The 87,387-nt window shown below is 52.8% G+C and carries 74 protein-coding genes, 1 tRNA gene, 1 other RNA gene and 1 riboswitch; of the genes, 30 read left to right on the top strand and 46 right to left on the bottom strand.

Annotated features, from left to right (window positions below):
• Positions 1-453: 453 nt before the first annotated feature.
• From RYZ59_RS18950 to nhaB, 3 genes are all read right to left on the bottom strand, one after another.
• A complete protein-coding gene (locus RYZ59_RS18950; protein ID WP_016153372.1) occupies positions 454-795 on the bottom strand; it encodes a DUF1971 domain-containing protein in 342 nt (113 codons plus the stop codon).
• A gap of 109 nt (positions 796-904) precedes the next feature.
• Positions 905-1,435 (bottom strand): disulfide bond formation protein DsbB, encoded by a 531-nt coding sequence (gene dsbB, locus RYZ59_RS18945; protein ID WP_005122248.1) that lies wholly within the window; start codon positions 1,433-1,435, stop codon positions 905-907.
• A 141-nt stretch (positions 1,436-1,576) separates the two neighbouring features.
• Positions 1,577-3,121, bottom strand: coding sequence for a Na(+)/H(+) antiporter NhaB (gene nhaB, locus RYZ59_RS18940; protein ID WP_202038453.1), 1,545 nt, complete (start codon positions 3,119-3,121; stop codon positions 1,577-1,579).
• A 236-nt stretch (positions 3,122-3,357) separates the two neighbouring features.
• Between nhaB and fadR the strand changes: the two genes are divergently transcribed.
• A complete protein-coding gene (gene fadR, locus RYZ59_RS18935; RefSeq protein WP_005122254.1) occupies positions 3,358-4,077 on the top strand; it encodes a fatty acid metabolism transcriptional regulator FadR in 720 nt (239 codons plus the stop codon).
• Between the two features lie 102 nt (positions 4,078-4,179).
• On the opposite strand, the gene RYZ59_RS18930 is transcribed toward fadR, so the two are convergent.
• The gene (locus tag RYZ59_RS18930; RefSeq protein WP_048211425.1) at positions 4,180-5,712 is read right to left on the bottom strand and encodes a SpoVR family protein; all 1,533 of its coding nucleotides are present in this window, start codon (positions 5,710-5,712) and stop codon (positions 4,180-4,182) included.
• 322 nt (positions 5,713-6,034) lie between these two features.
• Here RYZ59_RS18930 and RYZ59_RS18925 point away from each other — a divergent pair, with 322 nt between their 5' ends.
• Both RYZ59_RS18925 and dadX read left to right on the top strand, forming a co-directional pair.
• On the top strand, positions 6,035-7,333 hold the full coding sequence (locus tag RYZ59_RS18925; protein ID WP_318050093.1) for a D-amino acid dehydrogenase: 1,299 nt from the start codon (positions 6,035-6,037) through the stop codon (positions 7,331-7,333).
• Positions 7,334-7,345: 12 nt separating this feature from the next.
• Entirely contained in the window at positions 7,346-8,416 is a 1,071-nt protein-coding gene (dadX, locus tag RYZ59_RS18920; protein ID WP_318050092.1) for a catabolic alanine racemase DadX, read from the top strand.
• Between the two features lie 102 nt (positions 8,417-8,518).
• Here dadX and RYZ59_RS18915 read toward each other — a convergent pair whose 3' ends face one another.
• On the bottom strand, positions 8,519-10,252 hold the full coding sequence (locus RYZ59_RS18915; RefSeq protein WP_040232328.1) for a potassium/proton antiporter: 1,734 nt from the start codon (positions 10,250-10,252) through the stop codon (positions 8,519-8,521).
• A gap of 97 nt (positions 10,253-10,349) precedes the next feature.
• Positions 10,350-11,264 carry a muramoyltetrapeptide carboxypeptidase gene (gene ldcA / locus RYZ59_RS18910; RefSeq protein ID WP_318050090.1) on the bottom strand — a complete coding sequence of 305 codons (915 nt, stop codon included), beginning with the start codon at positions 11,262-11,264 and terminating at the stop codon, positions 10,350-10,352.
• A 98-nt stretch (positions 11,265-11,362) separates the two neighbouring features.
• Between ldcA and emtA the strand changes: the two genes are divergently transcribed.
• Positions 11,363-11,974: a membrane-bound lytic murein transglycosylase EmtA gene (gene emtA / locus RYZ59_RS18905; protein WP_040232326.1), complete on the top strand. Its 612-nt coding sequence runs from the start codon at positions 11,363-11,365 to the stop codon at positions 11,972-11,974.
• A gap of 11 nt (positions 11,975-11,985) precedes the next feature.
• On the opposite strand, the gene ycgR is transcribed toward emtA, so the two are convergent.
• Positions 11,986-12,720, bottom strand: coding sequence for a flagellar brake protein YcgR (gene ycgR / locus RYZ59_RS18900; RefSeq protein ID WP_137381652.1), 735 nt, complete (start codon positions 12,718-12,720; stop codon positions 11,986-11,988).
• Between the two features lie 201 nt (positions 12,721-12,921).
• Here ycgR and RYZ59_RS18895 point away from each other — a divergent pair, with 201 nt between their 5' ends.
• Positions 12,922-13,176 carry a GlsB/YeaQ/YmgE family stress response membrane protein gene (locus RYZ59_RS18895; RefSeq protein WP_114681720.1) on the top strand — a complete coding sequence of 85 codons (255 nt, stop codon included), beginning with the start codon at positions 12,922-12,924 and terminating at the stop codon, positions 13,174-13,176.
• 772 nt (positions 13,177-13,948) lie between these two features.
• On the opposite strand, the gene RYZ59_RS18890 is transcribed toward RYZ59_RS18895, so the two are convergent.
• From RYZ59_RS18890 to RYZ59_RS18810, 17 genes are all read right to left on the bottom strand, one after another.
• Positions 13,949-15,919 (bottom strand): TonB-dependent receptor, encoded by a 1,971-nt coding sequence (locus RYZ59_RS18890; RefSeq protein WP_318050085.1) that lies wholly within the window; start codon positions 15,917-15,919, stop codon positions 13,949-13,951.
• 23 nt (positions 15,920-15,942) lie between these two features.
• Positions 15,943-16,800, bottom strand: coding sequence for a ModD protein (modD, locus tag RYZ59_RS18885; RefSeq protein WP_318050084.1), 858 nt, complete (start codon positions 16,798-16,800; stop codon positions 15,943-15,945).
• Complete coding sequence (locus tag RYZ59_RS18880; RefSeq protein WP_318050081.1) at positions 16,797-17,609, bottom strand: class I SAM-dependent methyltransferase; 813 nt, start codon at positions 17,607-17,609, stop codon at positions 16,797-16,799. Before RYZ59_RS18880 ends, modD begins: the two co-directional genes overlap by 4 nt.
• A gap of 9 nt (positions 17,610-17,618) precedes the next feature.
• Positions 17,619-18,380, bottom strand: coding sequence for an ABC transporter ATP-binding protein (locus RYZ59_RS18875; protein ID WP_318050079.1), 762 nt, complete (start codon positions 18,378-18,380; stop codon positions 17,619-17,621).
• On the bottom strand, positions 18,377-19,363 hold the full coding sequence (locus RYZ59_RS18870; protein ID WP_202038461.1) for a FecCD family ABC transporter permease: 987 nt from the start codon (positions 19,361-19,363) through the stop codon (positions 18,377-18,379). Before RYZ59_RS18870 ends, RYZ59_RS18875 begins: the two co-directional genes overlap by 4 nt.
• A complete protein-coding gene (locus RYZ59_RS18865; protein WP_318050076.1) occupies positions 19,363-20,385 on the bottom strand; it encodes an ABC transporter substrate-binding protein in 1,023 nt (340 codons plus the stop codon). Before RYZ59_RS18865 ends, RYZ59_RS18870 begins: the two co-directional genes overlap by 1 nt.
• A 207-nt stretch (positions 20,386-20,592) precedes the next feature.
• Positions 20,593-22,305 (bottom strand): alpha,alpha-trehalase, encoded by a 1,713-nt coding sequence (locus RYZ59_RS18860; protein ID WP_318050073.1) that lies wholly within the window; start codon positions 22,303-22,305, stop codon positions 20,593-20,595.
• Between the two features lie 172 nt (positions 22,306-22,477).
• Positions 22,478-23,908 (bottom strand): dihydroxyacetone kinase phosphoryl donor subunit DhaM, encoded by a 1,431-nt coding sequence (gene dhaM / locus RYZ59_RS18855; protein WP_318050071.1) that lies wholly within the window; start codon positions 23,906-23,908, stop codon positions 22,478-22,480.
• A 10-nt stretch (positions 23,909-23,918) separates the two neighbouring features.
• Positions 23,919-24,551 carry a dihydroxyacetone kinase subunit DhaL gene (gene dhaL / locus RYZ59_RS18850; RefSeq protein ID WP_318050102.1) on the bottom strand — a complete coding sequence of 211 codons (633 nt, stop codon included), beginning with the start codon at positions 24,549-24,551 and terminating at the stop codon, positions 23,919-23,921.
• Between the two features lie 11 nt (positions 24,552-24,562).
• Positions 24,563-25,633 (bottom strand): dihydroxyacetone kinase subunit DhaK, encoded by a 1,071-nt coding sequence (dhaK, locus tag RYZ59_RS18845; protein WP_318050069.1) that lies wholly within the window; start codon positions 25,631-25,633, stop codon positions 24,563-24,565.
• 276 nt (positions 25,634-25,909) lie between these two features.
• The gene (locus tag RYZ59_RS18840; protein ID WP_318050067.1) at positions 25,910-28,021 is read right to left on the bottom strand and encodes a hypothetical protein; all 2,112 of its coding nucleotides are present in this window, start codon (positions 28,019-28,021) and stop codon (positions 25,910-25,912) included.
• A 38-nt stretch (positions 28,022-28,059) separates the two neighbouring features.
• Positions 28,060-29,919: an STY4199 family HEPN domain-containing protein gene (locus RYZ59_RS18835; protein WP_318050065.1), complete on the bottom strand. Its 1,860-nt coding sequence runs from the start codon at positions 29,917-29,919 to the stop codon at positions 28,060-28,062.
• Between the two features lie 396 nt (positions 29,920-30,315).
• Positions 30,316-31,590 carry a Glu/Leu/Phe/Val dehydrogenase gene (locus RYZ59_RS18830; protein ID WP_318050061.1) on the bottom strand — a complete coding sequence of 425 codons (1,275 nt, stop codon included), beginning with the start codon at positions 31,588-31,590 and terminating at the stop codon, positions 30,316-30,318.
• Positions 31,591-31,912: 322 nt separating this feature from the next.
• The gene (locus RYZ59_RS18825) at positions 31,913-32,881 is read right to left on the bottom strand and encodes a spore coat protein U domain-containing protein (protein ID WP_318050059.1); all 969 of its coding nucleotides are present in this window, start codon (positions 32,879-32,881) and stop codon (positions 31,913-31,915) included.
• Positions 32,882-32,894: 13 nt separating this feature from the next.
• Positions 32,895-35,180 (bottom strand): fimbria/pilus outer membrane usher protein, encoded by a 2,286-nt coding sequence (locus RYZ59_RS18820; RefSeq protein ID WP_318050056.1) that lies wholly within the window; start codon positions 35,178-35,180, stop codon positions 32,895-32,897.
• Positions 35,181-35,235: 55 nt separating this feature from the next.
• Positions 35,236-35,958, bottom strand: a complete 723-nt coding sequence (locus tag RYZ59_RS18815) for a molecular chaperone (protein ID WP_318050054.1) — start codon at positions 35,956-35,958, stop codon at positions 35,236-35,238.
• Positions 35,959-35,972: 14 nt separating this feature from the next.
• Positions 35,973-36,503, bottom strand: a complete 531-nt coding sequence (locus RYZ59_RS18810) for a spore coat U domain-containing protein (protein WP_137381665.1) — start codon at positions 36,501-36,503, stop codon at positions 35,973-35,975.
• Between the two features lie 330 nt (positions 36,504-36,833).
• Between RYZ59_RS18810 and hutC the strand changes: the two genes are divergently transcribed.
• The 9 genes from hutC to RYZ59_RS18765 all read left to right on the top strand — a co-directional run bounded on the left by hutC (position 36,834) and on the right by RYZ59_RS18765 (position 47,642).
• The gene (gene hutC / locus RYZ59_RS18805) at positions 36,834-37,565 is read left to right on the top strand and encodes a histidine utilization repressor (RefSeq protein WP_411961735.1); all 732 of its coding nucleotides are present in this window, start codon (positions 36,834-36,836) and stop codon (positions 37,563-37,565) included.
• The gene (locus tag RYZ59_RS18800) at positions 37,562-38,161 is read left to right on the top strand and encodes a HutD family protein (protein WP_318050049.1); all 600 of its coding nucleotides are present in this window, start codon (positions 37,562-37,564) and stop codon (positions 38,159-38,161) included. The genes hutC and RYZ59_RS18800 overlap by 4 nt, the downstream gene beginning before the upstream one ends.
• Before the next feature lie 361 nt (positions 38,162-38,522).
• Entirely contained in the window at positions 38,523-40,193 is a 1,671-nt protein-coding gene (hutU, locus tag RYZ59_RS18795; RefSeq protein ID WP_318050048.1) for a urocanate hydratase, read from the top strand.
• A 74-nt stretch (positions 40,194-40,267) separates the two neighbouring features.
• Positions 40,268-41,446: a CaiB/BaiF CoA transferase family protein gene (locus tag RYZ59_RS18790; protein WP_249357516.1), complete on the top strand. Its 1,179-nt coding sequence runs from the start codon at positions 40,268-40,270 to the stop codon at positions 41,444-41,446.
• Positions 41,436-42,575, top strand: coding sequence for an acyl-CoA dehydrogenase family protein (locus RYZ59_RS18785; protein ID WP_202038473.1), 1,140 nt, complete (start codon positions 41,436-41,438; stop codon positions 42,573-42,575). Before RYZ59_RS18790 ends, RYZ59_RS18785 begins: the two co-directional genes overlap by 11 nt.
• 125 nt (positions 42,576-42,700) lie before the next feature.
• Positions 42,701-44,137 (top strand): cytosine permease, encoded by a 1,437-nt coding sequence (locus RYZ59_RS18780; RefSeq protein WP_318050044.1) that lies wholly within the window; start codon positions 42,701-42,703, stop codon positions 44,135-44,137.
• Between the two features lie 34 nt (positions 44,138-44,171).
• The gene (locus RYZ59_RS18775) at positions 44,172-44,930 is read left to right on the top strand and encodes an electron transfer flavoprotein subunit beta/FixA family protein (protein WP_318050042.1); all 759 of its coding nucleotides are present in this window, start codon (positions 44,172-44,174) and stop codon (positions 44,928-44,930) included.
• 18 nt (positions 44,931-44,948) lie between these two features.
• Positions 44,949-45,902, top strand: a complete 954-nt coding sequence (locus RYZ59_RS18770; protein ID WP_318050041.1) for an electron transfer flavoprotein subunit alpha/FixB family protein — start codon at positions 44,949-44,951, stop codon at positions 45,900-45,902.
• Positions 45,903-45,944: 42 nt separating this feature from the next.
• Positions 45,945-47,642, top strand: coding sequence for an electron transfer flavoprotein-ubiquinone oxidoreductase (locus RYZ59_RS18765; RefSeq protein ID WP_318050039.1), 1,698 nt, complete (start codon positions 45,945-45,947; stop codon positions 47,640-47,642).
• Positions 47,643-47,754: 112 nt separating this feature from the next.
• Here the strand turns inward: RYZ59_RS18765 and ychF are convergent, their stop codons facing one another.
• Together ychF and pth are read right to left on the bottom strand one after the other, a co-directional pair.
• Complete coding sequence (ychF, locus tag RYZ59_RS18760) at positions 47,755-48,849, bottom strand: redox-regulated ATPase YchF (protein ID WP_005122324.1); 1,095 nt, start codon at positions 48,847-48,849, stop codon at positions 47,755-47,757.
• A gap of 115 nt (positions 48,850-48,964) precedes the next feature.
• Positions 48,965-49,549: an aminoacyl-tRNA hydrolase gene (gene pth / locus RYZ59_RS18755; RefSeq protein WP_003020814.1), complete on the bottom strand. Its 585-nt coding sequence runs from the start codon at positions 49,547-49,549 to the stop codon at positions 48,965-48,967.
• A gap of 274 nt (positions 49,550-49,823) precedes the next feature.
• Between pth and ychH the strand changes: the two genes are divergently transcribed.
• Positions 49,824-50,102, top strand: a complete 279-nt coding sequence (gene ychH / locus RYZ59_RS18750; RefSeq protein ID WP_048211449.1) for a stress-induced protein YchH — start codon at positions 49,824-49,826, stop codon at positions 50,100-50,102.
• 46 nt (positions 50,103-50,148) lie between these two features.
• Here the strand turns inward: ychH and RYZ59_RS18745 are convergent, their stop codons facing one another.
• From RYZ59_RS18745 to lolB, 12 genes are all read right to left on the bottom strand, one after another.
• Entirely contained in the window at positions 50,149-50,958 is an 810-nt protein-coding gene (locus RYZ59_RS18745) for a cytochrome c1 (RefSeq protein ID WP_271440905.1), read from the bottom strand.
• Between the two features lie 4 nt (positions 50,959-50,962).
• Positions 50,963-52,135, bottom strand: coding sequence for a cytochrome b (locus RYZ59_RS18740; RefSeq protein ID WP_318050035.1), 1,173 nt, complete (start codon positions 52,133-52,135; stop codon positions 50,963-50,965).
• Between the two features lies 1 nt (position 52,136).
• On the bottom strand, positions 52,137-52,688 hold the full coding sequence (gene petA / locus RYZ59_RS18735; RefSeq protein ID WP_202038478.1) for a ubiquinol-cytochrome c reductase iron-sulfur subunit: 552 nt from the start codon (positions 52,686-52,688) through the stop codon (positions 52,137-52,139).
• A gap of 24 nt (positions 52,689-52,712) precedes the next feature.
• Positions 52,713-53,153: a pseudoazurin gene (locus RYZ59_RS18730; RefSeq protein ID WP_202038479.1), complete on the bottom strand. Its 441-nt coding sequence runs from the start codon at positions 53,151-53,153 to the stop codon at positions 52,713-52,715.
• A gap of 18 nt (positions 53,154-53,171) precedes the next feature.
• Positions 53,172-53,951 carry an ABC transporter ATP-binding protein gene (locus RYZ59_RS18725; RefSeq protein WP_137381679.1) on the bottom strand — a complete coding sequence of 260 codons (780 nt, stop codon included), beginning with the start codon at positions 53,949-53,951 and terminating at the stop codon, positions 53,172-53,174.
• Positions 53,948-55,012, bottom strand: coding sequence for an iron ABC transporter permease (locus tag RYZ59_RS18720; RefSeq protein WP_318050031.1), 1,065 nt, complete (start codon positions 55,010-55,012; stop codon positions 53,948-53,950). The genes RYZ59_RS18725 and RYZ59_RS18720 overlap by 4 nt, the downstream gene beginning before the upstream one ends.
• 65 nt (positions 55,013-55,077) lie before the next feature.
• Entirely contained in the window at positions 55,078-56,130 is a 1,053-nt protein-coding gene (locus RYZ59_RS18715) for an ABC transporter substrate-binding protein (protein ID WP_318050029.1), read from the bottom strand.
• Between the two features lie 210 nt (positions 56,131-56,340).
• A riboswitch (cobalamin riboswitch) is annotated at positions 56,341-56,571 on the bottom strand.
• 242 nt (positions 56,572-56,813) lie between these two features.
• Positions 56,814-57,329, bottom strand: a complete 516-nt coding sequence (locus RYZ59_RS18710) for a GNAT family N-acetyltransferase (protein ID WP_318050027.1) — start codon at positions 57,327-57,329, stop codon at positions 56,814-56,816.
• A 108-nt stretch (positions 57,330-57,437) separates the two neighbouring features.
• Complete coding sequence (gene dauA / locus RYZ59_RS18705; protein ID WP_318050025.1) at positions 57,438-59,117, bottom strand: C4-dicarboxylic acid transporter DauA; 1,680 nt, start codon at positions 59,115-59,117, stop codon at positions 57,438-57,440.
• Positions 59,118-59,241: 124 nt separating this feature from the next.
• Positions 59,242-60,189 carry a ribose-phosphate diphosphokinase gene (gene prs / locus RYZ59_RS18700; RefSeq protein ID WP_001518537.1) on the bottom strand — a complete coding sequence of 316 codons (948 nt, stop codon included), beginning with the start codon at positions 60,187-60,189 and terminating at the stop codon, positions 59,242-59,244.
• Between the two features lie 266 nt (positions 60,190-60,455).
• Positions 60,456-61,307 carry a 4-(cytidine 5'-diphospho)-2-C-methyl-D-erythritol kinase gene (gene ispE / locus RYZ59_RS18695; RefSeq protein ID WP_318050023.1) on the bottom strand — a complete coding sequence of 284 codons (852 nt, stop codon included), beginning with the start codon at positions 61,305-61,307 and terminating at the stop codon, positions 60,456-60,458.
• Positions 61,304-61,927, bottom strand: a complete 624-nt coding sequence (lolB, locus tag RYZ59_RS18690) for a lipoprotein insertase outer membrane protein LolB (RefSeq protein ID WP_202038486.1) — start codon at positions 61,925-61,927, stop codon at positions 61,304-61,306. The genes ispE and lolB overlap by 4 nt, the downstream gene beginning before the upstream one ends.
• Before the next feature lie 304 nt (positions 61,928-62,231).
• On the opposite strand from lolB, the gene hemA reads away from it, so the two are divergent.
• From hemA to kdsA, 6 genes are read left to right on the top strand one after another with little or no spacing between them, the layout of a single operon-like run.
• Positions 62,232-63,488, top strand: a complete 1,257-nt coding sequence (gene hemA / locus RYZ59_RS18685) for a glutamyl-tRNA reductase (protein WP_040233235.1) — start codon at positions 62,232-62,234, stop codon at positions 63,486-63,488.
• Positions 63,489-63,529: 41 nt separating this feature from the next.
• The gene (gene prfA / locus RYZ59_RS18680; protein ID WP_061068026.1) at positions 63,530-64,612 is read left to right on the top strand and encodes a peptide chain release factor 1; all 1,083 of its coding nucleotides are present in this window, start codon (positions 63,530-63,532) and stop codon (positions 64,610-64,612) included.
• A complete protein-coding gene (gene prmC, locus RYZ59_RS18675; RefSeq protein ID WP_318050017.1) occupies positions 64,612-65,445 on the top strand; it encodes a peptide chain release factor N(5)-glutamine methyltransferase in 834 nt (277 codons plus the stop codon). Before prfA ends, prmC begins: the two co-directional genes overlap by 1 nt.
• Positions 65,442-65,834 (top strand): invasion regulator SirB2, encoded by a 393-nt coding sequence (sirB2, locus tag RYZ59_RS18670; RefSeq protein ID WP_202038489.1) that lies wholly within the window; start codon positions 65,442-65,444, stop codon positions 65,832-65,834. Before prmC ends, sirB2 begins: the two co-directional genes overlap by 4 nt.
• A gap of 3 nt (positions 65,835-65,837) precedes the next feature.
• Complete coding sequence (sirB1, locus tag RYZ59_RS18665) at positions 65,838-66,647, top strand: invasion regulator SirB1 (RefSeq protein WP_202038490.1); 810 nt, start codon at positions 65,838-65,840, stop codon at positions 66,645-66,647.
• 35 nt (positions 66,648-66,682) lie between these two features.
• Positions 66,683-67,537, top strand: a complete 855-nt coding sequence (gene kdsA, locus RYZ59_RS18660) for a 3-deoxy-8-phosphooctulonate synthase (RefSeq protein WP_048211463.1) — start codon at positions 66,683-66,685, stop codon at positions 67,535-67,537.
• A gap of 46 nt (positions 67,538-67,583) precedes the next feature.
• Here the strand turns inward: kdsA and bdcA are convergent, their stop codons facing one another.
• A complete protein-coding gene (gene bdcA, locus RYZ59_RS18655) occupies positions 67,584-68,297 on the bottom strand; it encodes an SDR family oxidoreductase (protein WP_318050010.1) in 714 nt (237 codons plus the stop codon).
• Between the two features lie 72 nt (positions 68,298-68,369).
• Between bdcA and RYZ59_RS18650 the strand changes: the two genes are divergently transcribed.
• Together RYZ59_RS18650 and RYZ59_RS18645 are read left to right on the top strand one after the other, a co-directional pair.
• Positions 68,370-68,963 (top strand): TetR/AcrR family transcriptional regulator, encoded by a 594-nt coding sequence (locus RYZ59_RS18650; protein WP_318050007.1) that lies wholly within the window; start codon positions 68,370-68,372, stop codon positions 68,961-68,963.
• A gap of 25 nt (positions 68,964-68,988) precedes the next feature.
• Positions 68,989-70,680 carry an amidohydrolase gene (locus RYZ59_RS18645; RefSeq protein ID WP_318050004.1) on the top strand — a complete coding sequence of 564 codons (1,692 nt, stop codon included), beginning with the start codon at positions 68,989-68,991 and terminating at the stop codon, positions 70,678-70,680.
• Between the two features lie 55 nt (positions 70,681-70,735).
• On the opposite strand, the gene chaA is transcribed toward RYZ59_RS18645, so the two are convergent.
• Positions 70,736-71,836: a sodium-potassium/proton antiporter ChaA gene (chaA, locus tag RYZ59_RS18640; protein WP_061068020.1), complete on the bottom strand. Its 1,101-nt coding sequence runs from the start codon at positions 71,834-71,836 to the stop codon at positions 70,736-70,738.
• A gap of 403 nt (positions 71,837-72,239) precedes the next feature.
• Here chaA and RYZ59_RS18635 point away from each other — a divergent pair, with 403 nt between their 5' ends.
• Complete coding sequence (locus RYZ59_RS18635; protein WP_101743259.1) at positions 72,240-72,935, top strand: gamma-glutamylcyclotransferase; 696 nt, start codon at positions 72,240-72,242, stop codon at positions 72,933-72,935.
• A 60-nt stretch (positions 72,936-72,995) separates the two neighbouring features.
• On the opposite strand, the gene RYZ59_RS18630 is transcribed toward RYZ59_RS18635, so the two are convergent.
• On the bottom strand, positions 72,996-73,241 hold the full coding sequence (locus tag RYZ59_RS18630) for a DUF1883 domain-containing protein (protein WP_042318612.1): 246 nt from the start codon (positions 73,239-73,241) through the stop codon (positions 72,996-72,998).
• A 263-nt stretch (positions 73,242-73,504) separates the two neighbouring features.
• On the bottom strand, positions 73,505-73,858 hold the full coding sequence (locus tag RYZ59_RS18625) for a DsrE/DsrF/TusD sulfur relay family protein (protein ID WP_005126372.1): 354 nt from the start codon (positions 73,856-73,858) through the stop codon (positions 73,505-73,507).
• Positions 73,859-74,080: 222 nt separating this feature from the next.
• Here RYZ59_RS18625 and RYZ59_RS18620 point away from each other — a divergent pair, with 222 nt between their 5' ends.
• Positions 74,081-75,466 (top strand): YchO/YchP family invasin, encoded by a 1,386-nt coding sequence (locus RYZ59_RS18620; RefSeq protein ID WP_318050001.1) that lies wholly within the window; start codon positions 74,081-74,083, stop codon positions 75,464-75,466.
• 11 nt (positions 75,467-75,477) lie between these two features.
• On the opposite strand, the gene narL is transcribed toward RYZ59_RS18620, so the two are convergent.
• Positions 75,478-76,128, bottom strand: coding sequence for a two-component system response regulator NarL (gene narL / locus RYZ59_RS18615; protein ID WP_061068018.1), 651 nt, complete (start codon positions 76,126-76,128; stop codon positions 75,478-75,480).
• Complete coding sequence (gene narX / locus RYZ59_RS18610) at positions 76,121-77,917, bottom strand: nitrate/nitrite two-component system sensor histidine kinase NarX (RefSeq protein WP_318049997.1); 1,797 nt, start codon at positions 77,915-77,917, stop codon at positions 76,121-76,123. Before narX ends, narL begins: the two co-directional genes overlap by 8 nt.
• 341 nt (positions 77,918-78,258) lie before the next feature.
• Between narX and RYZ59_RS18605 the strand changes: the two genes are divergently transcribed.
• The 5 genes from RYZ59_RS18605 to narI all read left to right on the top strand — a co-directional run bounded on the left by RYZ59_RS18605 (position 78,259) and on the right by narI (position 86,829).
• Positions 78,259-79,650: a NarK family nitrate/nitrite MFS transporter gene (locus RYZ59_RS18605; protein ID WP_137381694.1), complete on the top strand. Its 1,392-nt coding sequence runs from the start codon at positions 78,259-78,261 to the stop codon at positions 79,648-79,650.
• 516 nt (positions 79,651-80,166) lie between these two features.
• Positions 80,167-83,910, top strand: coding sequence for a nitrate reductase subunit alpha (locus RYZ59_RS18600; protein WP_318049993.1), 3,744 nt, complete (start codon positions 80,167-80,169; stop codon positions 83,908-83,910).
• The gene (narH, locus tag RYZ59_RS18595; RefSeq protein ID WP_318049990.1) at positions 83,907-85,445 is read left to right on the top strand and encodes a nitrate reductase subunit beta; all 1,539 of its coding nucleotides are present in this window, start codon (positions 83,907-83,909) and stop codon (positions 85,443-85,445) included. Before RYZ59_RS18600 ends, narH begins: the two co-directional genes overlap by 4 nt.
• On the top strand, positions 85,442-86,152 hold the full coding sequence (gene narJ / locus RYZ59_RS18590; RefSeq protein WP_318049988.1) for a nitrate reductase molybdenum cofactor assembly chaperone: 711 nt from the start codon (positions 85,442-85,444) through the stop codon (positions 86,150-86,152). Before narH ends, narJ begins: the two co-directional genes overlap by 4 nt.
• Complete coding sequence (gene narI / locus RYZ59_RS18585; RefSeq protein ID WP_045443634.1) at positions 86,152-86,829, top strand: respiratory nitrate reductase subunit gamma; 678 nt, start codon at positions 86,152-86,154, stop codon at positions 86,827-86,829. Before narJ ends, narI begins: the two co-directional genes overlap by 1 nt.
• A gap of 185 nt (positions 86,830-87,014) precedes the next feature.
• Here narI and RYZ59_RS18580 read toward each other — a convergent pair.
• Together RYZ59_RS18580 and RYZ59_RS18575 are read right to left on the bottom strand one after the other, a co-directional pair.
• Positions 87,015-87,145: non-coding RNA, RtT sRNA (locus RYZ59_RS18580), on the bottom strand.
• 44 nt (positions 87,146-87,189) lie between these two features.
• Positions 87,190-87,274: transfer RNA gene (locus RYZ59_RS18575), tRNA-Tyr, on the bottom strand.
• Positions 87,275-87,387: the final 113 nt, after the last annotated feature.

The raw sequence follows: 87,387 nt of genomic DNA, 5'->3' as shown, positions 1-87,387 counted from the left end.
GCTGATAGAAACAGAAGCCACTGGAGCACCTCAAAAACACCATCATACACTAAATCAGTAAGTTGGCAGCATCACCCACTTCTTGATATAGGAGTATTCCTTGATTAGCGACAATAGGTGATGTGATCAGGGATAGCAGAAATTTATCAGAGCCAATAAATACAGATTTGGAAGTTTTTAATTGAGACAAAAGATGGATGCACAAAGCTTTGCATCGGTTTGCAAGGCTTTGCATGTTTTTCGAAGATGGGTGTGTGATGTGGCATGGATGGGGCAAAAAATTAGCGCAAAACAACTCAAAACCTCGGAAGGTGGTGATTCGTCTTGCGCTAACACTCTGCTTTACGACTGCTTTCTGCTCACTTCGACGCACTATAAATTAATAGTGCCGCCTATTCTGAACAAACCTTCATGGGCGGACTAAGCCGCCCATCGATTAACAGGCGTTAAGGATTAAGACTTTTTCGCCTGATACATCTCATCACTATGGTTGTCATCTTCAACCCAGAAATTAATGTTGAACTGCGCATCGTCGCTTAATTCAACGCGATGCCAGTACTGCGGTGGGCTGGTCGCGAACTGTCCGGCATTAATGACCACTTTTACTTCAGGTTCTTTTGCGTCTTCATTGGCAAAGCCGTAATACGTTACAGTGCCTTCCATCACGCAGAGTTGTCCAAAAACGCCCGCTGCTGTGTTGTGGTGAGAAAGCAGAGCGGCCGGGACATTGTCTTTCGTAAAGAAGGGAGTAGAGCGTTTAACTTTCCAGTTTGCCGGGATGCGTAAATGGGACATAAGACATCTCCTTTGTGGGGTATCTATAAGATGCATTTAATATACATTTTATAGATACCCGCAGGCAATGACATTATGGCAAACAGAACGCTCCCGAAGGAGCGTTCTGTTAGCGACCGAAGAGGTCACGTTTTTTCGGTTTAAAGGGCTGGGCAATCAGCACCAACACGGCAACGACCAGATAGGCGGCAAAAATCCCCAACAGCCATTGCGGCATCTCCAGGGTTAAAAATGACCACTGACGCTCAGCGCAGTCACCGGAAGCCATAAATACCTGCGGCAGCCATTTATCCAGCGGTAACCAACTCGGGAAGCGCGCGGCAAAATCACAGGTCATGAACGGTGATGGGTGCAGCTGAATCATCGTGTGTTCATACGCTAACTGAAGTCCGCGCCAGGCGCTGTAAATCCAGATAAGCATCGCCACATAACGCAGCGGCGTTTTTGGGGCGATGGCGCCCACCAGACCAGCACCCATCACGCCAAATAATGCGCTACGTTCGTAAATACACAACACGCAAGGTTTAAGCAGCATGACATGCTGGAACCACAAGGCAACAAGTTCCAACGCCAGGGCGGTGAGCGCCAGCAATAACCATGCTCCACGCCCACGGGAGCACTGGTTTAAAAATCGCAACATAATAATTTCCCTGCAACATGCGTAGAGACCGCAGTTTAAACCAATTCAATTTATGCGCCACTAGCGGCAATTGAAATATTGTGTAATCGGATAATTATCATGCAAAAAGTCAAACCGGGCAGTGATTTACCCGGTTTATTGTTATGAAAGTGTAGCTAACCAGCCTGTTTGCATCATCCATTCGGTCACGGGGACCAGCGTGAACTCTACGCACAACAGACCCACCAGCGTCAGGACGATCGTATACGGCAATGCCATCCACACCATACGGCCGTAGGAGAGGCGAATCAGTGGTGCCAGTGCGGAGGTTAGCAGGAACAAGAATGCCGCCTGACCATTTGGCGTCGCTACGGAAGGCAGGTTGGTTCCGGTATTAATCGCCACCGCTAACAGTTCATATTGATTCAGGCTAATCGTCCCGTGCTCCAGCGCCGCTTTCGCTTCGTTGATGTAAATGGTGCCAACAAAGACGTTGTCTGAAATTGACGACAGCAGGCCGTTGAAAAGATAGAACAGGGTCAGCTGTGCATGTTCAGAAGACTGCAAAACAAACTGAATAATCGGCGCAAAGAGTTGCTGATCGATAATCACCGCAACCACGGAGAAAAATACGGTAAGCAGCGCGGTGAAGGGCAGCGATTCGGTGAAGGCTTTACCAATAGCGTGTTCGTCAGTGACACCGGTTAACGACGTCGCCAGAATAATCACCGAGAGGCCAATTAATCCGACTTCTGCCAGATGCAGCGCGAGGGCGACGACCAGCCATACGCCGATAACAGCCTGAATAATCAGCTTGATTTTATCCTGGCGGGTACGTTGTTGACGGCTTTCATCGTCAAACTGTTGCAGAACGCCACGGACCGCTTCCGGTAATGTTTCTCCGTAGCCAAACCAACGTAACTTTTCAACCAGCAGGCAGGTGAGCAGACCGCAAATCAACACCGGAACGGTGACCGGTGACATGCGCAGGAAAAAATCACCAAAATGCCAGCCAGCCGCTTTGGCGATAATCAGGTTCTGCGGTTCGCCAACCATGGTCATCACACCGCCTAACGCGGTGCCGACTCCCGCGTGCATCATCAGGCTACGCAGAAAACCACGGAACTGCTCGAGTACGGCTTTATTGTGCTGGTCGATATGGCTGTCATCCAGCAAATTGTTATCTTCCGGACGGGACGAGGCGACGCGATGGTAGATGCCGTAAAAACCGACCGCCACGCTGATCACAACTGCGACCACGGTCAATGCGTCGAGGAACGCAGAAAGGAAGGCTGCGGCAACACAAAAGGCCAGCGACAGCAGCATCTTGGAGCGAATACTGAGCAGCAGTCGGGTAAAAATAAACAGCAGCAGTTGCTTCATAAAGTAGATGCCCGCCACCATAAACATCAGCAGCAAGAGCACTTCAAGGTTGGCGGCAACTTCTTCACGAACATGTGCGGCGCTGGTCATGCCGATGACGACAGCTTCGATGGCTAACAGCCCGCCGGGCAGTAGTGGGTAGCATTTTAACGCCATCGCCAGCGTGAAAATGAACTCGGCCACCAGCAACCAACCGGCGATAAAAGGGTTGATGAAAAAAATAATCGGGTTAACGACTAAGAAGACAAGCAGTGCAAGTTTGTACCAGTCTGGTGATTGACCTAAAAAATTGCGCCACATCGCGCGGCCCCATGATAGCTCCATGGTGATTTCCCTACCTTTAAAAATGAAATCATGTTTTTATGTTTGACCGCAAAGCTTAGCGGGAGGTGGGAGTACAGGCAAGCTATTCACGAGACTGGCAAGGTTGGCTGTACTGTAGCGTTATTTGGAAAATGAAGCCTTGATCCACTTTTTCTTCATTGCGTCAGCTATCAGCTAAGATACCCATCTGGTATGATGTGTATAACTATGTTTTGCTGTGTAATGGAATTTTTACTATGGTCATTAAGGCGCAAAGCCCGGCTGGGTTCGCGGAAGAGTACATCATTGAGAGTATCTGGAATAACCGCTTCCCACCTGGCACTATTTTGCCCGCTGAACGTGAACTCTCCGAACTTATTGGAGTAACACGTACCACGTTACGCGAAGTATTGCAGCGTCTGGCGCGGGACGGCTGGTTGACCATTCAACACGGCAAACCGACGAAAGTGAATAACTTCTGGGAAACCTCCGGACTGAATATTCTGGAAACGTTGGCGCGTCTCGATCACGAAAGCGTTCCGCAGTTGATTGATAATCTGCTGTCTGTGCGTACCAACATCTCGACGATCTTTATTCGCACCGCATTCCGCCAGCATCCTGATAAAGCCCAGGACGTTTTGGCCACGGCGAATCAGGTTGCTGACCATGCTGATGCGTTTGCCGATCTGGACTACAACATTTTCCGCGGTCTGGCATTTGCGTCGGGCAATCCGATTTACGGTTTGATCCTCAACGGCATGAAAGGACTTTATACGCGTATTGGCCGTCATTACTTTGCCAACCCGGAAGCGCGTGGCCTGGCGCTTAACTTCTACCGTAAGCTGTCAGAGCTGTGTGAGCAGGGCGCTCATGATTTGGTCTATGAAACGGTGCGCCGTTATGGTCACGACAGTGGCGAGATTTGGCACCGTATGCAGAAGAATTTACCGGGCGATTTAGCTATTCAGGGACGCTAATCGCGCAATGCCGGATGGTGACGCCAAAGCGTCTTATCCGGCCTACAATGCGTCTGCGTCATAGGCCGGATAAGGTGTTTACACCGCCTCCGGCAATCAGCTTTACAGGCCGTTCATCCTTGGCGGGCAACGCTCCAGCAGCTCAACGCTGCCGTCCTCATTTTGCTGCTCCAGCATCACATCAAATCCCCACAGCCGATGAACATGCTTCAACACTTCTTTGCGTCCTTTATCCAACGGCGCGCGGTTATGTGGGATGTAACGCAAGGTCAGTGAACGGTCGCCGCGTAGATCGACATTCCAGATTTGAATATTCGGCTCCAGGTTGCTCAGGTTATATTGCGATGACAGCCTGTTACGGATCTCGCGATACCCCTCCTCATTGTGAATCGCTGAAATTTCCAGGTAATTATGGCGGTCATCATCCAGCACCGTGAACAGGCGGAAATCGCGCATCACTTTCGGTGACAGGAACTGGCTGATAAAGCTCTCATCTTTAAAATCACGCATCGCGAAATGCAGCGTTTCCAGCCAGTCGGAACCCGCAATATTGGGGAACCAGTATTTGTCCTCCTCGGTGGGCGACTGACAAATACGTTTGATATCCTGGAACATAGCAAAACCCAGCGCATAAGGGTTTATCCCGCTATACCATGGACTGTTATACGGTGGCTGGAATACCACGTTGGTATGGCTATGCAGAAACTCCAGCATAAAGCGCTCGGTGACTTTGCCTTCATCATAAAGATGATTGAGGATAGTGTAGTGCCAGAAGGTTGCCCATCCTTCGTTCATAACCTGAGTCTGTTTCTGCGGATAAAAATACTGGCTCACCTTACGCACAATACGCAGGACCTCTCGCTGCCAGGACTCAAGCAGTGGGGCGTTTTTCTCCATAAAATACAGCAGGTTTTCCTGCGGCTCAGAAGGATAACGCCGTGCGGTAGAGATGGTCTTCTCTTCCTCTTTCTTTGGCAACGTACGCCACAACATATTCACCTGACTTTGCAGATACTCCTCACGGCTTTTCTGCCGGGCCTTCTCTTCCTGTAGTGAGATTTTTTGCGGGCGTTTATAGCGGTCAACGCCGTAATTCATCAGCGCATGGCAGGAGTCGAGGAGTTTCTCAACTTCATCAACACCGTAACGCTCTTCACACTGGGTAATGTAGTTTCGTGCGAAGATCAGGTAATCGACGATGGAGCTGGCGTCCGTCCAACTGCGGAACAGGTAGTTATTCTTGAAGAACGAGTTATGTCCATAGCAGGCATGCGCCATGACCAGTGCCTGCATGGTGATGGTGTTCTCTTCCATCAGGTACGCGATACATGGGTTGGAGTTAATAACAATCTCATAGGCCAGTCCTTGCTGACCGTGCTTGTACAAGCGTTCGGTTTCAATAAATTTTTTACCAAACGACCAGTGCGGATAGTTGATTGGCATCCCGACGCTGGAGTAGGCATCCATCATTTGCTCAGAGGTGATCACCTCGATTTGGTGCGGGTAGGTATCCAGCCTGTAGAGTTTCGCCACGCGGTCTATCTCTGCCAGATAGACATCCAGCAGATCAAACGTCCAGTCGGGTCCATCGCTTAACCGTGTGCTGTCCTTGTTCATGGAATCAATCGTAGCCATTCGCGCACCCTCATTGTTGGCGGCACTCTCTGTCTGGAGTACCTCATTTCAAGCATAGATCATGGTGTTAAAAAGCGTGCTGCAGGAGAAATTTTTTCTTTGCGATTTCACGTCAGCGAAGCGTCGAAAAACGGCGAGGTAACAAAATTTTATGCTGGATAAAATTTACGCGCAGCAGGAGATGCCAAAGCAGAGACTTCCCTGCAATCACTGCTATGTGTGAGATACATCACCATAAAAAAGCCATATGTTGAATAATATTTTCAACTGAGTTATCAAGATGTAATTAGAAGATTGTTCTTTTACTGTTAACGGAGTGGCTATGCGAGTTGTCATACTGGGAAGTGGCGTCGTTGGCGTGACCAGCGCCTGGTATTTAAGTCAGGCTGGACACGATGTCACCGTCATCGATCGTGAGCCGGGTCCGGCACTGGAAACCAGTGCGGCTAACGCCGGGCAAATCTCTCCTGGTTATGCCGCGCCGTGGGCGGCGCCAGGCGTACCGCTAAAAGCGATTAAATGGATGTTTCAGCGCCACGCCCCGTTGGCTGTACGCCTCGACGGCACGCAGTTCCAACTGAAGTGGATGTGGCAAATGCTGCGTAACTGCGACACCAGCCACTACATGGAAAACAAAGGGCGCATGGTGCGTCTGGCGGAATACAGCCGTGATTGTCTGAAGGCGCTGCGAGCCACCACGGGGATCGAGTATGAGGGTCGTCAGGGCGGTACGTTACAACTGTTTAGAACCGCTCAACAGTATGAGAACGCCACGCGTGATATTGCCGTGCTGGAAGATGCCGGTGTGCCGTACCAACTTCTGGAGGCAAATCGTCTGGCGGAAGTCGAACCTGCGCTGGCAGAGGTCGCGCACAAACTGACAGGGGGATTACGGTTGCCGAATGACGAAACCGGTGACTGTCAGCTGTTTACCCAGCGTCTGGCGCAAATGGCCGAGCAGGCGGGGGTAAAATTCCGTTTTAACACTCCCGTCGATAAGCTATTCAGCGAAGGCGAGCAAATTTATGGCGTCCAGTGTGGCGACGAAGTTATCAAAGCCGATGCCTATGTTATGGCCTTTGGCTCGTACTCCACGGCGATGCTCAAAGGGATCGTTGATATTCCGGTGTATCCGCTTAAGGGCTACTCATTAACCATTCCGGTGGCAGAAGATGATGGTGCGCCGGTTTCCACTATTCTTGATGAAACCTACAAAATCGCCATTACCCGTTTTGATGAGCGTATTCGTGTTGGCGGTATGGCAGAGATTGTTGGTTTTAATACCGAGCTACTACAACCACGTCGTGAAACGCTGGAGATGGTGGTGCGCGATCTCTTTCCACGCGGCGGTCATGTTGAACAAGCCACCTTCTGGACCGGGCTGCGTCCGATGACACCAGACGGAACGCCAGTGGTGGGGCGTACCCGCTTTAAGAATCTGCTGCTCAATACGGGTCATGGCACATTGGGTTGGACAATGGCCTGTGGATCGGGTCAGTTACTGAGCGATATTCTCTCTGGTCGCACGCCAGCCATACCTTATGACGATCTGAGCGTGGCGCGTTACAGTCCGGGATTTACCCCGTCTCGCCCGCGGCATTTACACGGTGTACATAACTAATAAGGACGCGAGATGACCCGCCCGATACTGACCAGCATTGACCTGCAGGCGTTGAAACAAAATCTGACCATTACGCGTCAGGCTGCGCCGGACTCCCGCGTCTGGTCGGTGGTGAAAGCCAATGCCTACGGACACGGTATAGAACGTGTCTGGAATGCTCTGGGAACGACCGATGGTTTCGCTATGCTCAATCTCGAGGAGGCGATCACCCTGCGGGAGCGGGGATGGAAAGGACCGATTTTAATGCTGGAGGGTTTTTTCCATGCCGAAGACCTGACGGTGTATGACACATATCGTCTGACCACCTGTGTCCACAGTAACTGGCAGCTCAAAGCGTTGCAAAATGCCCGCCTGAACGCGCCGCTGGATATTTACCTGAAGGTGAATAGCGGCATGAACCGGCTGGGTTTCTTACCAGAGCGAGTAGCGACCGTCTGGCAACAGTTGCGGGCAATGCCTAACGTGGGTGAGATGACGCTGATGTCGCATTTTGCTGATGCTGAACATCCGGATGGCATCAAGGACGCGATGGCGCGTATTGCGCAGGCAACGGAAGGGCTGGAGTGTCGACGTTCGCTGTCGAATTCGGCTGCGACGCTGTGGCACCCACAAGCGCATTATGACTGGGTTCGTCCGGGTATTATTCTGTACGGCGCGTCGCCGTCGGGACAATGGCGGGATATTGCCAACACCGGACTTAAGCCAGTGATGACGCTGAGCAGTGAGATTATCGGCGTGCAAACGCTGAAAGCGGGTGATCGGGTGGGTTACGGCGGTCGTTACACTGCCAGCGGTGAACAGCGCATAGGGATTGTGGCGACAGGCTATGCCGATGGTTATCCGCGCCATGCGCCAAGTGGGACACCGGTGCTGGTGGACGGTGTACGGACCGGGACGGTCGGCACGGTATCCATGGATATGCTGGCGGTAGACCTGACTCCATGCCCACAGGCGGGGATAGGAACGCCTGTGGAACTGTGGGGCAAAGAGATTAAAATTGACGATGTGGCGACAGCGGCGGGCACGGTGGGCTATGAATTAATGTGCTCGCTGGCGCTGCGCGTGCCGGTAGTGACGGTGTAACTTTTGTCGGATTGCCTGATGGCGCGCAGTTTTCAGGCCTACAGAAGCAGTACATTTGTAGGCCGGGTAAGGCGCAGCCGTCACCCGGCCAAAACAACTGCGTTATTCATCCTCATCTTCTGCCACGCGGACACCCACTTTCAGCACGGCATTATCCTCTTTCTCGGCGACCGTCCAGATCATACCGGCAAATTCCACCTGGTCACCGACGACCGGCGCAGCACCCAACAGCTGCTGAACAATTTCCCCCAGCGTTTGCTGCTTATCGCGATACCCGGTGCCATCTTCCAGACCATAAATCAGAGCCACATCGGCATATTTCGCGCTGGCTTCGAGAATAAAATCACCAAAGAAACGCTGATCTAACGACACTGGCGGCGACTGGCTGAACAGCTTGCCTAAGGCGGGCAGGTCGCGTTCGCGGCCAATGACGCACAGCACATCGCCTTCACGCAGGCGGGTACTGCCTGAGGGGTGAAACAGCACGTTGTCACGAAACAGTGCGGCAATACGCGTTTCCTCTGGCATATGCAGGTCACGCAATGCGGCCCCTACGCACCATTTATCGGCACTCAACTGGTAAACGAACTGCTCCCAGGGATTATCCGGGTGAATATCAAGACCAATGCGCGACACCGGCCAGCCAACGGGAGGTACCACGACTTTGGCTTTTTTGGCGGCCCACGACAGCGACGTTCCCTGGAACAGCAGCGAGATCAGTACCACAAAGAATGCGACGTTAAAGAACAAACGCGCATTTTCCAGACCCGCCATCATCGGGAAGACGGCAAGGATAATGGGTACCGCGCCGCGCAAGCCAACCCAGCTAATGAAAATGCGCTCGCGCAGATTGAAACCACGAAATGGCAGCAATCCGGCGAACACCGACAACGGACGCGCGAAGAAAATCATCCAGGCGGACAAAATCAGCGCCGGAATCGCAATAGGCAACAGGTCAGACGGCGTCACCAGCAATCCCAGCACCAGGAACATGGCAATTTGCGCCAGCCAGGCCAGTCCGTCAAAGTTTTGCAGAATACCGAATCGGTTGCGGATGGGGCGATTACCCAGCAGGAAACCACACAGATAAACCGCCAGAATACCGCTGCCTTCAAGCGCGGTAGTCAGGGCAAAAATGAGGATACCGCCGCTTAAGGCCAGCAGCGGATACAGCCCGGCAGGCAGAGAAATACGGTTAATCATCTGCTGGAGCAGGTATCCACCGCCGAGACCGATAGCGATACCTAAGCCAAACTGCTGGATAATATGCACGGCGAACATCCAGCTTAAACCGGTCTCGTGATTCTGGATCATTTCGATAAGTGTAATGGTCAGAAATACGGCCATTGGGTCATTACTACCTGACTCAATTTCCAGCGTCGAACCCACACGTTCGTTCAGCCCTTTACCGCCGAGCAGGGAAAATACTGCTGCGGCATCGGTTGAACCGACAATCGCGCCAATCAGCAGCCCTTCGATGAGATCCAGATGAAACAGCCATGCCGCCATCATGCCGGTTAAACCAGAGGTAATCAGCACGCCCACGGTCGCCAGCGATAATGCCGGGCCTAGCGCAACACGAAAGGAGCTGGCCTGAGTTCGCATCCCGCCGTCAAGCAGGATCACGGCCAACGCCAGGTTACTGACCATGTAGGCAAACGGGTAGTTATCAAAAGGAATGCCGCCAACACCGTCCACGCCCGCTAACATGCCAATAGCGAGGAAAATCACCAGAATCGGGATACCAAGACGTGATGAGAATGAACTAAGCAAGATACTGCAGGTGACGAGAACGGAACCCAAAATAAAAAGGCTAATGATTGCTGCGGCATCCAACGTTCGGTTACTCCTGAATTACGCTGTTTCGTATTAATAAACCCTAACATAATAACGACAGAAACAGCGTTTTACTTAGCCCTGAGACAGGCTTTTTTTACGATTTAAGCACCGGATGACCGGAGATTGTGAGTTGACTGCCGTTTTTATCATTTTTCAGCACGGCTTTGGCCCCTAAAGGTAAGGTGACGGTGCGTTGTTCATGGCCAAAATCGAGGCCGCTTAACAGTGGAACCGATAATTTGGCACGCAAAAACGCGCACACTGAATCAAGACTATAACCGGCATCATAATCATTAGGCGCACTGCCGCTAAAACTGCCGAGAATGATGGCATTCTGGCGGGAGAGGACCCCAGCATGATAAAGTTGCAGCAGCATGCGCTCGATGCGAAACGGGTGCTCGTTGATATCTTCCAGCACCAGAATACCGTTCTCAATGGCGGGCATCCACGGCGTCCCCATCAGCGAAATGAGCATCGCCAGATTTCCGCCCCACAGCGTGCCTTCGGTAGCGCAATCCGGGCCATGACCTTGCCAGTCGAGGGTAAATTCGGCATTGCGTAAAGCCTGCCAAAAATGGTGCTCGGTAAAGGCGTTCATTTCTTCGGCACCGAAGTTAGCCGCCAGCATCGGACCACTAAACGAGATGACATGACTCTTCGCCAGCAGCCCGCACTGAATGGCCGTGAAATCGCTGTGACCACACAGCAGGAGTGGGTTCTGTTGCTGGCGAACGGCCAGCGCCTGCCAGTCAATATCTGCCAGCAAACGGCTTGCACCGTAGCCGCCGCGCACCGCCATCACAATAGTATCAGGCGTTTTTAGCTCAACGAGTGAGTTCACATCCGCCAGACGCTCGGCTTCGGTACCGGCAAAACGCTGACAGCGACGGGCAATGACGGCAGTGTTATCGACCTGATGACCGGCCTCGGTAAGACGCGCAAGCCCACGTAATGCTGCCTGCTGGTTGATACAGTAGCCCGACGGGGCAATTAAGTGAAACCGGGACATGGCATTTCCTTGCTACAACTAAAACCAAATGTATATCATGCCGCGTAGGTATGTCGTTGTCACCTCAGCGACAGGTTCCGGCTATAAGGATAGATGACGTGAAATTGAGATGGTTTGCTTTTTTGGTTGTAATACTTGCGGGCTGTAGTTCAAAACAGGATTACAAAAATCCGCCATGGAATGCAGAAGTTCCGGTTAAACGCGCGATGCAATGGATGCCTATCAGTGAAAAAGCCGGTGCGGCCTGGGGCGTTAGCCCACAATTGATTACGGCGATTATCGCTATTGAATCAGGGGGTAACCCCAATGCAGTCAGTAAATCTAATGCCATCGGTCTGATGCAGCTTAAAGCCTCTACCTCCGGGCGGGATGTGTATCGTCGGATGGGATGGAGCGGAGAGCCGTCGACCAGTGAGCTGAAAAATCCAGAGCGCAATATCTCCATGGGGGCGGCGTATCTGAGCATTCTTGAAACCGGTCCGCTGGCGGGAATTGAAGACCCACAGGTGATGCAATATGCGCTGGTGGTGTCATATGCGAACGGTGCCGGGGCGCTGCTGCGGACGTTCTCCTCTGACAGGAAAAAAGCCATCAGCAAAATCAACGATCTGAGTGCCGATGAGTTTTTTGAGCATGTTGTCGATAACCATCCTGCGCCGCAGGCTCCACGTTATATCTGGAAGCTTCAGCGAGCGCTGGATGCGATGTAAGGCGCGTGATATTACTCGCGTACTTTATTCGACTTTTCCCGAGCCTCGCGCTCAAGCGAAAAAATAATCCGCTGTAAATTCCGCTCCACCGCCGGGCCGACGTTGAGAAAACGAAAGCTCAGGCGGGGAGTGGTGATGGTCTCATTTTTCCCGTCGATCACTTTTCGCTCGGTAATTGAAATGAGCTGGGCATCAACGTGGTACACGCCCCATTGTTCCATATTCAGTTCAACCTGCGAGAAGCGCATACCTTCGACCAGCCCCTCCGGTGTAGCCCCTTCTAATAGCGCGCCCATGCCGCCAAGAGACAAATCGAATAAGCGGAAATGCAGGATACTGTTGTCCGGCATCTTCGCCTTGCAGTGATAGGGCGGGTGTAACGGCGCACCGATGCGGAAGTATTCCCGGCGCTGGACGAACCACAGCGAAGGTGGCAACGATGAGACAAAGGCTGGCAATCGTTGATACTCGCCTTTTGTCAGTTGCGGGAGGGTAAACTCCACCTTGGCACCCTGCGTTTCGGCGATAATTGAGATCTGGCTGGCGCGTTGCACGGCCTGGTTTTCATACTCCTGACTGCCAAAATCCATGATCAATTCGTCCGGGCTGACAGCAAGAATTTTGCTGATGAACTGACCTCCCGACCAGGAGATACGCAGTGGAACCTGCTGTGAATTTAAGTCCCGGAGAACCCCTAATACTGCGAGCGGGTTTTGCTTCAGGAACTGCTCATTGTAGTTACTCACACCTAATGACTCCTGGATACCTGGCTTATCGTTGGGTTATCGGCATAGCGAGACGGAACTTAATACAAATGGATGAAATTTTTTACTCACGCCAATGAATTAAGTCTGAGTGCAAACAGCAGGTAGCGATGGCTTGCCTATACTTAACGTGCTGGCGCAGGAATGTCTTGCGTATGCGTTCACTGGAAAGAGGGCCTGAAAATGGGAATTATTACTTGGATTATTTTTGGTCTGATTGCGGGGGTTATCGCCAAGCTGATTATGCCGGGGCGTGATGGCGGCGGATTTATCCTGACCTGCATTCTCGGTATTGTCGGTGCTGTGGTCGGTGGGTGGCTGGCAACGATGTTTGGTATCGGCGGTGATGTCAGTGGGTTTAATCTCCACAGCTTCCTGGTGGCCGTGGTCGGCGCGATTGTGGTACTGGGTGTTTTCCGACTGGTACGACGAGATTAATCAAACGGCCCCCGAGCAGTAATGCCGTTCAGTTAAGCATGTCTGGTGAACATGTGATTCTTGCTCAGAGTTCCGTTCACCTTAGTTGTGTCATTTCTCTGAAGCGCAGATACCCGTGAACGTGCAAGGGAGGCTCACCGCCGCCTCCCTTGCATCCCAGGCTCCCGGCGGGAAAATCGTCGCTACGCGAGCTATTCGTCTTATTCCGTCTGCCTGTCGGGTCGGGGCCGAGCCTGCATCCATGCAGGCCGTCCCCTCTGTCCGCATCCCTGCGGACAGCCCCGGTCAGCCGTCAACGCCTCATCGATTTTCAGCCGGAACCAGAGTCATCGCTTCAACTCTCAGGCTTCCAGTTAAATCTGTTTTGCTGTTTAAACAAAAACGCAGAAGGTGAGGTGCGGGCTGGTCCGGCTGAAAATTGCCGACGTGTTTCCGTAAGGCCGGGAGAGCCAGCATGGATGCTGGCTCAGGGCGCGTTTTGCAGGGATGCTATCTCGCGCCCGACCCGGTAGCCTGAAGGAATAAGCGGAGGGTATTGCGCAGCAACAATTTTCCCGCCGGGAGCCGGGATTGTAAAGGGCGTGGCGGAGAACGCCCTTTACACGTTCACAGGAGCCGGCGTTTCAGAGAAGCGATGAACATGAGGTGAACGGAACCCTTTCTCTGAGAGTGCATATTCATAACTTCTACCCTCACAGGCGATACTTTCTGAAACTGAGGCGTTAACTGAACAGCATTACCCTGAACGGGGCCGTTTCTCTGTATCGCTAAGTCAGAACTGATACTCAACCCCGGCCCAGTAATTGCGACCTTCTTCGATAAACCCTTCGCTGTAGACGTACTGTGTATCAAACAGGTTGTTGACCGACGCGTTAACGCTAAAGCCATGTCCGATGGTGTAATCTGCCCGGAGGTGGGTAATGGCGAACCCGGCCGCTTTTTGTGAGCCATCAGAATTGCTATAGCTTGAAGAGCGGGCTTCTTCGGACAGCGTAATGCTGAGTGGGTCCCACGGTTTCAGCGTCATCCAGGCGGTCAGGGTTTGCGTTGGCAGGTCGGTAATCTTGCCGATGTCGCTGCGTTTAACGTCAGCATGGATAAGACCGTAGCTCAGCCCCACATCCAGCATGTCAAAGACCTTACCTTTGATGCCTGCATCCAGGCCGGTGTAATCCACCCGACCACTGTTTTGGTTCTGAATCGTGTCGGCATCAATATTGTGGGACAGAATCGCATCGGTAATGCGGTTGTAATACACGCTGGCTTCGAATCCCCAGTTCTGGGTGAACGAACCGTTCCACGTGAGATCGACGCTACGGGCGCGTTCCGGTTTTAGCTGCGGGTTGACCAGCGCTATCTGGTTATAAGCCGGTTTTGACGTGGTGTAGCGCTCTTTCAGTGTGGGGAAGCGCGTTCTGTCAGAGTAGGACAGCGCTAACGTGTCAGAATTTTCAAAGTGGTATTTGGTCATTACCTGCCAGTTAAAGGCGGACTGGTCGTTGTCATCATAATGGGTAACGCTGCCGTTTTTCTCGTGCTTCATCCCCTCTACGCTGTCACGCCAGTCGTAGCTGATACCTGCCACCACATCGACATTATCCGCAGCAGCCCATTGATATTCACTGGCGACAGACCAGGTACGATCTTCGTAGCGGTCATAAGCGGCATTCGGAGCCCCTTTTTCGCGATGAACGTCGTCTTTCCAGTTCACGGCGAAAGAGAGCAGGTCGTTTTCCCGCATATCAGCGGAAAGCTGCAGACCTGCGACGTCGCTGTAGTCAGAATAATGGCTGTAGCTGCCTTTCTTATTTTTCAGATCGGCAAGGGAGTTGTACATCATCAGCGTATTTTCAAAGGTGTCGCGATACAGGCGGCTTTTCAATGTAAAGCGATCGCCCAAATGCGTGGTGCCCTGATAGTAATAACTTTCTTTATCATATTGCGGCCATTGCCAATAACGCGATTTCTGGCTGCTGGTTCCGGCATACGGCGGGTTATCTTTTTCGCCGTCCTGATTAATGTAGGTCAGAACATACTCATCATCGCCGCGTGGCGTGAATCCCAGTTTCACGATGCCGCGTTTATCATCGGCTGATGAGTTAATCATCTTGCCATTGCTGCCCGCTACCGGGTTATCAACACCATGAGGTAATCCGAGGAAATCCTGTTTTAGCTGGCTACCACTGAGCTGGATATAGCCGAGATCGTTGCTGGCACCGAACGACGCGTGCATATCATGGGCATTGTCTTTACTACGGCTCCAGCCCTGACGATACCCCAGTGAGCCCTCAATCGGCTTGGTGGGCTTTTTGGTCGTGATGTTGATAGCGCCGCCCATCTGGTTCGGCCCCTGTAGCAAAGATGAGTAGCCTTTAGAGACTTCGACAGAAGCGATATCGGATGTCAGAAAACGACCTAAATCAAGGTTGCCATCGTAGGGGATGTACACCGGAACACCGTCGAAAAAGACCGGGACCTGACGGCTGTCAAAACCGCGGACCTTCACTTGTTGCTCATTACGGTTACCAGATTTTTGCAGCACGACGCCGGGAACGACGCTTAGCGCCTGCGCCACGTTTTGTTTATCCAGTTGCTGCATCGTTTCCTGGCCGAGAACTGTCGTGGTTGCGGCGGAGGCCGGACTAGACCAGACGGTCATGGTTTCGCTTTCCTGCCCAGCAAAAGCACCTTGCGCGAAAGCAAACGACAGGGCTGTGTAAAGACAACTTTTGTTGAAATTCATTATTTATAGTCCATTTATAAATGTTATATGCCACGTGCGTCCGGGCTCAGGCTAACTTTGATATCCGCCGGTGGGGCGTAGTAAGGCGCGGAGGTGATAAAGAGCCTGATGCCACAGTCGAGATAACTCGCCAGTGAGGCGAGGGTAATGCCGCCAGTCAGCGCCAGCGTGCAATGGGGGGCCAGAGAAGGAGCCAGGCGAGCGATGTCTGCTGCCTGCTCAGGGGTAAACTTATCGAGTTGCAGCACATCAGGCGCAGCATGTAGCGCGGCCAGCGCCTCATTGGGGGTATCGGCTTCGACCACAATCTTTTTTTCTGGCGCATGGGCGCGGAGTTGCGCGATTGCTGCGGCCCAGTCGTGCGGATCGGCAAGAAAGCGGCGATGATTCGCAAACAGCAGCACGGTTTCGGCGCATCCTCCGCGATGGATAATGCCTCCGGCGGCAAGGATCGCCTGGGTCGCCAACAAACGCGTGCCGGGAATGGCTTTGCGGGTACAGGCAATCTGCCCGTCGGGATAGCGTTGGCGTAGCTCGTTCAGCATCTCGTCGAGATAGCGCGATACGCCGCAGCTCCATTCCAGTACGTTCTGTACCGCTTTCCAGCCCTGGTGCAGCGCCGCCGCGTTACCGTGCGCGCGCAGAAGTAACTGTCCGGTGTTCGCCCGTTCGCCATCGGGCACAAGGTCGGTAACGGTCAAACCCAGTGATGTCAGCATTTGTCTGGCCACAGCGGTTCCGCTCACGCACCCGCCCTGGCGGTGATAAAAATCCATATTCCCCGGCTGTTCGCCGATACCTAACGCCCGGGTTGTTAAATCGCCGCCCTGAATATCCTCCAGCAGCAGCGCATCGACTTGCGCCTGTGAGACGTAGATCATTGCAGCGCCTCCCGCGGTACGCTGTCCCACCAGATAAGCGCCCAGTCGCGACTGGCGGGCGCGATGGTGCGAGGGTCCTGCTGATGGTACCAGTGCTCCAGACGCTCAATTTCGTCTGTGCTCAGTTCCCCCATGCTCCAGCGCACGTTCTCCAGAAAACGTGCCCAGGTGCTGTTGTCCTGCTGGCAGTTGGGTCCACGGATAAAATCAACATGTGCGTGAATGCCCATCTGATACAAAACATTCAGGGCATAGATATAGTTGGGAAGCTCAATCACCTCGCGCCCCAACGCACGCTGAATCGTAGGTGATACAAATGAGGAACTGACGAGATGGGTGGTGTAAACCCGTAGCCGTGCCTGATTATTCAGTTTGGTCATGGCCTGGCGCATATCGGCAACCAGCGTCGAACGTGAGGCAACGGCAATATCACATTGGGGTAGGTCGTCCCAGTGTGCTTCCCATGCGCGCTGCACCCACTGTACGTGGCGCGCGCCCATCTGCCCGGCACGGCGAGCGGCAACGCTCAGCATTCCCTGGCTGTAGTCAACGCCGTAAACGATCGGCATTTTTTTGGCCAGCGCCAGCGCAACCGTTCCGGGGCCGCAACCCATATCAAACAGTGACTCCGCGCCTTTCAGGTCAATCTTGCTCAATAACTGGAGCAGGTAGCTGTCGGTTAATGAGGCGCAATTCTCTGCCATCTTTTCCGCGCGTTTGTCCCAGTGTTCTGGTTTTTTCTCGGTTCGCTTCGCCAGAAGTAACTGTTTGCGGTACAGGTCAGCAAAATCAATGTCGTCAATGAGCATCGTGATTCCTTAATCGTGTGAGCCAAAGAGATGATGGGCTATTTGTGAGGGGGTGACCCGATACAGGGTGGCAAGACGTTCAGCAGCCAGTTGGTGTTCTGGCCCCCCCTGTGACACCAGACCGTCTGGCTCGACGCGCACCACGCTGTCGGCAATGGCACGCGCATGCAACGGATGGTGGGTCGACATCAGCAGCGCCATGCCAGAATCTTTTAGCGTGACCAGGGTGTCGAGCAGTCGGATTTGGTGACCAAAATCGAGGCTGGAAGCGGGTTCATCCAGCAGTAAAAGACGTGGACGTTGCGCCAGCGCACGGGCAATCAACACCAGTTGGCGTTCACCACCGCTAAGAGTGTTCCAGCGCCGTTGCGCGAGATGAGGGATTGCCAGCACGTCCAGTTGTTTAAGGGCGATGTCGCGTTCTTTGACGCCGGGAACGGCAAATGCCGCCATTTGCGGGGCTAGCCCCATCATCACCATATCCAGAGCCGTGAAGGCAAACGCACCGTCATGTGCCTGAGGAACCCAGGCGATGGCGGCGGCGCGTTCACGGTCGCTGAGATGATTCACCGCGATACCGTCAAGCGTAATCTGGCCAGCAAGCGGTTGAAGAACGCCAAGAATGGTACGCATCAGGGTGGTTTTCCCGCTGCCATTGGCGCCAATCAGGCAACAGATTGACCCTGGCGCGACGCTAAACGAGACATCGCGCAAGACAGGGTGCCGGGAATGGTAGCCGAGAGACGCATGTTGTACGGTCAGCAGCGTCATTGTCGGCCTCCCCGGAGCAGAAGTAACAGGAAGAAGGGGGCACCAATAAATGCGGTCAGGATACCCAGCGGGATTTCCGTGCGGCTCAGGGTGCGGGCAAGGGTGTCTGTCAGCAGCAGTAAAATAGCGCCGATCCCCATCGAAACGGGCAGTAGCCGTTGGTGGTTGTTCCCACAAAGCAGTCTGCCAATGTGTGGCACCACCAGCCCAATCCAGCCAATGATTCCGGCAATCGCCACAGTACAGGCGGTGATAAGCGTGGCGCAGATAATCAGCCAGAGCCGCAGCCGGGATACGTTGATGCCCAGAGAACGGGCTTCATCATCCGAGAGGGTGAGCAAATTCATGCGCCAGCGTAGCAACAACAGCGGCACCAAACCGGCCACAATCAGCGGTGCGGACAACCACAGGTCGTGGGCGGTGATGGTCGACAGACCACCGAGTAGCCAGAAGGTAATCGACGGTAGTTGGGTATACGGGTCAGCCAGCGTTTTGATGAGCGAAATCCCTGCGCCGCACACCGTACCCAGCGCAATGCCGACCAGTACAAGGGTGAGTACCGGATCGTGGCGTTTTACCCGCTGGGTAATGAGCCACACGCCCGCTACCACGAACAGACCGCCGACAAACGCATACAGTTGAATAAACAGGATCGGTAAACCCAGCAGGATGGCGGTACAGGCCCCTAAACCCGCCCCGGCCGCCACGCCGAGAATATCCGGCGACACCAGTGGGTTGCGGAACATACCCTGATAAGTGGTCCCTGCGCCCGCCAGTGCCGCACCCAGCAGCAATGCAGCCAGAATGCGCGGTAAGCGAATCTGCCAGAAGACGATTTTGTCCTGTGTCGGCACGTCTGGATGGCCAGCAATGAGGTTCATCACCTGCTGGGCATCCAGACGGTATGCACCTGAAACCGTTGCGACGATGACACACGCGGCAATGGCTGCGATCATCAGGATACTCAGCGTTGTCATTCTCATCAGCGTGTCACCAGCTTCTGAAACTGTGCATCGCTTAATGAGGTGTGCCAGAATAACTCTGCGTAGCGCTGCATATCGGTCTTAAAGTGGGTTTCAATTTTGGGGTCAAGCCAGGCGTGCAGGCGACGCAATCCCAGCAACCGGTTGATGCCCGGCGGGGCGTCCAGCCAGCCAAACGGCAGTCCGCTGAGAAACAGAATACGTTGCTCAGCAACGGCTTTGACCCCTTGCCAGACGGGATCTTCTCGCAGGTACTGTGCGGTGACTGCATCCTGAACCAGAATAATATCGGGCTGCCAGTTCAACAGATTTTCCATGGATACCTGGGTCAATCCATGTCGTCCCGGGATTTGCGCGACATTGTGTAATCCCAGTAACTCTGGTGCTTCGGTATGCAGTGAACCCTGCAAACCGGTTTCCAGCCCTCTGGCACCGCGTGCGGCATAAAAGCGCAGTTTTGCTGCGGGGGAGTGCGAAAACGCATCTGCGTCATCAATAAACCGACGGGCCAGTGCGGCCTGTGCAGAGGCCCGTGTTGCCATTCCCAGCGCGGCCCCTGCGGCTTGCAGTTGCGCCGGGGTTTGTCGGAGCTCGCCGTTAATCAGCAGCCACGGAACGCGCGTTTGCGCGTTGACCTGCCGGGCTTGAGAAAGCCAGGTTTCATCAGCATTGCCGCAGTCAACCACCAGATCGGGTTTCAGCGCTAACAAGGCCTCCAGTGACAGGGTGCTGGCGCGTCCTGCCAGTCTTCCCAACTTCGGTAACGCCAATATGTCATGATGGAATGGCACTGCGGCCTGGTGAGAAAAATCAAAGGATGAAAATCCCACCAGTTTTTCCGGGGCGACAGCCAGCAATAGCATATCGGCAGGTGCTCCGGCACTGACGACGCGCTGGATTGCATCGGGTGACGGCGGAGAACCGACAGCAACGGTAAGCGGCGTTTGGGCAAGGGCCGGAAAATGGCGTAACAGCAGCGCAGATGCCACGAGCTGGGCAAACATCCTTCTTGTCAGTGGCATTATGTTGATCCTGAACAGTGATAAAATCGCTATATATTTACATATACAGCGAATAAAAACATGTTCAGAATCAATTTCACACGGATGAAAACAGGGGCTACCCCATAAGGGCTAGACGCAATGGATACACCTGAAATGGAGATTTATGGCACCAAAAAATCCGCGACCAGGCGCGGATTTAGAGGACGCTTAAGACACCAGAGAAGATTAGGACGTCGGTTGAGTCTGCTTTTTGGCCTCGGAAGGCGTGTGACTGGCGGGGGCGGGGCGCGTTGCCGGTACGTTGTCGCAGGGTTTATCTTTAGCACATATCAGATCGAGCATTTTTAGCGTTACGCCGTTAGTCCAGCCGAAACCATCCTGTAGCGGGTATTCGCCACCACCGCCGCCGGTTCCTGTGCTGCTCACGTCATACTTCTCAACCAGTTTTTTCTCACGATCGTAGGTGTGCTGCACATTGGTGAGGAATCGCCAGGTGACATCCATGGCGACATCATTTTGGCCATAGTTCTGTAATCCCGATGCAGCGACCCACTGTAACGGCGCCCAGCCGTTGGGGGCATCCCACTGCTGGCCGCTTTTCACCGACGTGGTGGCAAGGCCGCCAGGTTGCAACAGATGCGCCTGAGTTGCTGCTGCCACCTTGCTGGCGCGATCTTTCGCTGCCGCATTCACAAATAAGGGGAACAGTGCGGCGGCAGTTAACTGATTACGGACTTTGTGGCTCTTCAGATCATAGTCGGCATACCAGCCTTCTTTGTCATTCCATAACCAGGTTTCAATGCCTTTTTGGCGGGCATTGGCAAAGCCCTCGTACTGCGCTGCTTTGGCATCGTCACCTGCGGCTTTGCTGGCGAGAGCGATCATTTTCTCCATCTTGTATAACAACGCATTGAGGTCGACGGGCACGATGCTGGTGGTGCGCAGGGTACTTAGCTGGTTGGGGTTATCCATCCAGCGTGAACTAAAGTCCCAGCCGGATGCGGCGGCTGAGCGCAGGTCGCGATAAATTTCAGTGGCAGGGCGGTTCGGGTTGCTTTTCGCGGTGGCAATATCTTCAACCCAGGATTCAGGTCTTGGCGTATCGCGGTCATCCCAGTAGCGGTTTAAAAGGGTGCCATCAGCCAGTTTGACCACCCGTTTATGCTGTTGACCGGGCTGAAGCGCTTCGCCTCCTTCCATCCAGTAGCTGTACTCTTTTTGCATCTGCGGGAGATATTTTTTCAGCGCGTCGTTACCGTCATGCTGCGCCAGCAGTTCAACCATAAAGGCAAAGAACGGCGGCTGCGAACGGCTCAGGTAGTAGCTTCGGTTGCCGTTAGGAATGTGCCCCCACGAATCAATCTCGTAAGCGAAGTTGGCCACCATATCAGAGACCTTGTCCCAGCGATTGCTCTCGGCCAGCCCCAGCATGGTAAAATAGCTATCCCAGTAATAAATCTCACGAAAACGCCCGCCCGGCACTACATAGGGTTCTGGTAGCGGCAGCAGAGAGTCCCATTTTTCGACATCGGTCGTTGAGCGAGTGAGTACCGGCCACAGTCCGTCAATATGCTCGCGGAGTGATTGCCCGGCCGGGGGGACGTATTTCTCACCCTCTTTTGGCAACGTGAAATTCACTTCCACAAAATGGCGTAAATCAAAGCCGGACTGATTTTTCTGCATCCGATAATCAGCGAGGATCATCAGCGGATCGCTGTTAGGCACTGCGTCGGCAAAGGTTTTCTGATCGGGAAATAGCTTTGCTGTCTGTACATCATTGAACAATGGGCCAAGCAAAATATCAGGAGGAGAAGGCGTAGCGGCAGGTGAATCCTCAGCGTGCGTAGTAAAAGAGGCCAGAGCAAAAAAGGTGCTTGCGAGCGTCAGTTTTATCGCCACTGACAGCAGGCCTGGATGGCGAATGGCGGGCGTTATCATTGGTTAATCTCCTTAGCGGCGTGCCGAAGCTGCGGCATTTACCATGAGAAAACCTTAGTTCAGGATCGACCGTTGCGCGTGATCCGCCCCCCATTTTGCGATTAAACAGACATTTCCTGACGGAGGAAGTGAAATAGCCCACCTTTTACAGATAACGGGTGGGCTGTAGGTATCAGACTGCGAGGATCACCCGATTTGCTGCACCGTCCAGAGTCAGAGCGTCACCCATCTTGATAGCATCGAGGGTTTCGCCTTGTTGGCATACCCAGCACAAGCCCATCTCGCGGGCGATAATCGCCGAGTGGGAGGCTTCGCTACCGGCTCGCAGGCAGATCCCTTTGATCGTGAGCGGGTCGAGTTGCAGCACGGTAGACGGATAGATGACATCGGCGACCAGAATGGTCGGTCGAATAAACGCGGGGATATGTGCACTTTCGCCGGTTAAATGTTGCAGCGTACGGGACAGCAAATCCTCAATATCAATGTATCGCGCCTGTAAATAAGGATCGTCGAGTTGCAGATACTGCTGACTCAGATCGCTCAGTACGTTATGCCAGGCGTAGGCTGCGCTACACTGCTCTTCGCGCATCAAATCACAGGCCATATCGAAAAGCTCAGGATCGTCGAGCAGCGTGTGATGACCAGAGAAAATGGCGGCGATATCAGCGGAATATTTCTCCTCTGCCAGCGCGGTTAAATCACTCAGGTCGTCGAGTGTGCGTTGAATGGCCGCTTTTAGCCGCTGCTGCTCGTCCTGCGCATCCGCGGCGGGGCGATGGGTGACTTCCGGTGAGAACGGCGTATAGCAAAAGGCCGTACCCGTTGCCAGCGCTGGCACCGGTACTGCGACGCTTGCAGCGCGTGCTTCTGCGACGGACTCGCCAAAATTCTCAGCCGCCAGCTGTTTAAACGCAGCCAGCGCCGCGTCTGCCTGTTCACCTTTGGCAATCAGGCGCAGCGTGTCATTACAGCGCACCTGCAGCAGCGCTATCTGATTCAGACTGTCAGGAACGACGCACTTGCCGTTTTTTTCCAGCCACATGTCGGCATTAAAGCCAGACAACGTGGAGACCAGCCGTGATGCCGGGCGAACATGTATACCGTTGGGGTTTTTTACGGTCACGGCAACCGAACGGGCATCCGCGTCGGGTGACAATTCAGTTGGTGCGGTCTTCGCGACAGACGACGAAGGTAAACCCAGTTGCTCACGCTTGGCGTCGAGGGCATTCATGGCATCATTGATGACCCGATCGATATCCGCGCCCGCCGCAGCACTGACGGTCGCCGCCAGCGTACCTTCAACCAGCGGGGCAGCGCACAGACGCACCTTGGCGGCGATCGCCGGGTCGAGCAGATCCAACGCGGTTTCCGCACTCAGTAGCGCGCTGCCAATATCCATCATCACCAGCACGTGATCCGTGTCTGCCACTGACTCAATGGCCTCCATCACTTTGATGGGGTCGGTGCCAATGGGGTTCTCAGGATCGTCAATGCCTGCGGCAATAGCGAGTTTACAACCATCACCCATTAACATCTGTCGGGCTAACGCACCGACGCCTTCGCCCAGCTGGGCGCTGTGAGACACAATAACCAGGTTTACCATCGTTTTATCCTTACTCTCTGGAAGCCTGCGCCAGCATTTGCATCATAAACATAACGGACGTTGCGCCGGGGTCCTGATGCCCAATGCTGCGCTCACCAAGGTAGCTGGCACGGCCTTTGCGCGCCTGCATGGTGATGGTACTTTGCGCCGCGGTTTCTGCCTGGACGCTTGCCGCCTCCAGAGCGGCCTGTACGCTCAGCTTTTGCTCGCTGGACTGGCGCAAAGATTCGACGACGGGTATCCAAACGTCGCACATGGTTTTGTCACCCGGTTCGGCTTTTCCGCGGCTAATGACACCTTCCGCGCCATCACGCATCATCTGATACAACTCGTCAACCGTCAGGCTTTGATGGGCCTGAGTGACCTGCGCGGCGCGGATGAAAAAGGTGCCGAACAGCGGGCCGCTGGCGCCACCGACGCTTGAGAGCAGCACCATCCCGGTATTTTTCAGAATAAAACCGATGTCTTTATCCGCAATAGACGGGAGCTTTTCGACCACTTTACTGAAGCCGCGGTGCATATTCAGACCGTGGTCTGCATCGCCGATTTCCCGGTCAAGGCCGGTAAGAAAATCGCTTTCGGTGGTGAATATTTCGCCGCAGCGATAGAGCCAGTTAACAATTTGTGTTCTGGTGAGGGACATCATGAATCTCCTTATTTACCCCAGTTGAGTGCAGGGGTGTGAACCGGTGCATCCCATAAGCTCAGCGTTTCGTCATCCACTTGTAGCAGGGTGATTGAGAAACCGGTCATGTCCAGAGAGGTGCAGTAAGAGCCAATCAGGTTACGCTCGATGACAATACCGACATCCTGGCAACGGCTTTCAAGGCGGTTATACACGCCGAAGAGTTCAGACAGTGGTGTCGCACCGAGATTATTGACCAGCGCAATCACGCGATCGCCGCTTTGTAGCGCGCGTTTGCTTTCTTTCCCTTCCTGCCATGCGCCCTGAAGGTGATCCCAGTGACGCAGCGTACGACTGTAGTTGCCGTTTTCCAGCAGGGTGTCAAACATTTCATCCACAGTTTGATCAAGCGAAGAGAATGGACGGCGGTCAATGCCGGGTTCGCCGTGGATACCGACGCCAAACTCCATTTCGTTGTCCTGTAGAGTGAATGACGGTTGACCGGCCGCCGGCACGGTACAGGCGCCAATGGCAATCCCGATGGAATGACCCTGGTTGTTCAACTGGCGTCCCAGCGCTGCGCAGGCATCCAGTGAGTCTCCACGTTCTGCGGCCGCACCGACCAGTTTTTCAATCAATACCGTATTTGCCACACCGCGACGACCGGCGGTGTACAGACTGTCTTTCACCGCCACGTCATCATCCACGACCATCGTGGTGACTTTGACGCCGCTTTCATGCAACAACTCGGTTGCCGTTTCGAAGTTAAGAATGTCGCCGGTGTAATTTTTGATTATCAGCAGTACGCCTTCGCCGCCGTCAATTTGCATGGCACATTCAAACATTTTATCCGGCGTTGGCGAGGTGAAAATTTCACCTGGACAGGCGCCGGAGAGCATACCCTGGCCAATGTAGCCGCAGTGCATTGGCTCATGGCCGCTACCCCCACCGGAAAGCAGCGCCACTTTGCCCATCACTGGCGCATCCGCGCGAGTGACATACACCGGGTCCTGATGCAGTGCCAGAGAAGGGTAGGCTTTTGCCAGCCCGGCGAGTTGTTCGTTCAGTACGTCTTCAACACGGTTGATCAATTTTTTCATTGTTTATGCTCCGCAGACAGTCCTGAGATGGCTGCACATATCAGGCAGACATCTGATGTAGGGTATCGGTTTGTACAGCGCCACGGCGACCTCTCGCTGCCGATAAGGTAATTTTGCACACGGGTAGTCAAAAGAAAATTGATGTGATTGGCGTTTCAATACGGAACATTAGCATCTGGTAATGTTCCGTATTGAAACGTATTGGTGCATAAAACAGCGGAAGTGAGAGATGCGGCAAGGTTTATGCTGACGGCATCGTGAATAAAACGTTATTTCTTACTCCTCCTTGCCATTAAAATCGAAAAACCAGAACAAGATAAAACCAATGAAACCAAAAATGAGCAGAATAGCCAGGGTATAGACTTCATATCGTGCGGCATCTGCAGCAATCGCCTGTAACGTGTCGATTGCCGGGGCTGGCTGCTCTTTGAATAGCATGAGTTGCCATTCATAAAGGTTTGTTGTTTTTATCTCTTTAATCGGTTCCCAAATATGGTTAGCCGCTGCGCCGAGTGCTAAAGCGGAAAACAGTGCGCCGTATATGCGTTGACGTTTTTCCTGACGCTGACTAATCGCCTGGCGCATGAGCTGATCCAATTGCTCTATCTGCGCCATGAGCTCCTGGCGTTGTTCAGACAATCCCCACTGCCGTGAGAGATCGTCACTCAGTTGGTTATGTAGGGCATCATTGCCGACCAAAGCACCTTTATTCATGGCTTTTAGCGCCCGGGCCTTGGTTTCCAGCATCATTTCGGACCAGTCAGATAGACGACGAATTTTGCCCTTTCGGTTGTGCATTTGCTGCGATTCGAGCAGATCCTTGAGCCACTGCTCAATCTGTTGGCCAGAGTTCGCCAGAAAATTTTCATACTCATGGCTGACATCCGCGACTGAACTGGCCGCTTTAATCAGTATCGCCAGATGTTTATCCTCTTCTTCGCGACAGAAGAACGTGACGCCATGACGGTGAGCGACGACCAGAATATTGCTGTACCACTGGCTGCAGTACTCGCTGGCGGGGGGCAGATCCGCAGGGCTACGGACGACGCGCGTGCTATCGCTCTGTGCTGCCAGCCAGGCATGGAAGGTGGGGGTGTCGATCATACGCATCAGCGGCACTATCGTAATATCACCGCCCTCCGGGATACGATGCTGATAGACACGAATACATTTACCCTTTGTGCGGCAATCAAGTTCGGGTAAAGCTATTGGCACAATGGCGTTATCAAGGTAACGGGTAAAATAATTTTCCCAGATTGCGGGCAAAACGTCTTGTTGCCAGGTCAGTTTCGAGCCGGGCTCTCCGGGCGCAAGCTGCTTCGGTGCCGCAATGAGCGTCATTCTGCCTTGATCGTCGTACCAGGGTTGGTTCGGTGCTCCAGGGATTAATTTATCGCTTCCGGCCAGGCGATAACTTTCGAGAAAACGCGGCGTATCGTGCGGGCGTAACCCTTGCCAGGCCGCATCTTCACGTTGTTCCAGAGCGGACCACAGGGCATCAAGGCGCGTCCCCTGAATGGGGTTGAGTGAAATAACGATATCATTGCCCGTGCCCACTTCTTGCGGGCGATAAATGGCCAGTAACCCAAATCCATTGTGCGTCCAACTGCGTTCTTTGTCGCAGCGCGCGAGAATTTTCAGCATCCCGGAAGGGAGCGTTTCGGTGATAAACAGTGCATCAACCACCGTTTGCCGCCGGCCTGTGCCGAGGTCCAGCAGGAGTTGGCAGGTCACCGAGCGCTTGATAACGTGTTGGTAAATCTGTTGCTCATACGCCAAACTTGCGACCGCACTTGCATAACATTGCGTGTGCATGGGCATAATGCCTGCGGTGGGGTCGGGGTTGGCTATTATCATATCGCTCAACAGGCGCAGGCAGGCCAACATGTTGTGACGAACAACGGCAGTATCATCCAGGGATTGCTCGCACAGGCTGCTATGCGCGAGTGCGGATAACAAGCACGCAGCAGAACGCGTCGTATCATCACCATCCAGGTAAATACCGCTTTCCCATGCGGTGACGTATTCCAGCCACGGATGTGTTGATAGCGACAGCGAACCAGCGGCATCGAGATGGTTCAAAAACAGCAATAGCGTAAAACAGGTATCCAGAGAGAAATCTTCAATAACGATTCGTTGTATTCCCTGGACACTTGAGAGTTTGCTGCGCCATATAGTCCATTGACGATCGTCAGCATTTGCCACCAGTTCACTCACCGAATTGTAGTGACCTGCACGGTATCCTTTGTTATTGAGCGCGACACCCTTATGGCTTTCCGTATCATTGCCGTCGCCCAATCCGATCAGCAGGCTGCCTGCCGGTGCATCACGCTGTGACGGATTGAACTCGAAAGTAAACTGCGGCCATGCATTGTTGAATGCGAACATATAATTCTCTGTCGATGAATGTGTTGGTGTATCGCTCATTATTTGACTACGTTATAAATGACCCGTTGTGAGCGACTCCAGTTATCGCCAATCGCAATATTGGGTTCATGATTTTCTTGTTTTACGCAGTAGTTCTTAACCAGGCTGTTTAACTCTGCCCCGTTGAGCGTGCCGAACATCAGACGCGTATTCAGTTCTTTCAATAACACATCGTGGAGTGAATAGGTGGTAGGTCTTTGCAGTGAAAACTGCGCCGCGTCAGCCAGTAAGTCACGCGCATTATCGGCCATCAAACGGCGTTCACAGCGACCCGCAGGTTCATTTTTGGCCATTTCTTCATCGTAAGCTTTCTTCTGGGCTTTCTCAAAATTAAGCGCTCTGTCGAGTTCCGCTTTAATACCCTGAACATCCCTGGCAGAAGAACAGAATGTTTTTAAATAACGAATCTGTATGGGGGTCAGCGTGCCATTGTGGTCCGCTTGCTGACGTAATTTACCGGCCATTCTGAGGCAGCCGTTTTTTTCATCCATCAACGATGCTGATTGTAATAGGACATTCAACGTTTCCTGGCGATCTTCCTGTAATGCGGCTTCGGCATAATACAGTTTCCAGCGCATGCCTCCGGCAAGAAACAGATTGACAACCTGGGTATCACCGCGGTCGATAGCGGCGCGAAGATTTTTTTCATCCCAGGCAATGCCAATATTCGCCAGTTCTTTACGCGGATCGTTACTGGTTTCTTTTTTCGCACCGGCAACCGTTTTACCCACTTCCCCGAGATCGCTACGGATGGACTCCGTATTCACCAGCGTCTTGGTTGAAGTTCCGAAAGTCAGCACCGAGCCAACAATAAGGACGGCGATACCGCCCAGCACCCAGACTACATACTTGCGAATGATGTCCGTACGCGTTTTGATTACCTCAAGATCTTGAGCCTGAGCCACCAGATTATCTTTTATTTCCTGAACGTCGCCGCCGAGATCTTCAATCTTTTGGCTGGTCCGTTCGAAATAGCGAGCAACCTCAGCATTGCTGTCATCAAAAAAGCGATCAGGGTTAACTTTTACCCGACCTTCATCGAAGGCCTCCTGTACCGGCTCAGTAATTTCTCGGTAATAGTAATTCACCAATGTTGTTTGGACGGAGGTTACCCGCTTATGATGTGCAAGACGGTTGCGAATTACGCGAATATCGTCAAGAAAGGTGTTCAGTGTTGTACGTTTATCGTTAACAAAGCTGAGCAACGGGGTATATTGATAAAGCGGAGAATAGTGGATGGGATATTCGTTTTTATCAATAAACAGTGAGGCGAGTTCACTGAAAAGGGTCCCACTCAATACGTCATCACGATCGGCAACGTTCAGCCATTTTTTCACACGTTCCTGACCAAATAATTTGTTTAGGTGCTCAAGTAGGGCTTGTTGGTTATTGTACGCTTCATTAATTAAACTACGAATGGTCAACTCTAATGCCCGTACCTGCTGCAAACTACGTAACTGCTTTTCTTCGCCTTCGTTATGCAGCGTCGTTGAATAAGTTAATTGAGGTTGTTTTTCTCGCAAATATTCGAGCTGCCACAAAAGACGCAACGCGGCAATGGTCAGATTTCTGTCCGCAGGCTGGCCATCTGTATTTCTGACGAGCCATTTTTTCAAGGTTCTAAGTGCCGCAAGAAAGCTCGCCATTTCCTGCTCGTTATAGTTAAACCGGGCCGCTACGCTGTTCCAGTTGCCCAATTTCTCTCGGGCTTTATCAAGTAAATTATAAAACGTATCAGGCGAGAGCTGCGTGGGGGCTGGCATACCCAGCAGGGATAAGATTTGTGGAAATGCGCTGTCGAAAAGAGACAGGCAACGAGTAAAATCGTTGTGCTCAGAAGCAGATGAATGATCGACCATTATATTCTCACGTGGTTATTCGCTGAGTTTTCCCGGCCCGATCTAATCGCACTGTGTCAGGCAACTTTCCCTGCAGCCAGAATGCCATAATTCGACGATTATTCGGGATTTTTAATCAGTTCGTCAATATATATGCGGGGCGTAATATTGGTAGTAGACATTGCAATCAATAATGCGTTGTCACGCGTTCTTAACGCAAATTATGGTTGCTGCTCTGGGATTTAATGTTTATTGGCTAACAAAATGCGCAGATATTGGGTAAGTAAAACGCAGAAAGCGGGGCGGATGAATCAGGCGACTATGCGCCAATAATGCCACAAATAATGCCGCATTATTGGCGTAACTCACGACTGGCGTTTATCGTCGGTCAAAAACGTTGGCGTATCGGCCTTCGTATTATCCCGGATAAATACCACGGTCTTTACGTGCCAGCAGGATACGCTCGCAGGCCACAATATAGGCGGCAGTGCGCAATGGGCAGGATTTCTCCGCCGCTTTCTCCCACACATGAACCATCGCATCGGTCATGATTTTATCCATGCGATTGTTGATCTCTTCTTCGCTCCAGAAGAAGCTGGCCATGTCCTGAACCCATTCGAAGTAGCTGACGGTGACGCCGCCTGCGTTACATACGACGTCAGGTACCACGATGATACCGCGGCTTGCCAGCATATCATCGGCATCCGGGTAAGTTGGGCCGTTAGCGCCCTCAAGCACCAGTTTGCAGGTCAGTATTTCTGCACGCTGACGGGTAATCTGTCCTTCCAGCGCGGCAGGGATCAGGATATCCATCTCCACGCTCCAGAAGGCTTCGCTGGCGATCGTTTCCGCCCCCGGGAAACCGGCAATCTGTTTGTGCTCCAACTGCCAGGCGGTCAACGCGGTCATGTCGATCCCGGTGGTGTTAAACAGGGTGGCAGTGTGATCCTGAATGGCAACGACGCGTGCGCCAGCACTGGCGAACAGGCGAGCCGCTTCACTGCCGACATTACCAAAGCCTTGTACCGCTACGCGTGCGCCTTCGACGTCGATGTTGGCACGACGAGCCACTTCCAGACCGCTGACGAACACGCCACGACCCGTTGCTTTATCACGACCCAACGAACCGCCAAGGTGGATAGGTTTACCGGTGACCACGCTGGTTACGGTGGTGCCGTGGTTCATGGAGTAGGTATCCATCATCCATGCCATCACTTTGCCGTTGGTGCCGACATCCGGCGCAGGAATATCTTTTTGCGGCCCAATGATAATGCCGATTTCGCTGGTATAGCGGCGGGTCAAACGCTCCAGTTCACCTTCAGACAGCGAGAATGGGTCGACGCGAACGCCACCTTTGGCACCGCCGTACGGCAGGTTCAGTGCGGCACATTTGATGGTCATCCAGGCGGAAAGGGCCATCACTTCATTAAGATCAACATCAGGATGATAACGCACACCGCCTTTTCCCGGGCCGCGGGAGAGGTTGTGCTGTACACGATATCCTTCGAAATGGCGAATAGTGCCGTCATCCATCTGCACCGGAATATCGACAATTAGCGCGCGTTTCGGGTGGCGCAGGGTATCCACCCAATGGGAAAGTTCGCCCAGGTAAGGGGCCACACGCTCGATTTGTTGCAGGTAGGTATTCCAGGCAGATGTGCTGCTATCTGAAGCGTAAGATAACTTATCCATGATAAACCTTAGTTATAAAAGTAATATGTTCTTAATTTGGCCGTGGTATACAGTGGATCTCACCATATAAACTTAAATTTAACATTTTTTTCAAGAAACGGCCTGCCCTCCAGCCCCTTAATAGCCATAATAAAAACGCGTGAATTAAGCGTTAAGTGAATAATTATCTATTGATTTTGCGAATGTTTGCGATCAAGTCGCGATTCAGACATTTAATATGCATGGTGCATGAGAATGACTATTTGTCAGATTTATGATGTACCTCTAAAAGTAAACAATATGATAATTATTTGTGTTTTCTTGATTGCATTTTAGCGGCGCGTCAGTAGGTCACTGAGATAGTGACGGTGTCCGCATAGTTGTCGGGCGTGTAGTTCGCGCTGGGAACGGTGGCATACACCGAATATGGCGTAGCTGAGCCGGTGCCAGTGCCTGTAACGGTATTGAGCGAGGTGTTGCCCCACACGGTACCGGAAGGCCCTGGCGTTGAGCTGAGCTGATAAGGGACTTTATCGCTGTTTGCCCCCGTTCCGCTCATCACACCGCTGCCTGCCGTATTGCCGTTGGAGGGTTGTAGTCCAATGGTATAAGGGGTGTTATTGGTGCATGCCACCCCGATGGTATTTGATGCTGTCGCATTGCGCTGAGTTGCCTTCACCGGGGAGAAACTAATGTTAGTGGCCGAGGTGATATTGCACTGTTTGCTGACAGTGGCTGATACGGTGAAGGGGAGTCTGGCGGCAACGGTATCACCACACGTGGTGGGCGGAATAACTAATCCAGGGTTGAGGGTGATAAGCGCCGTGGCTGCCGTATAGCTGTCCTGATAGCTTCCGGGGACTGCAGAGGTTTGCGGAGTGACGAGCTGAGCGGATACGGTCAGTGAACCGGTCACCGGGAGCAAATTGAGCAAGTTAAGTTGTACCATGGGAACTGAGGTTCCGCTCTGATACTGACTCCCCCAGATTTTACTGTGCCCGGCGTCCTGATATAGCTGGTAGCTCAACGTTCTGGCAGGTGTTCCGCTTAACGACATATTCCGTGTTGCCACCTGACCGCTGACGGCCGATGCGCCAATATTAAAACAGAGGTTAATCCCCGCCAGTACGTCGGTCACTTCTTTTGCACAAGTCCAGGTAAAGGTCATTGAGGTCGTTGCACCTGATGATGACAACGGGTCCACTGTACCAAAACTGATGGGTTGGACGTTACTTACGGAGCAGGTTACCGCATGGCTTATCCCTGGACAGGCGAGGAGTGCTGCGATAAACAGCAACTGTCTTAATCTCATGAATGAACTCCTGCTATTGTGACCGACATTCCAGCGGGCCTATTTGTACGATCCCCTTTGCATTGGCGGGATAATCGAATTGTGCGTTACAGCTACCGGTATCGGTGTCAACGCGTAATCTGTTGTGCTGTTCCAGGGTGTCGAACCAGGCCATACCATCGAATCCAACCACGGATGACTGGCCCGTGCCGTTAGTGATAGATGCCATGCTGCCCTCGGAAATGGCCTTACCCTGTTCATTAACGAGAGTAACCTGCGCGGCGCGTACGGAAGTGATAGCAAAACTGACCAGGGTTCCGGAGCGATCCGCCGGCGTTGCATTGGCTTCAACGCGGGCGATCCTCGTATTGGCGGGGAGATCCATGGGGTCAATACTGATTTGATTGTTTTGATAGCTGTTGAGTGACGTGACCAGCAGCAGACCCTGCTCGTCGCTGCGACCGACAAGGTTATTTTGCAGCTTGACGGGTACGTCCGGAATGCCGTCTGTAGATACGACGGCAAAACCATTGTTGATTTCCCGAGCCGCGAACAAACCTCCCCCCATCGCAACCAGGGAGCCGGTCGCGCCCGCATAACCGTAGTGGTTGTCGGGCAGGCGGCTAAATCCGGTGTAGGCTTTTCCGAAACGGCCCAAATACCCGACTTCCCCCTGGCCGCTTTGCCGGGAGGCTTGCTGGCTGGCAGCGACGTTCCATCCCCAGCCGCCGTCACCCGGTGGCGTTTGGCTGGCATTGATCTGGTAGCCGGTTTCATTATTGGTACGTTGTACGGTACTGCTGGCGCTCAGATTACCGCTGGTGGTGACCGTCACCATCAGGTAAACGCTGCGATCGCGGGTGTCGTCAATATTCTGGTTAAAGCCGGCATTGAGTGAAACGTTATCGGTGACGGATTTGAACCAACTGGCGTTGGCGTAGCGCACCGCGCTATCGTGCGGATAGCGAAACTGCAGGTAGCTCAGGCTGACATTGCCGGCAGACGGCATTGCATAACCTATCACCGTATTGCTGCTCAGCGAGGGCGGCGGCTCACCATAGTGGGTTGCGACATCACGGTAGTCACCCGACGTCGCCGTTGTGCTGGTGCTGAAATTAAACTGTTCACCTGACCAACGGTAACCCACACTGTACAAAAATCCGCTTTTCCCTGCGTCCGTACTGGCGGCCAATGCGGTGGATACTGTGCCGCTGCGTGGGCCGGGAACCCAGTCATTGCTGAAACCTGCGTTGATCAGCCCATCGCTGGTTTCCGCGTGCGTACCTGCAGTAAAGGTATTACTGAATCCCCGACGCCAGGTCCCGCTAAACACAGGGGCGCTGGCATAATCAAATGAGGCGTAACCGTAATTCTCTCTTACTGCGCCTAATTCCGCTGACCAGGCTGTTAGCCCTTCGCGCAGCAGTTGCTGATCGTTGTAGAACGCGAAATTTTGTACTGTCGTTCTGCCCAGCGCGTCGGTCATCATCACCTGACCGGTCCCTGCGCCACTGATATTCGGCATGGTGTTGATTTGAAAACTCCCGGCCGGAACCTCCCCGTTGTAGTACTTAACCCCATTGACGTACAACTCAACGTTTGAAGGAAGCGTGGCAGAACCAAGATAGGAGGGAAGCGGGGTGGTTGGCATATACGGCTGTAAACCAAAATCGGTTCCTATCTGGATGCCGCCAATGCGGGTCGGTCGGGACCAGGTGAGCGAGCTTGTTAGGGTATCGCCAACGTTTATCGCCACCATATTATCCGGAAATGACGTGCGCCAACGGGTGTCCATGCGGTAGAAGGCATTATCTGCGTTGGGCGCGGTGGAATATTGAGTCAGTTGGGTTGTGCTTAACACCCCCAGGCTATTAAACGCGCGCAACTCGCTAAATGTGTTGGTGCTGGTTTCATCTCCCTGCTGAGCATAGACATCGTAATTGAGTAGCGCCCCACGTGAATTTGATGCTATTGGTGTCGCTTCGCCGGTCGGGTTCACCTGCGTGGTGACAAGATCAAGGGAACTGAGCGGCACAGTAAGCGCCAGAGTTTGTTGTTCGACGTTGTAGTCAAGGCTCAGTTGGGCAATATCGTTCAGGCTGACGGTGGCTGCCGTATTTTGCGGTAAGCGAAAGCCCAACTGGCGTAGGGTATTTGCGCCAGCATAGAGTTTTTCATTCTGATAGCCAAAATGAACCAATCCGACAGGGTTTCCATTCAGGGTCACGTCGAGATATAAATCGATGCCCGCAAGAGGTGTTGCGTCACCAATAATTCCACTGTTTGTCTGGTTATTATTGTCCGTGTGAGCTGAAACCATTCCAGATAATAATGCTCCATTGAGTAAGCAACATTTCACCAGAAACCAGGATCTCTTAGAGATCTTGTACTGTTTTTTGGCCATTAATTGTTACTTCAACTTTACCGCCATAATGGGTATCACTGGCGGACGGGGATAATATCCACCGCATTGTTGAGCCCGGAAGAACGTAGCCTAATAGCCCCGGCGTAATGACCTTTTTCGCGCCATTATGGTTTATAAAGGTTGCCGCTGATAATTGTGCATGACCATTTCCCTGATTACTGACTTCAAGAAATTTTTTGCCGTCAAGTTGCTGTAATTTCCATTGCAATTTGGCCTGAGTTTCAGCCTGCGCCGTGGGTTGAATAAACACAGGTACGGAATAATGCAGCACAAACTGAAGTTTATTTTTTTGTAACTTTGCTGGCGGTAATTCGTCAATTGATAACCGATATGCATCTTCGGTATGTGTCGAGGGCGGGCCGGTGCGAATAACACGAATCAGCTGGCGTTCACCAGGGGCTAGCGCCAGCATCGGCGGGCTGATAACCAGTCCCTGAGAGGGAGACAGCTTGTCGCCGTAAGCGCTTTGGCTCCAGCGAAAGACCCGAACCTGGGCATTCAGCACGTTCTCTCCGGCATTGCTTAACCAGATCCCATCGGCATTTTGCGATGCTTGCAGCGTTAATGTGACTGGGGCAACCTGCAATCCGCTGGCTGTCGCCGGATTTACGCTCACAGCCGCGCCTAACAGGCATGCGCAGGCATACTGCGGTACAGGCAGTTTTACTGTCATCTGTGTTCCTGAATTTAGTAGTTAACGTTTACCGTTACGGTGTCGGCATAGTCGTCAGGTGTGAAGTTCGCGCTTGGCGCGGTGGCATAAACGGTAAAACTCTGCAGAAGTCCAGTTCCCTGGGATGCAACGCCATTTCCTACCGTGGTGGCGGTGGCCGTATTCCCCCAGACTGGTCCTGTTGCTGATGTTTGGTTCAGCTGGTAAGGCACTTTATCGGTATTGTTTGCTGCATTTGCGACAGAGGACATGGCGCCGGACCCCGTGGGTGTCCCGCCGTTGGCCGCTGAGGGTGCCAGGCCAATAAAGTAGGGGGTGGTTTTTGAGCAATTAATTGAAATTGTGTTGCTTGCGCTGGTATTTGTCGCAGTGGTATTCACGGGACCGAGAGTAATATTTGAAGCCGACCCCGCAGTGACGGTACACGCTTTTTGTATCGTCATTAGTACCTGAAATGTCCCGCTGGTGGACGCTGCATTTGCCGCCGGAATTATGGAAAAGGCGTAGCAAAAAAGAATTAAGCGTTTGTCGAAGACTAGAGCCATATCCTTCACCTTTTTCAAATAACCACATTTTTTGCTTTAAAAAAACAATAATGTGACACAAGAAGACATGATTTAACCCTAGAATAAGTATTAGACGTACGCCAGTTGATCTCATGAATTTTACTTAGAGAAAAGGTGATGCCGTCGACAAAAAAATAATACCAACGGGTGAGTATGTCGTTTCTTTTTTGTGCTACTCGAAAGTATGCCCACGGGCTTCAGGACGGAATTAAAAACGACGTGGGCTATACAGTGTGCATAACTCTCTCTAAGATTGAGGGTAAGTCGCTCTCTTTTTGCCAGATAAAGGAAATTCAGGTAATGACGTTGATGTCGCATAAACTTGCAGTTGAGCACTCCGTTCCGCTGCCACTGTATGCCAAAGTCAAGGCGATGGTCGCGGATAGAATCAACAGCGGTGAGTGGCGGCCCAACGATCGTGTTCCTTCGGAATCTGAACTGGTTCAATTGCTCGGTTTTAGTCGAATGACGATTAATCGCGCCCTGCGGGAACTGACAGCAGAAGGGTTATTGGTCAGATTGCAGGGGGTCGGAACATTTGTGGCTGAACCGAAAAGGCAGTCAGCGCTGTTCGAGATCCAGAATATTGCCGATGAGATACAGGCGAGAAATCATCAGCATCGTAGCGCTGTGATGCAGTTGCAGACAGTGAGTGCCACGAGAGAGCAGGCGATGGCATTGAATATGCAGCCCGGAAGTGAAATCTTTCACTCTTCGATCATTCACTATGAAAATGATGTCCCTATTCAGATTGAAGATCGTTTTGTTAATCCCGACGTAGCGCCGGAGTACCTTCAGCAGGATTTCACGCAGTTAACACCGAATATTTACCTGAACAGGCTGGCACCGCTTACTGAAGGGGAGCATGTTGTTGAAGCTGTGTCGGCCACTGCGCTGCAAAGCAAGTGGCTTCAGCTGGCGCCTCATGAGCCTTGCCTGCTTATTTGCCGCCGGACCTGGTCACAACAGGTTAATGTCAGCTATGCCCGACTGCTGTATCCGGGAACTCGCCATCGTTTAAAAGGACATTTCACGTCATGAATGGATGGCATGTGCTGCGTTACGACGATTACAGGCTGATGCCGTGGAAAAACGGGGCCGGAATGACCCGGGAAATTCAGCGTTTTCCGCCAGAAGATGACAATTTTCAGTGGCGACTTTCAATGGCGGAGGTGGCACAGGCCGGTGAGTTTTCACGCTATCAGGGATACCAGCGGCTGCTGTCGGTACTGCGTGGCACTGGGATGACACTGCGCATTGATGCGGCTTCCGGCGTGACGCTTTATGCTTTCGACACCGAGGCATTCTCTGGTAATAGCCGCGTGGACAGCGAACTGGTGGATGGACCGATTCTGGATTTTAATCTTATTTATCAGCCAGAACGTTTTGATGCAACGCTGAGTTGGCACACGGTCGACACGCAAGCGCAATACCGGCTCCGTCCCGGCGTTACGACACTCATTTTCTGTGCCGCGTCGAATTTGATCCTCTCTTCAACCGCTATGCCGCCATTACAACTGCATTGTTATGATTGCGCAGTACTTCCACCTCAACCTCAACACTCTGACGTTCTGGACCTTGGCATTCATGGTTCCGGTTACTGGGCATTCATCGAGTTGCGCAGTATCGAAGAGTGAGCCTCATCCTGCTTCCCCCCCCCTGAAAATGTTAATTAATTGTGTTTTTTGTTTGTGACTGATGCCGCAAATTTAATCAGTAGTTTGTGGCTATTTTGTGAACAAGATCAATGCCATTCATCTCCACATCCTTTTTGACTTTAACTTAACATATTGTATTTATTGATTTAAATCGCATTTTTGTTGTTTTCTGTTTTGCAAATCCATCTGGTTTTTGTGAATAAATATTTTATTGAGTGTACATGTATATACAAGTATATATTGATTACATGTTACTCATGTTGCGGGAATGTTGAGCGATATGGGTTGAGCCAACCAGATGTTGATGACCTTATTCAACCGAACACTCAAGGATATCGCTATGACCGCTGAAAATCGTATTCGTCATGTTGATGTACGCGCCTCCCGGGGGACTAAACTCACGGCAAAGAGTTGGCTAACTGAGGCTCCGCTACGGATGCTGATGAATAACCTCGACCCGGAGGTGGCTGAAAATCCTCATGAACTCGTGGTTTATGGCGGAATTGGGCGTGCGGCACGTAACTGGGCGTGCTATGACAAAATCGTAGAAACCCTGACTCAGCTAAACGATGATGAGACGCTGCTGATCCAATCCGGCAAGCCCGTGGGTGTGTTTAAAACCCACAGCCATGCGCCACGGGTCCTGATCGCCAACTCCAACATTGTTCCGCATTGGGCGAACTGGGAATACTTTAACGAACTTGATGCGAAGGGCCTGGCGATGTACGGCCAGATGACTGCGGGTAGTTGGATCTACATCGGTAGTCAGGGCATCGTTCAGGGCACCTATGAAACCTTCGTTGAAGCCGCTCGCCAGCATTACAACGGTAGCCTTAAGGGGCGCTGGGTCCTCACCGCGGGCCTAGGGGGGATGGGAGGAGCGCAACCGCTGGCGGCAACGCTTGCGGGTGCTTGTTCTCTGAACATTGAGTGCCAGCAAAGCCGCATCGATTTCCGCCTTAAGACACGCTATGTCGATGAACAGGCGACCTCACTTGACGATGCGTTGGCACGCATCAAACGTTACACCGAACAGGGCAAAGCAATTTCTATCGCGCTGTGTGCTAACGCCGCCGACATTCTTCCTGAACTGGTTCGTCGTAACGTGCGTCCGGATTTAGTCACCGACCAGACCAGCGCACATGACCCATTGAATGGCTATTTACCTCAGGGTTGGCAGTGGTCCGATTATGTCGCACGTGCGAAAACTGAACCTTCCGTTGTTGTTCAGGCAGCCAAACGCTCAATGGCCGAACATGTCAATGCGATGCTGGCGTTCCAGAAACAAGGGATTCCTGTTTTTGACTACGGTAACAACATCCGTCAGATGGCGCTGGAGATGGGGGTGAATAACGCGTTTGATTTCCCTGGATTTGTCCCTGCCTATATTCGTCCGCTGTTCTGCCGCGGAATTGGTCCCTTCCGCTGGGTGGCGCTCTCTGGCGACCCGGAAGACATTTACAAAACCGACGCCATGGTCAAAGAACTCATCCCGGATGACGAGCATCTGCACCGGTGGCTGGATATGGCTCGCGAACGTATCAGCTTCCAGGGCTTACCGTCACGTATCTGCTGGGTTGGCCTCGGACAGCGCGCCAAATTAGGTCTGGCATTCAATGAAATGGTCCGCAGCGGTGCGCTCTCTGCACCTATCGTCATTGGCCGCGATCACCTGGACTCAGGTTCCGTTGCCAGCCCAAACCGTGAAACGGAAGCCATGAAGGATGGTTCTGATGCGGTATCTGACTGGCCGCTACTCAACGCGCTGTTGAATACAGCCAGTGGCGCGACCTGGGTTTCTTTGCATCACGGCGGCGGCGTCGGCATGGGCTTCTCGCAACATTCAGGCATGGTGATTGTGTGTGACGGCACTGATGAAGCTGCTGAGCGTATTGTGCGGGTTCTGCACAACGATCCGGCTACGGGCGTGATGCGCCATGCTGATGCCGGCTACGAAATAGCGCAACGATGCGCCCGTGAGCAGGGGCTGAACCTGCCAATGGAAAAATAGTGACGTATTTCCCGGTCAGGGCGGAAGTATAAAACGTCCGTTGGAAGCCTCTAACCCACAGGATGCACAGTGATATGAGCAAACAAACACATTATCAGCCGTTATGCGGTGTTCGTGTTCTCGACCTGAGTCGGGTACTGGCTGGCCCTTATTGTACGGCGATGCTGGCCGATCTTGGCGCTGAGGTGATTAAAATTGAAGCGCCTGGACACGGTGACGATAGCCGCCACCTTGGCCCCTTTGTGAAGGGGGAAAGCGTCTATTACGGCCTGATTAACCGCGGCAAGCGCAGTATTGAGCTGGATTTTAAATGTCCGGAACACCGGCAGCATTTCTATCAACTGGTCGAAGAAGCGGACGTGGTGGTGGAGAACTTTCGCCCAAGCGTGACGCAGCGCCTTGGGATCGATTTTGACACGCTCAAAAAGTATAACGACCGGCTGATCTACGCCAGTATTTCAGGTTTTGGCCAGCACAGCCCGTTGGCCAAACATCCTGCTTACGACATTGTTGCTCAGGCGATGTCCGGCTTAATGAGCGTGACGGGGTTTGCGCAAAGCGGCCCCACACGCAGTGGTGAATCTCTCGGTGATGTCTGTGCCGGGATCTACGCCGCATGGGCTGTCAGCAGCGCGTTATTTGCCCGCGAGCGGCATCATCCCGAGGCGCAATACATCGATGTTGCCATGCTGGACGTGTTGGTCAGCATGCAGGTAACAGGGCTATCGAATTTGTTTGCCCACGGGAAAGCGCCGGGATTGATTGGCAATCGCCATCCTGTTTCCACGCCGTTTGATACCTATCGGGCAGCAGATGGGCTGGTGGTGATCGCGGTAGCCAGTCAGCGTCTTTATGCGCGGTTGTGCGAATGCATGGGGCAACCCGCGTTGGCAACGGATAGCCGCTTCATTGATGACATGAGCCGTACGCGAAATGAGCAGCAATTAAAAGCAGCCATTGAGCGCTGGAGCATGACGTTTAGCGTAGACGAACTTTGCGATCTCCTGCTGGAGGCCGGTGTTCCGGCTTCGCCGATTCATAACCTGGAGCAGGCGACACAAAGCGAACATGCACAGGTTCGCCAGTTACTGATACAGCCATCTGATGAGAGCAACCCTTTAGTTGTGCAACCGGTGTTCTTCAATGGCCATAAACCCCATGCGATCGATAGGGCTCCGGCATTAGGAGAAGCCAACGCGCTCTATGGCGTAGATACCCACTCATTACCAACAGGAGCAGTGCATGAGCTTTGAAATTAATGAAACTGAGCGCGCGATTGTCGACGCGGTGACAAGCGTCGCCCGGGATGTCCTGCAACCACGCGCCCAGCACTATGATGAAACGGAGGCTTTCTGCCAGGAGAGTCTTACTGCGCTGGGCGAACTCGGCTGCATGGGCATTAACTTACCCGAAGCCTATGGCGGCTTCGGGGTGGGTAGCGTCGCCATGAGTCAGGCGGTAGAAGCGATTGCTGGCGCCTGTGCTTCCACCGCTTCTGCGCTGACCGCCCATTTCCTGGCCACCGACTCTATTCTGATTGGCGGAACCGAAGAACAAAAGCTGCACTGGCTCCCACGGGCAGCCAGTGGGGAATTGTTGGGGGCGTTTGCGCTAACGGAACCTGCCGCTGGCTCAAACCCCGCCGATATGCGAACGGTTGCAAAGCGTGAGGCTGATGGATGGCGAATCCAGGGCAATAAACACTACATCACGAATGCCCGGGAAGCTGACTTCATTGTGCTGTATGCGAAAACGGCTCCGGCAGAGGGGCATAACGGTATCAGCGCGTTCATTATCCCGAAAGACACCGGCGGCGTCGTGTTCTCCAGCCCGGAAAAAACCATGGGGCTACGTGGCAGCACTATTTATGAACTGTCCTTAGATTGCTGGCTTCCTCAGTCCGCGCTGCTGGGTAAAGAAGGCCAGGGATTCGCAACGGCGATGGAAGTGCTTGATCGTGGGCGTGTTGAAGTTGCTGCAATGTCACTGGGTATTGCCAGCGCGGCAATGGAGAGTTGTTTGCAGTGGGTGCATGACCGACAGATTGGTCCGAAACCATTGATGGCCTATCAGGGAACGCAATGGCGACTGGCGGATATGCATACCCAGTTACAGGCCGCACGGATGCTGACCTGGCAAGCAGCGGAAAAGCGCGATAGCGGGCAACGTTTCAGCCTTGATTCAGCGACCGCCAAATTGTTTGCCGCAGAATGTGCCGGTTTTGTCACGGATGCCGCACTTCAGTTACATGGTGGCTATGGCTACATCCGCGATCTTCCCCTGGAACGTTATGTCCGGGATGCCCGCATCCTGCGCATCTTCGAAGGCACGTCGGAAATACAAAAAATCATTATCTCAAGAAGCTTGCTGAACAACCGTTAGGCATGACCAAACGGTAGAGCAAAGTGCGTGCGGGATTGCATGCTCCAGGCTGTTCCCGGCCTGGAAATTCGATGGGTAAAAGCACCATTTCCAGGTTCGTTCTATAACGTGAGGAAGCATGCATCATGAACATTGACGACAGTACACAACAACATGTAAAGCCTGCAGCCGTGGCTCCGTTAATTGAGTCACGCTCTATTGACTACATTCCTGAGGCTGAACGACACGGCAGTTTGTTCAGTCAGTTTACGCTGTGGTTTGGCGCCAACCTGCAAATTACAGCAATTGTTACCGGTGCATTGGCCGTGGTGTTGGGCGGTGATGTGTTCTGGTCGCTGATTGGATTATTCGTCGGACAGGTACTCGGTGGCGCAGTGATGGCGCTCCATGCTGCGCAGGGACCGAAACTGGGTCTTCCACAGATGATATCGAGCCGGGTGCAGTTTGGCGTATACGGTGCAGTGTTGCCGATAATCCTGGTCTGCATGATGTACGTGGGTTTTTCCGCGGGGGGGACGGTACTCGCTGGTCAGGCCATCGCGCAGCTCGTCAACGTGAGTGACTGGTTTGGTATTCTGATATTTGGTGTCGTGATTATCACCATTACGGTTTGCGGTTACCGCGTGATCCACGGGCTGGGGAAACTGGCGAGTGTGGTGGGTATCGTCATCTTCTTTTACCTCTTTTTTAAAATTCTCTATGGCTATGATGTTCAGATATTGCTGGAAAATCGTCACTTTACACTGACCAATTTCTTGCTGGCGATGTCCCTTTCAGCATCATGGCAGATAGCGTTTGGCCCCTATGTTGCCGACTATTCGCGCTATTTACCGAGCAACACGTCTACCGCAAAAGCATTTTTCGCTGTCGGACTGGGTAGCGTCGTGGGGACTCAGGCATCCATGGTGCTGGGGGTTTTTGCTGCCGCAATCGCAGGGAAACAGTTTGCGGGTCATGAAGTTGCGTACATTGTCGGCCTTGGCAGTACAGGGGTTATTGCCGGTCTGTTATTCCTCGGCATCTTCTTTGGTAAGGTCACCATTACTGCACTGAATGCCTATGGCAGTTTTATGTCACTCGCCACTATTGTCAGCGGCTTCCGTGGAAAACATAGCGTATCACCCGGTATGCGTCTGTTTTTCATCATTCTCATGGTGGGGTTCTCTACGCTGATCGGTTTGTTAGGACAGCATGAATTTCTCAAGTTGTTTACCGCATTCTTGTTGTTTTTATTGGCCTTCTTCACCCCGTGGAGTGCGATTAACCTGGTGGATTACTACCTTGTCACCAAAGGGCGCTATGACTTGCCCGCACTCTCTGATCCTAACGGACGCTATGGTCGCTGGAACATGACCGGCATCCTCACTTATCTGTTCGGTATTGTCGTCCAGTTACCGTTTATCGCGACCAGCTTTTATACCGGCTCACTCGTTGAAAGCCTGGGCGGGACTGATATCTCCTGGATTGTTGGCCTGCTGGCAACCGGAGTGGTCTATTTTGTGGCTACGCGGTTCTGGCCGCCCTCTATCGCACCGGCACTGATTTTGCCTGAAGAGCGTTAGTTTTCTCGCTCATACAAAACAGAAGGAATACGAAATGAAAATCTTAGTGGGCGTGAAACGTGTTATCGACCATAACGTCAAAATATGCATCAAAGCTGATGGAACCGGTGCTGAGCTGGAAAACGTCAAAATGTCGATGAACCCTTTTGACGAAATTGCGCTGGAAGAGGCGGTGCGTCTGAAAGAAGCCGGCGTGGCAAGTGAAGTCGTTGTTGTTTCAGTCGGGGATCTTTCTTCTCAGGAAACGCTACGCAATGCGCTGGCCCGCGGCGCTGACAAGGCGCTGTTGGTGGAAACCGAACAGGGGGCAACATTCGGTTCATTGGACATCGCGAAAATACTCCAGCGACTTGTCGTCCAGCTAGAACCTCAGCTCATCCTGCTGGGCAAGCAAGCGATTGATAATGACGCCAACCAGACCGGGCAAATGCTGGCCGGATTGCTGGCGTGCAGTCAGGCAACCTTTGCATCGGCGCTGGATGTGACCGATGACGGACGTATTACGGTTACCCGGGAAATCGACGGCGGTTTAGAGGTGCTCTCCCTGGCACTACCTGCGGTGGTAACTGCCGATCTGCGCCTGAATCAACCTCGTTACCCGAGCCTGCCGAATATTATGAAAGCGAAGAATAAACCTCTGGAGATTATCTCATTGGCATCTATGGATTTTCTACCCTCGAAGCAGTTAACCACCCTCAATATCACCGAGCCGAAAAAACGCAATACCCGCTGTCAGTGGCTGGAAAATGCGGCCCAACTGGTTGCGGTGCTGAAAGAACACAAAGCCATTTAATTCTCAGAGGATGCCGAAATGAGTCAGACATCAATTCTTGTTATTGCCGAACACGATAATCAGACGCTCAAAAGCAGCACCCTGACAACACTCACTGCGGCGCAGCACATTGCTGCCGGCGGCGAGGGGAGGGTTCACTTGCTGATTGTGGGCCATCAGTGCCAAAACGTTGTGGATGCCGCGCGAACCCTCGGTGGGATCACGGAAATACTGGTTTGTGACGCCCCTCATTACGCCAGCCTTCTGGCGGAAGAAGTGTGCGCAGCGGTTGTTCCCCTGGTGACTGATTTCACCCATGTACTTTTACCGGCGACCGGATACGGAAAAAATATCGCACCGCGGTTGGCGGCAATGCTGGATGTCGCACAAATTTCTGATATCACCGAAGTCTGCGATGCAAATACGTTTGTGCGTCCAATTTATGCAGGTAATGCCCTGGAAACGGTGCGCAATAATGGCGGACAACTGGTCATTACCGTGCGCGGTTCAGCCTTCACGCCATCGCAACATGCCGGGAATGACGTACGGGTAACGCCGGTTCAACCAACCGCCGCGCTGGCATTGTCACGCCATGTGAGCCAATCACTTACGCCGTTTTCTCGTCCGGAACTGAGTACCTCAAAAATCGTCATTTCGGGGGGGCGCGGACTGAGTGCGAAAGAGAATTTTCAACTTATTGAGACCATTGCCGACAAGCTTGGCGCAGCAATTGGCGCATCCCGTGCAGCCGTTGACGCCGGTTTTGTGCCTAATGATTATCAGGTTGGGCAGACCGGTAAAATTATTGCCCCCGACCTCTATATCGCCGTAGGTATTTCCGGTGCGATACAACATTTGGCGGGCATGAAAGAAAGCAAATTGATTGTCGCCATTAATAAAGATAAAGAGGCGCCGATTTTCCAGATTGCAGATTACGGTATCGAAGGCGATCTGTTCCAGATTTTACCCGAGCTGGAGAAAGCGCTGGCGTAACCCGCCAGACCCCATAACGTTTTTTCTTTCTCAGGAGGACATATGCATCCAGACAGGTCAGCGCTCGACACCCAAAAGAACCGTGAGGCAATGGAGTTTGATGTCCTGATTGTAGGGGGCGGTCCATCGGGGCTGGCGGCGGCGATTCATCTGCAGCAACTGGCGGGACAGCGCCAGCAAACGCTTTCCGTTTGCCTGATCGACAAAGGAGCCAGCATTGGTGCACATATATTGTCCGGAGCGGTCATCGATCCTGTTGGATTGAATGAACTGCTGCCGGGCTGGCAACAAAAGCTGTCATTACCGCTAACGCCAGTGACGGAAGATCGTTTTTTGTTTTTGGGTGCCCAAAAGCAGATTCGTGTACCGCAAGCATTGTTACCTGAATGCTTTAAAAATCATGGCAATGTGATTGGGAGCCTTGGCCTGGTGTGCCAGACACTTGCCCAGCAGGCGGAACAACTGGGCGTCGAAGTCTTTGCCGGATTTACGGGGACTGAGGTGCTTTATGATGAACAGGGTGCAGTAATCGGTGTCGCTACCGGTGATATGGGACTGGACAAATCAGGTCAGCCAACCGGGCAGTATCAGCAAGGGATCAACTTGCTCGCCAGAACCACGCTTTTTGCTGAAGGATGCCGCGGGCAGCTAGGAAAAACAGTAATTGAGACGTTCGCACTAGACCGGGATAGCGCCCCCCAGACCTACGGACTGGGGTTGAAAGAAGTGTGGCAAGTTCCCCCAGAACAGCATCAACCGGGGCTGGTGGTGCATTGTGCGGGTTGGCCGTTGGGTACTGCAACCTACGGCGGTGGCTTTGTCTACCATTATGGCGATAACCTGGTCGCGGTGGGATTGGTTGTTGGGCTGAATTACAGTAATCCGTGGTTGTCACCGTTTGAAGAGTTTCAACGTTTGAAAACGCATCCGGCCATTTCTGCGCATCTGCAACAGGGGAAGCGCCTCAGCTATGGCGCCAGAACGATGGTTGCGGGAGGATTGTCATCACTGCCGATACTGAGCTTTAGAGGGGGGGCGCTTCTCGGTGATAACGCTGGATTTTTAAACGCCGCACGAATCAAAGGCAGCCACTGCGCGATTAAAAGTGGAATGCTGGCTGCCCGGGCGACTCTCGAGGCTTTAGATATCGCGCAGGTTCAGGGGCAGTATCTGGCAGATGAAGCGACTCTGACCGCGGTTTATCAGCAGGGCTTCCAGGACAGTTGGCTGTACCGCGAACTATACCAAACGCGTAACTTTAAACCCTATATGAAGAAGGGGCTGTATACAGGCTCTCTCTTATTTGGTGCGGAACAACTGTTATTGAAAGGCCATACACCGTGGACGTTAACACTGAAACAAAGCGATCATCAGGCACTCAAACCCGCCTCCAGCGAGGCGAAGATTAACTATCCAAAGCCTGACGGCGTGCTGACATTCGACCGCTCTTCATCGGTGTTTTTGTCGAATACTAACCATGAAGAAGATCAGCCCTGTCATTTGAGGTTGAAAGATGAGCGTATCCCGCTCACGGTCAATCTGCCGTTGTACGCGGCCCCGGAGACACGTTACTGTCCGGCGGGTGTCTATGAAATAGTTGAGCTTGAGCAGCAACCTCATCTGCAAATTAATGCGCAGAACTGCCTGCACTGTAAGGCCTGTGATATTAAAGACCCAACGCAAAATATCACCTGGACGGCTCCTCAGGGAGGCGAAGGTCCTTTGTATCAGGGAATGTAATACGGCTGTTCTGAGCAAACCAGAGAGACAAAAAAACCACGCAATCGCGTGGTTTTTTTGTCTCTCTGGACTGATGAGGTTCGATGGAGCCTCATCAGACAACAGAAATGATTTAGACGTTAAACAGGAAGTTCATCACATCGCCATCTTTAACGATGTAATCTTTACCTTCTGCACGCATCTTGCCGGCTTCTTTCGCGCCTTGCTCACCTTTATAGGTGATGAAGTCTTCAAACGCGATAGTTTGTGCACGGATAAAGCCTTTCTCGAAGTCGGTGTGGATCTTACCGGCTGCCTGCGGAGCGGTTGCGCCGACAGGGATGGTCCACGCACGGACTTCTTTCACGCCCGCGGTGAAGTAGGTCTGCAGGTTCAGCAGTTCGTAGCCTGCGCGGATAACGCGGTTCAGGCCAGGCTCTTCCAGACCCAGTTCAGCCATAAATTCGTCACGGTCAGCATCGTCGAGTTCAGCGATGTCCGCTTCAACAGCGGCACAAACGGCAACCACGACAGAACCTTCAGCGTCGGCGATTTCGCGAACTTTATCGAGGTACGGGTTGTTTTCAAAACCGTCTTCGTTCACGTTGGCGATATACATGGTTGGCTTCAGCGTCAGGAAGCTCAGGTATTTGATGGCTGCCTTGTCTTCGTCAGTCAGGTTTTTCAGCGCACGCAGCATACCGGCGTTTTCCAACTGCGGCAGGCATTTTTCCAGTGCGGCCAGTTCAGCTTTAGCGTCTTTATCACCGCCTTTGGCTTTCTTCTGTACGCGGTGGATAGCACGCTCGCAGGTATCGAGATCGGACAGCGCCAGTTCGGTGTTGATAACGTCGATGTCGTCAGCCGGGTCCACTTTGTTGTTCACGTGGATGATGTTGTCGTTTTCGAAGCAGCGAACAACGTGACCGATAGCTTCGGTTTCACGAATGTTGGTCAGGAACTGGTTACCCAGACCTTCACCTTTGGATGCGCCTTTTACCAGGCCCGCGATATCCACGAATTCCATTGTGGTTGGCAGGATACGCTGCGGTTTGACGATTTCGGCCAGTTGATCCAGACGAGGATCGGGCATCGGGACAACACCCGTGTTCGGCTCGATAGTACAGAACGGGAAGTTTGCCGCTTCAATACCCGCTTTTGTGAGCGCGTTGAACAGGGTGGATTTGCCTACGTTTGGCAAACCGACGATACCGCATTTGAATCCCATGTTTAAATCACCTTAATCTTTTGATATTCAACCTGTTATGGAAAACAGATTGTAGAAAAGTAAATAACTCTGCCTATTATACACAGCACGCGAGAAAAATGCCGCACATCGCTGCTTATTGCGCTTTAAAGGTGTGTAACCGGCTCGTTGCTTTGGTCAGTCCATCTTTGAATAAAATCTCGGTACAACGTGCCGCTTCGTCAATGGCTTCATCAATTAACTTCTGTTCTGAAACAGGCGGTTTGCCTAAAACAAAACCGACAACTTTATTTTTATCGCCCGGATGGCCGATTCCAACGCGTAAACGATGAAAGTTAGGGTTATTGCCTAACTTGCTGATGATGTCTTTCAGGCCATTATGTCCGCCATGACCACCGCCCAGCTTAAATTTGGCGACGCCGGGCGGCAGATCTAATTCATCGTGGGCGACCAGAATTTCATCAGGGTTAATGCGATAAAAGCTGGCCATCGCGCCAACGGCTTTGCCGCTCAGATTCATAAATGTGGTCGGTACCAGCAAGCGGACATCTTCACCTTCGAGCGTGACTCTGGAGGTGTAACCGAAGAATTTCGGCTCATCGCGCAGGGGGGCCCGGAGTCTCTCTGCCAGTAAATCGACGTACCATGCGCCTGCATTATGTCGCGTTGCCGCATACTCTGCGCCGGGATTCGCCAGGCCGACAATCAATTTAATCGCCACGTAATTTGTCCTGAGTGTGTCTATAACCGGCGTGTAGTTTACTGTTTGCCGACGCGCTTGACAAAAAACTGCGAGGGGCGCACCGAAAACAGAATAATTGCGGGAATGGACTATTGGAATTTGAGGGTGTTCAGTAGCTTATTTGTAAAGTTTTGTTGCGTTGGTGTTTGTATTTGTGATCACAGGCGCACTTGCGAATGACAGTGTTGTCTATACTTTACACATAAGGATTAGGGGTATTCCCTGTAACAACCCAAAGTTCCGGAGGTGACACATGAAACGCAAAAACGCTTCGTTACTCGGTAACGTGCTCATGGCTTTAGGGTTGGTGGTGATGGTCGGCGGTGTTGGTTACTCTATTTTAAACCAGTTACCGCAATTTAATCTGCCACAGTTTTTCGCACATGGTGCCGTGCTAAGTATTTTTGTTGGCGGCGTCCTCTGGCTGGCGGGTGCCCGCGTCGGTGGACATGAGCAAATCAGTGACCGCTACTGGTGGGTTCGCCATTACGACAAACGCTGCCGTCGTAATGATAGCCAACGCCACAGCTAAGAGCTGACATAACCTGCAGACCAGCCAGCGTTTCGCTGACTGGTCGTTAGTTTTTCTCGTTGCTGCGCGAGCGGGATCGCCTGCGCTGTAACAGTGCTAATAACGCCAGCATACTCGCCAGATATCCCATAACGACCGCTCCCTGATGTTTTCTACTCTCAAGCTGCGGGTCAGCGGCCCACGCCAGAAACGCGGTGACATCTCGTGCGTACTGTTCTTCCGTTTGGGGAACATGCGTTTGCATAGCCCAGGTGATGTCATTGTCAGCCAACGGTTTGGGCATATTAATCATCCCGCCAGGGAAAAAACGGTTGGTTTTCATCTCCGGGTCATCGGTTGCATACCCGGTCAGCAGCGCATAAACGTAATCAGCGCCTTGCTCGGTGTAGGGGGTGAACGCATCCAGTAAAAAGCGCGGAAACCCGCGGTCGTAGGTCCGTGCTCGAACGATATAGCTCAGGTCAACCGGCAGCGCGCCATTATTAAGGTATTTTGCTTCCTGTTCATTCAGATAAGGTGACGCGAAAACATCGTTCAGATTGCCTTCCCGTTCGCCGGGTTGACCGTCGTCTTCAATTGTCGCGAAGACGTAGCCGCTGGCCAGTGTTTTGGCCTCCGCCTCACTGAGTTGTGGCCCTCCAGCTTTAGTTAACGTTTTGAAAGTGAGATATTTCATACCGTGGCAGGCCCGGCATTTCTCTTCATAGACCTGCAGCCCGCGTCGCAGTTGTTCGCTATCGTGTTTACCGTTCATGCCGCTAAACGACCATGTCTGCGCGGTGGGTAGCTGTGCGCAAATCGCGTTGCTCAAGAAAAGAGCCAGAGTCAGAGTTACAGTGGTTAGAAATCGCGCCATGATGTCAGTCCTGTCGTTCCAGTAAACGTCGGCACGGCAGCACAAGCAGAAACCATGCAAAATAAATAACTGTTGAAAGCTGAGACGCCGCGCGTGTCCAGCCATCGTCATCGCTAAAACCCTCAACTAAGTCCGGCCCAACCAATGCTTTTGAACCCAACCAACCCAAAAAGAGCGCATTGGCGACCCAAAGCCAAAAAAAGGTTTTAACCAGCCGACTGTTATTGCGAAACCGCGCGTGTGACGTATCCAGCCAGGGGAGAAGATAGAAAATCAGTACCGCAGCGCACATCGCAGTGATGCCTGCCAGTTCATTGGGGAAGCAGCGCAAAATGGAGAAGAAAGGCAGGAAGTACCATTCAGGTGCGACGATAGCCGGTGTGAGTGTCGGGTCTGCCGGAATAAAGTTATCGGCGCTGCTGAGATAGTGCGGCGCGAAAAACAGAAACCAGGCGAACAACATTAAAAAGAGGGTGAGTTTGATAGCATCGCTTTCGGTGATGCGAAAATCGAACAACAAACGCTGAGACTCTTTGGGCGAAAATGTTTTCTTCCGCGCGTGGGCAAACGCCGACTGGACGGTACGGATGTGCAATATCGTAACCACGACAATGGCGAAGGGAATGATAAAGTGAAGGACATAAAAACGGCCTAATGTCGGCGTGCCGGGCATATAACCACCGACTAAAAAGGTATATAGCGTATCGCCAATAAACGGTATCGCCCGGGCGAAACTGGTGATGACCGTAGCGGCCCAGTAGCTTTTTTGCCCCCAAATCAGGCTATAGCCGAGAAACGCAGTGATCATCAACAGCACATACAGCGTCACGCTGATTGCCCACATCTTCAGATAGGGTTTGCGGTAGACGTTGTAATACATTGCCCGGAAAATATGCAGATAACAGGCGAAGAAAAAAAGCGATGCGCCAATAGCATGCAGATTGCGCACCAGCTCACCGTGTCTGACCGCGCGCAGAATATGAACAATAGAGTCAAAAGCGGATCCCGCTGTAGGCACATAGAACATAGCCAGCACGATACCGGAGAGCATTTGCACGCCCAGCATGACCAGCAATATGAGACCGATAGCAAAGATCCACACGCCAGCGACCGAGCGGGGGACGGGAAGACGAAACTGCAGGTGATACCAGGGGGGTGACGGATAAGCGGATTTCATCTCAGGCATCCTTCGTACCAATTCGCAGACTCAGGCCGTCAGCTGACACGCTAAAGTCAGGGATGGCCAGATTCGCCGTCGCCGGGCCTCGCGTTACGCGCCCGGAGGTATCGAACTCGGAACCATGACACGGGCAGACCCAGCCTTGTCCGTTGGGGTTGGAATTGGGTACACAACCAGCGTGGGGGCAGTAACCTTGTACTACCAGCCACTGGGGATGTGCCGCTGCCACCCGCTCGCTATCCGCCTGTGGATCGGCCAGTAGACGCAGGTCAGCTTGCCGCGCCGCGGCGATCTCCTCCGCCGTGCGGTGGCGAATCAGGATCAGTTTTCCCTGCCAGATACGCTTCACCGTCTGGCCTGCTGTTACGCCAGCGAGGGAGACATCAACAGGTTCATTTTCCGCCACCGTTTTATCATCCGGACCCAGCGCGGAAATGAGTGGCCAGACGGCGGCGGTCACGCCCGCTGCGCCGACAAATTTCGTCAGCTTGCACAGGCAATCGCGTCGCTGAGTTTGGATTGTTTCGCTAAGCGTTTTTTTATCCACCACCGTTATTCTCCCTTTATGACCGCGTTACTGTTTATCGAGGCGGGTATAAATTTCCTGAAAACGCTTATCGGCAAGACCAGGGGCTTTGAACGCGCGGTAGCTGTCGGGTAACACGGCGTCGCCGACTTTAATCAGCATGATCATGCCCTGCGCGTAGTGCGGTGAACATTTGATGCCGTAGAAACCAGCGTTGTCGTATTTCACTTCAATCTCTTCATCGATTTTGCCGATAAAACCGGGGTATCCGGCGGGAGAGAGTTCGGCAATCGACGCGGCATTGTGGCTCTTATGTTTGCGGATAAACTTCACGCTATCACCAGGCTGGATAGCCAGATAGTCCGGCTCATAAACCATCGGGCCGCCTGTACCGCGGTTTTTCATCAGCACTTCGTAGGTTTGTGCAAAAGCCGTCGAGGTGAAGGCTAACAGGCATAAGATTTGCAAACTTTGCTTAACACGTTTCATTGCGGTTCCTTTCAGTGTTTACGCGGGGCGTTGGTAACGGATAAAACAGCTTGCGTCGTCGGGCGCGTGTTCGACAATCGCGTCGATGCCAAACCAGCTGTTAAGATTTTCACGGGTAAAAATGGCGGCAGGACGCCCCTGCATCGCCAGTTGTCCAGCCTTCATCACCATGATGCGGTCGCAGAACATCGCCGCATGATTCAGGTCGTGTAGGGCGGCGATGACGGTGAGTTTTTCACGTTTAACCAGATTGAGCAGGCCAATCTGATGCTGGATATCAAGATGGTTTGTCGGCTCATCCATCAGCAGTACCTGCGGCTGCTGTGCCAGCGCTCTGGCGATGTGCAGACGTTGACGCTCTCCGCCGGAGAAGGTATGCCAGCAGCGATGCTGCATGTTTTGTAGGGAGACTTTTTCCAGCATCGTCTGCACAATATCGTCGTCTTTCCTCGACCACGGCGACAGCAGGCTCAGCCATGGCGTGCGACCAAGCGAAACCGCCTGAATAGCGGTAAGACGCTCGCTGGTTTCAGCCTGTTGTTCAACCAGTGCCACCTTTTGCGCCAGATGGCGGCGTGAATAGCGACGAATATCCTGGTGATTTAGCGTAACGTGCCCGGAAGACGGTTTCAGTAAACCCGCCAGGAGCGAAATCAGCGACGTTTTCCCGGAACCATTGGGGCCGATAATACCGACAAACTCACCGTGCGAGACCTGAAAAGAGACATCATTGACGATGGCTTTGCCTTTGACCTCCCAGTACAGATGCTGGGCGTTTACCACAGGATTAGCGGTCATTTCCCCGGATTCCCTCGTATCAAAATGATGGCAAATGCAGGTGCGCCGACCAGTGCGGTAATCACGCCGATCGGCAAGACCTGTCCTGGAAGCAAGGTGCGTGAAATAACATCCGCGACGATAAGGAAAATGGCGCCAGTAAGAGCGCTGACGGGCAATAGGCGATGGTGCTGATTTCCCACCAGTAACCGCGCAGCATGGGGAATGACCAGTCCGACAAAGCCAATGGCGCCGACGATTGACACCATGATGGCCGTCATCCCTGTCACGGCGGCAATCAGTACGCCACGGGTGCCTTTAACGGGAATGCCCAGCGATGCCGCCGATTCCGCGCCAAATGAGAATGCATCCAGATGGCGGGCGTAGCAAAAGCAAACGACGATGCCAATCAGCGCAGTAGGGATGGCCAGCACGACATCCGGCCAGCGTACCCCGCTGAGATTGCCCAGCAGCCAGAACATGATGCCACGAGCCTGTTCGGCATTGGCTGAACGCGTAATGATGAGTGAGGTAATGGCATTGAACAGCTGCGAACTGGCAATCCCGGCGAGAATGATTTGCGTGGTGGCCGAGCCGCTTTTGCCCCTTGCCGCCATGGCTAATAGCGCGACAAACAAAAATGCCGTCAGTGCGCCAATAAACGCGCCAAGCGACATGGAAATGATCCCTGCGCCAAGTCCGGTCAGGGCAATGAGCACCGCGCCCGTTGAGGCTCCGGCAGAAATCCCCAGCAGGTAAGGTTCGGCCAGCGCATTGCGCAGCAGCGACTGGAGAACCACGCCTGAGACCGCCAGACAGGCTCCGCAGCAGGCGGAAACCAGCGCACGGGTCAGGCGGTAGTTCCAGATAATCCCGGCATCAAGCGCATCCACCGTATACTGTGTATCAAACAAGCGGTTTGCCAGCGTATGGCTGACATGCCGCCACGGGATAACCGTCTCACCGATTGAAATGCCCGCCAGAAGGACGCCGCACATCACCATGCTGACCCACAGCGCGTGGAACAGCGTCCGGCCAGCAAGCTGGCTCATGGCATGGCGCGTCCTGCGTAATTCGCTCATTATTTACGACTTCCCGGGATACGAAAGGGCGCTATGCCCGCATAAGGCATAACGCGCGACGAGAGTTAGTGAGTCGTCTGAGGGTGCGCCAGGCCATATTGCACCAGCGCATCGGCGAGTTTTTCCAGCCCGTCAATGGTTCTGATACCCGCGTTCATGGTCTGCACGTCGATCACCGGCAGGTGGTTTTCTTTCACTGCCGGGATCAGCCGGGTAACAGGATCGGATGTGAGGTATTCCATTTTGACTTTCCAGTCATCGGCCGGGAAGCGGCGACGGCCCATCTCGCCGAGGACGATGACCGATGGGTTGGCTTTGGCAATGGTTTCCCAACCTACCGTTGGCCACTCCTCAGCGGAATCAATGACATTTTTCACCCCAAGAGATTGCGCTATCCACGCCGCGGGGCCAAATTTCCCGGCGACATAGGGGTCAAGCTGCAGGTCGGCGCTGGAGAACCAAAAGACGGTAGATACGTTGTTGTCCATACCGGCAATCTTCGCTTTCGCGGCGGCTTCACGTGCTTTCAGGCTGGCAATTAGCTCATCGCCTTTATCCTGCATATCAAAAATTTTCGCCAGGTCGGCAATTTCCTGATAGACCATGGCGATATCAAACATGCTCTTACGCACGCCGTCACCGCCGTCTTCGTTGTCTTTGGCGCAATCGGCTGGGGCGGTATAAACCGGAACGTGTAATTCGCTAAATTGTTCGTAAGAGGCAACTGTGCCTGCAGGGCCAATCTGCCATTCAAACTGACTGGCCACCAGATCCGGTTTTTTCGCAATAATCCCTTCGAAACTCGGGATGTTTTGCGCAATGACCGCAATCTTGTCATTCGCCGCTTTGTACTGTTCAGGTACCGGACCAAACCACAGTGATGTCCCAACAACACGATCGGCCAGACCCAGGGAATAGAGGATTTCAGTACTGTTTTGTCCAACGGTAGTCACGCGTTTTGGCGCATGATTAAACGTAATATCCCTACCACAGTTTTTGATCGTCAGTGGATATTCTGTTTTAGCCGCAGAAGCCATATTGCTGGTCAGGAAGAGTGCTGCGCCAGTCAGTGCCAGAAGTGAAAGTTTGCAATAAGCAGAAGTTATTTTTGCGTGCATTAGTGTTGTCCCGTTCATGCCAGAATCTGAACGTCTGGTCATGGTTCATTTCGTTCCATAAATTCGGGACAGGCACATGACGATAGATGACATCTAATCGTGAACTGCGGGCAAGATAATATGAAAATAAAGCATATTGTTGCCAATTTGTTCAAAAATTATATTATATATTCGTCAAATAAATCACCCCATGGACCATCCCGTCCACTCAATGTATACAACCTTGACAGCAGGTCTCCTGGCTCGCGGCAATCTGAATATCGGCCTTCCCATAAATGCGTTCTTTACAGTGACCGGTCGTGGATAATTCACGACACAGTGATATTCAGTTTCCGCTTACAGTTGCGGGGGCAGCTATGGCATAAGATTAAAATAATCCGCACCATATTCCGTTTCAAAATGATCAATAGATTCTGAAATACTGTCGGTGGGGACTTTATCGGTATCGAATAGCCTCGTCAACCGCTTGAATAAGTAGGTTTAAAATTGCTTTTGGTTTTTAATTCAATAAAATCAATGTGTTGATTTTATTGTTGTGACATTAATTATGTGGGAAGCACAAATGTCGATAAACTAAATGAGAATTGTTTGATGTTGATCAATTAATGTTTTCTTTGTCGAGAAGACCACGATTAATAACAAAATTAATTGTGATGTTTAATTATTTGCGCGACGTCACATTTTTATTGGTATTTTTCCATGTGCACGATTTGCTGTTCGCCACCTTCATCAAAATAGACGGTAAAGTGATTTCGTAACCAAAATTGATAGCCGCCAGGTAAAAAATGATGGGTGTGCAGATAGCGTGTTTTATATTGTTGTCGGTCGCAAAATTGTTCCGCCAGCAGGACAAGTTGGCTGCCTATGCCTTGCCGACGATATTCCTGTGCGACATAGCAGCGACAAATTTCAGCGGTTGAGGATAATTGATAACGTCCACGCAGTGCCGGTATTCGATCATCGTACTGGCAGACCGCCAGCGTAGCGATAAGTTGTTGTCGGTTATTCCATGCGCCGAGCAACAGATTTCGGGGTTGATGGAGGTAGTGTGAGCGCAGATTTAATACATCTGTATGCGGTTCAGGTGCCGGTCGGTTGGCGTTAAAATAGAGATTTAAATGGTGGATAATAAACGACTGAACGGCCGAAATATCAGCCTCAGTTATTTCACGGAATATAAATGCAGTATCAGTGTTCATCGTTGCAGATATCATCAGAACCAGGGAAACTGGATAATAGCAACTCAGACTCGTTTACAGAAGAGAAGTGTTACCGGCAAGCCTGCGCAAGCCGGTAACATAGTATGATTAAATATCAGCCAGCGCGGCATCGCGGTTCGGGAAGAACGTCAGACGACCAGGGATGGGTTGGATACCCGCGCGTGCCATGGTGCGTAGCGGCTGGAACTCCAGGTTACTGATACGCAGCTCACAACCTTCCGGCAGGCGTTTAACAAAACGCTGGAAGGCGTCCAGACCGCCGGCATCCAGCACCGGTACCGCGTCCCACTTCAGCACCACAATGCGTTTGCCTGCAATACGCGACTCCAGATCGGTAAAGAGTCCTTCTGCTGCGGCAAAGAAAAGTGGGCCAATAACGCGTAGTACCAGTACATCGTCTGGTACGTCTACGTTGACCGGAGCCAGACGCGTCATGCGCGCAATACGGCGCATAAACAGCAGCGAAGCGAGAACAATACCGACGCTGATGGCGATAACCATATCGAACAGCACCGTCAAAGACATACACATCAGCATGACGATGATGTCGTCTTTTGGCGCGTGGCGCAGCAGATCCACCACTTTATGCGCTTCGCTCATGTTCCATGCCACCATCAGCAGCAGGGCAGCCATCGCTGAAAGAGGGAGCCAGGAGAGCAGCGGGGCCAGCACCAGCAGGGCGAGGATCACCAGGATCGCGTGAATGACCGCAGAAATTGGCGACGTTGCGCCGGCACGAACGTTAGCCGCTGAACGGGCAATCGCGGCGGTGGCGGTAATACCACCAAAGAACGGGGCGACAATATTACCCAGGCCCTGACCAATCAGTTCGCTATTGGCTTTATGCTTCGTACCGGTCATTCCATCGAGCACGACGGCACACAGCAGGGATTCAATCGCCCCCAGCATCGCCATCGAGAAGGCGGCAGGTAGCAGCGCCTGCAATGAACTCCAGCTCAGCGTAAAGTTTGATTCCGGCATATTCCACGGCAATACCAGTTGGGGTAGCAACTGTGGAATACCGTTGCCTTGTGAACCATCAGCCAGAATGTAGTGGAACTGGGAACCGATAGTGGCGACATGCCCACCGCTCAGGTTAACAATCCCCATTACCGCACAGCCTGCCAGCAGCGCCGGAAGGTGGCCTGGCAGACGGATCCCCAGCCGCGGCCAGAAAATCAGGATCCCCAGCGTGACCACGCCAATGGCGGCATCGCCAACGTTAATGGTTGGCAGGGCCATAAACAGCGCGCCGACCTTCTGCAGGTAGTGCTCCGGGACATGAGCCATCTGCAGGCCAAGAAAATCTTTAATCTGCATGGTACCGATGGTGATACCAATACCCGATGTAAAGCCTAACGTAACGGACACCGGGATATATTCGATCAGGCGGCCAAAGCGAGCGAGGCCGAAAAGGATCAGGAATATTCCCGACATTAGCGTGGCGACCAGCAGGCCTGCCAGCCCAAACTGTTGCGACACCGGATACAAAATCACCACGAAGGCGGCCGTAGGGCCTGATACGCTAAAGCGTGAGCCCCCGGTGAGGGCGATGACAATCCCAGCCACGGCCGAGGTGTACAGGCCGTACTGTGGTGCTACGCCACTGCCGATTGCCAGCGCCATTGCCAGCGGAATCGCAATGATCCCAACGGTAATCCCGGCTATCAGGTCACGTGTAAAACGTGAGGCGGTATACTTTTCTTTCCAACAAGCGTCGATGAGGGCGCGGAAAGGCATCACATGTGAGGAAAATAGTCTGTTCACAATAATGTTTCATCCATGAGCGCATCATCTATCTAAAAAACGATAGTTGAAGTTGGCATAAATCATACAAATAAATAAAACGGATAAAAAAACCCGCCGCAGCGGGTTTTTGAGCCGGGCTCGATTAATGCTCGAACATAGCAGAGATGGATTCTTCGTTGCTGATACGACGAATCGCTTCGGCCAGCATACCCGACAGAGTCAACGTACGCACGTTTGGCAGTGCTTTGATTTCGTCGGTCAGTGGAATGGTGTCACAGACAACGACTTCATCAATTACTGAGTTGCGCAGGTTGTTTGCCGCATTACCTGAGAAGATCGGGTGAGTTGCATAAGCAAATACGCGTTTGGCACCACGTTCTTTCAGCGCTTCAGCTGCTTTACACAGCGTACCGCCAGTATCGATCATGTCATCAACCAGCACGCAGTCACGGCCCGCAACGTCACCAATGATGTGCATCACCTGAGAAACGTTCGCACGTGGGCGACGTTTATCGATGATAGCCATATCGGTATCGTTCAGCAGTTTAGCGATAGCGCGGGCACGCACGACGCCACCGATGTCTGGAGAAACCACAATCGGGTTGTCCAGATTCAGCTGCAGCATGTCTTCTAACAGAATCGGGCTACCGAATACGTTATCAACCGGCACATCAAAGAAGCCCTGGATCTGTTCAGCATGCAGGTCAACGGTGAGGACGCGGTCAACGCCAACGCTGGACAGGAAGTCCGCGACGACTTTAGCGGTAATCGGAACACGAGCAGAACGTACGCGACGATCCTGACGTGCATAGCCGAAGTAAGGGATAACTGCGGTGATACGGCCTGCGGAAGCACGGCGCAGCGCATCAACCATAACGACCAATTCCATCAGGTTGTCGTTAGTCGGGGCACAAGTGGACTGGATGATGAAAATATCACCACCGCGTACATTTTCATTAATTTGTACGCTGACTTCGCCGTCGCTAAAGCGACCTACAGCGGCGTCGCCGAGTGAAGTGTACAGGCGGTTGGCAATACGTTGTGCTAGTTCCGGGGTGGCGTTACCAGCAAAAAGCTTCATATCAGGCACGAGAAGAACCTCAGGCATGCGTCCATTGGTGGAAAGAATCTGCCGAAAACTGTGCGGGCCAGGCAGTATCCTCTCCAGGCGGTGTATTAAAGAGCGCGATGCAACGTCTGGAACAGGGTGACGTTGTCACCGCAACTCAGCTTGCCCGGCTTACTCGTCATCATTCATGTTTCATGTGCGCTGGCATCAATTTCTCACCCCAGACACATACTTTTGTATGTGTCTGGCGATTCGTCATCTCGCCATCTTCCTGAAACCCAAATGATTTAGAGTAGCGCTCTGTGCAATGGGGAGAGGTTTACACCTTTCGCCACAAAGCCTTTGAGCCAATCCGGGGCTTGCTCAAGCACCTGGCGAGCACGGGACTCTGTGTCAAATTCAGCAAAGACACAAGCCCCTGTACCAGTCAGGCGCGACGGCGCGTATTCTAACAGCCAGGAAAGCGCTGCATCAACCTCGCGAAAACGTTTTCTTGCGATAACCTCGCAATCATTGCCGAATTCACATTTTAGTAACGTTTCTATTGACCTTTTTGGCGTGTTACGCGGGAGGTCAGGATCGTTAAAAATCACCGGCGTTGGAATACTGACTCCCGGATGGGCGACCAGGTACCACTTTTCTGCTGGATTAACCGGCGTCAGGATTTCTCCTACGCCTTCAGCAAAGGCTGCGTGACCGCGTACGAATACCGGTACGTCGGCACCCAGCGTTAAGCCCATTATTGCCAGTTCATCTACAGACAACCCACACTGCCACAGATGATTCAGTGCCACTAAAACGGTGGCGGCATTCGATGAGCCACCGCCCAGACCACCGCCCATCGGCAGACGCTTGAGAATGCTGATGTCTGCGCCACTGCCGGCTGGCAGGCGACCGCGTTCCGCGGCGGTTTTCATGAGCAGACGGGCGGCGCGCACAATCAGGTTGTCTTCATGCTCAACACCATCAACAGGCGTTAACAGGTGAATTTCACCGTCATTGCGTACGTTGATACTCATCTCGTCGCCATAATCGAGAAACTGGAACAGCGTTTGAAGCGTGTGATAACCATCCGCACGTTGTCCGGTGATATATAAAAACAGATTTAGTTTCGCCGGAGAGGGCCAGTGGGTCATCATTTCACAATCCAGTTATCCATTTTCAGCTTAATGCGCTGGTCGCCGTCGGACAGCTCCATATTTGCCGGCATCGCTGGCTGCGTTTTACTGTCGTAGGCGCTGTACACGACTTTCCAGCTTTTACCATCTTTACTGTAATTCACTTCGCTCAGGCGGTATTGATCGTCGAGTTTGTAATCTGTTGCATCGCCTGGCAAGCCAAGGATCCACTGGCGCAGGCTGTTCAGCGGGATGGGCATCCCGGTCAGTTTGCCGATCATTTCTTCAGCGTCGTCAGCGGTGTAGTGCTTCCCTTTGTTGTCGACGAGTTCCACGTTGCCGGGTTGCGCGTTCAGTTCCAGTTCGGTACTACCCAACGGATTGGTCAGCAGAAGACGATAGCGATCCTGGCCAGTTTGCTGCCAGAAAAAGCGGGCATACACTTTCTGCTGGTCGGAAATATAGGCAAACGCACCGCGTGTCTGATATTGGTTCAGTGCGCGCACTTCCTGCTGGTGCTGGCGCCACTGCGGCGAGTCGGGGCTTTTGCCGGGACCTTTCGGCGCGTTGAGCGTACAGGCGGTAAGAACCAGGGCCGCCAGCGGCAGCAGACGGATCAGGCGAAAATCAGGCAGGGTCATAATGATGACAAATCCTTGTAATACGGTGCATTAATTGCCTGATGGCGCGGCGCTTATCAGGCCTACAAACTGAATCCGCAGGTCGGAAAAGACGCGTTTTTCGCCATCCGGAAAAATAATGCCAGCGGTTGCAGTTATAACCCTTAATGCTAGCGCCGACCGTGAATATCGTCTACGGTCACGTTATCTTAATTTAAACCGTAAGCTATTACTCCAAAAGGGGGCAGTCTCTTTTATTGGCCGCACGCATCCTGTATGATGCACGCAGTCTAACCTTATCAACGCTGGTACTATTCCCGCACACATGACCCTTTTAGCGCTTGGTATTAACCATAAAACGGCACCTGTATCGCTGCGAGAACGCGTAACGTTTTCGCCGGACACGCTCGATCAGGCGCTGGACAGCCTGCTTGCGCAGCCAATGGTGCAGGGCGGGGTAGTGCTGTCGACGTGTAACCGCACGGAGCTGTATCTCAGCGTTGAAGAGCAGGATAACCTGCAGGAAGCGCTGATTCGCTGGCTGTGTGAGTACCACAATCTGAACGAAGAAGATCTGCGCAGTAGCCTGTACTGGCACCAGGACAACGACGCCGTCAGCCATCTGATGCGCGTTGCCAGTGGTCTGGATTCACTGGTGCTCGGTGAACCACAAATTCTGGGGCAGGTGAAAAAAGCGTTTGCGGATTCGCAAAAAGGTCACCTGAACGCCAGTGCGCTGGAGCGTATGTTCCAGAAATCATTCTCCGTTGCGAAACGTGTACGCACAGAAACGGATATCGGCGCCAGCGCGGTGTCCGTCGCCTTTGCCGCCTGTACGCTGGCGCGTCAGATCTTTGAATCCCTTTCCACGGTAACCGTGCTGTTAGTGGGTGCCGGCGAGACCATCGAGCTGGTGGCGCGACATCTGCGTGAGCACAAAGTGAAGAAGATGATCATCGCCAACCGCACACGTGAGCGTGCGCAGGTGCTGGCCGATGAAGTCGGCGCCGAGGTGATTTCTCTGAGCGATATTGATGCCCGCTTACAGGATGCCGATATTATTATCAGTTCTACCGCCAGCCCGCTGCCTATTATTGGCAAGGGGATGGTCGAACGTGCGCTAAAAAATCGCCGTAATCAGCCTATGCTGCTGGTCGATATTGCGGTACCACGCGACGTCGAACCGGAAGTGGGCAAACTGTCCAACGCCTATTTGTACAGTGTTGACGACCTGCAAAGCATCATTTCGCATAACCTGGCGCAGCGCAAAGCGGCCGCCGTGGAAGCGGAAACCATCGTGGCGCAGGAAACCAGCGAGTTTATGGCCTGGCTGCGAGCACAAAGCGCAAGCGAGACCATCCGCGATTATCGCAGTCAGTCTGAACAAATCCGTGATGAACTGACCGCCAAAGCGTTGGCTGCTCTGGAACAGGGCGGTGATGCGCAAGCCATTATGCAGGACCTGGCGTGGAAACTGACTAACCGCCTGATCCACGCACCAACCAAATCACTTCAACAGGCCGCCCGTGACGGGGACAGTGAACGCCTGAATATTCTGCGCGACAGCCTCGGGCTGGAGTAGCAGTACACCAATCTCATTTTTTACAGGGTGCATTTACGCCTATGAAGCCTTCTATCGTTGCCAAACTGGAAGCCCTGCATGAACGCCATGAAGAAGTTCAGGCGCTGCTCGGGGATGCGGGAACTATCGCAGACCAGGAACGCTTTCGTGCATTGTCGCGCGAATATGCGCAATTAAGTGATGTTTCCCGTTGTTTTACGGACTGGCAACAGGTTCAGGAAGATATCGAAACGGCACAGATGATGCTCGACGATCCTGAAATGCGTGAAATGGCGCAGGATGAACTGCGCGAAGCAAAAGAAAAATGTGAACAACTGGAACAGCATCTGCAGGTTCTGCTGCTGCCAACCGATCCTGATGATGAACGTAACGCCTTCCTCGAAGTGCGTGCGGGAACCGGTGGTGATGAAGCTGCCCTGTTTGCGGGCGATTTGTTCCGCATGTACAGCCGTTACGCTGAATCGCGTCGCTGGCGGGTAGAGATCATGAGCGCCAACGAAGGCGAACATGGTGGCTACAAAGAAATTATTGCCAAAGTCAGCGGTGATGGCGTGTATGGTCGACTGAAATTCGAGTCCGGCGGTCATCGCGTACAGCGCGTTCCGGCGACCGAATCTCAGGGACGTATCCATACTTCTGCCTGTACGGTCGCGGTAATGCCGGAACTGCCGGAAGCAGAACTGCCGGATATCAACCCAGCCGATCTGCGTATTGATACTTTCCGGTCATCGGGGGCAGGGGGGCAGCACGTTAACACCACCGACTCCGCAATCCGTATCACCCACTTGCCAACCGGTATCGTGGTGGAGTGTCAGGACGAACGTTCGCAGCATAAAAACAAAGCGAAAGCGATGTCGGTGCTGGGCGCGCGTATTCGTGCCGCCGAAGTGGCCAGACGTCAGCAGGCGGAAGCCTCTGAGCGTCGCAACCTGCTGGGCAGCGGCGATCGTAGCGATCGCAACCGTACCTATAACTTCCCGCAGGGGCGTGTGACCGATCACCGCATCAACCTGACGCTATACCGTCTGGATGAAGCGATGGAAGGTAAACTGGATATGCTTATTGAGCCGATTGTCCAGGAATACCAGGCCGACCAGTTGGCGGCGTTGTCCGAGCAAGATTAATGGACTATCAGCACTGGCTGCGTGAAGCCATCAGCCAATTACAGGCAAGCGAAAGCCCGCGCCGTGATGCCGAGATCATACTTGAGTTTGTCACAGGCAAAGGGCGAACCTATATTCTGGCTTTTGGCGAAACGCAATTAACCGACGAGCAGTGTGAACAGCTGAACGCGTTGGTAGCGCGCCGTCAGCGGGGGGAGCCCGTCGCGCACTTAACCGGTGTTCGTGAGTTCTGGTCGCTGCCGCTGTTTGTTTCACCCGCCACGCTCATTCCGCGTCCGGATACCGAGTGCCTGGTTGAACAGGCACTGGCGCGTTTGCCTGCCTCGCCGTGCCGTATTCTTGATCTGGGCACTGGTACTGGTGCCATCGCGCTGGCGCTGGCGTCTGAGCGTCCGGATTGCACGGTGACAGCAGTTGACCGCATGCCGGATGCCGTCGACCTGGCAAACCGCAATCGACTGAATCTGGCCATCGACAATGTGCGTGTGTTGCAAAGCAACTGGTTCAGCGCCTTGTCGGGGCAACAGTTTGAGATGATCGTCAGTAACCCGCCGTACATCGATGAGCAGGACCCGCATCTGGCGCAGGGCGATGTGCGCTTTGAGCCACTGTCGGCGCTGGTCGCAGGCGAGAATGGTCTGGCGGATATCATACTTATCATCGATCAGTCCCGCCGTGTGTTGACCACGGGCGGTTATCTGTTGCTGGAACATGGCTGGCAGCAGGGTGAGGCGGTGCGCGATGCGTTTACCCGCGCAGGTTACCAGGCGGTTGAAACCTGTCGTGACTATGGCGGCAACGAGCGGGTTACGCTCGGGCGCATCCCATCATGAATACGTTCAGCACGCTACTCACTATTCATCTCGTTAGCATCGTGCTTTCTGTCGGGCTATTCACGTTGCGTTTTTGGTGGCGTTCTACCAATGCACGCCTTGCATCGGCGCGCTGGACGCGTATTCTGCCACCGATCATTGATACCGTTTTACTGCTCAGCGGCGTGGCGTTGATCGCTAAAACGCACATCCTGCCATTCACCGAACAGGGGACATGGCTGACTGAAAAGCTGTTTGGGGTTATCATTTACATCGTTTTGGGTTTTATTGCGCTCGATTACCGTCGGGCGCGCAGCCAGCAGGCGCGATTAATCGCATTTCCGCTGGCGCTGGTGGTGCTGTACATCATCATTAAACTCGCCACCACAAAAATACCGTTACTGGGGTAAGTCATGAGGTCGTTAGCTGATTTCGAATTTAATAAAGCGCCGTTATGTGATGGGATGATCCTGGCGTCGGAGTCAATCCGTCTGGATTTTCCAACACAAACTGTCTATGACGAACTGGAACGTCTGGTGAGTCAGGCGCAAGAAGAAATTAGCCAGCTCCTGTCTCAGGATGAGCAACTGGAAAAACTGCTGGCACTTTTTTATGGCGAATGGGGGTTTACGGACACCCACGGCGTCTACCGTCTTTCTGATGCACTATGGCTCGACCAGGTCCTGAAAAATCGTCAGGGCAGTGCGGTTTCACTCGGTGCCATCTTATTGTGGATTGCTAACCGACTGGATCTGCCGTTGGTTCCGGTGATTTTCCCGACGCAGCTGATCCTGCGTATTGAATCGCTGGAAGGTGAAATGTGGTTGATCAACCCGTTCAATGGCGAAACGTTAAATGAACACACGCTGGAAGTGTGGCTGAAGGGTAACATTAGCCCGGTTGCCGAACTGTTCAACGAGGATCTTGACGAAGCGGATAACGCGGAAGTGATCCGTAAACTGCTCGACACGCTGAAATCTTCGCTAATGGAAGAGCGGCAAATGGAACTGGCGCTGCGAGCCAGCGAAGCATTATTGCAGTTTAATCCTGAGGATCCGTATGAAATACGCGATCGCGGATTGATTTACGCGCAGCTGGAATGTGAACATGTTGCGCTGACAGATTTAAGTTATTTCGTTGAGCAGTGTCCGGAAGACCCGATCAGCGAAATGATCCGTGCGCAGATTAATACTATTTCGCACAAGCAAATTGTATTGCATTGATTAATAACACTTTACCTACCGTTTAAGGCGATCCTATGAAACAAAAAGTGGTTAGCATTGGCGACATCAACGTGGCAAATGACCTGCCGTTCGTGCTGTTTGGCGGAATGAACGTGCTGGAATCCCGCGATCTGGCGATGCGCATTTGTGAGCACTACGTAACCGTTACTCAAAAACTGGGTATCCCTTACGTGTTCAAAGCCTCCTTTGATAAAGCCAACCGTTCTTCCATCCACTCTTACCGTGGGCCAGGCCTTGAAGAAGGGATGAAAATCTTCCAGGAACTGAAGCAGACGTTTGGCGTAAAAGTGATCACCGACGTTCATGAAGCCAGCCAGGCACAGCCTGTTGCCGATGTGGTGGATGTGATTCAGCTTCCGGCATTCCTTGCGCGTCAGACCGATCTGGTCGAAGCGATGGCGAAAACGGGCGCTGTTATTAACGTGAAAAAACCGCAATTCGTGAGCCCGGGCCAGATGGGCAATATCGTGGATAAATTCCATGAAGGCGGTAACGACAAGGTTATCCTGTGCGACCGTGGTGCGAACTTTGGTTATGACAACCTGGTTGTCGATATGCTGGGCTTTAGCGTGATGAAGAAAGTTTCCGGTAACTCTCCGGTGATTTTTGACGTCACCCACGCGCTGCAGTGCCGCGATCCGTTTGGCGCAGCAAGCGGCGGTCGTCGTGCACAGGTTACCGAACTGGCTCGCGCCGGTATGGCGGTAGGCCTGGCGGGTCTGTTTATTGAAGCGCACCCGGATCCAGCCCATGCCAAATGCGACGGTCCGTCCGCGCTGCCGTTGGCGAAACTGGAACAGTTCCTCACGCAGATCAAAGCAATCGATGATCTGGTGAAAAGCTTCGATGAGCTGGACACTGAAAACTAAGAGCGTTGAACAGGCCGGGGGGTATTCTTCCGGCCTGTTATTCCCGTCAGGCGCCAAACGCGCCGTCAATAGTATGCATTGCGCCTGTCACAAACCCTGCTTCAGGGCCAGCAAGCCAGGCAACCATTCCGGCAACTTCTTCCGGTCGCCCATGTCGTTTTAGCGCCATAAAGCTGTGCATCAGCTCTTTCAACGGACCTTCTGCCGGATTGGCATCGGTATCAATTGGGCCGGGTTGCACAACGTTCACCGTAATACCACGCGGACCAAAATCACGAGCCAACCCTCTTGCCATCCCTTGTAGTGCCGACTTGCTTAACGCATAAGAAGCCATACCGGCGATGGGCATACGGTCACCGTTTACAGAACCGATAATGATGATTCGTCCACCTTCAGGCATCTGGCGTGCAGCCTCCACCGCGGCGTAGTAGGGGGCGTGAATATTAATGCGGAAAAGACGTTCAACTTCATCAGGGTCCTGATCCAGCGCGTCGCCGAACAGGATAATTCCAGCGTTAACGACCAGCACATCTAACGGGCCACTTTCCCGCACCCGTGCGATAACGTCCTCGCGTTTGGCACTGTCGGTTTGCGCCGTGCGGGTGCCAGTCTCATCGGCCAGCGCTTTGGCGGCGTCAGGAGAGCCGGAGTATGTGAAGGTGACGGATGCCCCCTCCGCGGCAAAGCGGCGTACAATTGCCGCGCCGATCCCACGACTACCACCAAGAACCAGCACCGATTTACCCTTGAATGAAGACATCAGATACTCCTTGAACAATTATGTAGTGATCGATATATAATAGCCGCATGGTTTTCTGTCAATGGATTTATAATGATCACTACAAAATGTTCGCGTGCGCCGGGGCGACCGCGTAATTTTGACCCGGAACAGGCGGTTGCGACGGTGCAACCTTTATTTCACGCCCGCGGCTACGATACCGTTAGCGTGGCGGATGTCACTCAGGTTCTGGGTATCAAACCTCCCAGTTTCTACGCTGCTTTTGGGAATAAGCTCGGCCTTTATCAGCGAGTATTGAGGCGTTACGTGCAAACCGACGCGATCCCTTTTGACGATATTTTACGTGCCGACAGGCCCGTTGCTGACTGTCTGGCAACGCTGCTTGAGGAGGCGGCTCGTCATTATGCTGCCGATCCTGATGCGACAGGATGTTTAGTGCTGGAAGGAACGCATTGCAATGATCCACAGGCACGCAATGCCGCCCGCGCGTTCTACTCGATTGCTGAAAATAAGATCCATAACTTTATTGCCCAGCGTTACCCCGCAGAGGCGAAAAGTATGACCGATTACGTCTGTACCACGATGCTGGGTTTGTCAGGAAAAGCGCGTGGCGGACACTCGCTTGAACGACTGGTATCCAGCGCGCAACTTGCCAGCCTTGCGTTTCGGCACAGGTTTCCTGATTAGCTTTGCACACAAAAGGAAGATAAACATGATGAGTAAAATGGGCCTTTGCTTCAAAACGCCCCCTCCTGCGATGCGTAATATGGCACTGGCTATAATGCTGATGGGGACATCCTCTTTGGCTTCTGCGCAGGATAAGGCTGATGTTATTTTGTATAACGGCCAGCTTATTACCATGGACGAACAACAGCCAAATGCGCAGGCTCTGGCGGTAAAAGGGCAACACATTATTGCTGTCGGAAATAATGAAGAGATTAAAAAATGGTCGGGACAGAATACGCGAGAAATTAATCTTGCGGGTAAAACGGTGATCCCAGGATTAATTGATGCGCATCTGCATGGTATTCGCGCAGGAAGGACGTTCTCATTCGAAACCTACTGGTTTGATGCCAAAACATTACCTGATGCCCTGCGCAAACTGTCGCAATCGGCAGAAGAGAAAAACGCGGCGCAGTGGGTGGCCGTGGTAGGATCATGGATACCTGAACAATTTGCCGAAAAGCGAGAACCAACCCTTCAGGAACTTAATCAGGCGCTGCCTGCAAACCCTGCATATGTTCAGAGCCTTTATGATTATGCGTTGTTAAATCAACATGCTATTGATGCTCTCAAGCTAAACAGCCCTACGCCAGCTATCCCCGCTGGAATAGTTATAGAGCGCAACGATAAAGGTTTTGCCACGGGGAAATTACGCGGCACCATTGGCAGTTTTAACCAACTTTTCGCTCAGATCAGTCAGGATAATAATGTAGGAGAAAACCTCAACGCCTTTATTCACTATTTAAATAAACGGGGCGTCGTGGGTTTTATTGACCCTTCAGCAGGGCAAGAACAGGCCTATCGCGATTTCTTTAAATTTCAGCAACAGCAGCCAATGAGGATGCGTGTTGGGTATCGCTTATCTGCACCGCCCGGTAATGAGGCCGAGTGGTTTAAACAGCGTCTGGCGTTTCGTCCGGCAGTGCATGATGATGGGAAAATATCCTTCTTAGGTTTTGGTGAAAGCCTGGTGCTGGAAATGAATGATGGCGTGCGGATGTCATCCGGATTTAGTTCATCGCCAGCTGCCAAAAAGGAACAATATAAGGTGTTACAGCTGGCGGCGCAGGAAGGTGTCCCCGTTGAAATACATGCTTATACCGATAATAGCGCAGACGCGATTTTGGATGTCATTAGCGAGGTGGCGAAATCGCATGATATTACCCAGCTTCGCTGGTCAATTGCCCATTTAAATACCGGTACGGCAGAGACGATAGCCCGGATGAAGCAATTAGGTTTAGCCTATTCCGTGCAGATGGGGCCGTATTTTGAATCTCCCGCCATTGAACGCGCTACTGGTAAAACCGTTGCAGCGCAGTCATCCCCCATTCAACCCGCACTGGAGCAAGGCGTGATCGTTGCCGGGGGGACGGATGCGACAAGAATAGGCGTTGCGGGTGTGTGGCATGCCATTGAATACCATGTGACGGGGAAAGCGCTCGACGGCTCTGTACGTGATGAGGAACGCCGGGTCAGCCGGGAAGATGCGTTAAAAATGTATACGCTAAATGCCGCCTGGCTGGCATTTGCCGAACAGCAGAGAGGGAGTTTACGCGCTGGCAAGCTCGCTGATTTTGCCGTTCTGGATCAGGATATTCTGACCGTTGCGGCAGATAAACTGCACCAGACACAAGCACTATTCACGTTTGTGGATGGCCAACAGGTCTACCCAGAGCAATAAGCATGGATAAAAAAACGGCCCTGCAAAGGGCCGTGGGTTGCACCTGAGTTGATTATCAGGCGAATATCGTCATCAGGTAGGCGATAAACAGTGCCAGATGCGCTGCACCGTTGAGCACATTGGTGCGTCCGGTGGAGAAGGAGATATGGCACAGCACCAGCGAAGAAACCATGACAATCATCTCTGGTGCGCCCAGCGCGAATACCAGGTCATTCCCTGTTGCCCACGCAATCAGTGTGACGACGGGTACGGTCAGTGAGATGGTGGCAAGTACGGAGCCGAAGAATAAATTCATCGCTCGCTGCACCTGATTGTTCAGTACCGCTTTCAATGCACCTAAACCCTCTGGGGAGAGAATAAGCAACGCCACCAGGAAACCGGTAAATGCCACGGGTGCATTCAGCTCAGTGAGTAACGTCTCCAGCGGATTGGCGTTCATTTTGGTGACGGCAATAACGGCAATCAAATGGATGACAAGCCAGGCGGCGTGCCACAGATTGCTGTGCGCTGAAGGTTTACCGTGATGTGGGTCGTCGCCGTCCCCCTCATCTTCATGCTCGTAAATGAACAGGCTCTGGTGTGTTTTGGTCTGGATCAGCAAAAATACACCGTACATTGCTGCTGAAATTAAGGCTACCAGCAGTGCCTGCGCGGTGGTGAAATTCGCTCCCGGTAATGCCATCGGGAATACCAGCACGATAATGGCCAGCGGGAATAGCGCAATTAAATACTGCTTAATACCGAACAGGTTCATATACTGGGTAGCAAATTTGCGGCCACCCAACAGTAATGAAAACCCGACCAGCCCACCGGTGACGATCATAATGATGGAATAGAGCGTATCGCGCATTAGCGTGGGCGCGGCGTCACCGGTTGCCATTAATGCGGAAATTAAACTGACTTCGAGAATAACCACCGAAAGGCTGAGAATCAGCGAGCCATAGGGTTCACCAAGCCGGTGAGCTAATACGTCTGCATGACGGACAACGCTGAATGCGCTACTTAATATACCAATAAGGGCTAGTGCGTTAATGCCGATGACCACTGGTAGTGACTGACTGCTCCCCCAAAAGAACAGTACTACCAGCGCCAAAATCGGAAAGGCGAGTGAGGTCTCCTTGTGGCGGGTTTTTACCGCCTCATGTGCATGTGTCATGTCATTAATTCTCCATCTCTGCAGGTGCTTATAATTATAAATGTATTAAAGAATGTAAAAAATAACAGATCTTTCGGTATTTCCGATCTGATTTTACGTAATTTTACGGCATGGACCATTTTTTGCTTCAAAGCGAACAAAATGGTGTGTCTTGTTTAGAGAGCATTTAAATAACAAGATGTTAGGTTTCTGAATCAATCAAAATATCACACGATGATATGCTAACGGTCGCGCCAGACCGGGACATAAAAAGAGGATATAAAGTGCCGTTGAGCCTTTGTTGCCTTGCATGCAGCCGGTGAATTGCCTATTGTCCTGGTATTGGTTTCAAAATGAGCAGTAAAAAAGCCTGGAAGGCGTCAAAAAAGTTGTCGCAGGGAAGTCGCAGTGGCGGAGGTGTAAGGTGTTAACGCGTGATTTTTTATTGAATGCTGACTGTAAGACGGCATTTGGTGATATTGAAGAATCACTACTCTGGTCGGCGGAACAACGGGCAGCCTCACTGGCCGCCACGCTTGCCTGCCGTCCAGATGATGGACCGGTGTGGATCTTTGGTTATGGATCGTTGATGTGGAACCCGGCGTTAGAGTTTGAAGAGTCCTGTACCGGGACGTTAGTCGGCTGGCATCGCGCATTTTGTTTACGCCTGACGGCAGGGCGAGGAACGGCGTGTCAGCCGGGACGGATGTTGGCCCTGAAAGAGGGGGGGCGCACTACGGGTGTGGCTTACCGTTTACCGGATGCCTCGCTGGAGCAAGAGTTGTCCCTGCTGTGGAAGCGTGAAATGATCACCGGATGTTATCTTCCAACCTGGTGTCAGCTCACGCTGGATGATGGCCGAACGGTGAGTGCGCTGGTCTTTATTATGGATCCGCGACATCCATTGTTTGAGTCCGATACCCGTGCTCAGGTTATCGCGCCGCTTATTGCTTCTGCCAGTGGGCCATTGGGAACCAACGCGCAATATCTGTTCTCGCTGGAACAGGAATTGGTGAAGTTGGGGATGCAGGATGACTGTCTTAACGATCTGGTGATTACGGTCAAAAGATTGTTGGGAGAGAACCTGCCGGAAGGCGTCATGCGACCCGGATTTGCCTAAGCGTTGCCGGGTTATCTGTTGTGTGCCCGATAAGCGTAGCTGCTTTCGGGCATTACATCATCAGGCTGCAATATAACTGATTGAATGCTCCAGAGACTGGCTGTGGCTGTCGATCAGCACGTTCCAGACGCCGGTATAGGGTACGGTCAGCCATGCGTTATCACGATTCTGCACGCTTAAAATGTCGGTCTGCGTGTCTTTGACGTGATTTTTCTCGCTCATCAGATGGATGTGACAACGCTCCGAACAGCGTACCACCACCGTATCGCCACCAAATAATTTCAAACTTGCCTTCACTAATGCCATTTTTCACCCCGTTCTTGAAAACAACGTACTTTCTGTCGAAAGTGCTGCGTGATGTTGTTCACATTTCACTCATTGCATAACACCAAAGGGGAGGGGGCAGGATGCTGATTTTGATCAAAAAATGGCATAACGGTTAAACAAAAATGACAAAATCCCTTAAAAGGGTTGAAAGGGCGAGCTTACGTTTAACGAAACCGCGCCCATCTGAGATTAAATTGGGAAATTTCCGGCACTTTCAGTACGCTTGCCTGAAAGGGTTGGCATCAGAAGGTCAAAACCTTATCTGCTGCCAGCGTCCACTGAGCCAGTTCCACCAGCGTACCGACTTCAACGCCATCAATTAACGGCAGTGCGGTGATCCCGCGGCCATCGGTACAGGTTTTGCAGAGTTTTACCGGAACGTTTTGTGCTGTCAGGATTTCCAGCATTTGCTGAATATTATAACCTTCCCCCGGTTTCTGCCCGCGCAGCCCTGCCGTGACGGCATCCGACATTAAAAACAAACGCAGGTCGAGGCTGCCCTCCTGCTCGCGCAGAGCGATGGCCAGACGCAGACTGTTGAATAACGACTCGCTTCCATAGGCTGCACCGTTCGCGATGATCACTATCTTTTGCATTTTGACTCCTGTTGTCGAATGGGAGGGATAATTACCAGCGGCTATGTTACTCCGTGTTGTCTGCTGTGGAAAATAACGGAGGGGCAAATCAGTAAGTACCCCTTTTTTCCGGGTCAGAAAAGCCTGAAAACGGGGATAAGGGCTGTAAATCATGGCTGAAGGCGTTATGGTTTAGGTTAAGTACTACGCCATAATTTATTGATGTAAGAAACAACTGACGATTTGAGCCGTTATTTTCACGCTTTTTGTGCTGTATTCACACTCTTGCTGCTGGCAGGAGGTACTGCCAGTGCGCAGTCTTCCTTCATGCAGCGTGCTGAAAACCCTTTCGATAACAACAATGATGGCTTGCCAGACCTCGGTATGGCGCCAGAATCACGCGCGGGCGAAAAACAGTTCGCTGAAGTGGTCAAAGCTTTTGGTGAAGCCAGCATGATCGATAACGGACTTGATACTGGCGAGCAAGCCAAACAGTTTGCATTTGGTCAGGTTCGCGACACGGTCAGTGAGCAGGTAAATCAACAGCTTGAATCCTGGCTTTCTCCGTGGGGGAATGCCAGCGTTGGGCTGCAGGTGGATAATGAAGGCAGTTTTACCGGCAGTCGGGGAAGCTGGTTTATTCCGTGGCAGGATAATCAACGCTTTCTGACCTGGAGTCAGTTGGGGCTTACCCAACGTGACGAAGGGCTGGTGAGTAATGCGGGGATTGGACAACGCTGGGTACGCGACGGTTGGTTGCTGGGCTACAACACCTTTTACGATAACCTGCTGGATGAGAATCTGCCGCGCGGCGGGTTTGGCGCCGAGGCGTGGGGAGAGTATCTGCGGCTATCTGCGAACTACTACCAGCCGTTTTCCTCGTGGCAGAATCATTCTTCAACACAGGAACAAAGGATGGCGCGGGGCTACGACCTTACCGCGTTGATGCGGCTACCCTTTTATGAGCATCTCAATACCAGCGTCAGCGTCGAGCAATATTTTGGCGATCGGGTGGACCTTTTCCACTCGGGAACGGGCTACCGCAACCCGGTGGCGGTAAATTTGGGACTGAGCTATACGTCAGTGCCGTTGATTACGGTGACCGCGCAGCATAAACAGGGCGAAAGCGGGATAAGCCAAAATAATCTGGGATTGACCCTCAATTATCGTTTTGGCGTTCCGCTAAAAAAACAGTTAATGGTGAGTGAAGTTGCAAGCAGCCGATCGCTGCGCGGGAGCCGTTATGACGATCCTCAGCGTAACAGCCTGCCAACGCTGGAATATCGCCAGCGTAAAACCTTATCTGTATTTCTGACAACACCGCCGTGGGATCTGAAACCCGGCGAGACGGTAGCGTTGAAATTGCAGGTGCGTAGTCAGTATGGCATCCGCCATCTGACATGGCAGGGAGACACGCAAGCATTGAGTTTAACGGCCGGAAGCCATCCTCGCAGTGCGCAGGGCTGGACGATTATTATGCCGAAGTGGGATAGCAGTGAAGGAGCAACCAACCGTTGGCGGCTCTCTGTCGTTGTGGAAGACGAGCAGGGCCAGCGTGTCTCTTCCAATGAGATCACGCTATCACTGGCCGAACCGTTTAATGCCGTTTCGGGAAATGATCCTCGTTAATACTCGCGTTATCAGAAGATGCGTTCCTGGTGCACCCATACCGCGGCTTCAACGCGTGATTTAAGCTTCATTTTCTTCAGCATATGCTTCACATGCACTTTCACCGTGCTTTCGGTGATGTCGAGGCGGCGCGCAATCATCTTGTTAGGCAGACCCTGGGCGATAAGCTTCAGAATATCGCGTTCACGCGGCGTCAACTGAGTCACATCACGATCGGAGGTCGCACGGTTTGCACGCAGGCTGGCGGCCAGAACCGGGGTTAAGGCTTCGCTCAGTACCATTTCGCCGGCGGCAGCCTGTTGCAACGCTTTCAGTAGATCTTCTGGCTCCATGTCTTTCAACAGATAGCCGTCAGCACCGCGTTTCAGGGCGGTCACTACGTCTTCTTCATGGTTGGAAACACTGAAAACGACGATGCGTCCGGACAGCGATTTCTCGCGAAGCTTATCAAGCGTTTCCAGACCGTTCATACCCGGCATGTTGAGATCTAACAGGATCAGATCGGGATCAAGGGATTCAGCCAGCTCGATACCCTGCTCGCCATTACTGGCTTCGCCGACCACGGTGATATCGGACGCCATGCTGACAAGCTGTTTTACACCGGTGCGCAGCATCGGATGATCGTCGATCAACAGGATGGTTGCCGGTTCCAGATTACTCATGGGTATCTCCTTGGACTTCTGTGAAGTTTGTTTCGGGAATAAAAGTGACAGCAACTTCGGTACCGCCTGTCTCTCGACGGCGTACACGGCAATCGCCGCGCAAGCTCTGCGCACGGTCGCGCATTATAATCATGCCGTAGTGGTTACTGCGTTCGGCGTTTTCCGGTACGCCGCAGCCGTTATCTTGAACGGTCAATTTGACCTGTTTGCCATTTTGCACCACCGTCACGATCACTTCATTGGCCTGAGAGTGTTTAAGCGCATTACTTAGGGCCTCACGGGCAATCTGCAACAGGTGGATCGCCTGATGTGAAGGGACCAGGCGCGGCGGCAGCTGATAATCCAGCTTCACCGTAAAACCAAAGCGAGCGCTGTATTCCTGGCAACTGGCTTCCAGCGCAGGCCGCAACCCAGGCTCAGTCAACTGCAAACGGAAGGTCGTCAACAATTCACGTAGCTGTGCCCAGGAGGCGTTCAGCTCGTTACGAATCTGACTTAGCAACTCACGACTGTTTTCCGGGAGCGCGTCGCCCTGCATCTGCAAACAGCTGACCTGCATCTTCATACAGGAGAGCGATTGTGCAATAGAATCATGGAGTTCGCGAGCAATGGTGGCACGCTCTTCCATCACGATCAACTGCTGCTGACGTTCCTGGTGTCTGTCCAGCGCCAGTGTTGCGGTGAGTTGTTCAACCAGAGTATCGACCAGTTGCTGCTGATCGTGACTGAGATGGCGCCCGTACGGTAAGGTGGCGAGCAGAATACCGTACTGGGTATGCGCATCGGTCAGCCGCCATTTCAGCGTAATGCCACCTTCAATGGCGGGCAGCGTGCCTCGTGGGCACAGATGACAACCTTTTTCATCGCAACTGGCATTCGACTGACAGGTAAATTCCTGATGATTATCTTCATCTTCCAGGTCATAAACCCGCAACTCAATATCGTGGAGCAGCGTTAAATTTTGCAACCCATTGAGTACCGGTGAAAGCCGCTCACACAACGGTATTTGTGAGTGCAGACGGCGGTTGGCTTGCCACAGGAAAGAGAGGATCTGGTTTTTATGTTCCAGACCTGCCGTTTTTTCCTGCACCCGCTGTTCCAGTACGGCGTAACTTTCGGCCAGTTCTTCGGACATATTGTTCAGCGCCGAACCCAGTGCCGCCATCTCATTACGTCCGCTGATATGCGCACGTTGCGTAAAATCACGCTGGCTGACGGCGCGCGCCATCGCCAGTAGTTGTTTCCATGGCTGCAACAGACGTACGCGCAGCCAGATAATCGTAAAGACCAACAGCAGAGCCATAAATACTGCCATCAGGCGATGCAGCATAACGACGCGTTCAATACGCAACTCCGTGGTATGGTCAAAGGCGGTAACCAGCTTATCCAGTCCGGTCACAAAGCGTGAAACGTCGTCGGCCACCGCATTACCCGTTTGTGCATGTTTCAGCCCAGGTGCCAGTTCGGTGTGCCAGTAATCCTGCAATGCCTTTAACTGGGCCTGCTGGCCGTCGCGTTTTGCGGCACGAGTCAGTTCAGGGCTAAACGCTGTTTGTTCCATTTCATCCAGCAGCGGTTGATCGCTGGCATCCAGCGGTACGGCAGCCAGCAAACGGTAGCTCTGCATACGTAGCGAGCCGGCTTTATTGATTGCGTGAGCGCTACCCTGAATGCCTTGTACCAGCCAACCGGAGACAGCCATACCCGCCACGCCAAGCGCGGTAGACAGTAAAACAATCAGCGCCACCTGGTTAACCAGCGTAAGCGGGGAAAGACAACGTTTAAACATGTGACTTCTTCCTTCGGGTTTTCAGTGCGCAGAAAACCTTATTGAATGACGATTCTGCTGCAGGCAGTGCCGCTATTCTCAGCGATACACTGGAGTATACCCATACCTCAAACGGGCTACCCCTTAATTGCCGACGGGGGGGGGGAGATCCCGGACGTCGGGGAGTAGGGTGCGACAGAAGCGTGAAAAACCACATCTTTTTTACCGAAGTTATGTACTCATTTAGGGTAATGATAAATTTTAGACGTTAATAATGACACCTTTTCCTTTGATTTATATCAACTTACCCCCGGCTGTAAACCCTAATGTTGCAGGCATCGAAACAAGTATCAGAGGTGTCTATGAGTCACTCATCTGCCCCGGAAAGGGCATCTGGATCTGTAATTACAGAATGGCGGCCGGAAGATCCCGCCTTTTGGCAACAAAGAGGTCATCGTATTGCCAGCCGCAACCTGTGGATTTCCGTCCCTTGTCTGCTGCTGGCATTTTGCGTATGGATGTTATTTAGCGCCGTGGCGGTGAACTTACCGAAGGTTGGCTTCAACTTTACCACCGAGCAGCTGTTTATGCTGACGGCATTACCGTCGGTTTCCGGCGCGCTGCTGCGCGTCCCGTACTCCTTTATGGTTCCCCTGTTTGGTGGACGTCGCTGGACGGCATTCAGCACCGGTATCCTGATAATCCCCTGCGTCTGGTTAGGCTTTGCGGTGCAGGATACCACCACGCCGTTCAGTACCTTTATTATTATCTCCCTGCTGTGCGGCTTTGCCGGGGCAAACTTTGCCTCCAGTATGGCGAACATCAGTTTCTTCTTCCCGAAACAGAAACAGGGCGGTGCGCTGGGCCTGAACGGTGGTTTGGGTAACATGGGCGTCAGCGTGATGCAGTTGGTTGCGCCGCTGGTGGTCTCCTTGTCCATCTTCGCCGCTTTTGGCAGCCACGGCGTTGAACAACCGGATGGCTCGCAGCTGTATCTGGCCAACGCGGCGTGGATTTGGGTGCCGTTCCTGGCGGTGATGACGCTGGCCGCGTGGTTTGGTATGAACGAACTGGCGACATCTAAAGCGTCGCTGAAAGAGCAATTGCCGGTGCTCAAACGCGGGCATCTGTGGATTATGAGCCTGCTGTATCTGGCAACCTTCGGCTCCTTTATCGGTTTCTCCGCCGGTTTCGCGATGCTGTCAAAAACGCAGTTCCCGGACGTGCAGATCCTGCATTACGCCTTCTTTGGCCCGCTGATTGGCGCACTGGCGCGTTCTGCCGGCGGGGCAATCTCCGACCGTCTGGGCGGAACACGCGTGACATTGGTTAACTTCGTGTTGATGGCCGTCTTCAGCGCCTTACTGTTCCTGACCCTGCCAACCGATGGGGTAGGTGGTAACTTTATTGCCTTCTTCGCGGTATTCCTGGCACTGTTCCTGACGGCTGGTCTGGGTAGTGGCTCAACCTTCCAGATGATCTCTGTCATCTTCCGTAAGCTGACAATGGACAGGGTGAAAGCGGAAGGCGGTTCTGAAGAGAAAGCGATGCGTGAGGCAGCGACTGACACAGCAGCGGCGCTGGGCTTTATCTCAGCGATTGGCGCGATTGGCGGCTTCTTTATTCCGAAAGCGTTTGGTACGTCTTTGGCATTAACGGGCTCGCCGGTTGATGCGATGAAAGTGTTCCTGATCTTCTATGTCGCCTGCGTGGTTATCACCTGGGTGGTATACGGACGTCATTCTAAAAAATAAAAAAGTTGTATACACAAAATCCTTCGAGCTGCATCAAGGCAGGCAAGTGAGAAATCCCCAGGAACTTACTGAAGTGAGTGGCTGGGGAGAACGAGCGCAGCCAACGCAGAAGCAGTTTAAAGGATGAAGTGTAGGTTGATTATCCATTGCGCGGTGTTAGACCGCGCTTTTTTTTGCCTTGAATTAGTTACAACATACTTTTGTATTGTGACATGACAACAGCCTGTGAGAGTAGCGCCAGGGATATGCTAAGCAGGGGGGATACCCCTTAATACCCACTTGTAAAGAATTTAACATTTGCACGAGAAGTTGTTTTAGAAATCTATATATAAATCAATAAATTATATTTAATATCAGTATCATACTTAAGGGGTATACGGAAATTAACCACCTATTTTCATCCCTGTCTGCCTTGATCGTTATCAATTATCACGCCCTTTCAGAGCGTTACCTTCACTCCCAATCAAGCAATGTCGATTTATCAGAGAGCCGTCAGGCTCCTACAGGAGAAAACCGATGAGTAAATTCCTGGACCGGTTTCGCTACTTCAAACAGAAGGGCGAAACCTTTGCCGATGGGCACGGCCAGCTTCTCAACACCAACAGGGACTGGGAGGATGGATACCGCCAGCGCTGGCAGCATGACAAAGTCGTGCGTTCAACCCACGGCGTAAACTGCACCGGCTCATGCAGCTGGAAAATCTACGTGAAAAATGGTCTGGTAACCTGGGAAACCCAGCAAACTGACTACCCGCGTACTCGTCCTGATCTGCCAAACCACGAACCTCGCGGCTGCCCGCGTGGTGCAAGCTATTCCTGGTATCTCTACAGCGCTAACCGCCTCAAATATCCGCTGATGCGCAAACGTCTGATGAAGATGTGGCGTGAAGCGAAAAGACTGCACAGCGATCCCGTTGATGCCTGGGCCTCCATCATCGAAGACGCCGATAAAGCAAAAAGCTTCAAACAAGCGCGTGGTCGTGGCGGGTTTGTCCGTTCTTCCTGGCAGGAAGTCAACGAACTGATTGCGGCATCTAACGTCTATACCGTGAAAACCTACGGTCCTGACCGCGTGGCGGGTTTCTCACCGATCCCGGCAATGTCGATGGTTTCTTATGCTTCCGGTGCTCGTTACTTGTCACTGATTGGCGGTACCTGTCTGAGCTTCTACGACTGGTACTGCGACCTGCCGCCTGCCTCTCCGCAGACCTGGGGCGAGCAGACTGACGTACCGGAATCTGCTGACTGGTACAACTCCAGCTACATCATCGCCTGGGGTTCTAACGTACCGCAGACCCGTACCCCGGATGCGCACTTCTTCACAGAAGTTCGCTACAAAGGGACCAAAACTGTCGCGATTACGCCGGACTATGCAGAAATCGCCAAGCTTTGCGACCTGTGGCTGGCGCCGAAGCAGGGGACTGATGCCGCAATGGCGCTGGCGATGGGCCACGTTATGCTGCGTGAGTTCCATCTCGACAACCCAAGCCAGTACTTTACCGACTACGTGCGTCGTTACACCGACTTCCCGATGCTGGTGATGCTCGAAGAGCGTGACGGGTATTATGCGGCGGGTCGTATGCTGCGTGCGGCGGATTTGGTCGATTCTCTGGGCCAGGAAAACAACCCGGAATGGAAAACTGTCGCGATTAACAGCAACGGCGAGATGGTTGCGCCGAACGGTTCAATCGGTTTCCGCTGGGGCGAAAAAGGTAAATGGAACCTGGAGCAGCGCGACGGTACGTCTGGTGCCGAAACTGAACTGCAACTTAGCCTGCTGGGTAGTCAGGATGACATCGCGGAAGTCGGTTTCCCGTACTTCGGTGGCGAAGGGACTGAACACTTCAATAAAGTCGAACTGGAAAACGTTCTGCTGCATAAACTGCCGGTTAAACGACTGCAGTTGGCCGATGGCTCTACGGCGCTGGTGACCACCGTTTACGATCTGACTATGGCTAACTACGGCCTTGAGCGTGGTCTGAATGATGAAAACTGCGCGACCAGCTACGATGACGTAAAAGCGTATACCCCTGCGTGGGCAGAAAAAATCACCGGTGTTTCACGTTCTCAAATTGTGCGTATTGCCCGTGAATTTGCTGATAACGCCGATAAAACCCACGGACGTTCGATGATCATCGTCGGTGCGGGTCTGAACCACTGGTATCACCTCGATATGAACTATCGCGGCCTGATCAACATGCTGATTTTCTGCGGCTGTGTCGGTCAGAGCGGCGGCGGCTGGGCACACTATGTGGGCCAGGAAAAACTGCGTCCACAGACCGGCTGGCAGCCACTGGCGTTTGCACTTGACTGGCAGCGTCCTGCGCGTCACATGAACAGTACGTCCTACTTCTATAACCACTCCAGCCAGTGGCGCTATGAGACGGTAACAGCGCAAGAATTGCTGTCGCCGATGGCGGATAAATCCCGCTATAGCGGTCATCTGATCGACTTCAACGTGCGCGCCGAGCGTATGGGCTGGTTGCCGTCCGCACCGCAGTTGGGGACTAACCCGCTGTACATTGCGCGTGAGGCGGAAAAAGCGGGGATGACACCCGTCGATTACACCGTTAAATCTCTGAAAGACGGTTCTATTCGCTTTGCGGCAGAACAACCAGAAAACGGTAAAAACCATCCACGTAACCTGTTTATCTGGCGCTCTAATCTGCTGGGTTCATCCGGTAAAGGCCATGAATACATGCTGAAGTATCTGCTGGGTACTGAGCACGGTATTCAGGGACTGGATCTGGGTAAACAGGGCGGCGTGAAACCAGAAGAAGTGGAATGGCAGGATAATGGTCTCGACGGCAAGCTGGATCTGGTGGTGACGCTGGACTTCCGTCTGTCGAGCACCTGCCTGTATTCCGACATCGTGCTGCCAACGGCCACCTGGTATGAAAAAGACGACATGAATACCTCGGATATGCATCCGTTTATTCATCCGCTGTCTGCTGCTGTTGACCCGGCCTGGGAATCGAAAAGCGACTGGGAAATCTACAAAGCTATCGCTAAGAAATTCTCTGAAGTTTGTGTCGGTCACCTTGGTAAAGAAACCGACGTGGTGACACTGCCTATCCAGCACGACTCTGCTGCTGAACTGGCGCAGCCGCTGGACGTGAAAGACTGGAAAAAAGGCGAATGCGACCTGATCCCTGGCGTCACCGCACCGCACATCATGACCGTTGAGCGTGATTATCCGGCAACTTACGAGCGCTTCACCTCTATCGGCCCGTTGATGGACAAAGTCGGTAACGGTGGTAAAGGGATTGCCTGGAATACCCAGAGCGAGATGGAGCTGCTGCGTAAGCTCAATTACACCAAGGCAGAAGGTCCGGCGAAAGGCCAACCTTGTCTTAATACAGCCATTGATGCCGCTGAGATGATCCTGACGCTGGCACCGGAAACGAATGGCCAGGTCGCCGTTAAAGCCTGGGCTGCGCTGAGTGAATTTACCGGCCGTGACCATACGCATCTGGCACTGAACAAAGAAGACGAGAAGATTCGCTTCCGTGATATTCAGGCGCAACCGCGCAAAATCATCTCCAGCCCGACCTGGTCAGGTCTGGAAGATGAACACGTTTCTTATAACGCCGGTTACACCAACGTTCATGAGCTAATCCCATGGCGCACGCTGTCTGGTCGCCAGCAGCTGTATCAGGATCACCAGTGGATGCGCGACTTCGGTGAAAGCCTGCTGGTCTATCGTCCGCCAATCGACACCCGTTCGGTGAAAGAGGTGATGGGCGAGAAGTCCAATGGCAACCCTGAAAAAGCGCTCAACTTCCTGACGCCGCACCAGAAATGGGGTATCCACTCTACCTACAGTGACAACCTGCTGATGCTGACGTTAGGTCGCGGCGGTCCGGTTGTGTGGATGAGTGAAGCCGATGCGAAAGATTTGGGCATCGAAGATAACGACTGGATCGAAGTTTTCAACAGCAACGGTGCCTTAACTGCCCGTGCCGTTGTCAGCCAACGTGTGCCGGCCGGGATGACCATGATGTACCACGCGCAGGAACGTATTGTGAACCTGCCTGGTTCAGAAATTACCCAGCAGCGTGGCGGGATCCATAACTCGGTAACGCGTATTACGCCGAAACCGACCCACATGATCGGCGGCTATGCACATCTGGCCTACGGCTTTAACTACTACGGCACCGTAGGGTCGAACCGTGATGAGTTCGTTGTGGTACGTAAGATGAAGAACATTGACTGGTTGGATGGTGAAGGCAATGACCAGGTACAGGAGAGCGTAAAATGAAAATTCGTTCACAAGTCGGCATGGTGCTGAATCTCGATAAGTGCATCGGTTGCCACACCTGTTCAGTAACCTGCAAAAACGTCTGGACCAGCCGTGAAGGTGCCGAATATGCCTGGTTCAACAACGTTGAAACGAAGCCAGGAACGGGCTTCCCGACTGACTGGGAAAACCAGGAAAAATGGAAGGGCGGTTGGATCCGTAAAATCAACGGCAAGCTGGTGCCGCGCATGGGTAACAAAGCGCTGCTGCTGGGTAAAATCTTTGCTAACCCGCATCTGCCGGGCATTGATGATTACTACGAGCCGTTTGATTTCGACTACCAGACGCTGCACAACGCGCCCGCTGACAGCAAAGCGCAGCCGATTGCCCGTCCGCGCTCGCTGATCACCGGTCAGCGTATGGATAAAATCACCAAAGGTCCGAACTGGGAAGATGACCTCGGCGGTGAGTTCGAGAAGCTGGCGAAGGACAAAAACTTCGAGAACATGCAGAAGGCGATGTACGGCCAGTTCGAAAACACCTTCATGATGTATTTGCCGCGTCTGTGCGAGCACTGCCTTAACCCGGCGTGCGTGGCGACCTGCCCGAGCGGTGCCATCTACAAGCGTGAAGAAGATGGCATCGTGCTGATCGATCAGGACAAGTGCCGCGGCTGGCGTATGTGCATCACCGGGTGTCCGTACAAGAAGATCTACTTCAACTGGAAGAGCGGTAAATCTGAGAAGTGCATCTTCTGCTATCCGCGTATCGAAGCGGGCCAACCGACGGTATGTTCTGAAACCTGTGTTGGTCGTATTCGTTACCTCGGCGTGTTGCTGTATGACGCCGATGCTATCGAAAGCGCTGCCAGCACCGAGAACGAGAAAGATCTGTATCAGAGTCAGCTGGACGTATTCCTCGATCCAAACGATCCGGCGGTGATTGAACAGGCACTGAAAGATGGCATTCCGCTGAGCGTAATCGACGCGGCCCAGCAGTCGCCGGTATACAAAATGGCGATGGACTGGAAGCTGGCGCTGCCGCTGCACCCGGAATACCGCACGTTGCCGATGGTCTGGTATGTTCCGCCTTTGTCACCAATTCAGTCTGCGGCTGACGCAGGTGAGCTGGGTAGCAACGGTATTCTGCCAGACGTGGACAGCCTGCGTATCCCGGTTCAGTACCTGGCGAACCTGCTGACTGCGGGTGATACCCAGCCGGTACTGCGGGCGCTGAAACGTATGCTGGCGATGCGTCACTACAAACGCGCAGAAACCGTAGACGGTAAAGTTGATACCCGTGCGCTGGAAGAGGTCGGGCTGACCGAAGCTCAGGCGCAAGAGATGTATCGTTACCTGGCGATTGCTAACTATGAAGATCGTTTTGTGATCCCGAGCAGCCATCGCGAACTGGCGCGTGAAGCATTCCCGGAGAAAAGTGGTTGTGGTTTCACCTTCGGTGATGGTTGCCACGGTTCTGATACGAAATTCAATCTGTTCAACAGTCGCCGCATCGATGCTGTCGATGTGACTAGCAAAACGGAGCCGCACCAATGATTGAACTCGTCATTGTTTCGCGTCTGCTTGAGTACCCGGATGCTGCCTTGTGGCAGCATCAGCAGGAACTTTTCGATGCACTCGCGTCATCTGAAAACCTGGACAAAGAGGATGCCCAGACGCTGGGCGTTTTCCTGCGCGATTTAACTGCGCAGGACATGCTGGATGCGCAGGCAAGCTATAGCGAACTGTTTGACCGTGGCCGTGCGACGTCGCTGCTGCTGTTTGAACATGTTCACGGTGAATCCCGCGATCGCGGCCAGGCGATGGTTGATCTGATGGCCCAGTATGAGCAGCACGGACTACAACTGGATAGCCGCGAATTGCCTGATCACTTGCCGCTGTATCTGGAGTACCTTGCACAGTTGCCAAAAAGCGAAGCGTTAGGTGGCTTGCAGGATATAGCCCCGATTCTGGCGCTGCTCAGTGCGCGTCTGCAACAGCGCGAAAGCCGTTACGCGGTGCTGTTCGATCTGCTGTTAAAACTGGCGAATACCGTTATCGACAGTGACAAAGTGGCCGAAAAAATTGCGGATGAAGTTCGTGACGACACGCCGCAGGCACTGGATGCTGTTTGGGAAGAAGAGCAGGTGAAATTCTTTGCCGACCAGGGATGTGGTGAGTCTGAAATTTCTGCTCACCAGCGTCGTTTTGCCGGGGCCGTTGCGCCGCAGTACCTGAACATCACCACCGGAGGACAGAACTAATGCACTTCCTGAATACGTTCTTCTTTGACATCTATCCGTATATTGCGGGTTCTGTCTTTCTGATTGGCAGCTGGTTACGCTACGACTACGGTCAGTATACCTGGCGTGCAGCTTCCAGCCAGATGCTGGATCGCAAAGGGATGAACCTTGCGTCAAACCTGTTTCACATTGGGATCCTCGGCATCTTCGCGGGTCATTTCCTGGGGATGCTGACGCCGCACTGGATGTACGAAGCGTGGTTACCGCTTGAAGTGAAGCAAAAGATGGCGATGTTTGCCGGTGGTGCCAGTGGGGTGATGTGCCTGGTGGGGGGCGTGCTGCTGCTGAAACGTCGTCTGTTCAGTCCGCGCGTGCGTGCAACGACCACGGGTGCCGACATTCTGGTGCTGTCTGTTCTGGTTATCCAGTGTGCGCTGGGCCTGCTGACCATTCCGTTCTCGGCTCAGCATATGGACGGTAGCGAAATGATGAAGCTGGTGAACTGGGCGCAATCAGTGGTGACCTTCCACGGCGGGGCGTCTCAGTATCTGGATGGTGTGGCATTCATTTTCCGCATGCACCTGGTATTAGGTATGACGCTGTTCCTGCTGTTCCCGTTCTCGCGTCTGGTACATATCTGGAGCGTGCCAGTCGAGTATCTGACACGTAAGTATCAGATTGTGCGCGCCCGTCATTAATATCGCATTGCAACGTACCAAACCCCGCTTCGGCGGGGTTTTTTTATGCCAGTTCGCCGGATGGCGGCGTAACCGCCTTATCCGGCCTACGCGGACACCAGCTCTCTGTCGGCCTGATAAGCGTAGCGCATCAGGCAAATAAAGGGCATTGCAGTTGGATTGTGTGTTGATTCTTTATGAAGTGATGGTGGTGGGGGAAGGATGACTCAGCGCTACGCGCTTCGCCCTTCGGGTCGTTGCCTGCGGCAACGCTTTCTCGCTACGCTCGAATCGAACCTTAGTCGAAGCTTCTCATCCTTCCCACATCGGAAGAATATGAGGTATTGCAGATTGATTTTGTGTTGGTATTTTATGAAGTGATGGTGGTGGGGGAAGGATTCGAACCTTCGAAGTCGATGACGGCAGATTTACAGTCTGCTCCCTTTGGCCGCTCGGGAACCCCACCAGGGGTAATTCAAATTGTAGGCAGTGCTTGAAGATGGTGGTGGGGGAAGGATTCGAACCTTCGAAGTCGATGACGGCAGATTTACAGTCTGCTCCCTTTGGCCGCTCGGGAAC

Source organism: Citrobacter sp. HN-141, assembly GCF_033341895.1.
In the GTDB taxonomy this organism is placed as follows: Bacteria; Pseudomonadota; Gammaproteobacteria; order Enterobacterales; family Enterobacteriaceae; genus Citrobacter.
The sequence above is the reverse complement of the archived record's forward strand: the minus strand, read 5'-3'. Positions and strand labels throughout refer to the sequence as shown.

Coding starts and splice junctions, on each gene's coding strand:
- RYZ59_RS18950 (WP_016153372.1), bottom strand. CDS start 795: ATGTCCCATTTACGCATCCCGGCAAACTGGAAAGTTAAACGCTCTACT.
- dsbB (WP_005122248.1), bottom strand. CDS start 1,435: ATGTTGCGATTTTTAAACCAGTGCTCCCGTGGGCGTGGAGCATGGTTA.
- nhaB (WP_202038453.1), bottom strand. CDS start 3,121: ATGGAGCTATCATGGGGCCGCGCGATGTGGCGCAATTTTTTAGGTCAA.
- fadR (WP_005122254.1), top strand. CDS start 3,358: ATGGTCATTAAGGCGCAAAGCCCGGCTGGGTTCGCGGAAGAGTACATC.
- RYZ59_RS18930 (WP_048211425.1), bottom strand. CDS start 5,712: ATGGCTACGATTGATTCCATGAACAAGGACAGCACACGGTTAAGCGAT.
- RYZ59_RS18925 (WP_318050093.1), top strand. CDS start 6,035: ATGCGAGTTGTCATACTGGGAAGTGGCGTCGTTGGCGTGACCAGCGCC.
- dadX (WP_318050092.1), top strand. CDS start 7,346: ATGACCCGCCCGATACTGACCAGCATTGACCTGCAGGCGTTGAAACAA.
- ldcA (WP_318050090.1), bottom strand. CDS start 11,264: ATGTCCCGGTTTCACTTAATTGCCCCGTCGGGCTACTGTATCAACCAG.
- RYZ59_RS18895 (WP_114681720.1), top strand. CDS start 12,922: ATGGGAATTATTACTTGGATTATTTTTGGTCTGATTGCGGGGGTTATC.
- RYZ59_RS18890 (WP_318050085.1), bottom strand. CDS start 15,919: ATGAATTTCAACAAAAGTTGTCTTTACACAGCCCTGTCGTTTGCTTTC.
- modD (WP_318050084.1), bottom strand. CDS start 16,800: ATGATCTACGTCTCACAGGCGCAAGTCGATGCGCTGCTGCTGGAGGAT.
- RYZ59_RS18880 (WP_318050081.1), bottom strand. CDS start 17,609: ATGCTCATTGACGACATTGATTTTGCTGACCTGTACCGCAAACAGTTA.
- RYZ59_RS18875 (WP_318050079.1), bottom strand. CDS start 18,380: ATGACGCTGCTGACCGTACAACATGCGTCTCTCGGCTACCATTCCCGG.
- RYZ59_RS18870 (WP_202038461.1), bottom strand. CDS start 19,363: ATGAGAATGACAACGCTGAGTATCCTGATGATCGCAGCCATTGCCGCG.
- RYZ59_RS18865 (WP_318050076.1), bottom strand. CDS start 20,385: ATGCCACTGACAAGAAGGATGTTTGCCCAGCTCGTGGCATCTGCGCTG.
- RYZ59_RS18860 (WP_318050073.1), bottom strand. CDS start 22,305: ATGATAACGCCCGCCATTCGCCATCCAGGCCTGCTGTCAGTGGCGATA.
- dhaM (WP_318050071.1), bottom strand. CDS start 23,908: ATGGTAAACCTGGTTATTGTGTCTCACAGCGCCCAGCTGGGCGAAGGC.
- dhaL (WP_318050102.1), bottom strand. CDS start 24,551: ATGTCCCTCACCAGAACACAAATTGTTAACTGGCTCTATCGCTGCGGC.
- dhaK (WP_318050069.1), bottom strand. CDS start 25,633: ATGAAAAAATTGATCAACCGTGTTGAAGACGTACTGAACGAACAACTC.
- RYZ59_RS18840 (WP_318050067.1), bottom strand. CDS start 28,021: ATGTTCGCATTCAACAATGCATGGCCGCAGTTTACTTTCGAGTTCAAT.
- RYZ59_RS18835 (WP_318050065.1), bottom strand. CDS start 29,919: ATGGTCGATCATTCATCTGCTTCTGAGCACAACGATTTTACTCGTTGC.
- RYZ59_RS18830 (WP_318050061.1), bottom strand. CDS start 31,590: ATGGATAAGTTATCTTACGCTTCAGATAGCAGCACATCTGCCTGGAAT.
- RYZ59_RS18825 (WP_318050059.1), bottom strand. CDS start 32,881: ATGAGATTAAGACAGTTGCTGTTTATCGCAGCACTCCTCGCCTGTCCA.
- RYZ59_RS18820 (WP_318050056.1), bottom strand. CDS start 35,180: ATGGTTTCAGCTCACACGGACAATAATAACCAGACAAACAGTGGAATT.
- RYZ59_RS18815 (WP_318050054.1), bottom strand. CDS start 35,958: ATGACAGTAAAACTGCCTGTACCGCAGTATGCCTGCGCATGCCTGTTA.
- RYZ59_RS18810 (WP_137381665.1), bottom strand. CDS start 36,503: ATGGCTCTAGTCTTCGACAAACGCTTAATTCTTTTTTGCTACGCCTTT.
- hutC (WP_411961735.1), top strand. CDS start 36,834: ATGTCGCATAAACTTGCAGTTGAGCACTCCGTTCCGCTGCCACTGTAT.
- RYZ59_RS18800 (WP_318050049.1), top strand. CDS start 37,562: ATGAATGGATGGCATGTGCTGCGTTACGACGATTACAGGCTGATGCCG.
- hutU (WP_318050048.1), top strand. CDS start 38,523: ATGACCGCTGAAAATCGTATTCGTCATGTTGATGTACGCGCCTCCCGG.
- RYZ59_RS18790 (WP_249357516.1), top strand. CDS start 40,268: ATGAGCAAACAAACACATTATCAGCCGTTATGCGGTGTTCGTGTTCTC.
- RYZ59_RS18785 (WP_202038473.1), top strand. CDS start 41,436: ATGAGCTTTGAAATTAATGAAACTGAGCGCGCGATTGTCGACGCGGTG.
- RYZ59_RS18780 (WP_318050044.1), top strand. CDS start 42,701: ATGAACATTGACGACAGTACACAACAACATGTAAAGCCTGCAGCCGTG.
- RYZ59_RS18775 (WP_318050042.1), top strand. CDS start 44,172: ATGAAAATCTTAGTGGGCGTGAAACGTGTTATCGACCATAACGTCAAA.
- RYZ59_RS18770 (WP_318050041.1), top strand. CDS start 44,949: ATGAGTCAGACATCAATTCTTGTTATTGCCGAACACGATAATCAGACG.
- RYZ59_RS18765 (WP_318050039.1), top strand. CDS start 45,945: ATGCATCCAGACAGGTCAGCGCTCGACACCCAAAAGAACCGTGAGGCA.
- ychF (WP_005122324.1), bottom strand. CDS start 48,849: ATGGGATTCAAATGCGGTATCGTCGGTTTGCCAAACGTAGGCAAATCC.
- ychH (WP_048211449.1), top strand. CDS start 49,824: ATGAAACGCAAAAACGCTTCGTTACTCGGTAACGTGCTCATGGCTTTA.
- RYZ59_RS18745 (WP_271440905.1), bottom strand. CDS start 50,958: ATGGCGCGATTTCTAACCACTGTAACTCTGACTCTGGCTCTTTTCTTG.
- RYZ59_RS18740 (WP_318050035.1), bottom strand. CDS start 52,135: ATGAAATCCGCTTATCCGTCACCCCCCTGGTATCACCTGCAGTTTCGT.
- RYZ59_RS18730 (WP_202038479.1), bottom strand. CDS start 53,153: ATGAAACGTGTTAAGCAAAGTTTGCAAATCTTATGCCTGTTAGCCTTC.
- RYZ59_RS18725 (WP_137381679.1), bottom strand. CDS start 53,951: ATGACCGCTAATCCTGTGGTAAACGCCCAGCATCTGTACTGGGAGGTC.
- RYZ59_RS18720 (WP_318050031.1), bottom strand. CDS start 55,012: ATGAGCGAATTACGCAGGACGCGCCATGCCATGAGCCAGCTTGCTGGC.
- RYZ59_RS18715 (WP_318050029.1), bottom strand. CDS start 56,130: ATGCACGCAAAAATAACTTCTGCTTATTGCAAACTTTCACTTCTGGCA.
- RYZ59_RS18710 (WP_318050027.1), bottom strand. CDS start 57,329: ATGAACACTGATACTGCATTTATATTCCGTGAAATAACTGAGGCTGAT.
- ispE (WP_318050023.1), bottom strand. CDS start 61,307: ATGATGACCCACTGGCCCTCTCCGGCGAAACTAAATCTGTTTTTATAT.
- lolB (WP_202038486.1), bottom strand. CDS start 61,927: ATGACCCTGCCTGATTTTCGCCTGATCCGTCTGCTGCCGCTGGCGGCC.
- hemA (WP_040233235.1), top strand. CDS start 62,232: ATGACCCTTTTAGCGCTTGGTATTAACCATAAAACGGCACCTGTATCG.
- prfA (WP_061068026.1), top strand. CDS start 63,530: ATGAAGCCTTCTATCGTTGCCAAACTGGAAGCCCTGCATGAACGCCAT.
- prmC (WP_318050017.1), top strand. CDS start 64,612: ATGGACTATCAGCACTGGCTGCGTGAAGCCATCAGCCAATTACAGGCA.
- sirB2 (WP_202038489.1), top strand. CDS start 65,442: ATGAATACGTTCAGCACGCTACTCACTATTCATCTCGTTAGCATCGTG.
- sirB1 (WP_202038490.1), top strand. CDS start 65,838: ATGAGGTCGTTAGCTGATTTCGAATTTAATAAAGCGCCGTTATGTGAT.
- kdsA (WP_048211463.1), top strand. CDS start 66,683: ATGAAACAAAAAGTGGTTAGCATTGGCGACATCAACGTGGCAAATGAC.
- bdcA (WP_318050010.1), bottom strand. CDS start 68,297: ATGTCTTCATTCAAGGGTAAATCGGTGCTGGTTCTTGGTGGTAGTCGT.
- RYZ59_RS18650 (WP_318050007.1), top strand. CDS start 68,370: ATGATCACTACAAAATGTTCGCGTGCGCCGGGGCGACCGCGTAATTTT.
- RYZ59_RS18645 (WP_318050004.1), top strand. CDS start 68,989: ATGATGAGTAAAATGGGCCTTTGCTTCAAAACGCCCCCTCCTGCGATG.
- chaA (WP_061068020.1), bottom strand. CDS start 71,836: ATGACACATGCACATGAGGCGGTAAAAACCCGCCACAAGGAGACCTCA.
- RYZ59_RS18630 (WP_042318612.1), bottom strand. CDS start 73,241: ATGGCATTAGTGAAGGCAAGTTTGAAATTATTTGGTGGCGATACGGTG.
- RYZ59_RS18625 (WP_005126372.1), bottom strand. CDS start 73,858: ATGCAAAAGATAGTGATCATCGCGAACGGTGCAGCCTATGGAAGCGAG.
- narL (WP_061068018.1), bottom strand. CDS start 76,128: ATGAGTAATCTGGAACCGGCAACCATCCTGTTGATCGACGATCATCCG.
- narX (WP_318049997.1), bottom strand. CDS start 77,917: ATGTTTAAACGTTGTCTTTCCCCGCTTACGCTGGTTAACCAGGTGGCG.
- RYZ59_RS18605 (WP_137381694.1), top strand. CDS start 78,259: ATGAGTCACTCATCTGCCCCGGAAAGGGCATCTGGATCTGTAATTACA.
- RYZ59_RS18600 (WP_318049993.1), top strand. CDS start 80,167: ATGAGTAAATTCCTGGACCGGTTTCGCTACTTCAAACAGAAGGGCGAA.
- narH (WP_318049990.1), top strand. CDS start 83,907: ATGAAAATTCGTTCACAAGTCGGCATGGTGCTGAATCTCGATAAGTGC.
- narJ (WP_318049988.1), top strand. CDS start 85,442: ATGATTGAACTCGTCATTGTTTCGCGTCTGCTTGAGTACCCGGATGCT.
- narI (WP_045443634.1), top strand. CDS start 86,152: ATGCACTTCCTGAATACGTTCTTCTTTGACATCTATCCGTATATTGCG.